We start from the raw sequence: 115343 nt of genomic DNA, 5'->3' as shown, positions 1-115343 counted from the left end.
CTTTCTCTCCCCGGGCTTCGGCAGTGTACTCGGCTGGCGAGAACAAGCAGCACAACTTCCGTGTCTCGTACGGCCGTGCCTTCCGCTCACCCACGCAACTCGACCAGTACATCCGTCTGGACGTGCGCCAGGTGCTGCTGCTCGGCAACGTAGACAACGGCTTCCAAGGCTACAGCACCGGCGTTGCCACACGGGCAAACATCACCGCAGCGCAAAGCAACCCCGCCGTGCTGACGCCCTTCGAATACAATGCTGCTCCACTGAAGCTGGAGCGCCTGAGCACCTACGAAGCGGGCTACAAAGGCACGCTGGGCGAAAAGCTGGCCGTGGATGTGAACTACTACCAGAGCTACTACAACGACTTTATCGGGGCGCAGCGCTTCATCGGCAACCGCGACGGCAGCCGCCCAACGCTGGCCCAGCTGACCACGGAATCCGGCAAGGCCCAGCCTTTTCAGGATGCCACCTCTCCTACCCGCATTCTGCAGGTCTGGACCAACGCCCGCCAGGAAGTCCGCACCTATGGCGCAGCCGTAGGCTTGAGCTACAGCGTGGCTCGCCCACTCACGTTCACGGCCAACTATTCGCTGAACGTACTGGACAAGAGCAACCTGCCCGAAGGCTTCCAGACGTTCTTCAACACCCCGAAGCACAAATACAACGTGGGTGCCAATGGTGTGGCATTCAACCACCTCAGCTACTCCGTAAACTACCGCTGGGCCCAGGGCCACCTCTACGAGCTGCCCTTCGCAGTGGGCGAGCTGAACGACTACAGTTCGGTGGATGCCTACGTAGGATATGCCATTCCGAAGCTGTACACCACGGTGCAGGCCGGTGGCTCCAACATGCTCGATGCCACCAACACGCAGGTGTACGGCGGCCCGAACATCGGCCGTTTGGTATTCGTGGGGTTGCTGTTCGATATCAAATAAGCAGCCCTGCGTGCCCGGAGGCACCAGAAACATTCTCTGCAAACGGCCGGTTTCCTCGCGGAAGCCGGCCGTTTGTACGTTCCGGCTAACCCGTAATTTGCGCCGCCACAACCGGCGGCCAGCCTATGCTTTCTGAACCTACTTATCTGGCGGCCCGCATGGTGGCGCCGGTCATCGAAACGCATTTCGCGCAGCACCGGGCGCTGGCCAGCCAGCATGATATTCCGCACCTGGCGCCGCCGCCCGAAGTGCCGTTGGTAGAAGCTATTATTGATGTGGCTTTCTGGGCGAGCCTGCGCCGGGAAGAAGGCCGGCCTCCCAAAATTTCGCTGGCGCTGCTGCAGCCCGATCAAACCGCACAGCCCCTGATATTCGGGCACCGGCGGCGCCTTACACCATCAAACCTGATTAAGCTGGCCCCGGCTGTAGAGCAGCCCGGCACCCACTTAGGCGTGTGGCACGATGAAGATGGCCTATACGTATGGGGAACGGCAACCAGTGTACCGCCTCTGTGCTTTGTGCTGGAAGTAATAGAACCGGGCCTGCTGGTAGCCAAGCACCGCCGGGCCGATGGCTTCGGCAAGTTTATCAACGTTGCCATTCTGCGCGGCGACCAGATTCAGGTGGTGGATGAAGACAACGCAGGCGTAGCCGACTGCCCGGCGCTGCGCAAGTCGCTGCAGAGTTTTACGCTGGCTTCTACTGGCCAGTCTGATAATGTATTGGTAGAGCTGGCGGCTGCCATGCGCACCCACGGCCGGGGCGGGTTGGTACTGATAGTACCGCCCGATTCTGAGCGGTGGCGGACATCTATCGTGCAGCCTATGAGCTACCCGGTGGTGCCGGCCTACACGACCATTACAGAAGTCCTGAGCCAGAAGCTGACAAACAAGGACAGCCTGGAATGGCAGGAAACCCTGCTGCGCGCCATTGATATTGTAGGTGGCTTCACGGCGGTGGATGGTGCTACTGTCATTACCCGGCAGTATCATCTGCTGGCTTTCGGGGCGAAAGTAACCCGAGCGGCTTCCAGCGTACCCGTAGAAAAAATGGTGATGACGGCCCCCGTGGTGGGTGGTGAGGCTCAGGAAATGCACCCGGCCCAGAACGGTGGCACCCGGCACTTAGCCGCCGCCCAGTTCGTGCACGACCAACACGATGCACTGGCACTAGTAGCTTCTCAGGATGGCTATTTCACGGTATTTGCCTGGTCGGAGCCGCTGCAGATGGTGCACGCGCACCGCATAGATGTACTGCTGCTGTAATAGCAGCGGCTTCAGGAAGAAGGCGTAACGGCCCGAAAGGTCAGGTTGAGGCGTGGGCCGGTAGGCCGGGCCGTTTTGGGCACGGCATGCAGCCAATAGCGCTGCGTGTAGCCACGCATGACGAGCAGGCTTCCTGCCGATAATTCTAATGAAACCGGTGCGTGCTGCGTACGTTGCGGGTCGCGGGGCTTCAAGCGGAACCGGCGGGTATCACCGAGGCTTACAGAAGCAATAATGGGAGTCGGCCCCAACTCTGGCTCATTATCAACGTGCCAGCCCATACTATCCTGCCCGGAGCGGTACAGATTAAGCAGTACACTGTTGAAGCGGGTGCCCGTGGCAGCTTCCACTTGTGCCCGGAGCCGCTGCAGAGCCGGAGTCCAGGGGTACGGCTCCAGGGCCAGGCCAGAATACTGATACCGTGCGGCCGGGTTGCCATACCAAGCAGTAAGGCGCGGCTGCATGACCTCCTTACCAAATAGCTTGATGGGTTCCTGTCGCCACGCAATGGTAGTGGTCAGTTCTGATAGCAGGGCAGCGGCAGCATCCAGGCTCAGAAACTGCGCATCGAGCAGCACATCAGCATCGGGCAGGGCAAGTGACTGGAGTGGCACAGGACTTTACAGGCGGCTTATTGCTTCATCATTTGCTCCACCTGCATCTGCACCTCCTTCGGCTGCTGCTTAATGATATAGGGCATAGCTTTCTGCAGGCCCCAGACTACCAAAAAACAAATGACGATGGGCGGTATCAGGCTGCGGCTGCGGTAAGTGGCTGTGCGCACATAGCGCGGCCAGAACCAGAGCAGATAGGCCAGCACGGCGGGCACATTGAAGAGCACGATAGCCAGATACGGGTTCAGGCCCTGCATCATGGCCCAAGCTAGCACATTAGAAGCCACCAGCAGATAGACCACAATAAACAGCACCAGGCCGAGTAAAGCACGCTTGCGTCCCAGCCGGAACAGGTTCATACCCAGCAACACGCCCCCACCTATCATCATCGACATAGGCAGCATCGAAAACAGCACGATAGTACCCGGCGAATACAGCGCAGGACCATCGACAGCGGCAGGCTCAGGTTCCCCCGGAGCGGCTACAGGCGTGCGCGCCAGCTCCCGCTCACGAAGCTGCTGCTGTTGCCGCTGCTGCTCTACTACGGGTAGAAATTCGGTGCGGATGGCCGCCGCTTCGGGCTGGGGCTGTCCACGCAGCTCCAGCTCTTCGAGGGCAGCCAGAACAGCCTCTTCCTGATATTCCGTGCGGTTGCGCACGTACAGGAGCAGTTCGGGCAGTTTTTTGCGGCTCATTTTTTCCGCGTACTCTTCAGACATGGCACTGGGGGGTGAAAGGGAAACCACCGAAGTTCGGTAGTAAAACGTAAAACAGCGCACCGAAGGAAATGATGCCCGAAATGTTACACGGGCTGCATTTTCATCGGAACACTACAAGTCCGGCCGCTAGCGGGTCAGCCAGTCGGCTAGTGCTGCGCCTACGCGCTGCACATCCTGAAATGAGTTGTAAAGCGGCACTGGTGCCAGCCGGATAACGTTGGGCTCACGCCAATCAGCAATGATGCCTTTCGCGGCCAGGAAATCAAACAGTTCCCGGCCCTGCTGATGCACAAGCAAGGACAGTTGGCAGCCGCGCGCCTCCGGGCGTTGCGGCGTAATAATTTCCAAGCGGCTAGCGGGCAGGTTCAGCCCCCGAATTAGAAATTCCAGATACGCCGTGAGCTGCTCACTCTTGCGGCGAAGCACCGCCATTCCCCCGGCCTCCCCCACCAGCGCCAACGCAGCTCGGTGAATGGCCATCGGGAAAATCTGGGCGTTGGACAGTTGCCAGCCAGCGGCACCAGCCATGGGCCGGAAGCCCTTTTTCATCTGGAAACGGTCGGACGGGTCGTGACCCCACCAGCCCGCCAGGCGCGGCAAATCGGGCCGGTTAGCGAACCGCTCGTGCACATATATGCCGCTTGTGCCACCGGGACCAGAATTAAGGTATTTATAGGTGCACCAGCAGGCGAAATCCACGTCCCAGTCGTGCAGGTGCAGCTCCAGGTTGCCGGCCGCGTGGGCCAGGTCGAAACCCACAATGGCACCCACCGCATGGCCGGCCCGCGCAATGGCCGCCATATCAAAGGCCTGGCCCGTGTAGTAGTTCACGCCGCCCATGATGATGGTGGCCAGCGAGTCGCCCAGCTCCTGAATCTTGGCCTCAATGTCTTCGGTGCGCAGCGTATGCTCACCGGAGCGCGGCACCAGCTCCACAATGGCATCATCGGGGGCGAAGCCGTGTAGCTTCACCTGGCTTTCCAGCGCGTATTGGTCCGACGGAAACGCGCCACCTTCCATCAGCACCTTGTAGCGGGTGGCTGTAGGGCGGTAGAACGAAATCAGCAGCAGGTGCAAGTTAGTGGTCAGGTTGTTCATTACCACTACTTCCACAGGCTTCGCTCCTACCAGCCGGGCGCTGGCCTCGGTGAGGGTTTCGTGGTAATGCATCCAGGGCGAGGTGCCATGAAAATGGCCTTCCACTCCCAGCCGCTCCCAGTCGGCAAACTCCTGCTCTACGGCCGCGCGGGCAGCTTTTGGCATCAGCCCCAGCGAATTACCGCACAGATACACACTTTCCTGCCCATTGGGGCCGGGCGGGATATGAAAGCGGGAACGGAAGTCGCGCAGTGTATCCTGCGCGTCAAGTTGGGCGGCAAAGTCGGGGGTGGGCTGGAAGGAAGTCATTGGGGCAAAGATAGGCGGGCGAATGGCTAGCGGCCCGCCAGAATTTGGGCCACCTTCGCATCGGGCAGCCCCAGCCAGTCCAGGGCATTCTGGCCCAGCATGCGGGCTTTCATTTCATCTGGGAAAGGCATGGAATGAATCAGCTCACCCGGCGTCAGCTCGCCTAGCGGAAACGGATAGTCGGTGCCAAGCGTGATTTTGTCGGCCCCCAGGGTTTTCACGAGGTAGTCGAGCATCAGCGGGTCGTGCACCAGCGAATCGACCCAGAACCGGCCCAGGTACTCACGCGGATTCACGTTGTTATCGACGGCGCACAAGTCGGGGCGCACCTGAAAGCCATGCTCGATGCGGCCGATGGTACTGGCGAAGGTGCCACCGCCGTGCGCCACCGCCACGCGCAGTTTCGGCAGCCGCTCCAGCACGCCTCCAAATACCAGCGAGCAAAGCGCCAGCGTACTTTCGGCGGGCATACCCACCAGCCAGGGCAGCCAGTATTTGGGCATTTTCTGCTGCGCCATCATGTCCCAAGGATGCACAAACACGCAGGCTCCCAGTTCTTCGGCCGCCGCAAATACCTCGAACAGCTCCGGCGCATCCAGGTTCCAGTCGTTGACGTGTGAGCCAATCTGGATGCCGGCCAGCCCAATCCTCATGCACCGTTCCAGCTCCCGCACGGCTAGGTCGGGGGCCTGCAGGGGCACGGTGCCGAGGCCTACGAAGCGCGTAGGGTAGCGCTGCACTACGTCGGCAATATGGTCGTTGAGCAGCTGGCTCAGGTCCAGCGCATCCAGCGGCTTGGCCCAGTAGCTGAACATGACGGGCACGGTGCTGAGCACCTGCACCTGCACCCCAAACTGGTCGTACTCGCGCATCCGCACCTGTGGGTCCCAGCAGTTATCCTGGATTTCGCGGAAGAACTTGTCGTCCTGCATCATCCGAGCGCAGCAGGGCTTGTGGTGGTCCAGCCGAATGAAGCCCCCATAGCCGTACCGTTCGCGCAGGTCGGGCCAGCGCTCCGGCAGGATGTGGGTGTGGATATCGACGGAAAGCGAGTTGGCGAGAAAGGCGGAAACGGGTGGCGAGGCGGCGTGAGGGGTGGTAGAAGGCATTGCCACAGCTGGGCTTGGGTGGGTGGCGGAAAGGGTGGTTACTCGGCAGGAGGCACTACAGGAGCGGGCGCGGGCATATAGGTGCCGCACTGCTTGCAGGTGCGCAGGTCGTCGTTTTGCCAGAAGGCATTCATGATGGGCGGCAGCTGGGTCACGATGTCCGTAATTTCCGCATACTCTTCATGGAGCTTGTTGCCGCAGTTTTCGCAATACCACTGGAAGCCGTCCAGCTCACCGGCCGTGCGGTAGCGCTCCAGCACCAGCCCCACGGTGCCCGCCGGGCGGCGTGGCGAGTGGGGTGTGCGGGGCGGCAGCAGAAACATCTCGCCCTGCTTGATTTCGATATCAACCGGCTTGCCATCCTCGATAATCTTCACCACAATGTCGCCTTCGATCTGCAGAAACAGCTCCTCGCCCTCATCAAAGTGGTAGTCTTTGCGGGCGTTGGGGCCGCCCACTACCATCACAATAAAGTCCTGATTGTCTTTGAATACCTGCTGGTTGCCGACCGGAGGCTTCAGCAGGTGGCGGTGTTCGTCAATCCATTTCTGGAAGTTGAAAGGACGGGCAACGGGCATGGCGTGGGGGTGGTTGGGTGAAGGATAGCTGCCGCGGACCGGGGCCGGACAGCGTGGCCGAACTTACGCAAAACCCTGCACCAATTCCCCATCAGCTCACACCGGCACTGGCCGGCACCAACGCCGGCTCTTCGTCAGGGCCGCCGCCGCGCAGCAGCAGCAGGATGGGCCAGGCCATGGCCACGCCTACCAGCGTCAGGTAGATGTACGGCACCTGCACGAAGGCATAAAAGGTTGCCAGATAGATTTTTAAAGCAAGAAGTCCATAGATGCGGTAATCCAGCCGGGGCTGGCGCCCGAACCAATAAGCCGCGGCCGCCACTACCACCGCCACGCAAACCCCGGCATGCACGAGCCGCACCAGCTGCACCCGCTGGGCAATGTCGCCGGGGGCCAGGCGGTGGAAAAATGCGGCCAGCCCAACGCCCCGGTACAAATGCTCCGGCCGGCCGGCGGGCGGCTGCTCCCACTCGCCAATGGCAGCCCCGGTGTACGTGTCCTGGGCCCGAGCGAAGGTGCCCCAGTCGTGGCTCAGGAAGGGTACAATATAGATGGCCAGTACCAGCGCGGCTACCAGCGCCGTCACGCGCAAAGCCACTATGCGCCCCTGCTGCTGCCAGAGTATTGCCAGCCACAGCGGCACCCAGAACACCAGCGAAAAGCGCGACAACAAACACACAGTCAGGCACAAAGCCTGCACCCACCAGGGCCCGCGCCACAAGCTGAAGGCCAGCAGCAGATAGAACCCGACTATAAGCAGCTCGACCGTGCGTGTAAGCGTATTCGGGTCGGTTTGCAGAATGGCCTGCAGCAGCAGCAGTGGCGCTGCGGCCAGGGCCAGCGTTATCGGCAGCGGCAGCCGGCGCCGCATCAGCAGCCCTACGCCTACTGCCAACGCCACCCCAAACCCGGCAAACGCCACCCAGCGGTAGTCGATATGCATCAGCTCGGCCGGTACGAAGGGCAACCAGGTCAGGGGCAGATAGGTGGGGTAGATGATGTAGCCAAAGTCCAGAATAGGAACATACACAGCCTCGTGGGCCAGCCAGCGCTGCACCATCACCTGGATGGACGGAATTACATCCGACAAAGCCGGATCGATGGGTACTTTCCCCAGCATCCGGGCCACCCGCAGGCCGAAAGCTACTAATGCGCCAAGCAATAGAGCTGCACTCATCAACTGCGCTTTTGTAGCAGGGCGTAGTACCGGCAGTGAACGGCCCCGGAACGCCCACAGTCCGCTTATCCCTACTCCCACCCCCGCCAGCCACAGCACAACCGGACTGAGGGCCGCCCCAAATATATTGCGCAGAAACGTGAACAGCAGAAACTCAACAACAAATGCGGCTATCAGCAGCCAACCGGCAAAAGACATACTACGTCAGATAAAGACAGGGCCGGGCGGGCCGCCCCACAATTGCCGGCGAACTTACGCAAAAGCCCGTTTCAGCTAGGCGCCACCGGTACCCGACAGGCATTTTGCTACTTTTAAGCTCATTTCCAATCCTGATTTTCATGCATCTTGATCTTACATCCCAACGCGCCCTGGTAGGCGGCAGCACGCAGGGCATTGGCCGGGCCATAGCCGAGGAGCTGGCGCGCCTGGGAGCCACCGTTACGCTGCTGGCCCGCGACGAAGCCCGCCTGCGCGAAACCGCGGCGGCGCTGCCTACCCCCCACGGCCAGGCGCACGACTACCTGGCAGCCGATTTTTCGCAGCCTGCTACTTTGGCCGAACGCCTGCACACGTATCTGGCGGCGCATCCAGAGGGCTTCCATATTCTCGTGAACAACACCGGCGGCCCGGCGGGCGGACCACTTCTGGACGCTCCCGTAGATGCTTTCCGGGCCGCTTTTGAGCAGCACCTCATCTGCAATCATCTACTGGCGCAGGCTGTGGTGCCGGCCATGCGCCAGCGGCAGTATGGGCGCATCATCAACATCATCAGCACTTCCGTGAAGCAGCCGCTGCCGGGCCTGGGCGTGTCGAACACCATCCGGGGGGCGGTGGCCAGCTGGGCCAAAACGCTGGCCAATGAGCTGGGGCCGCATGGCATCACCGTGAATAACGTGCTGCCGGGCGCCACCATCACACAACGCCACACCTCACTTATCGAGAAGAAAACTGCCCAGACCGGGCAGTCGGCAGAGGAGATTGAGGCCGGCATGCTGAAGCTGATTCCCGCCAACCGGTTCGGGCAGGCCGAGGAAACGGCGGCGGCAGTAGCATTTCTGGCGTCCGGCTCGGCGGGCTATATCAACGGCATCAACGTGCCCGTGGATGGCGGCCGCACCGGCAGCCTGTAAGCGCCGGAAGCAGGCCTGATTTCTTCTGCCGTCAATCATTCCGGGCTATGGGTAGCCAACACTGGTCAATCCGTCCTATTTTTGCTGACTTTCCGTCAAGCCATTTCGCGTTTTGGTACACATCGACAAGCTTTCCATCGTCATTCCCGTTTACAACGAAGGCCGCACTATCCATCAGATTCTGGATTTGCTGCGCGAACTGAAGCTGGTCAATGATATCAAGAAGGAAATTATCCTGGTCAATGACTGCTCTTCCGACAACTCGGTAGAAGCTATCCAGGCCTACATGCAGCGCTACCCCGAAATGGGCCTGCGCCTGCTCCAGCACACGGTAAACCAAGGCAAGGGTGCCGCGCTGCACACCGGCATCCGCGAGGCTACCGGCGACTATGTCATCATCCAGGATGCGGATCTGGAATATGATCCGGAGGAGTACAACGTGCTGCTCAAGCCTGTGCTGAAGGGTTTCGCTGACGTGGTATTCGGCTCGCGCTTCATGGGCGGCAACCCGCACCGCATTCTTTTCTTCTGGCACAGCATCGGCAACAAGATGCTCACGTTCCTGTCGAATATGTTCACGGACCTGAACCTGACCGACATGGAAACCTGCTACAAGATGTTCCGCCGCGACATCATCCAGGGCCTAACGCTGGAGGAGAAGCGCTTCGGCTTCGAGCCGGAAGTAACGGCTAAAGTGTCGCGGGTGAAGGATGTGCGCATCTACGAGGTGGGCATCAGCTACTACGGCCGCACTTACGCCGAGGGCAAGAAAATCGGGTGGCGCGACGGGTTCCGCGCCATCTACTGCATCATCAAATACGGCTTGTTCGGCTAGCCGCTCTTCTCCCTTCCCCGAAACCGGCAGCGCCCTTTCCCGACGGCCAAGTCGTTTGGAAAGGGCGCTGTTGGTTTCTAGTGGGTAGCACCAGCGGCTAGGCCGCCCCGGTCAGGGCGCTGCGCAAGCGCTGCCACAGGGCCGGGCCATGCTGGGCCACCAGCAGAAAAGCCGCCCAGGGCAGCAGCCAGGCCACCCGGCCCTGCAGGCGGTCCAGCACATTGGCCAGCGCCCCGGTCACCAGGGCATTGCTGAAGATACCCAGGCCGAAAACCACCACCAGCAGCACGGAAGTGGCTTCCAGATGTGCCCGCCACGCCCCAAACAGCAACCCGCCTAGTACCAGCAGCGCCAGCAGGTGCCCACCATAGGTCCGCTCGTTCAGGCTGGTGAAATCGAGCTGGCTCCGGTTCTGCAACGACGACATGTACTCTTTCAGCTCGTAGGGCGCGTACTCGTTTACTTTCCAGTACGGGTTGGTATTCTCCCGGAACGCCGTCAGCCCGTCGCCGTGCCCGATGTGCGTCAGCTGGCGCAGCGTGGCCTGGATGGTTTCCGAAATCAGCAGCGGGTAGTAGCGCGGGGAGGTGGCAATCTGCCGGATAATGGTCGTGTATTCCTCCCGGTTGGCATTCCAGCCCCCGGTTTTGTTAAGCGGGCTGTTGGCGTCCCACATAAACGTAATGGCGTCGTTGGGCAGCTGGTCGCGGAAGGCGCACAGCTGGTACTGGTTTTCGGGGCCGCAGGCCTGTTGCAGGTACTGTTCCAGCACCCCGCTTTCAGAAAGGCGGGCCATCAGGAAGGCCGATGAAGCGCGCGAAATTTCGAACTGCCCGCCCATACCAGCGTGCAGGGCCGGCAGGGCCAGCCAGCTGGCCAGCACTACTGCCAGGGCCCGCAGCCAGGCCGGGCGGTGCAGTACCTGCCGCCGAAACAGGCCCTGCAACCAGCCTACCACCCCTACTCCGGCCACAGTGAGCGTGAACGTGAGCAGATTGGAAGAGTGCATGCACCCGGCTACCAGCAGCAGCAGCAGCAGCAGCCCCTGCTCCAGACGGGCCGGACGCCCCAGCAGCACCAGCGCCAGTGCCAGCAGGCCGATGGCCGTGAAGATATCCGGCATCAGCTGGCTGCAATACCACGACACTCCGGTCAGCCAGGCCATGCCGGCTACCAGCGCAAGCCGGCTGGCCGGCTGCCGCAGCCGGGGCGCAAAAACCGCCGTGCAGCGCCACAGCAGGCCCGCCAGCAGCAGGCCCTGCGCAAACACAACCAGCCACAGCGTTTTGTGGGCCCCGGTCAGCAGCACCCACAGCCCGTACGTGATGGGCCGGTCGTCGGGGACGGTGAGGTGCGTGGCGCTGTTCAGGTACGTTCCCGAATCGGACGTAACCAGCGGGAAGCCGTTGTAGAGGGCAGCACTAATCAGCACCAGAGCGGCCAGCAGAAGCCAGAACGCAGTGGCAGCCATACGGCGTAAAGAAGGCATAGAAATCGGTGGTTGGGGCAAACGGGGCGCACGCAGGCGCTTTACCAGGGAGAAAAGGCGGGCTCAGGGCAAAGATAGAAGCTGGCAGCGTGCCAGTGGCCGGCGCGTTTCCGGCTCCTGGCACGCCCCCGAAAACGTGCCGCAAGACGAGGGGGCCGGAACACAAAGCGTGCTGATGAATAACGTCACTTACGCTATTCATCAGCACGCTGGTACGCCTGAGCGCGGGCGGCTTGCACCGCCGTTGCGGGGCGGCTATTCTACGGCCACTACCCGGATATCATCCATGTAGGCCGCATCGGAGGCGGAGGCGCGCCACAGAAATACTTTCAGCACCTGCGTGGCCGTAATGTTTTCCGGCAACACAATCTCCTTGCTGATTTTCACCCACTTCTTGTAGTCTTTTACCTGATCTGTAATGGTAATGCCGTCCCCGAATATTTCCTTTCCCGTAACCGGATCAGTAACCTGAACGCCCAGGCGGGCCTGCGACTTCGCGCTTGCGGCATACACCCAGGCTTCCACGTTCAGCTTGCGCAGCTTCGTGGGGCTTACTTTGCCCAGCAGATTGCCGTACCCAAGGCTGAACTCCGTGTTGCCATCCACGCGAATAGAATATTTGCCGGAGTGCGCCTGGTCGCGGGTCAATGACGGAACCGTGGGCATCCAGCCATCCACGCTCTCGAAATCATTCGCGGTAATGACTTTGGCGTTGTCGGATGCTTCCGGCTCCGACTTGGAGCAGGCGGACAACAAAGCGCCCAGAATTCCGAGCGAGAAGAGTGTTTTTTTCATTTGATGAATGTAGTTCTACAGGGTAAAGCTCTTGTTCGCGGCAAAGCATGGGGCTGCTACCGTTTTCCGCCGGAAGGAAGAGTAACTAAAAGGCAAAGCACAGAAAAAGCCGGAACTCTAACAATTCTTATTCCCAACTGATTGTGCCAGGCGGCCGGGCGGCTCTCCGGGCCGCTGCCGGCCGGTGGGCCCGTGCCGCCTTTTGCGCCCGGCAGGGCACAGGCAAGGCACGTTTTCTGCCGGCCGGAGCCGGCAGGATACGTGGATAATTCGCTCCGGGGCGCGTAACCTTTTCTATATCTTTGCTCTTCATGCCGGCCTCTGCCGCCGCCCTGCCGGCCTTTTGAGGCCGTAGAGCACGCCACCCACCGTCGTGTGACGTGGAGTATACTATAGTGAATCAATCCTTGGAACATCCGTCCAGCTTATCTTCTCGAGTTTTGAGCCCGGTCAGAAACTGGGTACGCGTGCCGGCCAACCAACTGCTGCTGCTGCTACTGGCGCTGGCGGCCGTTCCACTGTGCTACGAGCTGGGACGCAACCCGATTCAGCTCTGGGACGAGTCGCGGCTGGCCGTAAATGCGGCCGAAATGTCGCAGAACGGTAATCTGCTCGTCACGCACTTCGAGCAGAAGCCCGACCACTGGAATACGAAGCCACCGCTGATGATCTGGCTGCAGGCGCTGAGCTTCACGCTGTTTGGCTTCTCTGCCTGGGCACTGCGGCTGCCTACCGCGCTGGCCAGCCTGGCCACCGTGGTCCTGCTGTTTCGCTTTGCCGCCCGCGACCTGCGCCTGCCGGCAGCCGGCTTTCTCGGTGGCCTGATTCTGGCCACCAGCATCGGCTACGTGCGCCTGCACGTGGCCCGCACCGCCGACTACGATGTGCTGCTTACGCTCTGGGAAGTAGTCATCTGGACTTCTCTGTTCCGCTACCTGGAAACGGGCCGTTCCCGGGCGTTGCTCTGGCTGGCGGTGGGCCTGACAGCGGCCGTTCTGACCAAGAGCATTGCCGCCCTGCTGGGCATGCCTGGCCTGCTGCTGTATACGGTGGTGCGGGGCAAATTTCTGTGGGTGCTGCGGCAACGCCGCTTCTACCTGGCAGCCGGCGCGTTTCTGCTGGTAGTCAGCAGCTACTTCTGGGCCCGCGAGCTGGCCGACCCGGGCTACTGGAAAGCTATGTCCTACAACGACCTGGGCGGCCGCTACCTCACCGACCAGCTGGACCACGCGCACCCCTGGGACTACTACCTGACCAACATTCAGAATGGCCTGTTCCAGCCCTGGCTCTGGCTGCTGCTCCCGTCTCTGCTGCTGGCGCTGCTGCAGCCAGACCGCACGGTGCGCTGGGCGGCCGGCCTGCTGGTGTGCTTTGTCGGGAGCTGGCTGACGGTACTGAGCACCGCTACCAGTAAGCTCGAATGGTACGATGCGCCCATTTACCCGGCGCTGGCCCTGCTGGTGGGCCTGGGGCTGGCCCTGATGCTGCGCGCCATCACCACTACGTATCTGGCGCATACCAGCTGGCTGGGCAGAAGCCTGGCCGGGCTGCTGGCGCTGCTGCTGCTGTTCTACGCGCCCTACGAAACGATTGTCAACCGTATTGTGGGCGAGCGGCACAGTGACTATGGCATCGGGCCCGACGGGTATCTGGGTGGCTACCTGAAGACCGTGGTGCGCCAGCAGCCCCAGCTCGACAGCCTGGTTGTGCTGTACGGGGGCGGCTACAATGCCACCCTCACGTTCTACCAGCTGGCCCTGCGCGAACAGCAGAAGCAGATGGCCATCTACCCGCAGGGCGGAATCCGCAACCTGGTGCCGGGCATGGTGACGCTGCTCTGCAATCCGGATTACCGTGCCCGCATCGACTCCACTTTTGAGGTGGTAGAGCTACACCAGGACCAGCCGTGCCAGACGCTGCTGCTGCTGAGCCGAAAACCGCTCTAATCTGCTTTCTTTGCCACCGCCGAACCCCGTTTCTCCAGTTGGCCCTGCTGCCCTTTTCCTGGCGTAATAAGCCTTACTTTTGTGTATGAACCTGCAGTACGAAGCACTCTATCATCAGCTGGAAGAACAACACTGGTGGTTTCAGGCCCGCCGCGACATCGTCTTTGACCAGATCAAGCACCTGAACCTGCCCAAAGACGCCCGCATCCTGGAGATTGGCTGTTCGGGAGGACCGCTGCAGCAACGCCTGCGGGACACCGGCTACCACGAGGTAAGCGGCATCGATATCAGCGAAACGGCCATTGCCCTGGCCCAGCAGCGGGGCATCCCCAACGTAGCGGTCATGGACGGCATCAAGCTGGAGTTTGCCGACAGCAGCTTTGACCTGGTAGTAGCCTCCGATGTGCTGGAGCACATCCAGAACGAAGAACAGGCGCTCAACGAGTGGCAACGCGTGCTCAAGCCCAACGGGCAGCTGCTGGTGTACGTGCCGGCGCATCCCTCGCTCTGGAGCCGGCACGATGTGGCCAACCATCATTTCCGCCGCTACACGGCGGCTTCGCTGTCGCAGGCGCTGCGCAAGGCCGGCTACCAGCTGACCCGCAGTTCCTACTGGAACTTCTGGCTGTTCTTTCCTACGTGGCTGCTGAGACGCTGGCAGCGCCCGTCTGCCTCGCCGGACATGAGCGGCGACCTGATCCGGCTGCCGGCCGTTCTCAACCAGTCCTTATTCCGTTTGGTGCAGGCCGAAAACCGCTGGCTGCGCCGCTTCAATCTTCCGACCGGCGTGAGCGTCTTTGCTTTGGCCAGCAAGCCCGCCTGATTTCCCTCCTTCTCCTCCCGCCCGTGGACCTCTCCGTCATTATTCCCATCTACAACGAAGAAGCCAACATCCCGACGCTTTACGACCGGCTCCGGGGAGTGCTGGACCCTATGGGGCTGCGCTACGAGTTTATCTTCATCAATGATGGCTCGCGCGACAAGTCGCTGCAGCTGGTGCAGACCCTGGCCCTGCGCGACGACCGGGTGCGCTTCATCGACTTCAGCCGGAATTTTGGCCACCAGATTGCCGTGACGGCCGGCCTAGACCTAGCCATGGGTGAGGCCGTAGTCATTATTGATGCCGACCTGCAGGACCCGCCGGAGCTGATTGTGCCGCTCTACCAGAAATTGCAGCAGGGCTACGAAGTGGTGTATGCCAAACGCCGCTCCCGCCAGGGCGAAAGTGCCGCCAAAAAGCTTACTGCTAAGCTGTTCTACCGAATCCTGGCCAGCATCACCAACATTTCCATTCCGGTGGACACCGGCGACTTCCGCATCATTTCGCGCAAAGTGGTGGATGCACTGAAGCAAATGCCGGAGCAGAATAAGTTTATCCGAGGCCAGATTTCCTGGATTGGCTACCGCCAGACGTTCATCGAGTACGACCGGGCCGAGCGGGCGGGCGGCGAAACGGGCTACACCTACCGCAAAATGATCCGGCTGGCCCTGGATGGCATCACCGGCTTCTCCGACGCGCCCCTGAAAGCGGCTACCGTTAGTGGGTTTATCGTGTCGGCGGTGGCGTTTCTTGTGATGCTCTACACGCTGTACTCGCGCTTCGTGAGTGGCAACTACCAGCCGGGCTGGGCCTCACTTATGGTGAGCATCCTGTTTCTGGGCGGGGTGCAGCTGATTGCCGTAGGCATTATCGGCGAGTACATTGCGCGCCTCTCGGCCAACGTGCGCCAACGCCCGCTCTACATCATCTCCGACACCAACATCACGCACGCGCCGCAAACAGATAAGCAACTGCGCTAGAGCATCTTGCATTAACAAAAAGAGCCGCCCTGGGGCGGTTCTTTTTGTTAATGCAGGCAGGGGCCTATGGTTTTGCCAGCAATACGTAGCCGCCTACCAGCCGCTCCCGGTAGCCGAACGGCAGCAGCAGCTGGCGCAGGTACAGGTGCACCGGCTTATTGCGGTAGGCCGGGTCGATGACGAAGGCGGCGGGGTCGTAGGTGCGCAGGAAAGACTGCAGCTGCGCGGTAGTAGGAGGCGCCGGCTGAATGGTATCGGGCTTCATCTGCTGGTGGAGCAGCGCATGCAGTACCGGCTCCTGGTCCAGGGAGGCAAACAGCTCGGGCCGCACCCGCGAGAGATACCCAATGGGTAGCTTCTTGCGGTGCAGCGTCTGGTAGAACATCTGCTCCGACTGCATCACGCCCACCTGCCGGTAGCCATCCAGAATACCCAGCGGAATAGGCACCAGGGTAGTGCCGGGCAGCTTCGCTACTTCTTTGAACACCGCCGGAATGGCAGCCCGCGACGCCCGCTGGTACGGCTGGGGCCAGAATTCAAGCCCAATCAGAACGGCTAGGGCCAGGCTCAGCAGGATTTGGGTAGCCGGGCGCAGCCGCCCGTGCCAGGCCGCCTCTAGCGCACTGAACGAGACAAGGGGCAGCAACAGGCCCACCATCATAATCCAGCGAGTAGGACAGCGAATATTGTTGAAAAAAGGAATGAAATGTAGAATAGCTGTGGGCAGATTCAACCGCTCATGGCCATAAATGCGCAGCGCTGGCACCGTAAACAGCAGGAAGATGATGAGCACCCACAATAGCGGGCGGCCCTGTACATCCTGAAAACGCTGCGAAACCGGCCGCTTCTGGGCCAGCCGCAACACCCACAGCACTACCGCCAGCAGCGGCAGTACGTACCCGATAAACACGGTATTCTCCAGGTTGCCGGGCATGTTGAACACCTCGGCGTTGTTGTAGAGTCGTTCGGCCCAGTCCCAGTACACAAAGCGGCTCGTGGGCGGCGGCATCAGATACGATACCACGTCGCCGCCCCACCAGATACCGCCGTTTTCACTGACGTGCTTCAGGCGCAACAGCCGGATGATGAGGTGGCTACCGACCAGAATTCCGACCAGCCAGAACCAGGTGCGCCGCTCCCGCCACCGGATGCGCCCAATCCGGAACCAGAACCAGGCGGCATAAGCCAGCGAGAAATACAGCAGCCCGAAGAGCACGTAATAGTCGGAGAGCAGCGTGACGATGCCCAGCGCGAAGCAGCCTGCTACCGCGCCCCAGCTACGCACTATCGGCAGAAACCGGCCTTCCCGAAACTCAAACGCCCGCAGAAACAGCAGGATATAGAACGGCACCGTGGCCGTGAGTACCAGGTTGTAGTGCTCGGGCAGGCGCTGCAGCTTGTAGGGGGAATAGGCGAAAACAAACCCCGCCAGCAGGCTCAGAATGGGGCTTTTTATCCAGCGCCGTGCCAGCAGATAGGCTCCGGTGCCCGAAAGCGCATAGCTGAGCAGAAGCCCGGTATTGACGGCCAGCATTTCATTGCCGAGCAGTACGCTTACCAAACCCATAAGGGGCGTGTAAGCGTGCATCACCAGCCCCGAACCGTGCGGATAAAACACCCAATCCGTGACGTACGGGTTGTGGCCACTCAGCACCGCGTCGCGAAAGTGCCAGACGTTCCAGAAGAACTGATACGAGTCTCGGCCGGGTACAGCCAGAAAGGACGAGGTGAAATTGGCCGCCAGCGGCCAGGTAAATACCACGAACAACAGGGCATAAAAGGCCAGCAGAAGTGTCAGGCGCAGCCAGTTTTTCATAGAGGTGATACTGCAAACGGGTGAAAACGGCAGCGCAGCTACGCCGGCGTTCGGCAAAAGTAGCTATTCAAACCGGCTGGCTTTACCTTGCCGTCCATATCCGCCCCCTCCCACCATGCTACACCTCCAGAATTATATCAACGGCCAGCTTGTGCCGCCTTCCGCCGGCCACTACCTGCCCAATATTGAGCCCGCTACCGGCCAGGTATTTTCTCAGATTCCGGATTCGGACGCGGAAGATGTGGCCCGTGCTACGGCGGCGGCACAGGCCGCGCTGGCCGCGTGGCGCCGTCTGCCGGCCGGAGACCGGGGCAAGCTGCTGGTGCGCATCAGTGAGCTGATTGAACGGGACCTGGAGCGGCTGGCGCAGGCCGAAAGCCAGGACAACGGCAAGCCCGTCAGCTTGGCCCGCACCGTGGATATTCCCAGGGCGGCCAGCAACTTCGCCTTTTTCGGGACGGCAGCACAGCATTTTGCTTCCGAAACCCATTTTCAGGAAGGCGTGGCGCTGAACTACACGGTGCGGCACCCGCTGGGCGTGGTGGGCTGCATTTCGCCCTGGAACCTGCCGCTGTATCTGTTTACCTGGAAAATTGCGCCGGCACTAGCCGCCGGGTGCTGCGTGGTAGCCAAACCGTCGGAAATCACGCCCTACACGGCGTTTCTGCTGAGCGAGCTGTGCATGGAGGCGGGGTTGCCGGCCGGGGTGCTCAATATCGTACACGGCACGGGGCCGGGCGCGGGCCAGTCGATTATCGAGCATCCGGGCATCAAAGCCATCAGCTTTACGGGCGGTACCAAAACCGGCGAGCATATCGCCCGTACCGCCGCGCCCATGTTCAAGAAACTTTCATTGGAGCTGGGTGGCAAGAACCCCAACCTCATCTTCGCCGACTGCGACCTGGCCGAGGCCGTGCGCACCAGCCTGCGCAGCTCCTTCGCCAATCAGGGCCAGATCTGCCTGTGTGGCTCGCGCATTTTCGTGGAGCGCAGCATCTACGAGCAGTTTAGGCAGGAGTTTCTGGCGGGCGTGGCCGCTCTTACCGTCGGCGACCCGCAGGACAGCGGCAGCCGGCAGGGCGCGCTAGTGAGCGAGGCGCATCTGGAAAAGGTACTAAGCTACATTGCGCTGGCCCACGAGGAAGGCGGCACGCTGCTGGCCGGCGGCAAGCGCGTAACGCTGGAGGGTCGCTGCGCCGAAGGCTATTTCCTGCAGCCTACCGTGTTTGAGGGATTGGCGCCCGACTGCCGCGTGAACCGGGAGGAAATCTTCGGTCCCGTGGTTACGCTCACGCCGTTTGATACCGAAGAGGAAGTCCTGGCCTGGGCCAATGGCACCGAATACGGGCTGGCCGCCACCATCTGGACCCGCGACCTGAACCGCGCCCATCGTGTGGCGCACGAGTTGCACAGCGGCATCGTGTGGATCAATACGTGGCTGCACCGCGACCTGCGTACGCCTTTTGGGGGCATGAAGAACTCTGGCGTAGGGCGCGAAGGTGGTCTAGAGGCGCTACGGTTTTTCACGGAGCCTCAGAGCGTTACCGTGAAACTGTAATACCGAATCATAGCGACGCATCCGGCGCTTGCAGTCAGGTTTGACACTGACTACAACCGCTCTAGGCGGCGCTCCAACTCTTCAAGCGTTGTTTCTTGGAACTCCAGCGGGGTGGACTCTTGGCCGGTGGTGGTTTCTTGCCAGGCCAAGTAAGGCGTGCCGCCTTGGTAGCGCAACCCGATAAGAATGGCGCGGCGGCCGGCCGGCACGTTATCGAACTGATAGCCGGTTTCTGTGGGCTGCCCAACCAAAACAGAAGGCGTGGCACCGCGCATTACCAACCGTACGGACGTAGTGGCGTCGGTTTCGGAGGACAGTGCTTGGTAGCTGCTGGTAGCCCCGGAAACAGGGCGGTCGGCGTTGAACCAGCCGAGTTGGCTGCAGTGAAACACGTACCGGTCGGTGGGTTCGGGTGCAGCCGCAGCTTCTTCAGAAGCTGCGGTGGGGAGTGAGGCCGCGGCCATAACGGGAGCTTCCTGCCCCGACGCCGGCGTACTGTCGGTGGCAGTCAGCTGGCCTTCGTTGAAGGAAAACCGGATGGGCAGCATCATCTTCACCTTCACAAACTCGCCGTTCCGCTGGCCGGGTGTCCAGCGGCCGGAAGTCTGGCGTAGCACGCGCAGCACTTCCTCGTCGCAGCCGTGGCCGAGGCCATAGAGGATTTTCGGATTCAGCACTTTACCACCTTCATCCACTACAAACGACGCAAACACAACTCCCTGCGTACGGCTGGCCAGGGCTTCCTGCGGATAGCGAATCAGGCGGTTGATGTCGGCGGGGCCACTGCCGTAGGCGGGCATGGGGCGGGCGTCGGTGTAAATGGTTTCGGCCGTTTCGGAGACGGGAGCAGCCATTTCGGGCGCTTTTTCCCAGCGTACCGGGGTTGTAGTGCTCTGGCCGTAGTAGAGACGCATATCGGTGAGCGGGCGTCCATTGGGGGCGGGCAGCTCAAGACGCACCGTGCGGCCGGCCGCTACCTGCAGGGGGCGGCCAGCAGCGGTGGCCTTCATGAACACCATACCCGCCGTCTGGAGGGGCTGGCCATCAGTGGTGGTGGTGCTGAGGTTGGTAAGCACCATTTCGGCGGGCGTCAGGCACTCTTTCAGCTCTACCCAAACAGGACCAGTAGCGGCCTTCTGCTGGGCATCAACCAGCGTGCCGGCACTGATACGGACGATTGTTCCGTCGCGGCCCCGGACTTCAGCGGCCTGGGTGGGGTCAATCTGGAAATACTCGCTGGCTTTGCGGGCGAGGTCGAAGAGCGTGGCTTCGCCGGGCGGCGGCGCGGTATCCTGGAGGCCGGCCGGAGCGCGGCGCACGCTCCGGTACACGATAAGCGGGGCGTTGCGGCGCGTGGGCCGGGCCAGCCGGTGCCAGTCGCGGCGCACGGGCGTGGTATCGAGGGCGCCAACGGGGTCGGAAAGAGAATCGAGGGCTAGCGAATCGGCCAAAGCGGGCGTGCGCTGCTCGGTGCTGGCGGGCTTATCGGGCTGGCAGGCGGGCAGGGCGGCCGACAGGGCCAGGCCAATAATAAATGAAGGTAGCCGGGGTATTCGCATTGCTGGGTTTCTACGCACAAACGAACAAAAGGCTAGGCTGCGTGTGCTCTACAGATGGTTTTCAGTCAGTCGCGCAGCGCCAACAGCTCAAGTATAGGCATTTAGCCGCGAAAGAAATGTGCTGGCGTATGGCGGAAAACACCAGCGTATGCCAGAATCGGTCTGACACAATGGGCAAATAGTAGCTGTGCAGCAGCAAAAAGCCCCTAGCGTCTAAAGAAGCTAGGGGCTTTCTATTGAAGGCAGGTTACCGATTGGAAGCCTGCAACAATGCGTTGTCGGAAGAACCTGCTATAGGTTCTTGAGCACGAAATCGGTCATCTGGCGGTAGAGGTGCAAGCGGGTGTTGCCGCCGTAGATGCCGTGGTTGCGGTTAGGGTAATAGAGCGTCTGGTAGTCCTTGTTGGCCTTGATCATGGCATCGGTAAAGGCTACCGAATTCTGGAAATGCACGTTGTCGTCGCCTGTACCGTGCACGAGCAGGAGCTTGCCTTTAAGCTTGTCGGCGTGCTGCACCGGCGAGTTGTCGTCGTAGCCGGCGGGGTTTTCCTGGGGCGTTTTGAGGAACCGCTCCGTGTACACGGTGTCGTAGTAGCGCCAGTTGGTGACGGGCGCCACGGAAATGCCCATCTTGAACACGTCGGCGTTTTTGGTGAGGGCCAGGGCGGTCATGTAGCCGCCGAAGCTCCAGCCCCAGATGCCGATACGGCTCTTATCGACGTAGGGCATCTGGCCCAGGAAGCGCGCGGCGGCGGCCTGGTCCTCGGTTTCGAGCTTGCCGAGGTTGGCGTAGGTGCTTTTCTTGAAGTCGGAGCCGCGGGCGCCGGTGCCGCGGTTGTCCACGCTCACCACGATGTAGCCGTTCTGGGCCAGCAGCTGGTGCCAGAGGTAGTTGGTGAAGGCAATACCGCCGCCAGCATCATCCTTGACCGTCTGGGAGCCGGGGCCGCCATACACGTACATCAGGACGGGGTACTTCTTGCTCGGGTCGAAGTTGGCGGGTTTGAGCACCGAAGCCACCAGGCTCTGCTTGCCCTTCACTATGCTAGGCTCGCCCCCGGCTCCGTTGTCGACATCGAGGGTGGTGAATTCCAGCTTGCCCAGGTTATACTCCGTGAGCTTCTGGCGCAGCTTGGCGTTGTCTTCCAGCACTTTCACCAGCTTGCCATCCTGGCCGTTGCGCAGGCTCACCACCTGCGGGTCGCCAGCCTCCGAATGGTAGTTGAGGTAGTAGCGGCAGTCGGGGCTCATGTTTACCACGTCGGTGCCGCGCGTGGCATCGCTGAGCCGCGTTTTGTCTTTGCCCTTGAGGCTGACGCGGTACAGATGGCGCTCCAGCGGCCGGTTCTGCCCCATCCCGACATTGGCCGTGGAGTAGGTGCCGTGCGTCAGCAGGCTGTTTTCGGTGCTGGTGTAGTACACGAGGCCCTTTTTCTCGTCGAACCCGTTGATTTCGGTGATTTCCCAGTTGCCTTTGGTGAGCTGGCGTACCAGCTTGCCGTTCATGTTGTAGAGGTAGAGGTGGCGGTAGCCGTCCTTCTCGCTGGTGAACAGGAACTCCTTGCCGCCGGCCAGATAGCGCACATCGTCGGTGATGTCGACGTAGGCTTTGTCGGTATCCGTCAGCACCACTTTGCTTTGGCCGGATTTGGCGTTGGCATGCAGGATTTCGAGCTTGTTCTGCAGGCGGTTGAGGCGCTGGATGCTGAGCAGCTCGGGCGTCTGGGTCCAGAGGATACGCGGAATGTACTGGTCGGTTTCGGCGCCCACGTCCATCTTGGTGGATTTGCCGGCGGCTACGTCGTAGGCCGAGATGCTGACGATGGAGTTTTTCTCGCCAGCCTTGGGGTACTTGTAGCGGTAGTCTTTGGGGTAGAGCGGGCCCCACTCCTGCATGTTGTACTCGGGCACCTGGCTTTCATCGAACGTGTAGTAGGCCACGTAGCGCGAATCGGGCGACCATTGGAAGCCCTGGGCAAACGAGAATTCCTCCTCGTATACCCAGTCGGTGCCGCCGTTGATGATTTTGTTGAGGACGCCATCCGTCGTGATGGCCGTTTCCTGCATTGTGGCCAGTTCCGTCACGAACAGATTGCTGTCGCGCACGAAAGCTACCCGCTTGCCATCGGGCGAGAAAGTGGCGTAGAGCTGCTTGCCGGCCGTTTTGCTCAGGGGCGTCAGCTGCTTGCTCTGGCGGTTGTATATGTAGAAATTCGACTTGCTGGAGCGGCGGTAGATGGCCTCCGTGTCGGTGCTGAACAGAATCTGCTGCTCATCGGCGTTGAAGTTGTAGCCATCCACGGGCAGCGGCTTGTCCTGGCCCGCCAGCTTGAGGTCGGCGGCGGCCACGAGCGTTTGAACGGCTTGGCCGGTCGTTACGTCGTGCTGCACGAGGCTGCCCTGTTCGAGCGACGAGTAGTAGCGCCCGTCCTTCATCCAGTTGAAGCCGGGCACCGATTTGGCGGCGAAAGTGCCTTTCTGCCAGATGTCTTCGAGGGTGAGGTTTTGTTTCTGCTGAGCCGAAGCGGTGGTCAGCACGGTGGGAACCAGCGCGGGGCCGGCAGTGGCCAGCCACAGGGCCAGCCCAAAAGAGCGGAATTTCATGCAGGTCAAGGAAAATGACAAAGGCAATGGAGTCGTTAAGGTAGGCAATGCTGCCTGCATGGTTGCACGCGGGCCGGCGAAAAGCCCGCCTTCCACATCCGGCCCGAAACTCCGACCTTTACCGAACTTATGCGTCTTCGCCTGCTTCTTCTGCTTCTGTTTCCGGTGCTGCTGGCCGGCTGCAACCCCGACCCCAACCCCGGTCCACGCATCGACTTGGTGGGCAGCACGTCGCCGGCCTTTATTTCGTCGGATAGACTGAGCACTATCCCCACCGATACGTTCACGACGCGCCTGTTTGCCGAAGCCCGCGACACAGTGAATGGTCCGGCTCTTACGCGGTTGCGCATTACAGTAGACTACACCCCTACCCGCAACCCCTACACCTACCCCACTACCACGGCTTTCGATCCGGACCTTGTACCCAAAGACACGCTCCCGCTCGTGTACCTCGACTCGGTGCTGGCGCCGGGCACGCGCGCTATTGCGTTTCAATATACTGCCGTTACGCGCAGCACTTCCGGCCAGGAACGGTGGACGTTTCAGATAGAAGATGCCGAAGGCCGCTCCAACAAGCGCAGCTACCAACTCACGCTCCGCAACCCCGACTCCCTGCTGACCTATCACCGCTACTCTATGCGCCTGCAGGCCCCGCGTACCCGCAAGTCGCGGAGCTTTGCCACGCTGGCATCGGGGCTGGTGCTGCCGGCGTTTGCGCTGGGCTCCTCCCCCGACCAGATTGCCAACCGTGACTCAGTTGACTTGGTGTATCAGCCTATTACTGGTGGGCAGGCCGGGCTAGCAGCCCCCGCCGACCCCACAGTAAGACTTAGCGGCTGGCTCCGCAAGCGCACCACCCAGTTTCGGCGCACTACCCTGGACGCCAACGCGTTTGGCTCCGCCGACACAACTCCAGAACTGGTAGCGGCCTTCGACGCAGGCACTGCCTTCACGCCCGTCACCCGCACCGGTTCACTCAGCAAAGGCCAGGTAGTAGCGTTTCGGACCGCCACCGGCAAGTCCGGCCTTATTCTGATTGAGGACTTTCCGACAGCCCCTGCCGCGGCTATTCAGGCGCAGGTTCGCATCACGAAATAAACCGCCGCCATTCATCAAAAAAGGCCGCCCCCAACTGGAGGCGGCCTTTTTTGATGAATGGTGATTCTGAGTGCGGAAGCTAGAACAGGAAACCTGCTGTGACGGTAGTCGTGTACTTGTTGCCGTCTATGCTAACCACTGGTGCAGCACCGGCTTCGCTAAGGGTGTACGGGCTGTAGAACCGCTTGCTGGTGCCATACACGGCGGCAGCATCCAGAAAGAAATTCTTCTGGCGCAGGCCCACGCCACCCGTGAAATAGTTCTGGGTGCGGTCAAAATCGTTCTGCTTGTAGGCGTCGCCGTAGCGGGCATAGCCGGCCCGCACCCGGAAGATGTCGAACCGCAGCTCACCACCTACCCGCACGTTCACGGCCGACCGATAGAGGCTACGCACGGCGTCGTTGCTGGCGCTGAAGTCGTAATCGGTGCCTCCCACAAGGTCGTTGTTCGTATCGTTGCTGAGACGAGCCTGGCTGTAGTTGAGGTATTCCACGTCGCCGCTCAGGAAACCGTATTTACCAATCACTACGGCCACGCCGCCAGTTGCCTTGAAAGGCGTCGTCAACACATAGTTGAACTCGCTGGGGTCGGAGCTGGCGGTACGGCTGCTGTAGCTCTGCCCGTCGACTACCAGCGGCCGGTCGAAATTAGCACTGAGGGAGGAACTGTAGCTTTCTGACAGGCGCATCCAAGTAGGAGTCTGAATGGAAGCACCTACCCGCACAGCATCATTCACACGGTAAATAGCACCTACCCGCAGGTTGATGCCGCTACCCCGCGTTTCCAGCACGTCACGGTAGTTGAGGCTGTTGAAAGCCGTATTGGCATCGGGAGTAGCCTCTGAGGCTGTGATTACGCTGGTCGAGTTGTAGCGCGTACTCACAATACCAATGGCACCACCCAGATACAGCCGGTCGCGGTAGCTGGCGCCGTAGCCGAAGTCAAATTGCGTCTGGGAACCTGTAGTAAGTACGGTTTCGTCCTGTTGCAACGCGCCAGTAGTGGTGAACGGCGTGGAAAGCCCCAGGCTATCCTGCCCCTGCCGATTAGTAAAACGGTCCGTCAGGAACGCGCCATACGCCAAGCCGTCAAGCGAGTAGTAGCTCTGGCTATTGTCCTGCGCTACAACATCGGCGACGCTGTTAACCGGGTCGGCCAGGCGCTGCAGAATATCCTGGTTCAGGGCTGGCGTGCCACGGTAGCGGAAGCGCTGGTTGTAGTCGTTGATCCGGTTGAAGCCAATTGCAAAGGTGCCGTTGCGCCAGTCGCTGCCATCCGAATCAGGTCGGCGGTTGACGAAAGCGGCACCCAGGCTGGCAACATGCAGGCTATTGCGCGAGTCGGTGGTGGTAGTGCCAAATGCCTTGCTCTCAGTGCTGCCCAAACCCAAGCCGGGCGTAAAGCTGAACTCAGAGCGCTGATAGAGGCCCAAACCAGCCGGGTTTGTTACAAGGCTGCTCAGGTCGGCGCCCACCGCTGAGTTAGCGCCCCCGATACCCAGCGTGCGGGCTGTGCCGCTGGGCTGGTTCTGCGAAAAGCGCAGCGCATCTACTTCGTATTGGGCAAAGCCGTAGCTGGCCTGGCCTACAAAAGCCATGGCAAGCCAGTATTTCAGGTTTTTCATCTGAGGAAAGGAAGGTGGCCGCTAAGTAGCCAGTCGCAGATTCAGTTGCTGAGAAATAACACTTAATTCACGCGGCCACGGCCACCGCCACCACCCCCGCCGCTCCGGCCACCGCCATTGCCTGCGGGCGGCGAGTAGCTCCGCGAGGGCTCCGAAGCCCGGCTCGGCTGCTCGTAGGTCCGCTGTGGCGCTTCATACGTACGCTGCTGGCGGCGCACGGGCTGGTCGGCCGTCTGGCCGTTGCCATTCTGGGTAGCACCTGGGCTAAAAATGCTCCTAGTACGGCGAGGCTGCGAGTATTCGGAAGATGCAGGAGCGGCCTGGCCACTGCCCGTGCTGGCATCCTGCGCTACCCGCCAGCGGCGCCCCTCTCCGCCAACGCGGCCAGGAGCGGCAGCATCACCGGTAGTGGTAGCTTCCTGCTGTGGCTGGTAGCGGGTGTTAGGCGCTTTCTGATTTGGAGTAGCAGCATCTGCTGCCTGCTCGGCAACCTGCACCGTGCGGCCGTTACGGACTGCTGGTTTGGCTGCGGCATCAGGCATCACCTCCGCCGAGCGAATACTGCCACGCGTGGCAGGCGTAGGACTTGTGCCCACTACGCCACCTACAGGAGTAGTCCCTCCTGGTGCAACAATACCACCCTGGTTTACACGGCCCCGGCCACCGGGAGTTGTTGTGTTGGGTCGGCCACCGGCCGTTGTGGCTTCGGCACTGCGGCCACTACGGGGGCCGTAGCGCACGTTACGTACTGAGCCAGCACCTATACCGCCGCCGTAGTAGCCACCGTTGCCGTAGTAGCCGCCATAGCCACCACCATACAGGCCACTGTAGTAGCCATCATAAAAGCCGCGGCCATAGCCACCACCCCAGCGGTTCCAGCCCCAGGGGCGGCCCCAATACGGGTTGCCAAAACCAATATTGATGTTCACGAAGCTGCCACCGTAGAAGCCTGGCCCCCAGAAAGGGTCGTAGCCGCCGTAGTAGCTTGGGCCCCAGGCCGAGTAGTAGCCGGGGCCACCGTACCAGAAGGGGTCGGCGTAAATGAAGTCGTTGTAGCCGTAGCCGAAGCCACGGTAGTAAGGCTGGTGAAACCGCCGTATACGTGACGAATACGCATAGTCTTCGTCATAGTATTCCGTGCCACCCGACGATGATGAAGCCGTGCTTTCACCGGCATAGTCCGGGTTGGTTAGCTCGTCACCGGCAACAATTCCGGAAGAGGTAGTAGAGGCTACCGCTGTCCGGGTATTCTGCGTGGTGCGGTCCTGGGAAGAATAATAAACGCCGTCATTTTCCGTGGAGGAAATAGCAGCGGTGCCGGCACAGCCACCCAGCGCAAGCAGGGAGAGAGCAGGCAATAAAGTGGGCAGGAAATTTTTCATGGCGGCTAACACGGAAAGAAGGCGGGCAAAAGGAAAGAGCAGCGTACGAGTCAAAGGGTTGCCTGAACTAGCTGGCTGACTGTGGCGGGAGGCTCCGGTTTAATAACGTAATTTGGCGGCGAAACGGTGCCGGATTTCTTAATACAAATCTTGGGCCAAACCGGGAACTATTTCGACTTACCAAAGATACCTGAAACATGAGCAAAAGTTTGCCCAAGCGGAGCGAAGATTATTCCCTGTGGTACAATGAGTTGGTGAAGCGTGCCGGGCTGGCCGAGAACTCCGCTGTGCGGGGCTGTATGGTCATTAAGCCCTACGGCTATGCCATCTGGGAGAAGATGCAGCGCACCCTGGACGATATGTTCAAGCGCACGGGCCATCAGAACGCATACTTCCCCCTTTTCGTCCCCAAAAGTCTGTTTGAAGCCGAGGAAAAAAACGCGGAAGGATTTGCCAAGGAATGTGCCGTAGTCACCCACTACCGCCTGCAGACCGACCCCGACAACCCAGGCAAGCTCCGCGTAGACCCTAATGCCAAGCTGGAAGAAGAACTGATAGTGCGCCCAACCTCGGAGGCTATCATCTGGAGCACCTACAAAGGCTGGATCCAGAGCTACCGCGACCTGCCGCTACTCATCAACCAATGGGCTAACGTAGTGCGTTGGGAAATGCGTACCCGCCTGTTTCTGCGCACCGCCGAGTTTCTGTGGCAGGAAGGCCACACGGCCCACGCCACCGCCGAGGAAGCCGTGGCTGAAACCCGCCAGATGCTGGAGGTATATGCGCAGTTTGCCGAAGAATGGATGGCGCTGCCCGTTGTGAAAGGTGTAAAAACTGAAAACGAGCGGTTTGCCGGTGCCGAGGATACGTATTGCATCGAAGGTCTGATGCAGGACGGCAAGGCGCTGCAGGCCGGCACCTCGCACTTCCTGGGCCAGAACTTTGCCAAGGCGTTTGATGTGCAGTTTCAGAGCAAGGAAGGCGGCTTGGAGTATGTGTGGGGCACCAGTTGGGGCGTAAGCACGCGCCTGATGGGCGCCCTTGTCATGGCTCACTCCGATGATGAAGGCTTGGTGCTGCCGCCCAAGCTGGCACCTATCCAGGTGGTCATTGTGCCCATTTACAAAACCGGCCAGCTCGATGAGCTGCTGGAGCGCATCCGGCCGATGCAGATGGGCCTGATTGAGCGCGGCATTTCGGTGAAAGTAGACGACCGTGACACGGAGCGCCCTGGCTACAAATTTGCCGAATGGGAGCTGAAAGGCGTGCCGGTTCGGCTGGCCGTGGGCATGCGTGACCTAGACGCCGGTACCGTGGAAGTGGCCCGCCGCGACACCAAAGAGAAAATGAACCTGCCCTTGGCCGACATCGTGAACAGCGTGGCGGCGCTGCTCGACGATATTCAGGTTAACATTTACCGCAAGGCGCATCAGTTCCGCGAAACGCATACGACCCGCGTGGACACCTACGAGCAGTTCAAGCAGGCCTTGGAAGGCGAAGGCGGCTTCGTGGTGGCGCACTGGGATGGCACCTCCGAAACTGAGGAGCGCATCAAGGAAGAAACCAAAGCCACCATCCGCTGCATTGCGCTGAACGAGCCTGATGAGGATGGCACCTGCATCCTGACCGGCAAGCCCAGCAAGCGCCGCGTATACTTCGCTCGGGCTTACTAGCGCCTGAGCCAAAACACAAAAAGGCGCCCGGCTGCAGTAGCCGGGCGCCTTTTTGTGTTTTGGTTGTTACTGAGCGGCTGAAATGGCGGTAGCCAACTCGTCATCGGAAAGATTATCGAGCCAGTCCTTTTCGAGTTCCAGGCGTACGGTCTGGGCGCCGCCGCTGGGCGTGCACACTACCGGCACAGCTCCGGAATCGGTTTCGCTGCGGGCAATTGCCTCTTCGGTAGCAGAGCTTTCTACGGCGGCGTAGGCCTGCACGCAGGTCCAAGTGGTATTGTGCTGGTCGGTTACTTCTCGTTGTTTCATCATGCGCCTCTGATACGTACCTGAAGACTGCGAGTAGCTACGAAGGCCCACATTCGGCAGTGACGCAGGTTACAGGGCGGCATCCTGTGCCTGCCGAACGGCCCGTAGCGCCTGCTGGACATGGCGCTGCTCGTGCAGCACTACAAACTCCAGGGCTTCGCCGGTTCGCAGCTTCAGCAGCCGAAAAAACTCTACGGGCACGGCTTTGCGGTTTAGGTCGGCAGTGGCAGCCTGCTGCAGCAGTGCCGCCAGTTGCGTCTGGTGCTGCAGAAACTCCCGCAGAACGGCCACGGTAAGCAGGCCCCCCGCCGGATTCATATGTTTCACCGTTTTGTGCTGCTTGCGGCTACCGGGCCGCACCATGTCCAACGACTTTCGGCCCAGCCAGCTATACTGTACTTCGGCGCGGGCGGCAGCCGGGTGGCGCAGCGCCCGCACCAGGGCGGGGTTGTAGTAGCGGCAGTAGCGGTTCAGGTGCTCCACACATTCCAGCGCGCTCCACCGCTCAGGAGCTGGCTTGCCGTTGAGTAAGGCTTCGGGCAGCGGCAGCAGCTCGGTTTCTACCAGGGTCTGTATGCTGCGAACATTGGTGCACAACTGCTGAAGAAAGTTGGGGGTGTGCATAGGAAATGGCCGGATGATGCCCAAAGGTCGGGCAGCATAGTCCCCGAAACCTTGATTTCACGCAAGATTTAGCGCAGGCGGCTCAGCGTCTCGGGAGTCATGCGCAGGTAGGAGGCAATGTATTTGCGGGGCACCAGCTGAAACAGGTGCGGACTGCGGGTCCGTAGCCGGTCGAGGCGGCGCTGGGGCTCGGGCAGCAGCAAATCTATTTCCCGCTCAATGCGGCCTACCACCGCTCGTTCCATTTCGGTGCGCCAGAAACGGGCAATGTTTGGGTGGCTTTCCAGCAACGCCAGCACTGTGGCACGGCTGATACCCAGCAGCCGGCTGCGGCGCAGCACCTGAATGGCATAATCGGATGGGCGGCCTTCCACGAACGAAGGAAACGAGCAGATGAGCGTGCCCGCGTAGCCAAACCCCACGCAGATTTCCTCAGTAGCTACCGGCAGAAAGATGCGCAGCACACCTTCCGCCACAAAGTACAGGTGATGCTCTACCTGCCCCGGCCGAATCAGAAAATCGTGGCGGGCGAGCTGCACGGGCTTCTGCCAACCGGCCACGAAGGCTTCCACATCGGCGGCCGTTAAATAGGGCACCTGCTGCAGCAAATGCCGAAGTGCCTCTATACCGGTTGCCGAAGAAGACGAACGTGCAGCCATATAACCCGCGCCGGACGACTACAGATGGAGCCAGCCGTGGCAAAATAGCAAACATCCGGGTGCTGCTATACCTTTCCTGCAAGGTTTCTGCGTATCTTTTGCTAACCAAACTCCCCTCTCCTATGGACTGGCTTACTGTTGCAATGCTTCTGCTCTTTGGCCTGCTCTTTCTGGCCGCCGAAGTCGTCTTTATTCCGGGCACCACCATTGTGGGTCTGATTGGGTTCGCGCTGCTGGCCGCCGGCGTGTGGTTTGCCTACCGCGACTTTGGCTCCGCTACCGGCCATATTCTGCTACTATCGTCGCTGGCTGTCACGGGCCTGATGGTCTACATCGGACTGAAGCCCAAGAACATGGCCCGCGTAGCCCTCACCGACGTCAACAACTCGCACGTGCGGGATGCCCGCCTGCCCGATGTGCAACCCGGTACCATGGGCCGCACGCTTTCGGCGCTGCGGCCGGCCGGCACGGTGCTGTTCGAGGAAAACCGCCGGGAAGTAACCACCCGCGGCGAGTTTGTGCCGGCCGGCACCGAAGTGCGCGTGCTTCGCATCGAGCAAAACCGGATTGTGGTGGAAAGTGTGGCATAAGGCTTAGCTTGTGCCCTCAGCAGTCGGTAGAGCGGCCATGACCTGTCCGCTTTCTTTCCCAAACCAGCACAAGCCCGCGCCTGTGCTACATTACACTCTATGGACTTTCCTCTGTTTCCGCTCATTGTCGGGGCCATCGTTCTGCTGGTCTTTCTGTACTTTTTCCCCATCAGCCTCTGGATAACGGCGTTGTTCTCGGGCGTGAAGGTGAGTTTGTTCCAGCTGGCGTTTATGCGGGTGCGCAAGGTGCCGCCGTCGCTCATCGTCAACTCGATGATTACGAGCACGAAGGCTGGCCTGGAGCTGACTGCCAACGACCTGGAAACGCACTACTTGGCCGGCGGCAACATTCCCAGCGTTATCAAGGCTCTGATTTCGGCCGACAAAGCCAACATTCCCCTCACGTTCAAGCAGGCCACCGCCATCGACCTGGCCGGCCGCGACGTGTTTGAGGCCGTCACGACGAGCGTAAACCCCAAAGTAATTAATACCCCGAACGTGGCCGCCGTGGCGCAGGACGGGATTCAGTTGATTGCCAAGGCCCGCATCACGGTGCGCGCCAACATCACGCAGCTGGTGGGCGGCGCCGGCGAGGAAACCATTCTGGCCCGCGTCGGGGAAGGCATCGTAACCAGCATTGGCTCCTCGAAGTCGCACAAAGAGGTGCTCGAAAACCCCGACAAGATTTCTAAGCTCGTGCTCAGCAAAGGCCTCGACGCCGGCACGGCCTTCGAAATCCTGTCCATTGACATTGCCGACATTGATATAGGAGAAAACATCGGAGCCAAGCTGCAGATAGATCAGGCCACTGCCGACCTGAAAGTGGCCGAAGCCAAAGCCGAAGAGCGCCGGGCCATGGCCGTGGCCGTGGAGCAGGAAAACCGCGCCAAAACGCAGGAAGCCAAAGCCCGCGTGGTAGAAGCCGAAGCTGAAATACCGAAGGCCATGGCCGAGGCTTTCCGCTCCGGCAACCTCGGCATCATGGACTACTACAAAATGCGCAACATTCAGTCCGACACCGACATGCGCGACTCCATTGCCAACCCCGGCAACCAAAGCAGCAGCAGCAAGCCCGGCCGCGACGAAACCCGCCTGAGCTAAGCAACCAAGCCAGCTAAACACCACAAACGAGAAGGCCCGATTCTTAACAGAATCGGGCCTTCTCGTTTACTCGCTTCAGGAAAAGCAACTGTCAAAGCAGCCTAACAGGACATTACTTCTTCGTAATCCGGAACTCTACGCGGCGGTTTAGCTTGCGGGTTTCCTCCTGGTCGTTGCTGGCCACGGGCTTCTTGTCGCCGAAGCCTTCTGTCGTGATGCGGGTACCACTAACGCCTTTCGAGACAATATACTTCTTCACCTCGTTCACCCGGTCCAGGCTCAGCTTCAGGTTCAGGGTTGGGTCGCCTTGGTTGTCGGTGTGGCCTTCCAGCTTGATTTCTACCGTCGGATACTCTTTTAGCGTCCGGATCAGGCGCTGCAGCTCCGGGTAAGAATTCTCGCGCAGATAGTATTTGCTCTGGGCAAAGAAGATGTTGTTCAGCTTGATGGTCTGGCCCACGGCGAAGGGCACCAGAAACAAGTCCTGCGTCACTTCGGAATACTTCTGGCGGTCCGTTACATCGAGGTTGTCGGATTCGGCCAGGTAGTTAGGCGCTTCGGCGCGGTAGCCGTACTGCACGCCCGAGGGCAGCACAATGGTATAGGAACCATCCACAGGGTTGGTTTCCGCTACGCCTATTTCCTCACCCGTCAGCAGGTTTTCATACTTGATAACGGCCTGCACTGGTTTTTTGGTAGCGGCATCCAGTACCCGGCCGCGTACCAGCGTCACCACTTCGGGCTTGAACTGGGGCGTGAGCCCGATGCGGAAGATGTCCTTGGAACCGTTCATGCCGTTGCGGGCCGACACCAGATACGCATCTTCGCCAGCTGCCGACACGACATAGTAAGCGTCGAAATCAGGGGAGTTGACGTTGGGTCCCAGGTTACGGGGCTTGGTCCAGTTGGTCCAAGTATCGTCGAGACGCTTGGAGTAGAAAATGTCGCTCTTGCCGTAGCCGCCGTGGCCCTCTGAGGCGAAGTACAGGGTCTTGTTGTCGGAGGCGAGGAACGGGGCGAATTCCGGCTTCTTGGTATTCACTGTGGGGCCCAGGTTGCGGGGCTTGCTCCAGGTTTTGCCATCGGCATTGCGGAAGCTCACGAAAATATCCTGCTCACCTTGTCCGTCTTTGCGGTCCACAGCCATCAGCAGCGCCTTGCCCGACGGCCCCAGGAAGTAATCGACGTTTTCGGGGTCGTCGTTGTAGAAATTCTCGATGACTACCTTTTCGGGGCGGCTCCAGCCGGTTTTGGTACGCTTGCTGGTACTCAGGCCCTTGGGGTCGAGCGAGCCGTCTTCGTTGTAGACGTTGATCAGCACGGCCGTATTGCCATCCGATGATATCGAGGCCAGCCCGTTGGGGCCGGGCGTGTTGATGGGGCCGCCAATGTTCTTGGCGGGGTTCCAGGCTTTGTTGGCCGCATTAGCCAGCGTGCTGTACCAGACATCCTGCACGTCGCGGGCGCCGCCCGAGTTCTGGGGGCTTTCCTGGCGGGCAAAGAACAACGTACGGCCATCAGGCGAGATGACCGGGTGCGTATCAACGTACTTGGAATTGACATTCGGCCCCAGATTCACCATGGCCGAGTCGAATTTCACCCCGTCGTTTTCGCCTTTGAATTCCTTCTTCACCATCGTCTCGGCCACGTCGGCAATGCCGATGGCGTCAATCTGGTTTACGCCGTTCACGGCCTTGGTATTCATGGTCACCAGCACGCCAATGGTACGGTAGGTGGCCGGCGAAAACGTCACCTGTAGCGACCGAAACTGCTCCGGAATAGGGCCGGGGCTGGTATTCTCGTACACTTGGTGCTTCTGGCCGCGGGTGTCCACCAGCTCAATCTTCACCACCGAGCCGGGGTTGAAGTTCTCCACTACGGTCACCTGTTTCGCTACTAGCGACTTGCCAAAGCGCACTTCAATGAATTCGTCGCTTCCTTCTTTGCGCGGAATCCAGGCCTCGTTACTGACCTGGCCCAGGGGCTGGGCATTGGGTTCCCCCAATACTTTTTCGGGCGAAAAGGCCTCTTTGCCTTCCGCTTTCTGCGACGATACGGCTACCACCTTGGCAGCCCACACGGCATGCTGCGCCTGTACGCTCCCCGCAACTCCCATGACCAACCCCACCGACAGCAGTAATTTCTGAACACTCATAAGCTGACTGGCAAAACAACGGCTTGTAGCTCCCGCCCAAACCCGGAAAGATGGTCTCGAACTGACTGAGACGTGAGGGAGGGCCGCTAAGTTTCGGCGGCCCGCCACCAGAACCCCAAAGGTAGGGATACCAACCTCCTGCATGGGTTAAATTTTGATGAAAAACGGAAATAGCCGACCCGTTGCGGCCGGCGCCCCGATGAAGTACCTTGCTTTCCCAACAGATTGCCGACAATGCTAGCTGCTGCAGACGCTGGCCCTACTGCCTGTCTTTGACTGCTTTTCATGAAGCTACCCGTACCCGCCAAAAGTTCCGCTTATGCTTCTGCTTCCCTGGGTCGCACGGGCGGCGCGCGGACTGGCGGGGCGGGGCGAAAAGTGCTGGTCTGGCTAAGCCTCACCTCTCTTCTGTTACTACTGCTGCCGCGGCCAGGCCGGGGGCAGGCACTGGTAGATGCCGGCTCGCTGCCGCTGCTGGCCCGCACCGTGCTGCCCCCGCCCGACTCTTTGCTGCTGCTCACGGTGCAGGCCCGGCGGGTGGGCATCAGCACCTATGCGCAGCGCACGGCCCTGCTGGGCACCGTGCAGCTCAGCAAGCGCCAGCAGGTGCGCTACCGCCTCCTGAGCGAGTGGATTTATGACTCGCGCGGGGAGCCGCCGTTTGTGCGCGAAGACTATGCAGCCGATGCCCTGCACACTGTGGACCTGGGCGGCGGCTGGCGCACCGGGCAGTTTATCCGCTACGAGCAGAGCCGCGCCAACGCCACCCGCACCGGCCTGTGGCTGGCGCGCTTCGGCTACCAGCAGGCCCTGCCCCGGTTGCTGCCCACCCAGGCCACCGACTCGCTGTCGGTGATGCGGCTGATTGGGTTTGGGGGCGCAGTGCAGGACGCCCGCAACGGCCGCCAGGATATTGGCGTGGCGTATGGCGTGGACTTCTCGACGCTGGCGTTTCTGCGCGGAGCAGCCGCACCGCCGCTGGCGCTGCGGCTGCTCGGCACCCGGGCGCAGCTGGGCCCGCGGGTGTGGCAGCGCCTGCTTGCTGAAGGCTACTACGAGCACACCTTCGACGAATACTCCAGCGGCACACTACGCGGCACCTACCGCGCCCACCGCGCCGAAGACTATGTGCCCGGCAACGTGCAGCGCATCCAGAGTGACACACTGGCCGGGCAGCTGACGTGGGCTTACCGCCTCTCCGATAAGGTGTCGTTCCGGTCGGTGAATGCGCTGGCGCTGCCGAGCCGAGCCTTTGAGTACCGCCGCCTGGGGCCCGAGGCCGACACGCTGCAGAACCTGGGCTACCGGCAGCGGGAGCTAGACACCCGCCAGGAGCTGCGCCTGGGCAGCCAGAAGGTGCAGGCGGTGCTGGCCTTCGGCTACCGCGAGCGAAACCGCGCCTACAACCTCGAAAACAACCGCAGCCTCACCCCCACCCTCTACGAAGCCGCCCTGGCCCGGGAGCGAATCAAGGACATCAACGAGCGCACGACGCAGTGGCAAAGCGAGCTGACCTGGCTGCCCGCGTCGCGCCACGCCCTGTCGCTCATCGGGGGGGCCCAGTTGCTGCGCGTGACGGCCCCCAGCCGCGACAACCAGCAGGACCGCGACGAAGCCCAGCACCAGCTGCGCATGACCTGGACCGGGCGCTGGCGCGGCAACTTCCGCACCAGCCTGGCCCTGGCCAGCGAGTACCGGCAGTTCGTGTTTATCCGGGCGGCCCTCAGCGCCGAAAACTACACCGACCGGCTGCTGCACTGGGAGCCGGGCTTCACGTGGGCGCCGGGCAAGTTCAGCATCCGGAGCACCTACCACCTGTGGGTGAGCTACCAGGTGCGCGACCGGGCCAGCGAGCAGCTGCGCAACCGCGCCAGCCGGGTGCTGGAGCAGCAGCAGAACCTCACGTACCAACTCACACCCCGCCTGCTGGCCACCGTAGACTATGCCCGCCGCGAAAACCGGGTGGGGCTCCTGCGCTGGCCCGCCTTCAAGGAAAGTCCCCTCGATACCACCATCACCCACGACCTGCGCGGCGGCCTGCGCTACGGCTGGACCGGCCGCCGCCGGCCCGTGGCCAGCGCCAGCAGCCTGCGCCTCGGCTACCGCTTTCTGGAGCAGCGCACCCACAGCCGCGCCGCGCTGGTGCAGGATGCCGGCACCTCGCTCATCTACCTGCGCGCCCTCACCCGCCAGCAGGGCCCCGATGTGACCTACGAGCGGCGCGCCGGCTCCCTGGCTTTCTCGGCTAGTTTGTGGCTGCAGGAGCTGCGCACTCTATCGCGCTACCGCCCCGGCACCGGCTCGTTCGTGGGCACCAGCTACACCCCCGACGACCTCACCCGCACCACCCACGACCTCTATCCCTACTTCGAAGTGGCCCTAGCCTGGCGTCTGCGGCAGTGGTAGGGTTTGTACTGGGAATACGGTTGTAGCGAAATTGAATCTTGCCCGACAGCAATAGGCGGCAGCCCTTCATACAGCACAAAAAAAGCCCGCCGGCCATAAGGCCAGCGGGCTTTTTGCTTCGCAGAGACGAGGCCGCCCCTGCGTTGCCGCCGTTAGTCGAGGACTACTTTGCGGGTGATGGTATGCTCGCCGACCTGCACGCGGAGCGTGTAGAGGCCTTTGGCCAAGCCCTGTACCGGCAGCGCCTGCTGCACAGCACCGGCGCGCACGACTACGGTTTTGGTGAGTACCTGCTGGCCGAGGCTGTTGAACAGCAGGGCCTGCGCGGTTTTCACGGCACCCGCCCCACGGATAGCCAGGTTAAGCGTACCGTTGTGGCTTGGGTTCGGGAATACGCTCACCTCGCCGCCGGGCAGCTCGCCCTTGCCCGTGCTCAGCACGGGGCGCAGCTGAATCGTGAATGGACCCTGCGCATCGTTGGAGGCAAAGCCCGATACCGATACGTAGTAGGTAGTACCCACCGTCAGGCCGCTCAGGGGCAGCGCCGGAGCCTGCGTGTTGGCGCCGGGGCCAGCCTGGCAGGCCAGCTGCGTGAACGGACCGCTGCAGGTAGCGGCCGAGAACAGGCGAACCTGACCGGCCGTGTTGCCACCTACCACAATGCCGCCGGAGCTCAGGGCGCTGGTGTGCACAAACGAGAACCATACGTCGCGGGGGCTGCCGGCCGTGGTGCAGCCAGGGTTGGCGTAGCCGTTGGGCAGCGTGGTGGTAGCACCCAGCGTGGTGGCGTTGGTAGCAGTAGCATTTACCGTCAGCACGGTAGCCGTGCAGGGGTCGTCGTTGTTAGCCGGGGCAATGTCGGTGCGGAAGCACACGGGACCTACCCGCTCACTGCTGCCGTTCAGGGTACCGCAGTTCTGGCTTACATAGTAGCAGTACTGCGTGTCCGAGGTCAGGCCGGTGAGCGTAACGCTAGGCGTGGTGCTGGTAACGGTGGTACCGGCGCCCGTGCCGGGCGTGAAGCCCTGCGGGCCATACTCAATCACAAACGTGCCGCTTGGCGTAGTACCGGCCACGTTCCACGTGAGCGAAGCAGTGGTAGCCGTGGTGGCACCCGTGGTGAGGCCTACTGGCAGCGGGCAGTTGGAGTTGCCGCGTACGCAGATGGTGAAGGCGCTCTGCACTGTGGTGTTGGTGTAGCCCGCTACCGATACGTAGTACGTGGTGTTAGGCGTGAGGCCCGTTACGATGAGGCTACCGGCGGTTACGGTGCTGCCGGTGCTGCTTTTGCAGGCCACATCCGAGAACGGACCAGCGCTGCTGGCCGCCGAGAATACACGCAGCACGTTGGCGTTGTTGCCGGTCGTGGTCAGCGTTACTTCCGTAGAGCCTACGCCAGCCGCCGCCGTCGTGAACTTAAACCACACGTCGCGCGGAGCCGTGGCCGTAGATGGCGTACAGGCCGTGCCGGGGTTGGTGTAGCCGCTAGGAGTAGTGCTGGTAGCCCCTACCAGCGTGGCGCTGGTGGGCGTCAGGCAGTCGGAGCCCAGCGTGAGCTGCACGGCACCGCTGGGGTCGTCGTTGATGATGAGCGTGCTCACGGTGCCGGTGAGGGTAGCCGTAGAAGAGCCGTCGGGGCAGAGGCCTACTACCGTTACGGTGTAGGGAGTGCCGGCCGTGAGGCCGGTCAGCTGGATCGGCGAAGCCGTGCCGGTAGCCGTAACGGCCGTGCCGCCCGCCGTTGGCGTAGCCGTCACGGTGAAGGTCTGCTGGCCATTGCCGGGCACGAAGTTCACCTGCGTAGCCGTCTGGGTGGTATTCGTGAACGTGAGGGTGCGCGGGTCGCCGCAGGTAGGCGGGAACGTTACGCAAATCGTGAAAGCACCTTCGGGGTTACCGGTACCGTAGCCCGACACCCGCACATAGTACGTGGTGTTCGGCGTGAGCTGGGTCAGGTCGAGTGGCGGAGCCGCTACCGTAGCGCTGGTAGAAGAACACCCAATCTGGGTGAACGGACCAGCGGCGCTGGCGGCCGAGAAGGCGCGCAGCTGGCTGGCGGGCACACCCGTCACGAGTACGCGTACGGCCGTGGAGGCCACGCCCGTGGCAGGCGTCGTGAACGTGAACCATACGTCGCTCGGCGAAACAGCAATACCGCAGCTGTTCGGCGACGTACCGGGGTTGGCATAGCCGTTGGGAGTAGTGGTGGTGGCTTCTTCGTTGTTACCCGTAACCGGCGTGCAGGTGGCATTCACGGTCAGGGCAATGGCACCGCTCGGGTCGTCATTGACGGGCGGCGGCGTAGGCGTGGTTACGCAGATGGTGAAGGGAGCCGCCGTAGCGCTGGGCAGCGTAGCGCTGTAGGAGTACACGCGCAGGTAGTAGGTAGCACCCACCGTCAAGCCCGAGTAGATTTTCACGTTCGGGTCGGAGAAGGCTACCGTGGTCAGGGCGCCGCAGCTGCCGCTCAGCAATTCCTGCACATAGTCGCCGGAACCCGTGAGGGTTACGGTATGTGCCCGGGAAGTAGCTACGAAGCTGTACCACACGTCATCGTCGGCGGTGCCAACGGGCGTGGCCAGGCCGGCTGTAGGCGTAGCGCCCAGCAGCGTACCGCTGGTAGCACCCGGGCAGGCTGCCGATATAGCACCCGGCGTCAGGGAAACAGCGGCGGTGCAGGCGTCGTTGGCGGGCGGGTTGGCCAGCGTCGTGAAGGTAGCGGGACCGGCTACCAGGCTGTTGCCGTTGCTGCCGCCGCAGATCTGCGTCACGTAAAAGTCGTAGGGAGTGGTAGCCGTCAGGCCCGTCAGCGAAGCGCTGGTGGTGGTGCTCGTAACTACCGTACCGGCCGTTGAGCCGGGCGTGAAGCCCTGCGGGCCGTACTCAATGCGGAACGTACCGCCGCCGCCTGTTACCGTCCAAGTCAGGTTGGCCGTGGTGCTGGTGGCAGTAGCCGCGAGGTTACGCGGAGCCGGGCAGGCAGCCGGAGCTGCTGGCGTGAAGGCGTACACCTGGCCGGTAGCAGGCTTCGTGTTGATGTTGGTGTTCTCGGTGGTGGAGCTGGCCGTTGGGTTAGCCGTAGCGTCGCTCAGCGCCAGGTACGAACCCGAGCCGGTGCCGGTGCCGGCCAGACCGATGGAAGCGCCCAGCGTTGCCGTGGCATTCGTCGGGTTGGGCTCCTGCTGGTAGATGAACTCTACCCGGTTGCTGCCTTCATACAGCTTTACCTGGAAGGAAATAACGGCCAGGTTGACGCCCCAGCGCCACTCCCAGTTCTGCCACTCGAAGGTGAACACCCGGTTTGGAGCCGTGCCCGTTGTCAGGTACGAAGCCTGGGCGGTAGCCCCTACCGGCCGGCCATCCAGGTCGTCGCCGAGGGGCGCCACCAGTGGGCGATTGGCTGCTACGGCGGCTGCCAGCGTCGAGATGCTGGATGAACCCGTAGCGTTAAAGGTCAGGAACCCATTCGACGAAGCCTTCACGGCCGTAAAAGGAGCCCCATCGAACACGAACGTGAAGCCCAGCGGAATAGCCGTGGGGGTGATATAGGTGTCGGCCAGCATATCGGGCAGGGCCGTGCCGCCAACCAGCGGAGTGTATGTGCCTTGTGAGGCCGCAAACTGATAGGTGTCTACCTGCGCCTGCGCCGGGCGGGCTACGCCCAGCCAGAGGCTAAGCATCAGCGCCGCAAGCACACGCACACGGCTGAAGGCAGTCGGACTAGTTAGCCCTGCTGTCAAGCGTAAAAGGTGTTGCATGAAAAATTTGAAAAGGGTGGTGGTATACTGGGCAGGCACAACTCCTGCAGCGTGAAGCTACTGAAAACAGGCTGCATCCGACATTAAGCGCAGGTTAAAAAGCCGCCAAATTACAAGGATGCCAGAATATTGTACCCCCCTAAAGCCGCTGCCCATCTTCCGGCGGGCGGAGGATGGGCAGCGAAACAAGGAAGCAGCCGGCCGTGCTACGGCTGAATCGAGAAGTTGCGGGTAACGGAGTTGTAGGGGCCGGGAATGAGGTTGCCGCTGGCATCTACGAGCTCCAGCTTCACGGTATTCTCGCCGATGGGCAGGCCTTCCATCATGTAGGGCGCCCACTGGTCTAGCATGAACTCGGCCCCGTTGATGGTCGCGCGCACCTGCGTACCGCCGGGCTCCAGCGTGGTGTTCACGAGGTAGAAATCCAGCATGACCCGCTCGGCATCCTTGCCGGTATACACGTCTTTGGGGCGGCTATAGAACAGGTGCGGAGCCGTTACATCGAACTTTGGCGTGCCGGGCGCCACTTTGCCCACGGTCACAACGCGCAGGTCGTAGGCGCCGCGGTGCTTGAGGCTCTCGTGGTAGGAGCGCGACAGAAACGAGAGTACCACATGCTGCCCATCCACCAGGTTCTTAGTGAACTCCGTGTCGTAATGGGCCGTGTAGGGCTCGTTATCAACGATGTTGTGGATGTGCTGGCCTTTCTGCGAGTTGGCCAGATGCGCCGCGTGCATGCCGCCGGTCATCTTGGTGAGCAGGAAGTTGCTCAGGTCGTAGTCGAAAGCCACGGCCCCACTGGGCACGGTGGAGCCGGCCGGTGGCGTCTTGAGAATCAGCTGGGCTTCCGGAAACTTAGGCGAGTCGTTGAAAGGCGTGACGCGGATGCCGTTCTTGGCCTGGGTAGCCGCCGTGGTCGTCACCATTTCGGCGGTAGAGGAGTTGGACGTATCCGACTGAATCTTGGCTGCGTCGCAGGCAGCTAGTGCCAGCAGCAAGGCCACGCCAGGCAGTAAAGCAAATGGTTTCATGTAGGGAAAACAGGGATGAAAAAGACAGAAACAGGAGCCTTTCGGAAACCTGCGTTAGCGGGACAACGTTGGTTTTTTGAGTACCTTGCGCAGCACGCATTCATTGTTCAAAAGTATAGTGATTTTCCAAGATGGAAGAAAAACTGCTGGAAGAAATTCCCTCCCTCGACCTCGCAGACTTCCGCTCCGGTGACCCGGAGCGCAAAGCCCGCTTTGTTCAACAGCTCGGCGAAGCCTATCAGAACATCGGCTTCGTTGCCCTCAAGAACCACGGCCTCACCGATGAGCAGACGCAGAAGCTGTATAGTGATGTAAAAGCTTTCTTCTCGCTGCCCGACGATGTAAAGCAGCAATATGAAAAGCCGGAGCTGGCAGGCCAGCGCGGCTACGTGAGCAAAGGTAAGGAACATGCCAAGGGCCGCAACACCGGCGACCTGAAGGAGTTCTACCACGTGGGCCAGGAAGTGGACGATGCCAATGACCCTATCGGCGCCGAATACCCCGACAACATCTGGCCCAATGAGGTGGACAGCTTCGCAAATACGTCGCGGACCACTTACAAAACGCTGGAATCCGCCGGCAAAGACGTGCTGCGCGCCATTGCCCTGTATCTGGAGCTACCCGAAAACTACTTCGACGACAAGGTGCGCAATGGCAACAGCATTCTGCGCCCGATCCACTACTACCCGATTGAAAACCCCGACGCGGTACCGGCCGATGCCGTACGCGCCGCCGAGCACGGCGACATCAACCTGATTACGCTGCTGATGGGCGCTTCAGCCGATGGCCTGCAAGTAAAGCGCCGCGACGGTAAATGGATTCCGATTACGGCCCTGCCCGACCAGATTGTGGTGAACGTCGGCGACATGCTGCAGCGCCTGACCAATGGCGTTCTGAAGAGCACCATTCACCGCGTCGTGAATCCGGTCCGGGAGAAAATGAACTCCTCGCGCTACAGCATTCCGTTCTTTATGCACCCACGCTCCGAAATGAGCCTGGCCGCTCTCGAAAGTTGCGTGACGCCCGAAAACCCCAAGAAGGAAGCCGACATTACGGCGGGCGAATTTCTGAATGAGCGCCTGATTGAGTTGGGCCTCAAGAAGAAATAACCCTTTTCTTCTGCTTCGTGAAGCCTCCGCGCCGTTGGGTTGCGGAGGCTTTTTTGTGATGACGGAAAGCGCATTTTTCTGGCTCAACCAGCGTCACAACCAACCGCTTCTGCTACATTAGGCTCGTGCTTTCCACTCCGCCCGTCCTCCCGCCCGATGAGATTAAGCTGGCTCCGCCTCCGCGTGGGCGCCGTCGGCTGCCTACACGCCGGGTGCGGGGCATTATCTTCCTGAAAGATGTGGCGCTGCTGGCCGTTACATCATTTGGGGGCCCGCAGGCGCATACGGCCATGATGCTGCGCCTGCTCGTAGACAAGCGGCGCTACCTTACCTCGGCCGAGCTGCTCGAAATTATGGCACTGTGCCAGCTGCTGCCGGGCCCCGGCTCCACCCAGACCATTACGGCCATCGGCTTTCGGCTGGGCGGCCCCAATCTGGCCTACCTGACGCTGCTGGTCTGGATGCTGCCGGCCGTATGCATCATGACGGCGGCCGGGCTGGCCATGAACTACCTCGACAAAGAGCAGGTGACCGGGCTGGTCCAGTACATTCAGCCGATTGCCGTGGGCTTCGTTGCCTATTCCGCCTATAAGATTTCCGAGAAGGTCATTCATACCAAAACCTCGGTAGCGCTGATGGTGGCGGCAGCTATGCTGGCATACCGGTTCCAGCTGCCCTCGGTGCTGCCGCTGCTGCTGTTTGGTGGGGGCCTGGTTACTACGTTCCGGTACCGCAAGCACGCCGTCGTGACGCATAAGCAGCCGCTGCGCATTGAGTGGGCCAACTTTATGCTGTGGGGCGGGGTGTTTATATCGGCGGCCGTGCTGGGCCACTACACCCGTGAGCTGCCCGTGCTGCTCTTCGAGAACTTCTACCGCAACGGCAGCCTCGTGTTTGGCGGCGGGCAGGTGTTGGCGCCGCTGCTGTTTGCTGAGTTCGTGGAGTTTAAAAGCTATCTGTCGGCGCCGGAGTTTCTGTCGGGCTACGGGCTTACGCAGGCGTTACCTGGTCCCAATTTCGCCTTTGCCTCCTATATCGGGGCATTGGCCATGCGCGACTACGGTCTGGGGGGCCAGATAGCCGGCGGGCTGGTAGCGGCGGCCGGCATCTTCATGCCCGGCACGCTCCTGATTTTCTTTCTGATCCGGTTCTGGGACCAGCTTAAGCAGTATCGGGTGGTAAAGGCCTCCATGGAGGGCATCAATGCGGTGAGTGCGGGACTGGTATGCGCCGCGGTGTTCCTGCTGTATCACCCGCTACCCGATACCCCAGTCAACTTGGGGCTTATTGGCGCTACGTTTCTGGTGCTGCTCTGGGAGAAGATTCCCTCCTACCTGATTGTGCTGGCTGGCCTGCTGGCAGGTGTGATATTTTAATTAGGTACCATCCTTAAAAGCCCACAGCCCTTCTGCTTAGGGAGCAGAAGGGCTGTGGGCTTGATGAAACTTACTAGCTAGTCGCGCAACCGGTTACATGCCTTTCATAACGAGTTGCTCGGGCAGGCGCAGCAGGTAGTCGCCGTAGCCGCTTTTGCGCAGGGGCTCGGCAATTTTGCGCAGCTGGTCCGCATTAATAAAGCCCTGACGATAAGCGGCTTCCTCAATGGAACCCACCTTCAGGCCTTGGCGCTGCTCCAGCACCCGCACAAATTCGCCGGCCTGCATCAGGCTTTCGAAGGTACCCGTGTCGAGCCAAGCGGTGCCGCGGCCCAAAATGCCCACTTTCAGCTTGCCGCGGCGCAGGTACTCTTGGTTTACGTCGGTTATTTCATACTCGCCACGAGGGCTGGGTTTCAGGTCGCGAGCTATCTGCACTACGTCGTTGTCGTAGAAATAGAGGCCTGGAACGGCATAGTTGCTTTTCGGTGTAACCGGTTTCTCCTCAATGCTAAGGGCCTTTTTATCGGCATCAAACTCCACCACGCCGTAGCGTTCCGGGTCGTGCACATGGTAGGCATACACCACGCCGCCTTCCGGGTCGTTGTTTGATTTCAGCAGCTCTTCCATTCCTTCACCATGGAAAATGTTGTCGCCGAGTACCAGCGCCACCTTATCATCCCCGATGAAGTCGGCTCCCAGCACGAAGGCCTGGGCCAGACCGTTGGGCACTGCCTGTACCACGTACTGGAAGTTGCAGCCCAGGCTCTTGCCGTCGCCGAGCAATTTTTTGAACTGCTCTTGGTCGTGGGGGGTGGTGATAATCAGGATTTCCCGGATACCGGCCATCATGAGAATCGACAAGGGATAATAAATCATCGGCTTGTCGTAGACGGGCATAAGCTGTTTGCTCACAGCCAGCGTCAGCGGGTGCAACCGGGTGCCGGAGCCTCCGGCGAGAATGATGCCTTTCATAAGTAGGAACTTAGCGACTTGGGACTTGGATAAAAGACCGGCATGCTACGCTTACCGAGGCACGACCGACAGCCGGACTAATTCCGTTCGGCAATGAACGCCTGGTTGGCTTTAAACCAGTCCAGGGTTTTCTGCAGGCCTTCCCGGATGCGGATCTGGGGCTGGTAGCCGAGCAGGTTGTTCGCCTTGCTGATGTCGGCCAGAGAATCCCGGATGTCACCGGCACGGTCGGGGCCATACTCGGGCGTAATGTCGGAGCCGGCTTCTTCCTTCAGGATGTTGAACAGGTCGTTGAGGGACGTGCGGTCGGCCACGGCCACGTTGTACACCTGGTTCACGGCCTCGGGGTTCTGCGTCAGCGCCGCCTTGATGTTGGCCTGCACGCAGTTCTCGACGAACGTAAAGTCGCGCGTCTGGCCCCCATCACCGTTCATACGAGGCGGCTTGCCTTCCAGCACCGCATCAATAAAGAGCGGAATAACGGCTGCATAGGCCCCATTCGGGTCTTGGCGCGGACCGAAGATGTTGAAGTAGCGCAGCCCAATGATTTCCATGCCGTAGGTTTTGCCAAATACGTCGGCGTAAAGCTCGTTGGCATATTTGGTCACGGCGTAGGGCGAAAGGGGCTTACCAATCCGGTCTTCTACCTTCGGCAGTGCCTTATGGTCGCCGTAGGTGGAGCTGGAGGCCGCGTACACGAAGCGCTTTACGCCCGCTTCCTTCGCTCCGACCAGCATGTTCACAAAACCGCCTACGTTCACGTCGTTAGACGTAATCGGGTCGTTGATGGAGCGGGGCACGGAACCCAGCGCCGCTTGGTGCAGCACCACATCAATGCCTTGGCAGGCGTCGATGCAGGTCTGCCGGTCCCGGATGTCGCCTTCAATCACGCGCAGGGCCGGGTTGGCCGCAAACAGGGCCACGTTCTTGCGGAAACCGTTGGAAAAATTGTCCAGCACGCGCACCTCTTTGGCGCCGTATTTCAGCAGATATTCTACCAGATTTGAGCCAATAAAGCCGGCTCCGCCGGTTACGAGGAAGCTCAGATTATCGAGCGGCTGGTTGTGGAATGGAGTGTCGTACATTTCTTGGGGATAATCAGCACGTCCTGCTGAGCTTGCCGAAGCATCTCTACTGCTGACGTTTAAGTAGAGTTCAGGCGAAGCAGTAGAGATGCTTCGGCAAGCTCAGCAGGACGTTCTTTTTGACTTAGCGGTTGTACTGCTTCTGGTAGTAGTCCTGGTAGGCCCCGCTGGTGACGTGCTCCAGCCACTCCTGGTTTTCCAGGTACCAGTCTACGGTCTGGGACAGTCCTTGCTCGAACGTAACGGACGGTTTCCAGCCCAGCTCGTTCATAATTTTGCTGCTGTCGATGGCATAGCGCAGGTCGTGGCCGGCGCGGTCCGTCACGAAGGTGATGAGCTTGCGGGAAGTGCCCTTTTCCTTGCCGGTTTTCTCGTCCAGCGTGTCGCAGAGCAAATGAATCAGCTCTAGGTTGGCCCACTCGTTCACGCCACCGATATTGTAGGTTTCGCCCACTTTGCCCCGATGGAACACGGCGTCAATAGCGGTAGCATGGTCTTTCACAAACAGCCAGTCGCGCACGTTTTCGCCTTTGCCATACACCGGCACCGGCTGGCCGTGCTGAATCCGGTGGATGGCCAACGGAATCAGCTTTTCAGGGAAATGATTAGGGCCGTAGTTGTTAGAGCAGTTGCTCAGCTTCACGGGCATGTGGTACGTGTGGTGCCAGGCCCGTACAAAGTGGTCCGACGATGCCTTGCTGGCCGAGTAAGGCGAGCGGGGGTCGTAGCTGGTGTCTTCCGTGAACATCTCCGGGCCGAAGTCCAGGGAGCCGTACACCTCGTCAGTGCTCACGTGGTAGAAGGTTTTGCCTTCGTAGCCTAGCGGCTTCCACAGGTTTTTGGCGGCGTTCAGCAGATGCACGGTGCCCAGCACATTGGTTTTCACGAAAGCCAGCGGATCGGTAATGCTCCGGTCCACGTGGCTTTCGGCAGCCAGGTGAATCACGGCGTCGGGCTCCTCATTCGCGAACAGCTGATCGACGAAAGCCTGATCCGTAATGTCGCCTTTTACCAGGCGGTAGTTGGGCGCGTTTTCGATGTCACGCAGGTTTTCGAGGTTGCCGGCATACGTCAGCGCATCCAGGTTCAGAATCTGATACTCCGGATATTTGGTCACGAACAGGCGCACCACGTGCGACCCAATGAAGCCGGCCCCGCCGGTGATGATAATTTTCATTTTTCCAATGAGGTAATGAGTGAATGAAGGGATGAGTGAATGAATGGACGAGGACGGCCGCTCATGCAGAGCCACTCGCGCATCCACTCATTCACTCATTTACTCATTAAATTTTGCTGCCACTTCCAGGAGCTTTGCAGGGCTTCGGCTAGCGTAGCGGTGGTTTTGAACCCCAGCTCGGCTACCGACTTGGTAACGTCGGCGTAGATGGCAGGCACGTCGCCCGGGCGACGCGGGCCAACATGATAGGCAAGCTTTTGCCCGCTCACCTGCTCAAACGTCCGGATAACTTCCAGGACAGTGTTGCCCTGACCAGTGCCCACATTGAACGTTTCTACTGCGGCTCCCTTGCCATCGAGCAGGCGCTGCACCGCTACTACGTGGGCTTTTGCCAGATCTACTACGTGCACATAGTCGCGGACGCAGGAGCCGTCGGGGGTATCGTAATCGTCGCCATACACGGTCAGTTCCTGGCGCAGGCCAGCAGCAGTCTGAGTAATGAACGGCACCAGATTGTTCGGTACGCCTAGTGGCAGCTCCCCAATCTGAGCTGAGGCATGGGCGCCAACCGGGTTGAAGTAGCGCAGCAGAATGGTGTGTAGCTTGTTATCCGGCGCAACGGCTACATCGTTGAGAATGTCTTCGCACATCTGCTTGGTAGCACCGTAAGGCGAGGTAGCCTTTTTGGTCGGTGTCTGCTCCGTTACGGGCAGCACGTCCGGAATGCCATACACCGTGCACGACGACGAAAACACCAGGGCCTCTACCCCAAACTCGCGCATCACCTGCACCAGGGTCAGCAGCGAGCCGACGTTGTTCTGGTAGTATTCCAGCGGTTTCTGTACCGATTCGCCCACGGCTTTATAGGCCGCGAAATGGATGACTCCACGCAGACTACCTTCCTCCGCAAACACGGCCCGCATGGCTTCCACATCATTGCAGTCGATGCGGTGAAACGGCACTTTCACTCCCAGAATCGTCTCGATACCAGTGAGTGCTGATTCCTGCGAATTGCTGAAATTATCAACAATAACCGGCTGAAAACCGGCTTCATACAGCTCTACTACCGCGTGCGAGCCAATATAGCCTGCTCCACCGGTCACCAGTATTTTCGCGCGTTCCATATGCAATGAGTGAATAGGTGAATGAGTGGATGAGTGAATGGCAGCTGTATCGTTAGACGATAATCACTCATTCGCTCATTCAGTAAAACTAGAGGCTCCAGTATTGCATGTCCTGGATTTTGCCCCGGAACAGACCCTTGATGTCTACCAGTACCGCATTTTCAGCGGTAATCGACTGAAAATATGCTTCGTCATGCGACGTGTAAGGCGCATGGCTCACGGCCACAATTACGCCGTCGTAGTCGTCGCGCACTTCGCTGGCGGGCGTCAGGCGGAAGCCGTACTCGTGGTGCAGCTCATCGGAATCAGCATGTGGGTCCACAATGTCTACGTTTACGGAGAAGTTTTTCAGCTCCTGAATGACATCGGCGACCTTGGAATTGCGGATGTCTTCCACGTTTTCCTTGAACGTAGCCCCCATCACCAGCACGCGGCTGCGGGCCACGTCCTTGCCTTTCTTAATCATCATCTGCACGGTTTTGCGTGCGATGTAAGCGCCCATATTGTCGTTGGTAGTGCGCCCGCTCAGAATCACCTTGGCATCGTAGCCCAGCTCTTTGGCCTTGTACGTAAGGTAGTACGGGTCGACACCGATGCAGTGGCCGCCCACCAGACCGGGCGAAAACTTCAGGAAGTTCCACTTGGTGCCAGCCGCTTCCAGCACTTCGTACGTGTTGATGCTCATGCGGTCGAAAATCATCGACAGCTCGTTCATCAGGGCAATATTAACGTCGCGCTGCGTGTTTTCGATGATTTTGGCGGCTTCGGCTACTTTGATGCTGCTGGCGCGGTGCACCCCAGCCTTCACCACCAACTCATACGTCTTGGCAATAACATCCAGCGACTCGTCGTCGCAGCCGGCTACTACTTTGATAATGCTGGAAAGCGTATGCTCCTTGTCGCCGGGGTTGATGCGCTCCGGCGAGTAGCCAACCTTGAAGTCGTCGGGAAATTTCAGGCCCGAAAGCTTTTCCATCACGGGAATGCAGTCGTCTTCGGTGCAGCCAGGGTACACGGTGCTTTCAAACACCACGTAGTCGCCTTTTTTCAGCACTTTGCCTACGGTAGAAGAAGCCCCGAGCAGCGGCTTGAGGTCGGGCTGGGCGTGCTCATCAATAGGCGTCGGCACAGCTACAATAAAGAACCGGGCCTCGCGCAGTACTTCCAGCGAATCCGTAAACTCGATGTCGCAGCCCTCGAAGTCCTTGGTTTCCAGCTCGCCGCTGGGGTCCACGTGGTTGCGCATCATGTCTACGCGCTTCGCATTGATATCGAAACCGATAACCTTGATTTTGCGGGCAAACTCGAGGGCGATGGGCAGGCCGACGTAGCCGAGGCCAATAACGGCCAGCGTGGCCTCTTTGCGAAGTAGTTGCTCGTACACGATGAAGGGTCTTAGAATCTTGGTGACGTAAGGTCTTGAACTTGTTCTGGTTGGCACCGCAACCCATTTGTGGTTGCCGCACCGGAAATCTTGCTATGATTCGGGGCTGATACGAGAAACCCGGCCTTCGGTTAGCCGGTACTGTTCGCCGCTTTCCGGACAGGTAGCGTGGCCGGCCGCATCAAACGCCAGCCGGTGGCCGTGGGTACTCATCCAGCCGCGCTGCCGGGCCGGATTGCCATAGGCCAGCGCATAAGGTGGCAGGTCTTTGGTGACGACGGAGCCAGCGCCGACAAACGCGTATTCGCCCAGCCGCACACCACATACCACCGTGGCGTTGGCCCCTATGCTCACGCCCCGCTCCACTATTGTCTTCCGGTACTCGTGGCGGCGCACAACAGCCGCCCGAGGGTTCAGCACGTTGGTAAACACGGCCGATGGCCCGATGAACACATCATCGTGGCATTCCACGCCGGTATACAGGCTCACGTTGTTCTGCACCTTCACGTTGCGGCCCAGGCGTACGCCATCGGCCACAAACACGTTCTGGCCCAGACTGCAGCCCTCTCCCAACTCTGAACCGGGGCTAAGGTGACTGAAGTGCCAGATACGGCAGCCGGCACCTACACGGCACCCATCGTCGAGGACGGCAGTGGGGTGCGCGAAGTAGGCAGGAGCAATAGTCATAGGGGCACGGCAGTTCAGCCGACAAAGGTAGGGCTTTGAATTTTGTTGTGTACAGCTGAGTGCTGCATCCGGCTGATTGGTGCGTAGAAGCCCTTTTTTCAGCGTTGGCCCTGAGCAGCAGATCAGTGCCGGACCCGTTACACGCCCGGCAAACTGGCGCGCACAATACGGGCTTTATCGAACATATCGGGGCAGGCAGCAGCACTTGTATAGCCCAGCCCCACCAGCAGTGCCACAGTTTCGGTAGCGTATTGCTCGTTGATTTCGAAATAGAGCGCGCCGCCTGGTCGTAGCAGCTTGGTTCCCAACTCGGCTATGCAGCGGTAGAAAAGCAGCGGGTCGTGGTTGGGCACGAACAGTGCGCTGGCCGGCTCGTAGTTCAGCACATTGGCCCGCATGAGAGGCCGCTCACTTTCCAGTACGTAGGGCGGGTTGCTGACCAGCACATCCAACGTAGCCGGCGCAATACCTTGGGGCTCTTGCGTCAGTATATCTACCTGCTGGAAGTCGATTTCGCAACCGTAGCGGGCAGCGTTGCGGCTCGCTACGGCCAGTGCCTCTCCCGAAACATCGACGGCTACTGTGCGAGCCGGCTCCAGCTCCCGGCATAGTGCCAGCGCAATACAGCCGCTGCCAGTACCTACGTCCAGCACCGAAAGCGTAGTGCTCTGGCCGCGCTGCTCGGTTACGATTAGTTGCACCAGTTCCTCCGTTTCGGGGCGCGGAATGAGTGTGGCAGGCGTTACGGCCAGTTCCATACCAGCAAAATGCGCTACTCCCAGCACGTACTGTACTGGCTCGTGGCGCATTAGGCGTGCTTGCAGTGCCGGAAGTTGTGCTAGCACTTCTGCGGGTACCAGCGTATCGGCCTGCATGCGGCGCTGCAGCGGCGTAAGCTCCAGTAGATGCTCCAGCACCAGCCCGGCAATGCTGGCTGCTTCCGGCACAGGATAGTGTGCCTGCAGATCGGTAGAGAGGTCAGCGGTGAGTTGGCGGAGCGTGGGCATGCGGCAAAGGTACACGGCTGGCTGCCGATGGGTAGCGCAAGCTAAAAGTTCGGGTTACATTTCGCTTATCATTCCGCTCAGCCTTCCCGCCTATGCCTACTCCTGATTTCGACCTGCTCATGATGCGCCGTGCCCTGGACCTGGCCCGGCTTGGCACCGGCGCCGCCCGCCCCAACCCGCTGGTGGGCTGCGTTATCACGCATGAGGGCCGCATTATTGGGGAAGGCTGGCACCGGCAGTATGGCGGGCCACATGCCGAAGTGAATGCCGTAGCAGCCGTAGCCGACCCTACTCTGCTCCCGCATAGCCGCGCTTACGTAACGCTGGAACCCTGCTCCCACCACGGCAAAACCCCTCCCTGCGCCGACCTGCTTATTGAAAAAGGAATTCCAGAAGTGGTAGTCTGCAACCTCGACCCGAACCCGCTGGTAGCAGGCCGTGGCCTCGCCCGGTTGCGTGAAGCAGGCATAACGGTAGAAACGGGTGTGCTAGAGCACGAAGGCCGCTGGCTGAACCGCCGGTTTTTCACGTTTCAGGAGAAAAAGCGGCCATATGTTGTGCTAAAGTGGGCCGAAACGGCTGATGGCTACCTAGCAGGGCCCTATTATCAATCGGTGCCTATTAGTGGCGACCTGGCGCGGGTGGCCGTGCACCAGTGGCGGGCCGAAGAGCAGGCTATTCTGGTGGGTACCCGCACGGCCCTGCACGACAACCCGCACCTGACCGTGCGCGACTGGCCAGGCCCCAACCCAACGCGTATCGTTATCGACAAAAACCTAAGTCTGCCGCCTACGCATCACCTCTTCAATGGGCAGCAACCTACCGTAGTTTATACCTACCGGGAGCGGGCTACCAAAAACAACCTCGGGTTTGTAATGCTTTCCGAAGCCGAAGACCTGTTTCCTCAGATCTTCAACAACTTACACCAGCGCAATGTGCAGTCGGTGCTGGTAGAAGGTGGCCCAACCGTGCTCAACTCGCTGCTGAAGGATGGGCTCTGGGACGAAATTCGGGTGTTGCGCAGTCCCAAGCGGCTGGGCGGCGGCGTATCGGCCCCCAAGCCGGGCCTGAGCGGGTTGCGGGAGCATTGCCAGCTTGGCGAAGATGAGCTGTTTGTGTACGTGAACGGAGCCAACAAGTAAAGCAGACACAGCCAGCCAGAGCCAACCGGCCGCTACCTTTGTTGATACGGCAGCGCACCATAGCGTATAGTACGCTTACTTGTCGTTTCACTTCCGTATCCAATCCAACCCATGGCCGAAGAACTGCACCTCGATACCACCCTCACCAAAGCCGAACAATACCGCCAGCTCCTACCCCAGATTGAAGCCCTGACTACCGGCGAACCGGATCTGGTGGCCAACCTGGCTAATACCGTAGCCGCGCTCCGGCAGGCTTTCGGGTTTTTCTGGGTGGGCTTCTACCTTGTGAAAGACGAGGAATTGGTGCTGGGGCCTTTCCAGGGCCCTATCGCCTGTACCCGCATTCGGCGCGGCAAGGGTGTATGTGGCAGCAGCTGGGCCCAGGCCACTACCCTGCTGGTGCCCGATGTAGAGCAGTTTCCCGGCCATATTGCCTGCAGCTCCGAGTCCAAATCTGAAATAGTGGTGCCCGTGCTGAAAGCCGGCCAGGTAGTGGCTGTGCTCGATGTGGACAGCGACCAGCTCAACGATTTCGACCACGACGATCAGCAGGCCCTGGAGCAGCTGATGCAACTGGCAGCTCGTTGGTTTTAAACGACTATCCTGTCATTGCTTAACGCCAGAACAACCAACAACTACACAACAAGGCCCGGCGCTTTAGCGTCGGGCCTTGTTGTGTAGTTATGCATATAGCTGTGCCGAGTTGGCAGGCTCTAAAACAGGCTTGGCGCTTCGGTTTTCAATTGGGCAATAACCGTCTGGCCGCCTTTTACCTTCTCGCCGATCTGCACTTTCACGTCCGTATCAATCGGCACGAAAATATCGACGCGGGAGCCGAACTTGATGAAGCCGAACTCTTCGCCCTGGCTTACCTCGTCCCCTTCATTTACATACCACACGATGCGGCGGGCCATGGCGCCGGCAATCTGGCGGAACAGCACAAACGGACCAGCCTCCGACTCTACCACCACTGTAGTACGCTCGTTTTTGGTGCTGCTTTTGGGGTGCCACGCCACCAGATAGTTGCCGGGATGGTACTTGAAGTAGCGCACAATACCCGAAATTGGGTTGCGGGTGATGTGCACATTAATCGGCGACATGAAAATGCTGATCTGCTTGCGCATATCATCAAAGTACTCCGGCTCATGTACGTCCTCAATCACCACCACCTTGCCGTCGGCTGGGGCCACGAGCAGGTCCTCGTGCGTGAACAGGCGCCGCGCCGGACTCCGGAAAAACTGCAGCAACAGCAGAAACGCAATGGCTGAGGCGCCCGCGAAAATCTGGTTGAAGAGCAGGTTTTCCGCATTCACCCGGAACAGCAGCAGGTTAACGGCCAGCAGGGCCAGCAGGGTAAAGAACAGTATTCGTCGTCCTTCTTTGTGGATCTTCATGAAGCGCAGATGTGGCAGATTACACGGTTTTCGCGGGTAGTGGCGGCCGGTTAATCAATCGGAATACAAAGCAGACAGGCCTGCTTGCGTGACAAAATAGGGTACTCTTTTTACAAAGATAGCCCGAACCGTATGGTCCGGGCCAATCAATGGTACGAATTAGCTGCTAAAAAAGTCGAGCTACTGGCCGGAAAATCCGGAGCAGGCAGCCGGGCTGCCTTAGAAGCCGCCGCGGAAGCGGTAGGTCTGGGCTACTTTATCGATGGCTACTACGTAGGCCGCAATGCGCATCGGAATGTTGTATTTCTGGCTGGTAGCGTACACCTTCTCGAAGGCATCGGACATAATCCGGTCGGCACGCTCGGTTACCATTTCCTCAGTCCATTTGAAGCCTTGGCGGTTCTGCACCCACTCGAAGTAGCTCACGGTTACGCCGCCCGAATTGGCCAGAATGTCCGGCACCACCATGATGCCTTTCTCGTTGATAATAGGGTCAGCGGAAGCCGAAGTCGGGCCGTTGGCCCCCTCCACAATCAGCTTGGCTTTGATCTTGTGGGCGTTGTGCTCGGTAATAACGTCTTCCACGGCAGCCGGTACCAGCACGTCCACGTCGGAGGTCAGCAGGTCGTCGGCGTTGTCCATGAGGGTAGCACCCTGGAAACCGTCGAGGCGGCCTTTGTGGGCGTTTTTATAGGCTACTGCCTCATCGATGTTGATGCCGGCCTCATTCCAGTAAGCGCCGCTTACATCTGAAATGCACTTGATTTTCACGCCCTGCTCGCTTAGCAGCTTCGCGGCCCATGAGCCCACGTTGCCGAAGCCCTGCACCGCCGCCGATACGGTAGCAGGGTCCAGATCCAGCTTCTTGAGCGCCGCCAGCGCCGATACCATCACGCCCCGGCCCGTAGCCTCGGTGCGGCCCAACGAGCCACCCATCACCAAGGGCTTGCCCGTCACGACAGCCGGCGACGTTGCGCCTACCGTTTTGGAGAATTCGTCCATCAGCCACGCCATTTCGCGTGGGCCGGTGCCCATATCGGGAGCCGGAATGTCCTTATCAGGCCCGAACACGTCCTTCAGGGCCATAGTATAGCCGCGGGTCAGACGCTCGATTTCGCCGGCGCTCATGGTCGTCGGGTCGCAGATGATACCCCCTTTGGCACCGCCATAAGGCAGGTCAACTACGGCGCACTTCCACGTCATCCAGGCGGCCAGGGCCTTTACCTCGTCGAGGTGCACGTTTTTGTCGTAGCGGATACCGCCTTTCGAAGGGCCCAGAATGGTGTTGTGCACCACCCGGTAGCCTTCAAACACGCGCACTTTGCCGTTATCCATCGTGACGGGAATGTGCACGATAACCTGCTTGTCGGGCGCTTTGAGTACGTCGTAAGTTTCTTCGTCAAGACCCAGGATTTCCGTGGCCACGTTGAAACGCGACATCATGGATTCGAGGGGATTTTCGGCATCGACGCGGGGAGCCGGCTCTTTGTACACCGTGGTGGCAGCCATACGGGGTTAGGTTTGGTGGGTGGGGAATTTGAATAAACGGCACTCCGCCGGGGGCGGCAAAGAGTGCACGCAGGTCAGTTTGGGGGCCAAAGGTAGTGGGTTTACCACATACTCGGCCAGACTTGGAAAGTGAAAGAAAAGCCCCTTTGCTCGGCGTAGCGCGCTACACGAGTCCGAAGAATAGCGCGCGACCAGGCAGAGCCGGATAGTTTCGGCAATTAGCCTAGCAGCAACTGTAGCAGCGCCAGCACAGGCAGAATAAATAGGAAAGCATCAAACCGGTCGAGCAGGCCACCGTGGCCAGGCATGATGCGGCCGGAGTCCTTCACGCCCACGCTACGCTTGAGCATGGACTCCGCCAAGTCGCCGAGCGGGCCGAATACAGCCACTACCCCAGCTACCACGAGGCGGTAGGTGAGCGAGAGTTCGGGCAGCAGATAGCCCAGCGCCCAGCCCATAGCCAGCGTCAGCAGAAAGCCTCCAATGGCGCCTTCCCAGGTTTTGCCGGGCGAAATTTTGGGGGCGAGTTTGTGCTTGCCAAACGACTTGCCTGCTGCATACGCCCCAATATCCGAGGACCAGACCAATAGCAGCAGCGCCAGAATGCGCCGGTAATCGTAGCCTTGTTCGTTGAACGCCACTACATTGAGCAAGCTCATCGGCAGGCTCACGTAAAGAAGGCCCAGCAGGGCCACGCCTACGTTGGAAAAAGGCGAGAAATCCTGCTTTTCGCGTGGCCAAGCATACATCTCACGTAAAATCAGCACCGTTGGCAATAATAAAATAATGCCTACTAGTGCAGGTCCTGCAAAGCGTACACCATTGCCTACTATTACATGAAAGTCTGGGTCATTTGAGTTAGTGACATTGTTTACGATTACTACCGCAAACACACCAACAAAAATTAACCCACTGATACCACTGCCCAACAACGCAGCGGGTTTGTAGCCGGCTTCGCGCATCATGCGGTAAAACTCCCATAGCATGCGCACTTGCATCACGGCAAAGAATGCCGCAAACGTCCAGGCGCTATACCAGATGCTGACCAGCAGCATGGCAGCCCCAATCAGACCAAAAAGAATCCGCTGGCCTAAGTTGGACATCGGCTTTTTGCCCGGCGTGGCAGGATCAGTAGAGACAGAAGGAGCGGTTTCGGACAAAAGGGGAAGTACTAAGGGCACGGGCCCAGGTCAGGGAACAAAGAGAAGGAGCAGGAGCAGGCAGTGGCGGCCGAAGCCACGCACACCGGGCACGCGGCTAGTCGCGGCTGATGTCAACGCCGTCGTGGCTGAGGGTACGGCCAGCGGGAGGCGGGGTTGTGGGATGCGCAATGGCCGCGCCGCCACGGCCCAGCGTGTGCATTTCGGTGGGCAGCTGCGCGGTGGTGGGCTGTAGCGTGCGTTGGTAGAGTAACCAAAGCGCCGCGCCAGTCAGAACCAGCGAAATCAGCTGCTGCCACCACGGTAGCGCCTCCGTCGAATCGGGGTCGAAGGTGGAGAAAGCGCCGCGTTGCTGGGCATAAAGCAGCACAATCTGGAAGGCATTCTGCGTGAAGTGGGCCGCCATTGGCACCAGAATGTTGCCACTCCACTCATACAGGTAGCCCAGCAGCAGCCCCAGAATGAAGCGCGGGATGAAGCCAAAAAACTGAAAGTGAATAGCACTGAAAATGGCCGCCGCCAGCCACACGCCTACGTGCCTGGAGCCAAACCACTGCACCAGATTCCGCTGCACCACGCCCCGGAACACCAGTTCTTCGGCAATAGCCGGCACCACGGCAATAACCAGCAACCCCACCAGAAACCGAGTGGGCGAACTGAACTGCGTGAGGTAGCGCGTTAGCTCCTGGGCGCGTTCTTCCAGCTCGCGGGCCTCGGTTTCCAGACCTTTCAGGAAGCCGGGGAAGTGCGCGTTGGCGTTCCATTCTACCAGCCCCGACATAAACGGCACGCTCAGAATTACGGCGCCGGCTGCGCCCAGTAACCACACGGCCGGCACGGGCCGGCGCGGCGTGAAATAGTCTTGCAACGAGTAGCCGGTAATTAGGGGCAATGCCAGCGCAGCCCCGCCAAAGCCCAAAAACAGCAGCACGCCCTGGCTCAGCATCGAGACGCCCCAGCCCTGCGGGTTTGCCGACGGGTCTTTCGTGACGTTGCCGATTTCAAGCAAACCGACGCCAAAAAACAGGTTGCTGAGCACCGCCATCAGGAAACCGGCCAGGCACAGGGCCAGCAGCATCAGCCCCACCAGCAATAGCAGGTTGACAAATGGGTGTAGACGGCTGGACACGAAACCTTTCATGGGAAATTGGTGCTTAGAGCTTTGTGCCTAGTGCTCGGGGCTTGGAAAGTAGGGTGGCTCAGAGGCCAGTAGAACGCCCTAAGCACCAAGCCCCGAGCACTAGGCACCAGATTGTCGTAAATTTGCGTAAAATCCGCTAACTCCCCTACCCGTGGTCTACATCCGCGACATTGCTTTGCCCGATTTCCCGTTGCTGCTCGCGCCCATGGAGGACGTGTCGGACCCGCCTTTCCGGGCGGTCTGCAAGGCCAACGGAGCCGATTTGATGTACACCGAGTTCATCTCCTCGGAAGGCCTCATCCGCGACGCCGCCAAAAGCCGCAAGAAGCTCGATGTGTTCGACTACGAGCGACCCATCGGCATTCAGCTCTTCGGCTCCGACGTGGAGACGATGGGCGAGTGCGCCCGCATCAGCACGCTGGCCGGCCCCGACCTCATCGACATCAACTACGGCTGCCCCGTGAAGCAGGTGGCCTGCCGCGGTGCCGGCGCCGCCCTGCTCCGCGACGTGCCGAAGATGGTGGAAATGACCAGCGCCGTGGTGCGCAACACCCACCTACCCGTGACCGTGAAAACCCGCCTCGGCTGGGACGACGACACCAAGAACGTAGAAGACGTGGCTGAACGCCTGCAGGACATTGGCATCGAGGCGCTTACCGTACACGGCCGCACCCGTGTGCAGATGTACAAAGGCGACGCCGACTGGCGCCTGATTGCCAAAATCAAGAACAACCCGCGCATCAAAATTCCCATCTTCGGCAACGGCGACATCGACTCGCCGCAGAAAGCCGTGGAGTACAAAAACCGCTACGGCGTGGATGGTGTGATGATAGGCCGCGCCAGCATCGGCTACCCCTGGATTTTCAGGGAAGTGAAGCACTATGTTGCTACCGGCGAGCTACTGGCTCCGCCTACCGTGGAGGAACGCGTGAACATGTGCCGCATGCACTTTGAGAAGAGCATTGAGTGGAAAGGTGGGCGCGTGGGCATCTTTGAGATGCGCCGTCACTACGCCCAGTATTTCCGGGGCCTCGAAGGCGCCAAGCAGTGGCGTATGCGCCTCGTCGAAACCGATTCGGTAGATGAAGTGCACGCCATCCTGAACGAAATTATTGCTACCGAGCCAGTTTTGGTAGGGTAGCATACGTTCTATAGCTCGTTGACCTGCTACGACTTGGCTACATGCGCGTCTGGCTTTTCATGTTCCTGCTGCTGACAGCTGCCGGAGTGCGGAGCTACGCGCAGTTGCCCGATTTTCAGGACTCGGCTGCCGTACGCAAGGCCCACCTGCAGACGATACATGTACGCTCCTACTATCCAGATGAAGAGGACGGGCACTGGGTCCGGGAGCAGCGCACCTACCGGTTTGCGCGCTCGGGTGCCCTAGTGTATTCCATCACTCCGCAGACGCCCGAAGAGACAAGCCAGTCCTCCACGTCGGCCGGATGGCATGACGCAGTCAAGGATGACATGGGCCACGTGCTGGCGACGCGGTTTTATCAGGATGGCAAGTGGTACCACACGCACCACGCCGTATTCACGGACTGCGGCCAGCGGATACAGGAGTATGATGAGTACCCGGCCGACTCCACCAGCCCAGCTTCTTTCCACGCCACCAACTTCTACAGCTACGATGACTGGGGCAACTTTACGGAACAAGTAACCCCCGGCGGTAGTGGCTCCGACCATTTTAGCTTAGGCACCCGCTACCTCTATTTCTACAATGCCAACCGCCGCCTGATTGCCAAACTGCGACTGGACGACTTGATAGTACCCGTAGAACTGGACTCGATGTACTACGATGCCGCCGGCAACATGACGCGCCGCGTGAGCTACAACCTGCGCCGCGGCATGACCCAACTCCGCGACCTGCGCCTATTAACTTTTAACAGCCAGCACCAGCTACTCACCGAAAATTCCTTGTGGATGAGCGAGGTACGCGAATATTCCCGCTACGACGGCGATAACCGATATACGCCCCGTACCGGCCCCGAGCAGCCCAACCTCTACGGGCACCACATCAGTTACTGGCGCTACCGCCCCGATGGCCAACTGCTCGACGCAACAGAGTACACCGCTCACAACAGGCCCTACCTGGCCGCCGAAGCACTCCGCGCCGTCACGCATCCGGTCGACAGCCTGTTCCGCGTCACTCGCTACGATAATGCACCTGAGCTTTGGTACCGGGCGCAGGAAATTGACAAGCAGCGCACTACCAACCGCTACAACCAGCGCGGCCATTTGGCAGAGAGCATTGAGGCCAAAAACTCACGACCTGACACTGTATTTCTTCCCGCTGACGCGCAGAGCCGCACGCGTTGGCAGTACACCTACTACCAATAGGTTTTCCCAACTAGCACCTACAGGCAGGTTATCTTTGTAAGCTTTTGCTCCCTCGCTCCCATGCCCACCCCTCCCGCCCCGGCCATCACCTCTGCTCCTACCCTGCCACCCGTGGCGCCGCCCCCGCCGCAGCGCATTTCGGCGTCGGCGTGGGTGCTCCTGGTGGTGCTGGCTAGCATCTGGGGCACCTCGTTCATTCTGATGAAAAAGGGGCTGGTCGTGTTTTCGGCCATGGAGCTGGGCGCAACGCGAGTGAGCATTGCGGCGCTGCTGTTGCTGCCGTTTGCGCTCCGCAACGTGCGCCGCGTCGACTCCGGCCGCTACAAATGGCTGCTGCTGAGCGGGGTAGTGGGCACGTTTTTTCCGGCTTTCCTTTTCGCCTACGCCGAAACTAAGCTGGCCTCAGGCCTAGCCGGGGTGCTCAATGGCTTGACGGCCGTATTTACGCTGGTGGTAGGTGCGGTGCTGTTCGGACAGAAGCTCACCAGCCTGCGGGTACTGGGTATTGCGCTGGGCCTAGTGGGCACGGTGGTCCTGATGCTGCTGGGCGGCAGTGGCGGCGCGGCCACGCCCTCCGGCGAATCCAATGCTTGGTACGGGCTCTACATTGTGGCCGCCACCATCGGCTACGGCATCAGCGTGAACGTAATAAAGCAACATTTGCACGGTCCTTCGCCGGTGGCTGTCACCAGTCTCACGTTGCTCAGCATCGGGCCGCTGGGGCTACTCTATCTGTTCGGCTTCTCCGATTTCACGCACAAGCTGGCCACGGTGCCGGGTGCCTGGACGGCCCTCGGCTACATTGCCCTGCTAGCCACCATGAGCACCGCTGTGGCCATGGTACTCTTCAACAAGCTTATTCAGCAGAGTACCACGCTTTTCGCAGCCTCCAACACCTACCTCATTCCCATCGTGGCCCTCACCTGGGGCGTGCTCGATGGCGAGGCCTTCAACCTCTGGCATCTACTGGGCATGGTCATCATTTTGGCCGGCGTGTTCATCATCCACCGGGCAAAGTGATGAGGTGGTGAGGGGATGAAGAACGTCATTGCTCGCAGGCTCGGAATGACGTTCTATCCTGCTATCCTCATCTTTCCACTCAAAACCCCACTCGTACGCCGAACTGCACCCATTTGTGTGAGCGTGCGCCATCGAACTCAGGTGAAATCTGTACGGCAGACGCTTCTAGCCGCACGCCCGCGTAGCCGAGCCCGAGGGTAGCCGTGCTGCGCGCCACCGTACGGCTGATAGCATTAGCTGGCAGTGTGTAAGGGTTGTCGGAGCGAAACAGGCCGCCCTGTAGAGTGGCATCGTAGCCGACGAGGCGGCCTTCCAGCTGGCCTTCGGCGTAGAGCTGCACGCGGCGCTGGCCGGCGCGAGAGGCCGGGCCACTCACGCCCAGGTTGTCGAAATACGGATTGAGCAGCCCGACCCGCAGGCGTGCGCCGGCGCCGGCATAGGTATAAAGCGTGCCCAGCGAAGCATCAGCCGAGCCAATCAACTCGGCCCCACGGCCGACGGCCAACAGCTGCTTTTCCGCGTGGGCCTCGTAGCCCAGCACTAGGTCGTTGCGGATTTGATAATCCCAGCCGCGGGGCGTGGGCGCATCCAGCCATTGGTGCAGTTTGGTCTGGAAGCTCTTGGCACCGGCCGCCGGCCCCATAAAGCCCAAATTCAGTGCCGTCGTCAGACGAAATTTGCGCGTCGGCTGGTTGGCCACCCGAAAAAAGTCGGCGTACCAATACGAAGCGTACGGCCGGTCACCGACCCGAATGAACGGGTCTTGGATGCGCAGTGGCGTGAACCCGTCGTAGCGCAACCGGATGCCGTGGTAGCGTGTGCTGCCCGTCGGTATCAGGCCCAGCAAGCGGTTTACGGGCGAGCGGCCAAGCCCCGGCAGCACCAGCATCAGGGTCTGGCCCTGCGTGAAATAGTAGTCGGAGCGGAAAAAGGCGTCGTTGGCGAAGGTGTAGTACACCAGCCGGTCGGGGCTGATCTGGGCGCTGTCCGGGCGCTGGGCGCTGGCGAGACTGGTGGTAAGCAGGAAAATCAGCAACAGAAAGGCTTGCATCGGCAGATATACTTTCCGCTACCTACGCACCAAGCCCAGGCGCGGCTTTCCGGGCGAGTGCAGAGACGCGTATTCGCGTCTTTGTAGCGGAACGAGCGGCACCGCACCTGTTGAACAACGTCAGCAACGACGAGACGCGAATACGCGTCTCTACACCTGTTTCAGCCCTTGTCGGGCAGATAGGGCCAGCTGTGGAACCGTTCGGGCAGGCTCAGGCGTTGCGGGTGAGCCTGCAGATACGTTTGCACCCGGCGTAGCTCCAGCTCATCCACTATCGGCAACTCGTGGAAGCCGGTTTGCCAGAAGTCGGCTTCGGGTGGGAGCTGCCCGCGCAGCAGGCGGCGGGCCTGGGCGGCGGTGCGCTGGTGCAGCAACTCCACAGCTTTGTACAGCGAGAGGCCCGCGTTGGCCGGCAGGTGCAGCAAGGCATGCAGGTGGTTGGGCAGCAGCACGAAGCCCGGCACTTGCAGCCCCTGCTCTTCCAGCATCAGCAGTTCCCCAGCAATTATTTCGGCCAGTTTTTCCCGCTCCAGATACGCCGGGCCCACGGTCCGGGCATCCAGCAGCGCATCAAAATCCAAGAAAAACTGCTTCTCGGCGCGGCGGTGCGCCCCCGGGGAGTTGGCGGCTTGCTGAGCGGCTACGCGCTGGGCGTGCAGCTCCCGGCCGGCTCGTGCCGGAATGGAGCCGGCCAAGCGCAGGGTGAGCAGGATGGTTGCGCCTTCAGATGGAAGCATACGGTGGTTCTTTCGAATGTTTTTAGCCCGCAGAGGGCGCCGCAGAACTCCTGTGTATAAGGAGGCGGCGCGGTCAGCTCAACTATCGAAAAGAGACAGAAAATTCAGGGGTATGTGTTTCGTCGTCATGCCAATGTCCGTTTCCGGCGAGACAGCAGCAGACTGGCCCTGCGGAAACGCTACGTAGCAGCGGCCGGCCGTGTGCCGGCTGGGCGGCGCGGCTGCCGCTGACGGACCGATGCCAAGCTCGGTCAGGTGCCGCAGCAAATCATGCTCGGTTTCGGAGCGCCAGCGCACCCAGGCGGAGGCAAAGCAGCGCCAGAAGCGCCAGCCGGCCCGCTCCAGCACCCGCTGCCGCCGCAGGTCGTCGTGCCACCGGTCGGGGCCGTGGTACTTGTCGCCATCGCACTCCACGGCGAGGCGATGGTCGTTGTCGCCTTCCACCACCAAGTCGATGCGGTACTGCCCGGCTTTCACTTGAGGCTGCACCCGGTAGCCGCGCTCCGTGAGGAAATCGTACATCTCCCGCTCAAAGGCGGATTCGCAAAGGGCCCGCAGATTGCTGACGCGGGCTTCGTCCTGGCCGTACGGGCTCACGAAATGCGCCAGCAGGTTGCGGCGCAGGTGGTCGGCCGGGCTCAGTTCATCGGCCTGTATGCTGCGCACCAGGTACATCCGGTCGCGGGCCCGCGAGGCCGCCACGTTGAAGCGCCGCTCGTCGTCCTTGTGGCCCAAGGCTTTGGGTTTGCCCGAAACGACCATTGAGAGGAACATAATGTCGCGTTCCTTGCCCTGAAACGTGTGTGCGTCGCCGCAGGCCATCTGGTGGCGCAGCATGGTTTCCAGCCCGATTTCCCGCTCCAGCTCCATCCAGATCAGCTGAGCCTGTTTGTCGGCCAGCAGCGAAATCACGCCGATAGAGCGTCCGGCAAATGCGGGGTCAGCCACCAAGGCTTTGATTTCCTCCACGATGAAGCGTGCCTCAGCGGGATTGGTGTCGCCCAGCCGCACGCCGTCTTCCACCAACACGTCGATTAGCGGCGGGTCCAGCCGCTCTGAGGCTTTGGGCAGGCGCAAGGGGTTCAGGCCGTGGCCGTAAAACTCGCGCTTGGAATACTCGATGATGGGCCCTACGCATCGAAAATGTTCCCGCAACGGCAGCTGCGAATCGGAGAAAACCACCTGAAACAGTTGGTAGATGGAGTGGCTGGGCGAAAGCTGCGGCCGGTAAAGCGTCGGCTGCGTGCTCAGAAACCGATTCATGAGTTCCGCTTCCTTTTCCTGCGTGAGCCCGCTGAAGCCCGGCCCCACCTGCTTGTCGTCGCCCACGATGAGCACCTTGCGGGCCCGCAGCAGGGCTGGCAGCGCCAATAGGTTCGACTGCGACGCCTCGTCGATGATGACCAGATCAAACGCGCCCAGCTCAGCCGGCAACGACTCCGACACGCGGTAGTGCGGCATGATCCAGCAGGGAATGGCGGCGTTGGCTACCGCGGCCGCTGCCTGCGCGTCGCGGCGGTAGCGGCCGGCGCCTTTGCCTGTTCCCTTACCTATCTTCACAACGGCGTTGCGGTAGGCCTGCAAAGCGCTGCGCACCTGTGGAGTAGCGTTATGGGCCAACTGCAGCCAGGTTTTCTGCTCGATGATTTCCTGGTACGCACGCGCCAACGTGGTTTCAGCCTGCTGGCGGTCGGCGGCCAGTTGCCGGAGCTCGGCGCGGCCGTCCAGGGCCTGCAGATGGGTGCTGAGCCGGCGCAACCGCCAGCGCCTGCGCCAGTCGGCGGGCAGCAGCTCATCGGTGGCCCCGGCGGCGTGCTGCTCGCGCAGCTGAGCGGCCCAGCGCGGCGCTCCGGAACGAGCAATGCGCCCGGTGAGGTCGGTAACGGTATCCAGTTGTGGCCGTAGGCCATGCACGCGCCGCAGCTCCTGCATCAGCGCCGCCCACTGCTCACGCAACTCAGCGTCGGTCAGGGCAGCTTGGCCCAGACTATCCGCAAAAAATCCTCTCAAGGTATCACTGATGGGGCCGGTGGTGCCGTGCAGAGCATTTTCGTACTGCTCGCGCACGGCCCAGGCAGCTTCCGATTGCAGGCGCACTTGGTGCTGTCGCAGCAGCTCGGCGGCCTGTGCCAGCGCAGCAGGCTGCTGGGCCGCGTTTCGGGCCGGCGCCCAGGTGGGCAGCAGGCGTTGCAGGGCAGCGTTGAGCTGGTCTTCGGCCGCGCGGGCGTCGCGCAGCTGCTCGTGGCTTTCGTATAGCCGAAAGGCTTCCTGCGTGGCGGGTATCGGCTCGGCGGCGGTCAGCAGCGGCAGCGCCAGTTCGGGAGCCAGCGCATTCCAACGGAATGCCAGCTCATGCAAGTGCCGCAACAGTAGCAGGTACTGCTCGGCGTGCGCCCAGTCGGCTGCCGTACCGGGTGCCGATGTGAGCACCCTGATTTCGGCTAGCCGCTGCTTCTGTGCGTTTTTGCCAAACCAGCCCGCCGCCCCGAACGGGCTGCGTCCCTGGGCCTGGTTGGTTACGGCGTTGAGCAGCTCATCGTCAAGCTCCGCCCCCGCCGGCACGCGCACCGGGCGCACCAGGAAAGCCCGGTGCGCGGCCTTGGCGGCGCGTAGCTCATTGCCCAGCGCCTCCAGCAGCTCATAAAGCCCGTCATTCCGAGCGTCGGCGGGGTGAGCCGGTTGTGCGGCGGCCCAGGGCAGCACCGCTACGGTTTGCTGCTGCTGCACTTCGGCTATCTGAGTCAGGGTTTCGGCCAGCTCGTGCAGCGGGTCGCCCCCGGCCGACAACGGCGGCAGCTCGCCGCTGACTACCGCCGCCTGCAGAGCAAGGGAGCTGCGTAGCTGTTGATGGGTGAGCAGCAGCTCGCGGGCTTCGGGCAGCTCCGCCAGCGCTGGCAGTTGGGCCATACGGTACTGCAGGTCGGCCCCTAACTCAGCCCGAACGGTTCGCAGAGCGGCGATGTCCGAATCGTCAAACTGCGGGCGGCAGGCAGGCGTGGCGTTCAGGGTGTCGGGCAGCCACTCGGCCAGGTCCAGCCCGGCCACTACTTCGTGGGCGGCCTCCGGAGCCGCCACCCGTTCGCCGTCAAGCTCCAGCGGCTGCAGGTTTTGCTCGCCCCAGTACCCAATGCGCCGGTCGATGTGGGCCAGCTGGCTGTGGCAGGCATCCAGCTGCGCCGCCAGGTGCCCGATTCGTTGGCTGGTGGTAGCGGGGTCGAGGCGCTGCACTTCTTCGGCAATGCGCTGCACGGCATGCTCAAACTGCTTCATGCCTTCCCGCTCACTGGTGAGCAGGCTGATGGCCAGCGGCTGCACGGCTGGTGGCAGCTTGTCGCGCAGCACGGCCAGGGCCGGGTCTTTCATCGACGTGACGAGCACGCGCCGGCCCAGGGCCAGGTAGTGGCAGATAACGTTGGCGATGGTGTGCGTCTTGCCCGTGCCGGGCGGGCCCTGCACTACCACGCCCGGCGCGTGTTCCAGCAGCTGCACGATGCGCACCTGCTCGTCGTTGAACGGCAACGGAAAGTACAGCTCCTGCATAGCCGCACCCTGCTGCGGCTCGCCGACCAACGACAGTCCCCGAAATGCGGGCAATACCCGGTCGGTGTGGTAAGTAGCCGGGTCACGCACCAGCGCGGCCACGGCGGCGGACAGTTGCAGAGCGGGCTGCTCCACCTGGGTCCGCAGGGCATCCAGGTCCTGCAGCAGGGTGTTGTTGGTGCGGGGGCGGGCGTACAGCACCCACGTGTCCGTGACCTGTAGTTGGGGTGTGGCCCCGGGCAGCAGGCGGGCCAGAGCAGGCGCGTCGTCGGGCAGGTAGCGGCCCTGGGCATCGAGGACTGCGGCAGCCAGGCGCAGAACTGGCTCATACGTGGCCGGCTCGGCGGGCGACAGGAATGGCTCGGCGGCCTGCAGCGGGCGGCTGCCTTGCTCCAGCTGTGCCAGCCCGGCCACTTCGTGTGCTGCATACGCATCGACTTCCAGCCGGCCCGGCAGTTGTCGGGGCCGCACTTCCAGGGCCATGTCGTCGGGGTTCAGGGCCAGCTCGACCAGACGCGTCAGCAGCGGGTAGCGCACGGTACCGCCGGGCAGTTGCCACACGGCCATGCCCATGCCCCACACCAGCTCCAGAGCGGTATCGGTCAGGCCGCCTTCCAGCTGCTGCTTCAGGGCATAGATGCGCGAATACCAGCCGATGGTCCGTCGGCGCCGCGTTTCGCTCAGGGACCAGTCCTGCCAGTGCTGCTTGACATACTGCTCCAGGGCGGCGGCCAGCCGGGGCGCTTCAGCCAGCTCCGGCAGCCGCATTGGCGCCACGGGGTCGTATTCGGGCGCGGCGGCCAAGCCAGCGGGCAGCAAACCCAGGCGCACCAGCGTTTGGGCCGGCACCTGCGGGCGGAGCACCGGTGGGCGGGCCGGGTCATTGACAAGTTCGGTGAGCGTGGCCAGTTTCACATCGGCAATGGGAGGCGGAGCCTGCTCCTTGAGGCGTTCCACGCGCAGCCACAAGTCGGTGTCGGGCCCCGTTGCGGGGGCTGTGGCAGGTGTTTGGCCGGGCAGCCACACGCCCGGCAGGCCAGCCAGCTGCGCCTCCAGGGCGTGGAAATTGTGGCTGGCCACATCGGTAACCGGTGCCGCGCGCAGCCGCACGCTTTCTTTGGTATAAGCCAGCAGGGCCAGTAGCCGCTCCTGTTCAATAGATAACACAAACGATTCAGAGGAAGACATAAGCAAAGCCGGCAGGACCTTGCCACGTGCAAAGCCCTGCCGGATTCAAGTTAGAACGCAAGGAAAGAGAATACAAACGCTCAGCTCTACCGCGCAGCCGCTTTTTTCAACCCCAGCTTCGAGTTTTTGAAGCCGTAATTGAAGTACAGCGCCAGCCCGATGATCAGCCAGCCGAAGAACAGCAGCCAGTTGTTGATGCCGAGCTGCGTCATCAGGTAGAGGTTGGTGAGCAGGCCCAGCGTGGGCAGCAGCGAAAGGTGCTTGCGGAACGAATACCACGCCAGCAGCAAGCTGGCCACAAAAAACACCAGCATCGGGATGTAGTGGCGGCCTTCTTCGTAGCCGCTGCTCAGGGCCTTGCGAAACTCCTCGATTCCGGCCGCATTGTACACGAACAGCAGCACGGCGCCTACCAGCAGCACCAACGGCACCAGATACTGCCCGTCGATGTACGGCACCTTGAAGCGGGCATCGGATTTGCCGTGCGGATCAATCACCAGAATGCCGCCGCACACCAACGCAAAGGCAAACAGCGTCCCGATAGAGGTCAGATCAATCACCAGATCCATGTTCAGCAACATGGCCGGTACGCCCACAAAAAAGCCCGTGACAATGGTGCTGAACGAAGGCGTATGGAACCGTGGGTGCACTTTGGCAAACACCGGGGGCAGCAGTCCGTCGCGGCTCATGGTCATCCAAATGCGAGGCTGGCCGATCTGGAATACCAGCAACACCGAGGCCATAGCGAAGATGGCTGACACCGCCACCACGCCCGCCAGCCAGTTGAGGCCCACTTTCTGGAACACAAACGCCAGCGGGTCGCCGACGCCCAGCTCCGTGTAGCTCACCATACCCGTGAGTACCAGCGTGATAATAACGTAGAGAACCGTGCAAATAATGAGGGCATAAATCATGGCGCGGGGCAGGTCGCGTTGCGGATTTTTGCATTCCTCGGCCGTGGTGCTAATAGCGTCGAAGCCGATGTAGGCGAAGAACACTGCCGACACGCCTTTGAGCACGCCACCCACGCCATTAGGAGCAAACGGGCTCCAGTTGTCGGGGTTGATGTAGAACACGCCCACCCCGATAACCGTGGCCACCACCAGCAACTTCAGCAATACCAATATATTCGAAGCATTCTTGGACTCCTTGATGCCGATGTACACCACGGCCGTGATAAGCAGCGTGATGAGGCCGGCCGGCAGATCGATGACCAGACGCAGGCCACCGAACAGCTCAGGGGCGGTATTCCAGGCTTTGTAGCCTTCGAGCTGCGCCGCCGAGGCGTCGGCCAGGGGCTTGCCGGCCTGCATCAGCGCCAGCACTTCGTTGTAGTATTTGTGCGCGCTCTGCATGCCCATCGTGAGCCAGACCGGCACCGTAACGCCCATGCCGCTCAGCAGCCCGGTGAAGTAATCGGACCAGGAAATAGCCACCACGATGTTGCCAACGGCATATTCCATAATCAGCGCCCAGCCAATAATCCAGGCGGCCAGCTCCCCGAACGAGGCGTAGGCGTAGGTGTAGGCCGAGCCGCTGACCGGAATAGTGGCCGCGAACTGCGCGTAGCACAGCGCCGAAAACGCGCAGGCAATGGCCGTAAACACAAACAGCAGCGACACGGCCGGTCCACCGTCGTGGGAGGCATTGCCGATGGTGCTGAAAATACCGGCCCCAATAACGGCCGCAATGCCCAGCGCCGTCAGGTCACGAACGGTGAGGTGGCGCTCCAGACCGCCGTGGCTGTGGCCTTCGGCGTCGGCGGGCGGGTTGTGCAGGATGTCGGTGAGGCTTTTGCGGCGAAACAGGCCGCTCAGGCGTGAGGGGGGAAGCGGAGTAGACAAAATCAGCTGGCGAGAGAGGTTAAGGGGCAAAAGATACAGAATAATGCGGCTAGGCTGCTTTCTGGCTTCGCAATGATGCCTTCTGGTATCATGGCCCGGTTTTCGGTAGCTTTCCTTCTCTGACTGCGTAAGTAGCTGTAGCCGCTTCACTTTTTCTCTCATTTTTCCAATTTCCCATGGCCTTCTCCGTCCCGAATCCCTGCCCCAAATCCTGGGCCGCCATGACGCCCACCGCCGACGGCCGCCACTGCGGCAGCTGCCAGCACGAAGTCGTGGATTTCTCGCGCATGACTGAGGCCGAAGTCACGGCCTGGCTGGCACGGCCGGCGGCGGGCAGCGTCTGCGGCTTTTTCCGGGCCGGGCAGTTTGCGCCGGTAGCCGCGCCGGCACCAGCCGCGCAGCCGCGCTGGCGGCAGTGGGTGCTGGCCGCCGTGGCGCTGCTGGGCCTCAAGCCGCTGCTGGCCATGGAAGAAGCGGCGGCGTTGTCGCCGCGGCGTGACGTACCGCGCGCCACCGAGCAGGCCGATAGCCACGCCGAAGCCCCGAAAGGCCAGGTTACGGTGCGGGGCCGCGTCCTCGACGATTCTACCGGGCTGGGCGTGCAAGGGGCCGAAATCTTCATCGGCGACACACCCTATGGCGCCGTAACCGACGAGCAGGGCAACTTCAGCTTCACCATGAAGCAGCTTTGGGCGCCGGTGCAGAACAACCTCGTGAGCCTGCGGGTGCAGGCCAGCCCTTTCGTATTCGTCACGCAGCAAGTAGCCGTGAAGGTCTCGCCGGCCCCGGCGCCGCTCGTCGTGCGCCTGAAGTCCATTCCCGGCCGGGGGCAGATCATGGGTCGTATTGCGCAGCACGAGCCGCCTCAGAAACCACCACTACAGTAGCAAAGTGAAATTCTGGCTGAAAGAAAGGCCCCGGCAAATTGCCGGGGCCTTTTTGTTGAAAATTATTCCGGGCCATTGTGGAATGCAGCGGAAGCTGGCATCAGACAGGCAGACCTTACAACTCGCTGCTATGCCTCGTCCTGTTTCGCTCACCGTTCCACGGCCCTGCCACGAGAGCTGGCAGTCTATGACGCCTACCGCTCAGGGCCGCCACTGCGCCACCTGCAATAAAGTAGTGTTGGACTTCACCCAAAAAACTGATGCCGAAATTCTGGCGCTGCTCCGGCGGGCGGCGGCACCCTGCGGCCGGTTCCGCCCCGACCAGCTGGGCCGGCCTCTGCTCCCGCTACCAGCTCCGGCACCGCGCTGGCGCACCTGGTTGGCCGCAGCAGCAGTGCTGGGGTTGCGGGAGGTAGCCGCCGAGGACAGTTGGGGCCAGCCGTCAGCAGCGGTGTACTCTCCCAGGCTGATAAGCCGCGATGAGCAAAAAGCTGCACTCCTCCCGCAACGGCAAGCAGCGGCTGCACCAGCAGATACAACAGTGGTACGCGGCCGGGTCACGGACAAGGCAACCGGCCAAGGACTCCCGGGCGTGACGGTGATGGTGCCGGGCACGACTATAGGCGTTGCTACCAGCGTTGATGGCACGTTTGAGTTGAACATCCCCGGAAGAACTGCAGCACAGGTCAGCTACTCCTTCGTCGGATATGTCACTCAGGTGATGTCACTGGAACAAGCCGCCACTCATCCCACAGTTCAATTAGAGGCAGATGTGAAAGGTTTGATGGGAGAGTTAGTAGTAGTAGTAGCTGGCGGTGTTAGATCATGACGCTGGTACGCTCCACGCAGCCTGTGGTACCGGATTTCACGTCCTTTCCGCACTTTTTAGCCTAAGCCGCACCAAACCTTTCTGCCTCCGAAATCCTTATTCCGGGGTATGAAGAATCTGCTGTTTGCTACCCTCGTTCTGCTATGTATCACCTCGGGCTGCGCCCTGAAGCCCACCAACAAGCACGATGTTTTCACGGAGCGGGCCCAGATGCCGCAGGAGGAAGCCGTGCATGCCCGCAACTCCTTGGAATGGTGGTATTTCACGGGGCACCTGAAAGACAGGAAAACCGGTGAAATCTTCGGGGTGGAATACGTTTTCTTCCATTTCAACCTGAACGGGAAGAAGGACTGGCAGATGGTGAACTTTGCCCTTACCGACCCCAAGACCCAGCAGTTCCGCTACGACTATAAGGTGGAGCAAAGTGCTGGCCTGCTCCCTGTCACGCTGCCGCTGCAGCTGGCCCTGCAGAAAAAAGACCAGCGCTGGACGCTCAGCGGGCAGGAAGGCCGCTACCAGCTGCAGGCCCGCATGACCAACAACCCCGGCCACGCCATCAGCCTCAGCACCACGCCCGCCAAACCCATTCTGCTGCACGGCGGCACCGGCTACGAAAACTACGGCGACGTAGCCAAAGCCGGCTACTACAGCTATCCGCGCCTGGCTACCACCGGCACGCTGGAAGTAGACGGCAAAACCCACGAAGTGGAAGGCGAGCTGTGGTACGACCGGCAATGGAACTGCAACTCCGTCACGAACAAGGGCATCGGCTGGGACTGGTTCAGTATTCAGCTTGATGAGCCACGGGAAGAAATCATGGCCTATCATCTCTACGACAAGTCCAGCGGGCGGGCTATTGATGGGGGCTCGCACTTTGGGCCCGAGGGACAGAACACGCACCTCGCCGCCGATGATTTTGAGCTGGAAACCACCGCTTGGTGGACCAGCCCTGCCACCGGCCGCAAGTATCCGGCCAAGTGGCACCTGACCGTTCCCGGCCAGGGCTATGACCTCACGATTGAGCCGCTCGTGCCCGACCAGGAGTTGGTGCTGCGGTTGTTTGCCGGTATCAAGCTGCCGTATTGGGAAGGCATGTGCCGCGTCACCGGCACCCACCACGGGCGGCCCGTCACGGGCACCAGCTACGTCGAAATCACCAACCGCAAGGAGATGAAAGTGAAGCTGCCCCCCGCGCCATCCGCCGCCACCGGGGCCGCCGGGGCGTCGCGGTAGCGGCCCGGCGTTACCCTTTTAGCACCACTCGAAACGTGGTGCCCCGCCCAACCTCGCTCCACTTCACGAAGAGTTTGCCTTCGTGGTAGTTCTCGATAATGCGCTTGGCCAGGGCCAGCCCCAGGCCCCAGCCGCGCTTTTTGGTAGTGTAGCCCGGCAGAAACACGTTGTCGATTTTGCTTTTCGGGATGCCTTTACCGGTGTCCGTAATGTCGATGGCAATGCTGGACTTGTCGCGCAGGGGCCGGCGCAGGTGCAGCGTGATGCTGCCGCGGCCGTCCATGGCATCCACGGCATTTTTGCAGATGTTCTCAATCACCCAGTCGAAGAGCGGCACGTTTACCAGCGCGGGCGTATCGGTGGGCAGGTCAGTTTTGATTTCGAACGTCACCTTTTTCGAGACGCGGCTTTGCAGGTAGGCAATGGCGTTCTGGGTGGTGCGCAGGATGTTTTCGGGTTTAAGTACCGGCACCGACCCGATGTTGGAAAACCGCTCCGTAATAATCTGCAGCCGCCGGATGTCCTTGCTCAACTCCTCCACAATCGGCTCGTCGCGGAACCGCTCACTCTCGCTCAGGTAGCTCTGCCAGGCCATCAGGCTGCTCAGCGGCGTGCCCAGTTGGTGCGCCGTTTCCTTGGCCAGCCCTACCCACACACGGTTCTGCTCGGCGCGGCGCGAGTAGCTGAACGCGAAGTAGGCCATCACGCCTAGGCAGCCGATAACCGCCAGCTGCACCAGCGGATACGTCCGCAGCTGCGTCAGCAGCACCGAATCCTTGTAGTATATATAGTTGCGTGTGCCCGTCAGTTCCACCACGATGGGCGCATGCTGCTGCTTCATCACCTTAATTTCGCGGTGCAGATACGCAATGGCCGCCTTCTCTGGTAGCCCTTTGGGTACCAGCACGTTCTTGGCGTCCACGATGTTGCCCGCATCATCGGTAAGAATGATGGGAATCGTGGTGTTGGCATTGATGATTTCTTCGAACACGAAATTGGTGTTCGAGTCTACTTCGGAATTGATGATGAACCGCTGAGCCTTGGCATACAGGTCAATCTGCTGCTGCTCGCGCTCCGACACGCGCTGCACCAGAATATTGGTATAAATGACGGTAGCAGCCGCAATCAGCAGGGCTACTGCCACAATTAGCAGCTTGATGCGGGATTTTTGGTCGTAGATGGCTATCAAAGGACGAGAGAAACGCGGGTGGAATGCAGGAAAGCGCCAAGGCAACCTTTCGGCCTGAGGGCACGAGTAGCACCCTGGCGGGCCGGGGCAGCGAAGGTACAACGCGCGGCGGAGCACGGCCGTTGCCTGCCCGGCAACCGCCAGCCACTGGCGCTCAAATGATTTTTGTCAGTTTATCCGCGCAGGAAAGGCCTCCAGAGCCCATAAACAGGGTTTTGCCGGCTCCCGAACCAGGATGACTACTTGACTGTTTTTACGCTACCGATTTGTGCCGTAATTTTGCCCTCTACAATTGCAGTAGCCACCCGCTATGCCTCACCCCTTTAAGGCCGTCAGTCTCTCGTTCAAGAAAGCGCCCCTGGAAATCCGGGAGCTGATTGCACTGGACGAAGCCGCCTGCCGCCGCTTCCTGCACACCCTGCACCACGACCTAGGCCTCACGGACCTGCTGGTGCTGAGTACCTGCAACCGTACGGAGGTCTATTACTCCGCCGATTTCGACCACAGCTCCGTCATCATCGACGCGCTGGGGCAGCTCAAAAATCTGCCGGAAGCCCGCAGCTACACGCCCTATTTCGATACCCTCACGGATGCCAACGAGGCGGTACACCACCTCTTCGAAGTAGCTATGGGCCTTGATGCGCAGGTAGTTGGCGACCTGCAAATCAGCAACCAGGTAAAGCAGGCCTATCAGTGGTCGGCGGATGAAGACGCGGCTGGTCCGTTTCTGCACCGGCTGTTACACACCGTATTCTTCACCAATAAGCGTGTACAGCAGGAAACTTCTTTCCGCGACGGCGCTGCCTCCACGTCGTATGCCGCCCTGGAGCTGGTAGAAGAGCTAACTGCCGATGTAGCCAATCCGCGCGTGCTGGTGGTAGGGCTGGGCGAAATTGGAGCCGATGTGTGCCGCCACTTCGGCGACAGTAAGCTGTTTCAGGACGTTACTATCTGCAACCGAACCCGATCCAAAGCCGTGGACCTGGCCGCCGAGTGTGGCCTGAAAGTGCTGGATTTTGAGAATCTGGTGCAGGGGCTGAAGGAAGCCGATGTGGTGGTATCATCCATTGCGGCGGCCACGCCTTTCTTCACCCGCGAAATGGTACAGCACCTGGATGTGCTGAGCTACAAATTCTTCATCGACCTGTCGGTACCGCGCAGCATTGAGGCCGAAGTAGAAACTGTGCCGGGCGTCCTCGTCTACAACATCGACGCCATTCAGAGCAAGGCCTCGGCTGCGCTGGAACGCCGCCTGGCTGCCGTGCCGCACGTGCGCGCTATCATTGCCGAAAGTATTGCCGGCCTCAACGACTGGGCTAAGGAAATGCTGGTTTCGCCGACGATTCAGAAACTCAAAAATGCGCTGGAGCTTATCCGGCAGGAGGAAATGGACCGTTTCCAGAAGAAGATGAGCCCGGAGGAAGCCCGCCGTATGGACGAGGTGACCAAATCCCTGATGCAAAAGATTCTGAAGCAGCCTGTACTGCAGCTCAAAGCGGCCTGCAAGCGTGGCGAAGCCGACCAGCTAATCGATGTGCTAACGGACCTGTTTGACTTGGAAAACCAAGCCGCTACAGCCTGACTACCAGACGCACATACCCCCATAACATAGAACAAGCGCCCTGATGTAGCTACATCAGGGCGCTTGTTGCATTTTAGGGCAGCGTCTTGGCAGCCCCCAACGAAAAAAGACCGTCAACTGGCGGTCTTTTTCGGTTACTCGCAGGCGGAATGCCTGTACTACATCGTGTCGCAGCATTCCTCCAGCGAGTCGATAACATCGAGCAGCTTCGGGATGGACAGGGAGTAATAGATTTTGGTACCTACTTTGAACGACGACAGGATGCCGCGGTCTTTGAGGGTGATAAGGTGCTGAGAGGCAATGGCCTGTGGCAAATCGAGGGAGCGGTAAATTTCAGTTACCGTCATTTTATCCTCTTTACCGAGCAGGTCTACAATGGCCAGGCGCTTGGGGTGAGCCAAGACCTTGAGCATTGCAGCGGCCTTATCTACTTTTTTCGATTCTACGCGTGAAAGCAAAGGTTTCATACTGTGTACAACGGTGGCTAGGTGGAAAAGCGGGCGTTTCAGTCAGGAATATGCCTACTACGATATTTCCGACTTAAAGAGTTCCTATCTGCTGGAGTTAGGGGTAAAAAATTGTGGCTTTCTACTTAACGAACAAGGCCTTCAATTGGTACTGTTCGGGGCAAAAGACCCACATTCTTACCCAGGGCTGCGTACCTTTGGCTGATAAAACTTCCCCCTACCCTCTCCACCCCTTCCCGATTTTTCCCCATGAAAGACCTACTGGCCAAGTTCGAGAATAAGCGTCCTGAAATCGTGTTTGAGTGGAAAGATGCCGAAACCGAAGCCGAGGGCTGGGTGGTTATCAACTCGTTGCGGGGCGGCGCAGCCGGTGGGGGCACCCGTATGCGCAAAGGCCTCGACAAGCGCGAAGTAGAGAGCCTGGCCAAAACCATGGAAGTGAAGTTTACCGTGTCGGGCCCGGCCATCGGCGGTGCTAAGTCAGGCATCAACTTCGACCCGCAGGACCCGCGCAAGCGTGGTGTGCTGGAGCGCTGGTACCGCGCTGTCATTCCGCTGCTCAAGAACTATTACGGCACTGGCGGCGACCTAAACGTGGACGAAATTCACGACGTCATCCCGATTACGGAAGATTACGGCCTCTGGCACCCGCAGGAAGGCATCGTGAACGGACACTACCGAGCCACTGAGCCGCAGAAGATCCAGAAGCTGGGCCAACTGCGCCAGGGCGTAGTGAAGGTGCTGGAAGACGTTACGTTTACGCCGGACCTAAGCCGCAAGTACACTGTTGCAGACCTGATTACAGGGTACGGGGTAGCAGAAGCCGTTCGGCATTACTATGAGCTATGGGGCAGCCGCAACGTAGCAGGCAAGCGCGCCATTATTCAGGGCTGGGGCAACGTGGGTGCCGCCGCCGCTTACTACCTGGCCAGCCAGGGTGCGCGCATCACCGGCATCATCGACCGGGCCGGTGGCCTCATCAAGGAAGATGGTTTCTCGCTGGAAGAAATACGGACCCTCTTTCTGCAGCGCGAAGGAAACGCCCTGACGGCTGACAATCTGTTGTCGTTTGAAGACGTGAACCAGCGTATCTGGAGCAGCGGCGCGGAAATCTTTATTCCGGCAGCGGCCTCGCGGCTCGTTACCCGCGGGCAGGTAGAACAGCTGATTGCGGGCGGCTTGGAAGTTATTTCGTGCGGCGCCAACGTGCCGTTCCAGGACCCCGAAATCTTCTTCGGGCCTACCGGCGAATTTGCCGACCAGCATACTTCGGTCATTCCCGATTTTATTGCCAACTGCGGCATGGCGCGGGTGTTTGCCTACCTGATGGAAACCAATGCGGAAATCACCGACCAGGCCATCTTCGGCGACACGTCGCGCATCATCCGCCGGGCCCTGGAGCGCACGCGCAAGCAAGGCGACTCGCGTATCGGTGTAGCGCAGAAGTCGTTTGAAATGGCACTCCGCCAGTTGGTATAACTTGGCAAGCAGGCGCTTGCAGACCTGGGATTTTGGCTGGCTGAACTACCGCCCGGACTCTAAGTGCCACAGATTTCAAGCTACCTATTCATGACGCTACAGGAAATCCTGCATTTTCGCTTTCTCGGCAACAACGTGGCCGCGTACCTGACGTGCGCGGGCATTCTGGTGTTCGGATACCTTTTCAAGAGTCTGCTTTCCAAACTCTTATCACGGCTGGTATTCCGCTTTATCCGCAAGCGGACGGAGGGAGTCAGTGAAGCGCAATTTCAGGCCCTGCTGATTGACCCGATGTCTATCGTCGTGTTTTTCATCACGATATACCTCGCATTTCAGGTGCTCGATTATCCGGTGAGCAGCTCTGAGATTACGCGGCACGAGCCCTGGCCCAAGGTGGCGCTGTTTCGGCTATATCAGGTGGGCCTCATTGCTGGCATTACCTGGATTGCGCTCCGCCTGGTGGACTTTCTGGTGCTGGTGTTCCGCCGCCGGGCCGAATCCAACGCCTCCCGTATCAATAACCAGCTTATCCCATTTGCCAAAGACCTGCTGAAGGTGATGGTGCTTACAATGGCCTTTCTGGCGCTGCTGGGCCGGGTATTTGGGGTCAACGTTACGGCTCTTATCGGGGGCCTGGGCATCGGGGGGCTGGCTGTAGCTTTCGCCGCCAAGGAAAGCCTCGAAAACCTGATTGCCTCTTTCACCATCTTTCTGGACCGGCCTTTTGCCGTAGGCGACTTAGTGGAAGTAGGCGCCGTAACGGGCACCGTAGAAAAAGTAGGTTTCCGGAGCACGCGCCTGCGCACCGCTGAAAAAAGCTACGTGACGGTGCCCAACAAAGCCATGATTGATAAGCCGTTGGACAATCTTTCGTTGCGGACGGCGCGGCGCGTTACGTTTACGCTGGCCCTCAGCCATGCTACTACCAGCCAGCAGCTGCACCAAATTGTTCAGGAAGGCAAACGCCTTATCGGCGAAAATCCGTTGGTGACTCAGGATGTGCAAATGCAGTTTTCAGCCCTCACGCCAGCCGCCAAGGAAGTAACGGTGCAGTATTTTGTAGAAACAACAAACTACGACGAGTATCTGGCAGTGAAAGAGGAGTTGAACTACCACTTGGTAGAGGCTGTGGAGCGAGCAGGCGGCTCGTTCGCCAGTTCTGGCACTACAGTCGTGCAGCTAAACACCGGTGGCCGGCTAGATGGCCTTAACGCGTTAGACACTTCGGTCTTGTAAAGCGTCTCTTCTTCCTGACCACCACACAACAAGGCCCGGCTGCTTCCAGAAGCAACCGGGCCTTGTTGTGTGGTGGTTCAGTTATTTATCGACGGCCGCCTAGCAAACCGCCCAGCAAGCTGCCCATACCGCCGCCCATCAGGCTGCCGAGGCCACCGCCACCGGCGCTCCGAGGCTGTGAGTTAGGCTGTCCGCCCAGCCCGCCCAGAATAGACATCAGTGAACCAAGGCCACCGCTACCGACATGAGAACCCTGCTGTGGCACATTGCCATACTGGTCCGTAGCGCCGGAAGAGCCGCCGCCCATCATGCCGCTCAGCAAACCTCCGCCGAGCAAGCCACCGAGCAGGCCACCCATCGAGCTGCCGCCCATAGCGCCGCTCATCAGACCACCCATAGTGCCGCCGCCAGTCATGCCGCCTAGGAGGCCACCGCCACTGCTCTGGCTGCGGCCACCCATCACTTTCGACAGAACCATTGGTGCTACTACGCCCAGCAGGCCGGCCATTAGCGCGCCTTTCGGGATGCCAGCATTATCGAGCTTATCAGTGATACCGCTAAAGAAGCCTTGTTTGGCCGGGTCGCTGGCATCATGAGGAACATGGGCAGCCTGATCTACAACCTGGTTCAGCGCCTGCGTCTGCTGGGGTGTAATGTCAAGATAGGACGCAATTTTGTTCACCATATCTTCCTCATCGTTGGCATAGGCACCATCGGCGCGGGCAAAACTGATGAGGTCCGTAACGAGCGAGAAGCGCAGGTCGCTGCCACGCAGCACATCCAAATTGGTCTTGATGCTTTCGTTGGTTGAGTCGCGGGCGGCAGATAGCACTTGTTGCGTGGCACCACCAGAAAGGCCAGCCTGGTGCGAAAGCTGCTGCAGAAACTCGATTTCGGTAGCGGAGGCTTCACGGTCGGCGGAGGCCAAGCTGGCAATTACGCTCAGGTAGGCTGCTTTTTCTTGGTCAGAGTAGTTCTGAAGGAGTTGGGAATCGTTCATCGTAGGTGCGATTGGAGGGTGGGCAAATAATTCGCTGCTGCTCTTAACGCACGTCAGCTGTTTAGGTTAAACCTCCTGATTCAGATTCCAACTATTCCTCCTTTTAGAAGTCAAAATACTCGTCTGGCTGCGGCTGAGCTGGCTTCTTCTCGGGCTTCTTGAGTTCGAACGCCTTGCGAGGCTCCGAAGGAACTGTCGTGTTTGCCGACGGTGCTGGCTTCACTATTTCTCCCAGTCCGGGTTTGCGGCCGGTGGCTGGCGCAGCGGCAGGTGCCGGCCGTGCTGCCTGCGTGCGGCTCCGGTCGTAGGTCACCCGGAAATTGTCCTCATCACCCTGAATAGCCAGCAGCAAACTAGGCCCGGTTCCCATGCTGGCTGTGCGCTGAAGTAGGCCCGGCAGAATCGGGATGCTGACGTGGTAATCCATCTGCTGGTCGAAGGTATGAGTGCCGGTGACGCGGATGAGCGAGGCGGCGCGCACATTGGAGCGGATTTCCATCTCCGGCAGATACACCGTCCGGCTCTGGATGTAGACCGGCGTGGTGAGCTGGGCAAAGCGCAGGTGCCGCAGCCGCTCCCGGCCCGCAATCATGGAGAGCTTCTGCAGCGGCTGAAAATTATTCAGCTCCCCGTTGCGAACCGTCAGATTTACCTCCGCTTCCATTCGGTCGGTGAGCGGGTTCAAAGCGCCATCGAAGTATAGGTCTGATTCGGCTGTAGCGGTGAGGGCACCACGCAGGTGATGGGCCGTAATGAAACGCTGTCCGAAATCCTCGAAAGCATAGAACAGGCTATCAAGCGGCAGCTGCTGACAGCTGACTGTGGAACTGAGGCGTAGCAACTGCGGCTGGCGAGCATCGAGAGAGCCCCGGAAGCTGACCCGCCCACCCGCCGCCGCCACCGATAGCACCGGAGCACTAAGCACTTGGTTTTGCAGCCGGATGGTACCCGTCAGGTGTTGCCCACGAAACCGCCGAAACCGTACCCGTTGCGCTGTAGTCTGCACTTGCAATGCCAGCTGGGGCGGCAACCGAAACCCGTAGTCGCCGGCTGGGGAAGCTGCAGCCGCTGTCTTGGTGCCGGCCACAGGTGTGGGCTGGCGCAGGCGCAGCAACTGGTCGAAATCGAGCAAACGGGAATCCAGTTTAGCGTCTACTGCCAGTTGTTGGCCGGGGAGTAGCAGCCAGGGCAAGGCATTGCGGAGCATCCCACTCAGCCGGAAGTCAGAAGCACCCAAACGGCCAGCAAAGCCACTTACGGCCACATCGTTGCGGCGCAGCACAAAGCTCCCGTTCAGGCCCGTGAAGGGCTGGCTGAAGTCGCGTAGATGCAACTGTAGATTTCGCACTACCAACTCGCCGCTGGAGCGCACAGCGGCCGTAGTAGGCCGGGCCCGAAACTGGCGCAAATTGCCAGCAAACTGCAGAGTGAGCTGTGCCGTGCCGCTCCCGCTTCGTACCGCAGCCAGCGGGTAAAACTGTAGGGCACGCGCCACATCGAAATCAGTGCGCAGGTTGAGGGCGAGGCTGGGGTCCGAGAAATTTTCGTAGCGCAGGTCGCCGCTGAAAGGCCGCCTCTGTAGTGTGCCTCGTACTTCGCGCAGGCGCAGCACCGAAGTACGCGCAGCCTGCGCCTGGCCGTTGCTGAAACTCCCTTTGAGAAATATGTGCTCCACAGCCTGTTTCAGCGCCGGATGATACAGGGAGGCATTTCGGCAGCCAAACTGCACGTCTATGCGCGGATTGGCTTTGGCGGACATTTCCCCGCGCACTGTCCCGCCAAAATAGACGTCGCCACGGCTGCGGTAGGCACTCAGCCGACTCACTAACCGCGCGGGCAGTAGCGCCAGCACCGACTGTACATCGGTATTGCGCCCTTCGGCCCGCAGGTCCAGGGTAGTAGCGTAGCGGTAGTTGACGCGCCCGGCCACGCTGTAGGCGGCAGCCCCCACCCTCAGTTCGGAGGGCTCGATGGTGACGAGGCGGGCAGCACGGTCTACCCGCAGACGGGTATTCAGGGTCAGCTCTTTCCGGCGAAAATATGCATCGGAGCCCAGCTGCAACGCCCCAGTCAGCATCGTTCCCTGCGCCTTCACTCCCACCAGCATATCCTCCACATCAAGCTGGGCTTTCACGTCATGCACCTGCACGGCGTAGCGCTGCTGCCGTTGCTGGTCGTCGTACACCGCTCCCACCCGCTCCAGCCGGATATTTTCGAGCGCAAAAGCAAACGGCTGGTCGGTGACGGTGGCCGTGGTATCGTAGCGGATGACATCGTAGTTGGCGCGGCCCTGCGGGTCGTGGCTCACGCGCACCTGGCCGTCGGCGAGCGTTACGGCCCGGATGCGGTAGTGGCCGCGGGCCATGTCCCAGGCATCAAAGGCGAAGTAGAGGCGGCGGGCCCGCGCCAGCGGCACGGTATCCTGCGGCAGCGAGCCACTCACCCGCAGATCGTGCAGCGTGATGGAAACCTGCGGAAACTGGTCGAGCAAGGACACTTCCATGCGGCCCACTTTCACTGGCGTGGCCAAGTAGCGGTTGGCTTCCTGCACAAACAGCGCAATGATGCGCTCCTGCCCCAGCCACACGCCGCCGACTGCTGCCACGAAGAGCAAAAGCACCCCACCCAAAGAAAAAAATAGTAGTCGCCGCAGCTTTTTCAATACCCGAAAATTTCTGACCCTAAAAGAGTTGTCTTCTCATCCACCCCCATGTCGGGTAAATTCACGGCTTAAAGTTCGCACAAAGAGTTGCGTAATCGAAAATGACCTGCCATATTTGCCATCCCAAACGGGACACGCCCATGGGAGATTAGCTCAGCTGGTTCAGAGCATCTGCCTTACAAGCAGAGGGTCACTGGTTCGAACCCAGTATCTCCCACTATTATTGCCTTACCCCTCGGGAGATTAGCTCAGCTGGTTCAGAGCATCTGCCTTACAAGCAGAGGGTCACTGGTTCGAACCCAGTATCTCCCACCACTAGAAGGACAGCCCTGCCGGCTGTCCTTTTTTGTTTTCCGGCCGGCGTCAGGGCCAGTAAAGACCACTTTGTTTGGGGCTATGCGAGTAAATAATACGTGGCAACTCTGGCTGGTACGCGCCTTTTTCGGGCTTTTGCTGCTAACGGGCCTGCTACTGTTCCGCGACTACGGCGTATCCGTCGATGAGCCCGTAAGTCACGAAGACGGGGCGGTCAGCGGCAAGTACGTTGCGGAGAAGCTAGTTGCAGGCTTCGGCCAGGATGATCCGACGGTATCCGTCATAACGCCTCTGTTTCGCCACCGGGACTACGACAAGGGCGTGGTATTTGAGCTGCCGGTGGCCGGGCTGGGCCGGCTCCTGACCCACGGCAATTCCACGCATTACTTTCTGATGCGTCATCTGCTGATATTCTTAGTGTTTGTGGGGGGAGTGTGGGCGTTGTACCGATTGACCTGGCTAAGATTCGAGCACCGGATGGTTGGGCTGCTGGCGGCTGCTTTGCTTGTGCTGTCGCCGCGCATGTTTGCCGAAGCCTTTTTCAACGGTAAGGACATCGTATTTATGGCGTTGTTCACTCTCGCCATGTATACACTGGCGCGCCTGTTCGAGCGGCCCACGCTGGGCAGGGCCTGTCTGCACGGCATTGCGACAGCCGCGGCCATTGGGGTAAGGATGCCCGGTGTCATCCTGGTGGCTTTCACGATAAGTAGCCTTTGCCTGCTGGCCTGCTTCCCCGGCCCTTCTGATTCAGTACCCAGACGACGCCTATGGAAAAGTGCGGCAGTGTACCTGGCCGTCACGGCGTTGGCAGTAATAGTGTTTTGGCCTTATCTATGGGAGGATCCACTGGTGCGTTTCGCTCAGGTATACAGCCGCGTGAGCCACTACAACTGGGGCTACACCAACCTGTACTTCGGGCAGTTTGTGGCCGCCGACCAACTGCCGTGGCATTATATCCCGGTCTGGCTGTTCATCACTACGCCGCTACCTTACTCGCTGGCGGCCTTGCTGGGGCTCGGATACAGTCTGGGCCGGCTGCTCCGGCATCCGCTCGCTGGCCTTCGCACGCTGGCGGGCCGCCTGGATCTGCTATTTGCCGGCTGGTTGGGTGGCCCGGTTCTAATGGTGATAGTCCTGCGCTCAACCTTGTATGACGGATGGCGGCATCTGTATTTCGTGTATCCGGCGCTGCTGCTGCTGGCGGTGCAGGGGCTGCTGGTGCTATTTCGGGCCGTAGCGGAACGCGGCCGGGCTTATTGGCTGGCCGGGAGCGTATTGGTAGTCGCAGGCCTCGAAACAGCCCGAACCGCTGTTCGCATGGCGCAGCTTCACCCGTACGAGCACCTGTATTTCAGCTTCTTGCCGGCCCGGGTGGTAGAGCAGCAGTTTGAGCGTGACTATTGGGGCCTGGCGTTCCGGCAAGGCCTGGAGTGGGTTATGGCTCACGACTCGGCCCCGCAGGTAACTGTCGCCAGCGACGTGCCGGATATAGTATACGCCAACGCCTTTCTGCTGCCCGCGCCCGAGCAGACCCGCCTACGCCGGGTGCCGGCCCGTAGCGCCGCTACTTCCCGCTACTTCATAGCCAACTACCGCTGGCATCCGCAGCCCTACCCCGACAGTCTGGGGCCGGAAGTGTATACCGTCCGGGCCGGGGGCGTTAAGATTCTTTCTGTCTTTCGGCGGCCCTGATACGGGGCTTCGCATCTTCGTGGCTGACTTGCTGACCACTTATCCGCTTTTAATGCACAGTCCATTTCTATGCTTCTTGCCAGTAGCGCCCGCCGGCTGAGCACGGGCATTTTTTTCGGGGTTCTGCTGCTGCTGGGTGCCTGGCTGCACCGTGACTACGGCGTATCGTGGGACGAGACGAACAACCACCTCAATGGGCTGGTCAACCTCAAGTTCATTGCGTCCAGACTGCTGCCTGCCACGCACCCAATTCAGAGTCACCCTACGTTTGCCACCACGCCTGATATCCTGGATTTCCCGGATGCCCATCACGGGCCGCTGTTCGAAATGAGCGCCGTGGTGTTGAGCTACCTGCTCACCGACCACGATTCCCGCTCCTATTTCCTGCTGCGCCACTTTCTGATATTCAGCATCTTCACTACAGGAGCCTGGGCGCTGTACCGGCTGGGGAGCCACTGGCTGCGCGACTGGCGCTGGGGGCTGCTTGGGGCCGGGCTGCTGGTGCTTTCGCCCAGGTTTTTTGCCGAGGGCTTCTACAATGGAAAGGACATTGTGTACATGGCCTTTTTCACGCTGGCCATGCTCACGTTGCTGCGCCTGTGCCAGCGGCCTACTGTAGCCCGGGCGCTGGTGCACGGCTTGGCTACAGCGCTGGCCATGGACATCCGGGTGCAGGGGCTGCAGTTGGCGCTGTTTACGGTGGTGGGGCTGTGGCTGGAAAAGCGGTGGGGCACGGAGCCACTTCCGGCTCGGCAGCTGCTGCAGGTGGCGCTGGCCTACGCTGGGGCTACCGTGGTGGGCGTGCTGGCCGGCTGGCCCTACCTGTGGGCCCATTCGCTGCCGGAGCTGCTGGAGGTTAGTTCGCACGCCGTGCGCTACCCGTGGGGCTTCACCAACTTCTACATGGGCCGGTTTCTGTTGGTGGGCGAGCTGCCGTGGCACTACATTCCGGTCTGGATGGGCATCACGATTCCGCTGCCGTTCTCGCTGGCAGCAGTGGCCGGCATAGGCGCCGCGCTACGGTACGGCTGGTTGCGCGGGCGGGCGGCCCTGCGCACTCCCGCGGGCCGTACGGGTGTGCTGCTGCTGCTTTGGCTGCTGGGTCCGATGCTGGTAGTGATGCTGACGCATACGGTGGTGTATGAAGGCTGGCGGCACCTGTACTTTATCTATCCGGCGCTGTTGCTCTGGGCAGTGCAGGGCATCCGGCAGCTGGCGCAGCTAAGCAGGCAAACCGGCTGGCGCCGCACCACCGCCCGGCTGGCCATCGGGCTGGGCGCGCTCGAAACGGGCCACACTGCCATCCGTATCGTGCAGATGCACCCGCATCAGAATGTGTATTTCAGCTTTCTGCCGGGCGAAGTGGCCGAGCAGCTTTTCGAGCGTGACTACTGGGGCCTGGGCTACCGCCAGGGGCTGGAGTGGATCCTGGCTCACGATTCGTCGCCGACCCTGACGGTCAACGTGTTCTGGCACTATCCACTCTACAACAACTCCCTGATTCTACCGCCGCAGGACCGGGCCCGCATCCGGTATACGCCCGGCGGCACGGCCCGCTACTACCTGGCCGGCTACCGCTGGCACCCGCAGTCCTACCTCGATTCGCTGGGAACGGAAGTGCATGCCATCCAGGCCGGAGGTGTCAAGGTGCTGTCCGTTTTCCGTCGTCCGTAAGTCTGTTCTTACCTTCGGGCCCGTGTCCGCCAGTCTCTGCTTATCGGCGGGCAGTTCCTTAGCCTCTACCCAACAGCACCTGCTATGCCTCTGCTCGAAGTCACCGACTCTACCCGTGCCCGTCAGTTCCGCGACCTGGCGGAGCGAATCTACCGGGAGCATCCCAACTGGATTCCACCGCTCGACCACGAGCTGGAAGCCGTTTTCGACCCTGAGAAAAACGTCAATTTCAAGCACGGCGAAGCTATCCGCTGGATTCTAACCGATGATGCCGGCGAAGTAATTGGCCGGGTAGCCGCCTTCGTAAATCAGCAGACCGCTCACGCTGATGCCACGCTGCCCACCGGCGGCATGGGCTTTTTCGAGTGTATTGATGACCAGACGGCGGCCAACACACTGTTTGAAGCCAGCCAGACCTGGCTGGCGGCGCGCGGCATGGCGGCCATGGATGGCCCCATCAACTTTGGGGAGCGGGACCGATACTGGGGGCTGCTGGTTGCGGGCTTCACGGAGCCCAACTATGGCATGTTCTACCACCCGCCCTACTATCAGCAGCTGTTTGAAGGCTACGGGTTTCAGGTGTATTTCAAGCAGTATACCTGCTACCGCGAAGTAGCCATGCCGCTGCATCAGGCGTTCAGCGCCGCCGCCGTGCGCTATGCCGAGCAATACCCGACCTTCCAGTTCCGGCACGCCAGCAAGCGCGACCCTGACAAGCTGGCCCGCGACTTTCACCACGTGTACAACCTAGCATGGGCCAACCACAGCGGCATTGCGGCCATGCCGCTGGAAAAAGCCCACGAACTGGTGCGCCAGATGAAGCCCGTGCTAGATGAGCGGCTACTCTGGTTTGCCTATCACAACGAAGAGCCGGTGGCTTTCTTCGTGAGTCTGCCCGAGCTGAACCAGATTTTTAAGCAGGTGGGCCGCAATTTCAACCTCTGGAACAAGCTCCGCTTTCTGTGGCAGAAGCGCCGCTACGAGCAGCGAACCGATAAAAAACTGTTCGGAGTTATTTTTGGCGTGGTGCCGGAGTGGCAGGGCAAAGGCGTGGAAAGTGCCATGATGGTACACGCCCGTGCCGAGTTTATGCGTGCTGGCTACACCGAAATCGAAATGAACTGGATAGGCGACTTCAACCCCCGGATGCTCGCCCTGACCCGTTCCATTGGCGCCCGCATCTACAAAACGCACGTCACGTACCGCTACCTTTTCGACCGGCAGCGGCCCTTCGAGCGCAGCCCTATTATCCGGTAAGCTTCAGATAACGAATAGCCAAGGCTGTCATCCTGAGCAACGCGAAGGACCCTCCCACGCCAGAACAAGTTGTTGCAGCGTGAGAAGGTCCTTCGCGTTGCTCAGGATGACAGTTTTATTTTGCCCCTTCACTACTTACCGACCAAACTGCTCGTGCAGCCGTAGCACCTGCGGAATCAGCAGGTGCTGGTCGTCGTTGCGGATGAGGTGGTCGGCGCGCTGCATCTTCTCCTCCTCACTCATCTGCTTGCCGATAATAGCCAGCACATCGTCGGCGGTGCGGTGCGGGTCGCGGTGCAGCACGCGCGCCTGCCGGACTTCCAGCGGCGCAAACACCGTGATAATCTGGTCCAGCTGACGGTAAGCCCCCGATTCGTAGAGCAAGGCCGCTTCTTTCAGAATGTAGGCGTGGCCCTGCGCCGCACAGTCTGCCGACCACAGCGCAAAATCACGGCCGACGGCGGGGTGCACCAACGCATTGAGGCGGGCCAGCTGCGCCGGATCGGAGAAGGCGAGGCGGCTGATGTGGGCGCGGTTGAGCTGGCCGGTGTCGTCAAACGTTTCCGGGCCGAAAGCAGCCAACAGTTCATCACGGAGCTGCGCATCGTTCACCATCACCCACTTGGCCCGGAAATCGGAATCGTAGACGGGCACGCCCAGCACCTGGAACAGCCGGCAGACCACGCTTTTTCCCGAGCCGATACCGCCCGTAATTCCGATCCGCCGCATACGCTACTGTGAGAACTGAGTAAGTGGATAGAAGCAGGCGAAGGCCAAGCGGGGTGCCGCTAGTCTGCGGGAACCGTGGCAATGCGCACCAGCTTTGTGATAACGCGGCGGCCGCGCACCACCTCAGGCACCTGCGCCAGCACCGGCTGCAGGCTGGAGTCAGGCCCGAAAAACTGACCGTAATGCAGCTGCACGCGCACCTGGCTACGGTCGAGGCGGGCACTATCTTCGGGAAAACATTGCAGCCGCACGCGTACCGTAGCCGGGGTCAGTCGGTATTCGCGGCCGGGCGGAAAGCCCGCCAGCTCCGGCAGCACATCCAGTGCAATGCTCACCAGCGGACGAGGCTGCAGGCGCACCCGCACTTCCTGCACATTGGTTTGCACCAGCTCCGGCCCCCCAATCGGGACGCTCAGGTCGCCGTTGCTGCTGCCGGCGGGTGCCTGCGGCAGATGCACCGGATACGGGTTGGCCAGCGCCTCTACCTGCCTGGCCGGCCCCTGAAACAGCACCTGCGCCGGCATAAAGCGCGCCGCAAAGGGCAGCGCCGAGCCATCGGCAGCCGGGCTGAGGGCCAGCGTAAGGCGGCGGCTCACCAGCCGGTCAAACTCCACCCAGAGCGTGTCCGAAATCAGGTAATTGAACTGTAGTCCCTCCATAGCTGCCTGCAGAGCCGGCCGCACAGCCATGCCTGTCACGTAGCGCGTGTTGGGCAACGCGTACAGGGTTATTTCAGCCGGCTTCACGTCCAGCATCAGCTGCTTGCGCAGCAGCTTCCAGCCACGGCTGGTTACGTTCACGGCTACTTCCGTCGGCAGGGGCTTCACGGGCACGTAGCGCGATACATCGTAGCGCCAAGCCAGCGGATATGTGATGCGGGTGGTATACGTCTTGTTCAGGGCGTTCAGCAGCCAGAAGGTGCTGGCCGCCAGAAAGCATGCCGTTACGGCCCGCCAATAGCTACGCTCCTGCCCGTAGAACGGGCTGAAGAACCAGCGCAGCATACGGGCAGAACGAGCGAGGGGCATACAAACAGGGCTGGATTAGGCCACTGGCGGCGTTTCGACAGCTTTGGCGGGTTTCACTTCGCGGGAAATAGCCGAGCGGTCAAACTTGAGCTTGGTTCCCCGGTCTACCTCAATAATAACCGTTTCGTCGGTGAGGTCAAGCACTTTGCCGTGCAGGCCCCCAATCGTAACCACGGTAGCGCCTTTCACAATGGATTCGCGAAACTTCTTGGCCTCGGCTACTTTGCGCTGCTGGGGCCGGATCATGAAGAAGTAAAGCACTACGGCAATGGCTACCGGAAACAGGTAGGACATGAAGCTGTTGGCGGAAGAAGGCGCAGCTGCCTGCAGGAGAAGAGTAGCAAACATGAGAAGGGTCAATTAGGCAATACGATAGCCGGAAAACAGAAAACGGCAATGAGGTGAAACAGGGCTCCTTGATAACCAGAACCTTGCTTCACCTCATGCTGAGTTGCCTGCTATGTTCTACTGACGAACGGGGCCCTGCTCGCCATCGGGCAGGATGTTGGTCTTGATGGAAATCTGGTTGATGCTAGGCGTGGTGTTGGCACGCACGGCCACCTGCTTGTTCTGGATACCCGATTTACCGTGGCTGTCGAACTGCACTTCAATCGTGCCTTTGCCACCCGGCTGCACGGGCTCCTTGGTCCAGGAAGGCGTGGTGCAACCACACGAAGCCTGCGCATTCTCGATGAGCAGCGGCGTTTTGCCGGTGTTCGTAAACTCAAACGTGTGCTTTACCACAGCGCCGGGCTTGATGTCGCCGAAGTCGTGCTCGGTTTTGGCGAAGGTCATTACCGGCGCGTTGGGGTTGGCTACTTCCGTTTCGGCCGTCACGTTGGGGTTGTCAACGGTCGGGTTGGCAGCGGCTTCCGTAGCGGCGGCGTTCATGCCCTCCGTACCGACTTCGGCCGTCTTATCGTTGGAACAGGCGCCTGCCAGCAAAGCACCGGCAAGCAGGAAAGAAGGAAAAAGAATACGTTTCATGCGAAGAAAAATGTGGGCATAGGCAGCTGCCTATGCATTCTGCAAATTAGCAATAATTGCTTGGGCAAACTCAGTAGTAGTGGCTTTGCCGCCCAGGTCGCCGGTGCACTTGTCTTTGTCTTTGAGCGTCTTTTCCAGCGCCTTCTCAATCTGGTCGGCATAAGTGTGCTCACCGAGGTGATGGAGCATCATCAGACCCGAACGGAGCAGCGCCGTAGGGTTTGCTTTGCCTTGGCCGGCAATGTCCGGGGCCGAGCCGTGTACGGCCTCAAAAATGGCCATATCGTCGCCGATGTTGGCGCCAGCTACTACACCCAGACCGCCCACGAGGCCCGCGCACAGGTCCGACAGGATGTCGCCGAACAGATTGGTGGTTACGACCACATCAAACTGCTCGGGCTTGTTCACGAGCTGCATGCACATGTTGTCGATGATTTTGTCCTCGAACACGATGTGCGGAAACTCGTTGCTGGCTTCCTTGCAGGCGTTCAGCATCAGGGTGCCGGCCATTTTCAGGATGTTGGCTTTGTGAGCCAGCGTTACCTTCTTGCGGCCGTGCTTATCGGCGTAGGCAAAGGCGGCGCGGCAGATTTTGCGCGAGCCTTCTTTGGTAATACGGTTGAACGAGTCGGCAATGCCCAGCCGCTCATCGTACACTTCCAGACCCGAGTACAGGCCTTCGGTATTCTCGCGGAACAGGACCAAGTCAATGCCTTCGTAGCGCGTCTTGATACCGTCGGTGGTTTTGGAAGGGCGCACGTTCTGGTACAGGTCGTACTTCTGGCGCAGCGTCACGTTGATGCTGCGGAAGCCTTTGCCTACCGGCGTCGTGATGGGGCCTTTCAGGGCCACGCGGTTTTTCTCCAGCGACGTCAGCAAGGCCTGCGGAATCAACTCGCCCGATTGGTCGAAGGTCGTCTGGCCGGCGTTCTGCTCTTCCCATTGCACAGGCACCTTGGCGGCAGCGAAAATGTCGGTTACAGCTTTCGTGATTTCCGGCCCAATGCCGTCGCCGGGGATGAGAGTGATGAGATGCATCAAGTAATGAATGAGGGATGGGGAGATGGGGAAGCCGACCCAACCGGCCGGCTATGTTGCCGCAAAGGTACCACGCCAGAATGTGCCGCACATGAAAAATGTGCCGATGTGCCGTTTGCAGAGTGGGAGTAAGCCTCCTGCAAATCAGCGCATCAGCACATTTCGGTCACTGGCGTCATTCTCAACTGCCTTTGCGGGAGTTGATCTGGTTGATGAGCTGATCAACGTCGCCGAGCAGCTGCTCGGCCTTGCTTTTGGCATCCTGAATCACGCGCTGGCCTTCGCTCTTGGCAGAGCTGGGGCTTTGGTCGGCGCGGCTCGTAACAAGGTTCTCAGTGAGGTCGGCCAGCGTCTCGCGGTATTTTTCCAGCTGATAGCTCAGCCAGCTGCGGGTTTCGCGGCCTTTCTCAGGTGCGTACAGAAGTCCGATGACGGCCCCGGTGAGGGCACCGCCCGCGAAGCACAGAATACCGGTAGTGGTTTTGCTACCCATAAAATTGGAAACGTGGCGTGGTGGGAAGAGAGAAAACAACACCTTAATAGACGAAGCAGCCCCCTACGAGGTTGCCCGGCCCAGGGGCTATTGGTTGTCCAAGAGGCCGCGGCCCGATTTGCGAATGGCGCCGCTGGCCGTCAGATCCTGGGCCAATTTATCCAGAATCCCGTTCACAAACTGCTTGCTCTTGGGAGTGCTGTAGATTTTGCTGATTTCGATATACTCGTTGATGGTCACTTTCACCGGAATGCCCCGGAACAGGTGCATCTCGCAGAGGGCCATCTTCAGCAGAATCTTGTCGGTGAGGGCAACACGCTCCACGTCCCAGTTCTGCACCGACTCGGCAATCAGCTTCTCGTATTTCTCGTCGTCGGCCAGGGTTTGCTTGTACAGGCTTTCCGCAAACTCCTTGTCCTCCGTCCAGTTCGCCGACAGCGACATTAGCTCCAGCTCCTCTGTTGCGGCTTCATCGAGCATCTTCACCGTCTTCAGCACCAGGTTCTTGACAATGGACCGGTTTTCTTCCCAGTTCAGGTCGTCTTCCTCGATGTAACGCGGCAGGCTTTCGCCCTTGAACACGTAGGACTTGAAGAGGTGCTTCAGCATTTCCTGGTCCTCGGCGTAGTTGCCGGCCGGAGCCGCCAGATAGCTGATTATTTCCGGGTCCTGCCGCATTTCGTTGCGCCAGGCGCCACGCACCGCCTCCATCTCCTCCTCGCCATGCCATTGCTGGGAGCGACGAATGGTGAGGGCCTGCAGCTGCGTGTTGCTGATGAGCTTCTGAATTGCTTGGTTTTCTTCCAGACGAGTGGTATCCAGCTGCGGCTCAGCCGACGCAATGTGCTTGCGGGCCGCGCGGGCCTTGTCTTCCTCAATTACCTGCAGCAGCGCTTCCGGGATATTGAGCAGGTGCAGGTATTGGTCGTGGATGCTCTCGGCAGCATGAATCATCTGGCCGCCGTAGAAGTTGGCGTCCTTGGCAACCGCCTTCTGGTAGTATTTGATGGCATCCTGCACGGCACCGTACACGTCGGCATCGTCGCCTTTTTCAGGCTCTTCGCCGCTCTTGTACCACTCCTTCAGCACTACTTCGGCCAGCTTGCGCTGCCCTTGCAGTTTGCGGCGGTCCTGCGGCTCCGGTGAGGTAAGATCGGGCGCAAAAGCATCCGCAATCTGGTCATTAGCCAGCGAAAAATCAGACGCAACTGCCTGATGGTAGGCGTAGAGGGCCTGCATGACCTTGATGCGGAGCGTGCGACGGTTGAGCATGAGTTGTCGGGTTGATTGTTGATTGCGGATAGTTGATTGATTCTGGTTGCCGGAAGCCGGGAGCCTACCAACAATCAACTATCCGCAATCAACAATCAGGAATTAATAAGTGGATTTGACTTTGCCCAGCGAGGCAATGCGCTCCTCAGCCTGCCGGATGGCGGCGGCTTGCGGATGGCTCTGCTCCTGCTCGGCTTTGTTGAGCACCTGCGTGGTGTAGTCGTAAATCTTTTCGGTCTGGGTGAGGGCCGTTTGGCGGCTGCCGCCCACTACTTCCGAGTACACGTTGATGAGGCCACCAGCATTGATGAGGAAGTCGGGGGCGTACACGATGCCGCGCTCCACCAGAGCCGGTCCGTGCACGTTTTCGCTCTTGAGCTGGTTGTTGGCACAGCCGGCAATAACGCGGCACTTCAGCCGGTCAATCGTGTTATCGTTGATGGTCGCACCAAGCGCGCAGGGCGAATAGATGTCCACCTCTTGGTCGTAGATTTCGTCGAGACCCACAGCGCGGGCACCGAAGCGGGCAGCGGCTTCCAGCGCACGGTCTTCGTAGTAGTCGGTCACTACCAACTGAGCGCCTTCTTTCTGCAGATACTCCAGCAGGTAGGTACCCACGTGGCCCACGCCCTGCACCGCAATGCGCTTGCCAGCCAGCGAATCAGAACCGAAGGCCTTTTTGGCGGCGGCTTTCATCCCCATATAAGTACCGAAAGCCGTTACGGGCGACGGGTCGCCGGAGCCACCCATGCTTTCGGGCAGACCCGCAACGTGCTTGGTTTCCATCCGGATGTACTCCATGTCCTTGGTGGTCATGTTTACATCTTCGGCCGTGATGTACTTGCCGTTGAGGTTTTTCACGAAGCGGCCAAACTTGCGCAGCAGCGCCTCGGTCTTCATAGTCTGGTCGCCGATGATGACGGCTTTGCCACCACCCAGGTTGAGGCCCGAAATGGCGGCTTTGTAAGTCATGCCGCGCGAGAGGCGCAGCACGTCGTTCAGAGCTTCCATGTCGGAGGCGTAGTGCCACATGCGCGTGCCACCCAGAGCCGGGCCCAGCACCGTGTTGTGGATGCCGATGATGGCGCGCAGACCAGTTTCGTGGTCGTGGCAGAATACTACCTGCTCGTGCTGGTGCTCAGCAATCTGACCGAAAACCGACGTGTCGGTCATTTCTTGGATTTCAACCATGGCGATGGAGAAAATGAGGGTGGGGGAATTTTGGGGGAAGGAACAGAGCGGTACTTGCGTGTTGTATCTTTGAGGAGTGCGCGGCGGCGCGGCACAGCGTTTACGTTGAATGGCTCAAAACCGGCTATTGCTAGTCCGGCACAAAGCCCCGCTCCGTGACACACACCTCAATTCGGGTGCAAAAGTAACCCAATTTCCGGTTACGGCCATTGGCGGCGCTATCTTCGCGACGGACAGGCCGTATGACTTCCGGCTTCTATTCCCTTCTGCCGTGCGCGCACTTTCCGCTACCAATAAATACCTGTTTCGCTATAAATGGCACTTCCTCGGTGGCGTGCTGTTCGTGGCTTTGAGCACGCTGCTGGCCATTTTCCCGGCCCAGATAGTGCGCTACGCCTTCGATTTGGTGAGTGAGGGCATCGGCCTGTACCATCTGTTTGCGGGCACCGCGGCCCAGAGTGAGGTGTATTCGCTGTTCGGGCGCAACGTGTTGCTGTATGGCACCCTCATTATTGTGCTGGCGCTGCTGCGGGGCGTATTTCTGTTCTTCATGCGCCAGACGCTTATCGTGATGAGCCGACACGTGGAAAACGACCAGAAAAACGAAATCTACCAGCACTACCAGAGCCTGCCGCTGGCCTTCTACCGCCGCCACAGCACCGGCGACCTGATGTCGCGCATTTCGGAGGACGTGGGGCGGGTGCGCATGTACATCGGGCCCGCGCTGATGTATTTTATGCAGCTCGTGATTCTGTTCGTGCTCATCGTGCCGCTGATGCTGATGGTGAACGTGAAGCTGACGCTCTACACGCTGCTGCCGCTGCCGGTGCTGAGCGTGAGCATCTTCTACGTCAACACGCTGATTGAGCGTAAATCCGACGAAATCCAACGCTCTTTGGCTTCCATGACCACCTTCGTGCAGGAGGCGTTTTCGGGCATCCGGGTACTGAAGTCGTTTGTGCGCGAAGAAGACTCGCACCGGCAGTTTGCCATTGCCTCGGAGCACTACAAGGACAAGTCACTGAGCCTGAACTTCGTGAACTCGTTGTTTTTCCCGCTGATTCTGTTTCTGGTAGGCTTGAGCACCATCGTCACAGTGTGGCTGGGCGGGCAGGAGGTTATCCGGGGCACCATCACTACGGGCAGCATTGCCGAGTTCCTGATTTACGTGAACCTGCTCACCTGGCCCGTGACGGCGCTGGGCTGGACCAGCAGCCTCGTGCAGCGCGCCGAAGCCTCGCAGGCCCGCATCAACGAGTTCCTGGACCAGAAAACCGACATCGTGTCGCGCGAGAACGTGCAGCAGGAAATTCAGGGCGACATCGTCTTCGACAACGTCAGCTTCACTTACCCCGACACCGGCATTCAGGCGCTGCGCAACGTGAGCTTCCGCATTCGGCCGGGCCAGACGCTGGCTGTCATCGGAAATACGGGCTCCGGCAAAAGCACGGTGGCCGTGCTGCTCTGCCGCCTGTTCGATGTGAGCGAAGGCGCCATCAAAATCGACGGGGTAGACGTGCGCGACTACGCACTAACGAGTTTGCGCGAGCAAATCGGCTACGTGCCCCAGGACGTGTTTCTGTTCTCGGACAGCATCCGCAACAACATCAATTTCGGCCTCGATACTGCCGACGAGGCCCGTATGCTGCAGGCTGCCAAAGATGCCAACGTCTACGACAACATCATGCGCTTCCCAGAAGGCTTCGACACCAAAGTAGGCGAACGGGGCATTACGCTGTCGGGCGGGCAGAAGCAGCGCGTGAGCATTGCGCGGGCCCTGGTGAAGGAGCCCAAAATCCTGATCCTCGACGATTCGCTGTCGGCCGTGGATACCAACACCGAAAACGCCATTCTGGGCGCATTGCAGCGTATCATGCACAATCGGACCAGCCTCATCATTTCGCACCGCGTGAGTTCCGTGAAGCTGGCCGACGAAATTCTGGTGCTCGACGATGGCCGGATTGTGCAGCACGGCACCCACGAAGCACTGATGCAGGAAGAAGCAGGGCTTTATCGGGCGCTCTACGAACGGCAGCTGCAGAGCGAGGACGTAGCGTAGGCTTGCGCGTCAGCACCACTTTTTATTAACGAATTACGCGCAGCGTAGCGCACGAGTCCTGCTGCCACAATACCTCTACTGCGTGCTGCTGCACAAGCTGCTGGCGCTGCTTGTTGCCACAGACTACCACCGTTTCATTAGCAGCAATCTGGTCTATTGCGTTGGCAGGCCGGTAAGTAAGCTGGTGCTGGCGGGTTCGCTCAGCAATGAACCCGTACCATTCCATACTGCCATTGTAGCTCGGAGGCATCAGTAGGGTGTAGGCTGTCAGGACGGGCAGGTTTGCGTGTTGCCGTTGCAGGTGCCGGCCAAACTGCAGCTCAGCCTCTACAAACCGATGGCGGTGCTGAGTCGTCAGGTCGCTCATGAGGTTGGCGTACGGCCCCCAAAGCAGCAGCAACGCCCCCAACACCCACAGCACGGGCGGAAGCACAGGAAGCTGAAAGTGGGTGTGTACCGCCTGTGCCAAGGCTCCGATGCCCAGTGCCGCCAACAGCGCCAGTGCCGGATAGATGGGAGCGTCGTACCAGGTGAGCTTGGTTTGCATGCTACTGAGCAGCAACAGATACCAGCCTACCCAGACGCCGCACAGTACAGCCAACTGGTATTCGGATGTGGTGCGGGCATGGCGAATGCCTAAGCCGAAGCCAACTACAGCAAAAGCCAGCCAGAACGAAAACTTGAACTCTGCCAGTAGGCTCGTATACCAGCCTACAGACTCCTGGTGGCCCTCCAACGATCCGCCGGCGCGGCCGCCTAGCTCATTAGCCCAGACAGCAGCTAAATACCCCGGTCCGGCGGCTTCCCGAATGGCATAGTAGCTGCCCACAATACCTATCACTATCAGTCCGCACAGGTATACGTCACGCCGCCGCCACAACGTAGGCAGGTGGTCAGTGAAGGCCGCGGCCAATACCAGGGCCGGCAAGCCCAGTACTCCCGCCACCCCTTTTGTGAATACCGCCAGCGTGAAGGCGGCTGCGGCCAGCCACAAGGCGCACCGCGACTCGGTGGCTAAGTATCGTCCGAAAGCCAGTACTCCCGCAGTTGTCCAGAGCACCAGCAAGGCATCATAGTCGCCGGTGCGCGCTACGTGCCAGCCCACATAGCCGGGTGCCGAAACCAACACGACAGCGGCCAGCCACCCCAGTAGCGGCCCGCGCAAATAGCGCTGGCCATACCAGAACAACAGCAACGTAGTAGCCAGCGCCGCCAGCGCCGCTGGCAGTCGTACCGCCAATTCCGTGTAGCCCAGCGCCTGAATGCTCAGCGCCTGCAGCCAGATCATCAGCGGAGGTTTGGTGTTCCACAGGTCCGGCTGGTCCTGGTACATCGTGATAAGCCACTGCTGGTGCTTCAGCATCTGGGCCGCGTTCAGGGCCAGCCGCGACTCGTCCCAGAGCTGCATGGGCGCGCTACCCAACCGGAAAAAGAACGAGAAGAATGCCAGAGCCAGTAAAAGAAACAAGGCCAGGCAGACTGCAAGTCTGGAAGAAGAGAACGTAGACAAACGGGAGAGATGCTATAATTATGTGATGCAGACGTAACGCGTATTCTCGGCACAATATTCGGCATTTTCCTTAGCCTCCTGAACGTGAAGAGTTGTGTGTCTTTGCTGTATGATCCTGCTGGCTGAAGCACCTGCTTACCGACACAGCATCTCTGCCGCCCGCCGGCCTACGCCTGCCCCCAGCGCCACGCCCATGCCGTTGCAGCGCAAGGCCCCGAACACGCCCGGCGCCAATGGCCGCACAATTGGCTCAAGTTCCTTCCCGAAGGCCATAACGCCACTCCAGCGGTAGTCGATGCGTACGGCGCGGCCGGGCAGAATTACCTCGCGCAGCAACTGCTCCAGGTAGTGCTGCACCTGCGGTGTCAGGCCGGGCTCGGTGGTAGCTTCGGCTTCAAAGTTAAGGTTGCGGCCACCGCCGAGCAGAATACGGCCGTCAATCTGCCGGAAGTAGGTGTAGCCCTTGTCGTAGTGGAAGGTGCCGGGCAGGTGCAGGCCGGCTATAGGCTCCGTAACCAGTACCTGCCCACGGCCGGGCTGCGCATCCAGCTCCGGGAAAAACTGGCGGCTGAAGGCATTGGTAGCCAGCAGAACCTGGGGCGCAGCCAGTGGCCCCAGCGAAGTTTGGATATTGACCAGGTTGGAACCTGATTCAAGGGCCTGCGCGGCACAACCGTGCAGCACCACAATGCCTGCCGCCCAGGCACGCCGCAGCAAGGCTTCCATCATGCGGCCGGTATGTAGTGCTCCTTCGGCGGTGTTTTCAAGCATCACCTCGACTCCTGAAAAGCCGGTAGCAGGCAGGTGGGCCGTGGCGTCGCGGAATACTGCCGGTGTCCCGATGACGGATGCCAGTAGCTCGTTGTAGTACGGTACGGCCGTGCGGCAACGTTTCGCCAGCTCTGCCTCGGCAGGCCGAAACAGTTCAAACCCGCCGACCGGCTCGTAGCGCAAGGCCTCGTCGCCGAGCAGGCCCCGCAGCTCACTCAAGCCTTCCCAGCGGGCCTGTACTACTTGCAACAGCGCAGCCGTGCCCCCACGTGCTTCCTGCTCCAGCAACTCCGATATGCTCCCGAAGCAGGCAAATCCGGCGTTTTTCGTGCTGGCTCCATTGGGCAGCGTGTCCCGCTCCAGTACCAGCAAGCGCGCACCAGGGCGCAGCTGCCGCAGGTGCAGCGCCGCTGTCAGCCCAACTAGTCCTGCTCCTATAACAACGACATCGAAGCCGTGCAGAAACGTCTGATGCTCCCAATAGGAAAGCGTTGGAATACTCATCCGGCGAAAGTAAGTAGTCCCGGGTTCTTGCCTGATTCCGCCAGCCCGGGCAGTAAGCGGCTACGGGGTATTTGTGCATAAAAAAAGCCCGCCCGGCAACTGCTAAGCGGGCTTTCTACTAGTAAGCTCAAGCCTATTGTCCTACCATCACGCGCTTCATGCCGTGCCGCTCACCCGAGGTGCATTGCACGATGTAGGCGCCAGCCGGCAACCCGCTCACATCGAGCGTGGCTACATCGTTGCTGCTCAGCAGGTCACGGGTGATGACCGGGCGGCCATCCGGACCGTTGATTTCCACGCGGGTTGGGCCCGAAGCATTCGTCCGGACCGTGAGGCGCTTGGTCACCGGATTGGTTTCGGCCCGCACTTTCAGCGCGCCGGTGTTGGTGGCTGGCTGCTCCATCTTATCAGTTACCAGTGCCGGAGGTGTAGCCGCTGCTTCAGCAGGCTTAGTGGCAGCAGTTGCTGGCTTGGCAACCGGCTTAGCTGTAGCGGCTACCGGCGGTTTGGCCGCAGGCTTAGCCGTGGCCGGCGCTTTAGCCGCGGGGCTCTTAACGGCCGGCTTAGCGGCGGTTTTGGTCTGGGCCTGAACGGGTGCCGACAGCGAGAAAGTGGCTATCAGACAAACGAGTGTAAAGAGTGTTTTCATACGCACGCCTAACGCAAAAGTGAGCAATACAGTATTTTGACAAAGATAGCCAAAATCCATATTCCACCACGGGAAATATACATAATCCCCTCATAATCAAAGCACATATTCAACACCCCAACTTCAATAGTTTAAAAATAATATTTCTCCCCTGCTATCATTGTCCATGCTGCCGGTTAGCAGGCACTGACGGTGCGCTCGGCAGCAAACCTCCTACTTATCGAAACGCTTATCGAAACATATTGGCACTTTATAAACCAGTCCGAACCGAAGGCATTTAAACGACAGAAAACCTTTGTCTTTCAAATAATTATACCACTATCCACTCTCTAAACCAGCCGCCTCGTCCGGTCTGCCACGGTGTTTTGGTGAGGTGTGCTAAGCAGAAAGTGAGTAAGTTCGAAGGCTCACAACTCAATTTTTATCCTTTCCGCAATGGCTGCACCAACCCTTACCGGACTACGTGCCGGTGTCCTGCACGGCGACGAAGTTCAATCCCTTTTCCAGTATGCCAAGGCGCATTCCTTCGCGCTGCCAGCCGTAAACGTCACCGGCACCAACACGGTGAATGCCGTGCTCGAAACCGCCCACGAGGTGAATTCGCCGGTTATCATTCAGTTCTCTAACGGTGGGGCTCAGTTCTTTGCGGGCAAGTACCCCTCGAACGAGAACCAGCGGGCCAGCATCGCCGGCGCCATTTCCGGAGCGCAGCACGTGCACGCCATGGCCGAGCTCTACGATGTGCCGGTGATTCTGCACACCGACCACGCCGCCAAGAAGCTGCTGCCCTGGATTGATGGCCTCCTCACGGCCGGCGAAAAGCATTTCGCGCAGTACGGGCAGCCCCTCTACAGCTCCCACATGCTCGACCTGTCGGAAGAACCGATTGAGGAGAATATTGAAGTCTGCAAGCGCTACCTGGAGCGGATGGCCAAAATCGGCATGACGCTGGAAATCGAGTTGGGTGTAACCGGCGGCGAGGAAGATGGCGTCGACAACTCCGACGTGGATAGCTCTAAGCTCTACACGCAGCCTTCAGAAGTGGCCTATGCCTACAAGGAGCTCAGCGAAGTAAGTCCCCGTTTCACGGTGGCTGCAGCCTTCGGCAACGTGCACGGCGTATACAAGCCCGGCAACGTGAAGCTGCAGCCTAAAATCCTGCACAACTCGCAGCTCTATGTGCAGGAGCGTTTCAACACCGGCCCGCAGCCCGTTGATTTTGTATTTCATGGCGGCTCCGGCTCCAGCCAGGAAGAAATCCGCGAGGCTATCAGCTACGGAGCTATCAAGATGAACATTGATACCGACCTGCAGTGGGCGTTCTGGGAAGGCATCAAAAACAACTACGTCAAGAACGAAGGCTTCCTGCAGGGCCAGATCGGCAACCCTAACGGCCCCGATTCGCCGAACAAGAAGTACTACGATCCGCGCGTGTGGCTGCGCGAAGGCGAAAAGACCTTCGTAGCTCGTCTCAAGCAGGCTTTCGAAGACCTGAACGCCGTGAACCGTCGCCCCTAGCAGCAGCGGTAAGCGGTACAGCTTATCAGCAAAAAGCCGCCCCTCCTGCCTAGCAGGAGGGGCGGCTTTTTGCTGAGCCGTCAGCTGCCGTAAAATATTTTTCAGGGCTTGCCGAAAAGCGAGCCAGCGGCGCAAGCTGCAGAATATGAGGCGCCTTTCTGGTCTTTGGCGGGTTAGCAACCCGCTAAAAACCGGCTATATGCGCTGCAGGCCCAATTTTCTTCGGCAGCTATTGCGAAACTCTCACTTCTTCGCTTACCTTTGTGTCTCAATTCTCTCGGGGTGTAGCGTAGCCTGGTATCGCGCCAGCATGGGGTGCTGGAGGTCGTAGGTTCGAATCCTGCCACTCCGACTGAAGAGTTTCTTGCTCGAAAAGCCTCTGGGAACCCCACCCGGAGGTTTTTTTCGGCCAAAAGCCTGGATTTATGGGTGCAGTATACTGCATCAACAGGAAAATTCGGGGTGTAGCGTAGCCCGGTATCGCGCCTGCTTTGGGAGCAGGAGGCCGCAGGTTCGAATCCTGCCACCCCGACTTTATATGTTAGGTTACCAAAAGCCCGCTGAACTTACGTTCAGTGGGCTTTTTTATTTGTAGCCGGCCATAATTGCCCGCAGGATTCCCCGTTACTTTGCCATTCCTATTTCCTCTTCTCTTATCCTTTTTCACATGAAAATCCTTATTAGCAGCCTGGCACTCAGCCTTGCTGCAGCCTCGGGGGCGCAGGCCCAGATTGCCAAAGGCACTACCCTTCTGACTGGCAACATTGGCTACACCAGCGTCACCAACAAGTCGGGCAACTACGACAGCAAAATCAGCCGCTTCGAAGGCAACCTGGGGGCAGGGCACTTTCTGGCCGACAACCTGATGTTGGGACTGAATGTGGGCTATGTCAATGGCAACGAAGACTATCCTATCTACAATGCCATTGATCCATTTGACCCGTATGTTGCCTATGGCGAATACAACACCAAGGAATTCAGCCTCGGGCCGGTACTGCGCTACTACAAGTTTGTTGGCGGCGACCAGGCAGCTTTTTTCGGGCAGGTCGGCGGCGGCTATCGGAGTGCCCGCCAGCTCACGGAGCCGGGCCTCGGCCGTCCCTCCTTCCAGCACGACCGAAAAGGGTTTTACGGGCAGTTGGCCCCCGGCTTCGTGTTTTTCCCTACTCCCAAATTCGGGCTGGAGCTTTCCTTGCGCGGCCTGAGCTACGAGCAGATGAAAGAGGAAGCCCACGATTTTGCCCCCGAGATGAAAACCAGTGCGCTCGACTTCGGCTTTGGCCTCAATGATCTGCGCTTCGGGGCTTCCTTCTATCTGGGCCGTAACTAGCGCACTGCACCATGAGATACTACTTACTTGGCGTGCTGGCAGCGGCAACGACCAGCGCCGCGCAGGCGCAGATTTCAGCGGGCACAGTGCTGCTGGGCGGCAGCCTTGGCTACCGGCAGCAGCTGACGAAAGTGGCTGCTACCGGTTTCCTGCCGGCGTACGAGGACCGGCTGCGCCAGATTACGGTCAGCCCGACAGCTGGCTATTTTGTGGCCAACAACTTGGTGGTGGGCGTGCAAATGAACTGGCAGCAGGAGACGCGCAACTACCCGGCTATTATTCCGGTGGTTATCAACCCGGGCCCCGGGCAGCCCACTGCCACCGTGCTGTATGGCGAAAACACCACCCGCTGGATGCAACTGGGGCCATTTGTTCGCTACTACCAATTTATTGGCGATAAAGCAGCTTTCTACGGCCACGCGGGCGCCGGGTACTCAGCAGCCACCTACAAGGATAAGCCGCCCGTTTATTTTGGAAATTCCGACGCCAAAAACTCCGGCTTCTATGGCCAGTTGAGTCCGGGCTTCGTGTATTTTCCCACACACTTTTTTGCGCTGGAAGTAGGCCTGCGGGGACTTTCCTATCAGCGCCTCAGCTATAGTGGCGATGACTATACTGGCGAAAAGCCAACTTCATCGGCCTTCGATATGGGCTTCCGGCTGCGCGACCTGCGCCTGGGGGCTTCGTTCTACCTGGGCCGCGGCTACTCGCTGTAAATACCGACCTGTTTTTCAGAAAAGAGCCCGACTGGAAGGAGTTTCCAGTCGGGCTCTTTTCTGAAAAACAGGTCGGTATGGATTATTTCACTGCGGCCCACACTTCTACCGGGCCGGTAGCAGGAAACTTCTCCAGGTATACGTTCTGCAACGTCAGCCCCTGCTCCTTGGCCGCTGCCTTAACGCCGGTGTAGAGCTTGTCTGGCGCTACAAGGTAGCTGGCAATGATACGGGCATGCAGCACGCGCTGGCCGGCGCCAAAGGCCCGGTAACGGTAGCCTTTCGGCAACTGCTGCGACACAGTATCCTCCACTACCAGGCCCACGAACACCTTGGCTGTTTCGCTGGCCTTGGCGGGGTCGTTGTAGAAGATGTTGCCGAAGGTGCCGCGCAGCTTGCCGGAAGTCCGGATTTCGTAGGCCTCACGGGTCAGGTCGCCGAACTGCTCGCTATTGGCCGGGCCTTCGAAGTAGCGGCCGGCCAGAAAGATAGGCTGAGCCGTAGTTTCCAGCGTAACGTCAGCCTTTTTGAAGCCGCCCAGGAAATAGTAGGCCACGCCGGCGGCCACAATCAGCAGCAGGGAAAGCAGCAGGAAAATTCGGTTCATAAATCAGCACGAAGGAAGAGAGAGAGATGTAAGCGCCGCAACGCCGCGCAAAAATACCGGTCGGCGGCGGTATCGGGCACAAACTAGGTGGCAGACTTTGGCCTGTGTCAGCCGGCCAGCACGTCTTTGTACTGCATCTGGTAGAGCTGGCGATAATAGCCATCCTGGCGGAGCAGCTCCTCGTGGCGGCCCGATTCCTTGATTTCGCCCCGGTCGAGCACGATGATGCGGTCGGCTTTTTGGATGGTGCTCAGGCGGTGGGCAATGACGAGGGCGGTGCGGCCCTGCATCAGCTTCTCGATGGCCTCCTGAATCAGCTCCTCTGTTTCGGAGTCGACGGACGAGGTAGCTTCATCTAGGATGATGATGGCCGGCTGATACACCATGGCCCGCACGAAGCTGATGAGCTGGCGCTGGCCTACGGAAAGCGTAGCGCCACGCTCCATCACGGGGTAGCTCAGGGCGCCGGGCAGCCGCTCGATGAAGCGGCGGGCACCCACCAGGTCGGCGGCTTCCCAGATCTGGGCGTCAGTGATGTCCTCGTGGCCCAGCGTGATGTTGTCGCGGATAGTGCCCGCGAACAGGAACACATCCTGCAAAACCACGCCGATATGGCGGCGCAGCACGCTCAGGTCGTAGAGGGGCAGGTCGTGGCCGTCGATGCGGATATGACCCTTGTTGATGTCGTAGAAGCGGCTGAGCAGGTTGATGATGCTGGTTTTGCCGGCGCCGGTAGCGCCCACGAAGGCCACGGTCTGGCCGGGCTCTACCCGGAAGCTGATGTCGCGCAGCACCCACTCCTCGTCATTGTAAGCAAACCAGACGTTCTCGAACTCCACTTCGCCGCGTAGCGTGGCCGGGGCCAGCGTGCCGTTGTTGGGCACAAACTCTTGGCTGTCGAGGAGCTTGAGCAGGCGCTCGGTGCTCACCAAGCCCAGCTGCAGCGTATTGAACCGGTCAGCAATCTGACGAATAGGCCTGAAGAACAGGGCGTTGTACATGATGAAGGCGATGAGCGCGCCCTTGGAAATAGTGCCTTCGATCTGGCCCTGCGCGGCGTACCACACCAGCAGCCCCACTCCTACTGCCGCCAGCACCTCGGCCACCGGAAAGTAGATGCTGTAGTACAATACCGAGCGGATATTGGCGCGGGTATGCTCCTGGTTAAGGGCTTGAAACTTGCGGTATTCGCGCTGCTCGTTGTTGAAGATCTGCACCACGTTCATGCCCGTCAGGTGCTCCTGCACGAAGGCGTTGAGGCTGGCTACAGCCGTGCGCACCTCCTGAAACGAGCGTTTCACCTTCTCCTTGAACACGTAAGTGCTGAACAGCAGCGGCGGAATCACGGAGAGGCTCACCAGGGTCAGGCGCCAGTCGATGTAGAACATGAAGGCCATGATGAACACGATCTGCAGAATGTCGCCTATCATGGCCGCCAGCCCCTCGCTGAACACGTCAGACAGCGTCTCAACGTCGGAGATGTTGCGCGTGACGAGCACGCCAATGGGCGTGCGGTCGAAGAACTTGAGGCGCAGGTTGAGGATGTGCTTGTACAGGTCCACCCGAATGTCGCGCACGATGTATTGGCCCAGCCAGCCGCCAAAGTAAGTTTGGAGGTAGCTCACGAAGGCATGCGCCACCAGCAGCACCAACAGAATGCCGAAGCCCCGGTTAAGGCCCACCCAGTCGTTCTGCTCAATGGTCACATCAACCATTTGCTGAATGAGAAAGGGCCGCAGCGTGCCCAATACGGCCGTGGCCACAGTCAGGAACACCAGCAAGTAGAAGATGCGCCGATAGGGCCGCACATACACCATCAGCCGGCGCAGCACCTGCCAGTCGAAGATGTTGCCAGATTTGGCGGGGGTAGCGGTAGTTGGATCCAAAATAGCGGGTGGAATGAAACGTAGTAACCGGGGCCGGCGGCGGGAAGTTGCAGGGCCGCCTGTCATCCTGAGTGCAGCGAAGGACCTTGCCACACTAGAATGAATCCGTGTGGTAGTAACTCCAACGTGGCAAGGTCCTTCGCTGCACTCAGGATGACAGAGGGGCCGTGGTCTTTATCGGCCCACAAAGTACGGCAAACCGGGCGGCACCAGTTCGGCGGGCACCACGTCGGGCATGTATTCTACGCGGCTGAGGTAGAGGCCCTGGGCCGGAGCGGCGCCGCTGGCATCTACGCGGCTCTGGGCCCACAGAATCTGCTGAAACTGCGCAGGCGTGATTTTGCCCCTGCCCACGCTCAATAGCGTGCCCACCACCAACCGCACCATACCCCGCACAAAGCGGTTGGCCCGGATGCGGAACACCAGCCCGCCGGGCATCTGGTGCCAGCCGGCCTCATACACCACGCACACATAGTGGTTCTCGCCGCCCTTCACTTTGGAAAACGCCGTGAAGTCGCGCGAGCCGAGCAGATGGGCGGCGGCTTCGTTCATGGCGGCTACATCAGGAGCCAAGTCCAAGTAGAGGGCCCGCCCCACGCTGAAAGGGTCAGGCACCTGGCGCACATAGTATTCGTAGGTGCGGGCATCGGCCGAGAAGCGGGCGTGGGCCTGCGGCAGCACGGGGTGCAGCGCGTAGGCGGCAATGTCGGGCGGCAGGGCGCGGTTGAGGCGGTAGAGCAGCGTTTTGATATCCAGCGTTTCCGGCAGCTCGGCCTCGAAGTGCGCTACTTGGTGGCTGGCGTGCACGCCGGTATCGGTGCGGCCGCTGCCCAGGCAGAACACCGGCTGCCGCAGCACCTGCGACAAGCAGCGGTCCAGCTCCTGCTGCACCGTGAGCGTGTTGGGCTGCACCTGCCAGCCGTGGTAGCGGGTGCCGTCGTAGGCCAGATGAAGGAAGTAGCGCACTGTTTTGGGTGATGAAGGGATGAGGTGATGAAGGGATGACGGGGGCCTCCCCCACTAGCATCCTCTCCCAAAGAGAGGGGAAACCGGAAATGGATGTTAGCTCTGTCTTTTGTTTTTTAGAGCCAGAGCCCCTCTCTTTTGGTGAGGGGTTGGGGCGAGGTCCACGGCACAGGCTAATGCCAATGCTACAGTTTACACCACCAGCGCGTAGAGGCGGGAGTCTAGCATCTGGCCGTCTTTCACCACGCTTTTGCGCATTGTGGCTTCCAGCACGAAACCGGCCTTTTCCAGCACCCGCGCCGAGGCGGAGTTGGGCTCAAATACCACAGCATACAGCCGGCAGACGTCGAAGTTCGCCAGCACGTAGGCCGCCACGGCCTGCACGGCGGCCGTAGCCAGCCCCCGCCCCCAATATGGCCGCGCCAGCCAATAGCCGATTTCAGCCGAACGGCGGCGCACGTCGCTCTTGAAGTGCACGCCAATGCTGCCCACGGCCACGCCATCAACGGCAAACGCCAGGTGCAGGTCGCGCTGGTTGTCGGCCACGGCGGCCAGGAAGTACTCGGCGTCGTGGGTGGTATAGGGATGCGGAAACGTATCGCGCAGGTTCTGCCAGATGCTCCGGTCGTTGGCGTAGCTGGCCAGGGCCGGGGCATCGGCCGGCTGCCAGGGCCGCAGGCAAGCGCCCGGCTGAGGCAGAGGAAGCATAGGCTTGAGGCGGGGGGCGGCCATTGGGTTAATAGTTGATTGGTAATTGATAATTACTGGTTGCAAAGTATTCACCAAAAGCCAAAACCAGGTCCTAGCGATTGACAACCAGCAATCAACAACTACCAATCAGCCAACCAATCTACATCCGCTCGTAAATCACGGAAGCGCCCTGCCCTACTCCTACGCACATGGTCACGAGGCCATAACGCACGTTTTCGCGGCGCTGCATTTCGTGCAGCAGCGTGGCCGTGATGCGCGAGCCGGCCGCGCCCAGCGGGTGCCCGATGGCAATGGAGCCGCCGTTCACGTTCACAATGTCCATGTTCAGGTCCAGGTCACGGACGCAGGCAATGCTTTGCGCGGCAAACGCCTCGTTCAGCTCAATCAGCCCAATATCCTGCAAGGTCAGGCCGGCGCGCTGCAGCGCTTTTTGAGTAGCCGGCACCGGCCCCAGGCCCATGTAGGCCGGATCGACACCCGCCACCGCCGACGCCACCACGCGGGCCATAGGCTTGAGGTTGAAGCGCTTGAGGGCCACCTCGCTCACCACCAGCACGCCCGCAGCCCCATCGTTGATGCCGGCCGAGTTGCCGGCTGTGACGGTGCCATCAACGGGCTGGAAGGCTGGTCGGATAGAAGCCAGCTTTTCCATAGTGCTCAGGCGCGGCGGCTCGTCGGTATCAAACAGCGCGGCAGCTCCCTTGGGGTTGGCCACGAATACCGGCGCAATTTCCTTGCGGAAGCGCCCTTTCTCGGCGGCCCGGTGGTATTTGCGCTGCGAGTTGAAGGCAAACTCGTCCTGCTCGGTGCGCGTGATGCCGTACTTGCGCGCCACGTTCTCCGCCGTTTCGCCCATGGCAAACGGGTGGTGCATCTTGCTGAGCTTGGGGTTGGTGAAGCGCCAGCCTAGGGTGGTGTCGTGGGCCGTCAGCTCGCGCCCGAAGGCGGTTTCCGACTTGGCCATCACAAACGGGGCGCGGGTCATGCTTTCGGCCCCGCCAGCCAGGTATACGTCGCCCTCGCCAGCCATGATGGCGCGCGAGGCATCGGTGATGCTCTGCAGGCCGGACGCGCACAGGCGGTTCACGGTGCAGCCCGGCACCGTGATGGGCAGGCCGGCCAGTAGCGCCGCCATGCGGGCCACATTGCGGTTGTCTTCGCCGGCCTGGTTGGCGGCGCCAATAATTACGTCTTCTACCGCGGCTTTATCGAGGGAAGGGTTGCGACGCAGCAGCTCGCGCAGAATGTGGGCGGCCAGGTCGTCGGGACGGACGCTGCTCAGGGCTCCTGCGAAACGGGCAATTGGAGTCCGGACGGCGTCAACTATGTAAGCGGTAGGCATTGGTAAGTTCGGATGCAGTTATTCCAGTCGTTGTTGGCTACTTTTGCCGGCCCGGCGGCAATACCGACGGCCTAAACTGACAAAACACAAAGATGATACAAAGAATCCAAAGCGTGTTCCTGCTACTGTTGGCCTTGTGCATGCTGGCCGTGCTGTTTCTGCCCCTCTGGCAAAAAGCCGACCCTACTACCGGCCAGGAACTGACCATGACGGCCTTGGGCTTTAGCTATAATAAGCCTGGGGTGGGCCTCACGCCTCCCGGCAATGTATGGTTGATTGCTCTTTTCGCCGGTGCTTCAGCTGCAGTGGCACTGTTTGAGATTTTCCAGTTCCGCAACCGGTTTCTGCAGCTTAAACTGGGCATGCTCAACCTGCTGCTGATTTTGTGCACCATCGGGGCCGGGTTCTACTTCTCCACCCTGGGCGAGCAGGCGCTTAACGTGAAGATGCTGGGTTCCTACCAGGCCGGCTTCTACCTGCCCACGCTGGCGCTGATGCTAAATCTGCTGGCGAACCGCTTTATCCGCCGCGACGAGCAGTTGGTGCGTAGCATGGACCGCCTACGCTAGTCTAGTATCGTCTTCCACATGAAAAAGGCGGCCCCACCTGTGTGGGGCCGCCTTTTTTGTGTGCATGTATCTAGTTCTTTACCGTTGCTGCTGAGCCAGATATTCCTGGAATTCGCGGGCAGTAGCCGAAAACGTAAAGCCTTCATTCAAACGGTACAAATTCTGGCGGTCAGCCACACGCCCGGCTCCAAACTTGGCCAACTCCATTTTCGACGACTCAAAACTCAACTCTTTCATCAGCAGAGCCAAGTCATCCGCCTGGATGGTGGTTTCGTTCAAGGCCTGCTGCAGCAGAGGCAATTTGTCCTTATCGAACGATTGGCGTTGCACGGCCGCACGGAGTGCATCGACATCCTGAGGAGCCATCAGGCGGTTATAGCTCACGCCACCGCCAGGGTAATAGCCTTCGTTATCTTGGTTGCCAGTAGTATATCCCCCGTTGCCATAACCACCCGGCTGATTGATAGGAGGCTGGCTACCATAGCCGCCATTTCCATAAACCGGGCCGCCGTTTGGGTAGCCGCCAGGCCCATTACCATAGTAGCCCCCACGCAAAGGAACAGCTGCTACTTTGCGCAACTCCGGTGCGCGACCAGGGCGGGTCAGAAGCACAAAGCTAGTTTCCAAGCCAGGGTCGAGAAATACTCGGGTGCGGTAGCTGATAGCCCGGCCATTAGCCGTCGGAATCAGAAACTCGGCCATGTGGGTGCCGGCCGCAATCCGGTCGATGTGTACTTGGCGGGCACCACCACGCGTGAGTGGGCGACCATCAAAACGCAGGTCGAACGGCACCCCACGCTCAGAAGCGAAATTGACATTAGCTGGAGCAGCTTGCAGGCGAGCTGCCGCAACCAAAACCATAGTCAGACAGAAGAGTAGCGCCTTTTTCATCGTAGTAGCAAGTCTAGTCGGAAGCAGTTCGGTTGCGTCCGTATTCCTGCTAAGCCAAGGATTGTGCCAGTTCATGAAGTCAATACTTGGCGGCCTTTCCGCACCCCAAAAATTACTACTTACAACCTGTCTGACGAGGTTATTTGCGTTGGTTTCGAGCACAAAAAAGCCCCTGCGTTTCAGAAACGCAGGGGCTTTTTTGTGCTCAGCTTTTCAGCAATGCTTACTCAGCAATCTTGGTCACCTTGAATTCCGTGCGACGGTTGCGCTGATACTGCTCTTCCGTTTTGGCATTCTTGATTTCCGGACGGGTCTCGCCATAGCCTTTGGCCGTGATGCGCGACTTGTCAATGCCTTTCGAAATGATGTAGTCTACAGCCGACTGTGCACGTTTCTGCGACAGAGTCTGGTTGTAGGCATCCTTACCACGAGAGTCAGTATGCGAGCTAAGCTCGATAGTGATTTTCGGGTTGTCGTTCAGCGTTTCTACCAGCTTGTCCAGCTCGGCAGCAGCATCCGGGCGGATATCAGCCTTGTCGTAATCGTAGAAGATGTTCTCGACGCGAATAGCCTTGTTTTTCACGATTTCGGTCAGGGTCAGAGCTACCGGCAGACGAACGTCGTTCATTTCGTTGGGCAGTTGGTCCTGCGAAGGTTTGCGGCCTACCGTGCTCAATGGCGCACGGGCCGTGAAGAAACCGGGGCGGTCAGCTACCAGCGAGTAGTTGGCGGCCGCCGAGTCCAGCTTGATGCTGAATTTGCCTTCTGCATCAGTTGTTACGGTCTGCAGCTTCTGGCCGTCGCGGCCGAACAGGGCCACTTCTTCGTTGCTAGCCGGAGCCGTTACGCCGGTTTTGTCGTTGCGCGTTACTACTGTACCATCAGCGTAGAACGTAACCAGCTTGAGCGCCTTCTTGCGGAACATGTAGAGGTCGTCCGAGCCTTTGCCGCCTGCGCGGTTGGAGGAGAAGACACCAACATCCTTCGTCGTGAAATAGGGGGCGAAGTCGTCGCCGGAGCTATTGATAGGGGCTCCAAGGTTGGTCACCTTGCCCTTATCTACCATGAAGATGTCGAGCTTGCCCAGACCAGGCTGCCCATCCGACGAGAAATACATCGTGCCGTCGGGAGACACCGCCGGGAAATTTTCGTTGCCGGGGGTGTTTATCTGGTCACCCAGGTTTTCGGCGGGCGAGAAGCGGCCGTTCGGGCCTAGGGTAGCTTTGTAGATGTCGTTGCCGCCCAGCCCGCCTTTGCGGCTGGAAGCGAAATACAGCGTCTGGCCATCGGGAGCGAAAGCCGGAGCGAAGTCATCAGCAGTACGGTCGTTGATGTTGGCCAGTACCGGCTCACTCCAGGCGCCATTCTTGAAGTACGAAATCCACAGGTCAACGCTCAGCAGGCCTTTCTTCGAGCCATCGTTGGAGCGTGCGAATACCATCGTTTTGCCATCCGGGGTATAGGTGGCGCTGGCTTCGTGCTTGTCTTCCGTGTTGAAAATGGGCTCCAGCTTACGCACGGTGCCGCCGGTCATCTTATCGGCATCGTCAAACTTAACGGCGTACAGATCATTGAAATTTTCGCCGTTGCCCAGAAACTTCTTGCCTTCGCGGCCGGAAGCAAATACGAGCTCCTTGGTGTCCGGAATTAAGGAAGAGCCAAATTCAGCGGATGGGGTGTTCACCTGATCAAGAGGCATCACCTCGTTGTTGGTGCGCATTGCCACGATGGTGTTAGCCATCTTGGCGTTTTTCGATTCCATTTCGGCGCGGGGAGCGAGGGCGCGGCCAGCATTTGCCTGGGTGTAGGCATCAAACTGTTGCGCAGCTTCGTCATACTTCCCGTTAGCCTTCAGTGCCTGGCCGTAGTAGAACTGGGCATCGGGGGCTTTTACACCGCCGTCGATAGCAGCTTTGTAATAGCTTTCTGATTGCTCAAGGCGGTTGGAAAGGCGGTAGGCCTCTGCCAAACGGTAGTTTGCCGTGGCTACATCCTTGCCTTTTGCGACATCGGCTTTGTACAGCTCAATGGCGGTTTCGTACTCGCCACGAGCAAAGCGTTTGTCTGCTTTACTCATGCCGCCGGAGGTTGCGCAGCCGCTCAGCAGGGCGGTGGAACCGGCTGCGGCGCAAACCAGTAGTAGTTTCTTCATAGGTGGTGAAGGGTGGAGTTGAAGACGAGCCGGCCTTCAATTGGGCCAACCTGGGCCTAATAATACTAAGTTTGAGCAGGATTATAGCCGTAAAGCGAAATTTTTCCCATTTCTAGCCGAAGTACCGAGAGAGCCAAGTTGTGCCCGCAGGGGCTGGAAATGCGCTTTTCAGGGTATCTTTTCGAGAAACAGTAGCATCAAAATAAGGTGTGGTTGAGGTTAGCTGGCCAGCTTCCACCGCCTCTTTCAACTGGCGCCGGTCCAGTAAGCGCACCTGTTCATCTACTAGAAAGGCCAACTGGGATTTCTCCAACAACGATATGTCCAGCAGTTGCTCTAACTCCCGCACAAACCGTACGGAAGCATCAATGGAGCAGCCGCTTGCGTCAGCTACCGCTTCATCGAGCCCGACCACCAGAAACTGATGGTGCAACACTTCTGCTGAAGCCTGCAGGGTGCGGCCATGGCTGGTCCACTCCTCCGCAAAACGACTTAACAGGGGCTGGATACGGGCTTCTTCTGCCTCTGTGAGCGGGCGGCTGGCCTGATAAATCCAGACGCGGGCAGAGGCAGGTAATTGGTCGAAAGGAACGTACATCGTGAGCAGGTTAGAGCGTGCCACCCCGGTGGCGCAAGCCTTTGGGGCGCTAATTATTTACAAAAGAAACAGCCCTGCCGGAAGTTCCGGCAGGGCTGTTTGGTATTTCACGTTTCCAGCAGGGTTAAACGGATTCTAAGCGTTCAGGCCTTCTGCCGAGGCAATGAGTTCGGCTAGGTCAAATACCTGCACGTCCGATTCACGCTCCTTGTTTTTCACGCCGTCGGCCATCATGGTCATGCAGAACGGACAGGCCACAGCAATAACGCTACCGCCCCGGTTGGAGCCGGCTGGCAGAACTGGCGCGGTGCTTTCTACGCCCTGCAGATTTAGCAGCACGTCGGCGTCGCCGTCGAGGGTGGCCAGGGCTTCCTCGGCGCGCTCCACGTTGATGTCTTTCTTGCCGGGCTCGGGCTCTTTCCACATCTGGGCACCACCAGCGCCGCAGCAGAGGCCGTTTGTTTTGCAGCGCTTCATCTCCAGCAAGTCGGCGTCCAGCACCTCCAGCACGGCGCGGGGCGCTTCGTAGATGTTGTTGGCACGGCCCAGGTAGCAAGAATCGTGGAAGGTGATGCGGCGTCCTTTGAACGACTCGCCGCCTTCCGCCTTCACCTTGCCTTCGTTGATGAGTTGCTGCAGGAAAGTGCTGTGGTGAATCACCTCGTACTCGCCACCCAGCGCCGGATATTCGTTCTTGATGGTGTTGAAACAGTGCGGACATGCCGTTACCACCTTCTTGATGCCGTAGCCATTGAGCGTGGTAATGTTCTGCATGGCCTGCATCTGAAACAGGAACTCGTTGCCAGCACGCTTAGCCGGGTCGCCGGTGCAGCTTTCTTCCATGCCCAACACGGCGTAGTTCACACCTACGTGCTCCAGAATGCGCACAAAAGCACGGGTTACGCGCTTGTACCGGTCATCAAAGGCGCCGGCACAGCCCACCCAGAACAGAATTTCCGGCGTTTCGCCCCGAGCGGCTAGGTCGGCCATCATCGGAACAGATACTTGACGTTTGGCAGTTTGCTCAGCCATTATAAGGTCGTTTTTTATGTCATCAGGCAGAGCGAAAACGCAGAGCCTGTTTGATTATCTGATGTATTGGCAGCGCAGTGATGCACTGCCTATTTTGTGCTGCCTGATGTGCTTCTTAAGCAGTTGCTCCGGCCTTATCGGTCACGTACAGCTCATCGGCCCAGTTGAAGCGGTCCGACGGCGAGAAAGCCCACGGCGCACCATTATTTTCGATATTCGAGAACATCACGTTCAGCGAGTTTGGCGCAGCCGACTCTTCCAGCACCAAGAAACGGCGCATCTCAATGATGCTTTCCAGCGGGTTGATATTCACGGGGCAGGCTTCCACACAAGCATTGCAAGTGGTGCAAGCCCACAGTTCCTCGGGGGTCACGTAGCCGCGCAGCAGCGTGTGGTTCTCCTTGTCGAGCTGTTCCTGCGGGTCGTGCTTGGCTTCCTTGCCGTAGAGGTTGGGGTTGAAAATCAGCGGCGAGTTGTACTTCTCCTCCATCCGGTCGCGCGTATCCATGATGATTTTGCGCGGCGAGAGCAGCTTGCCGGTCAGGTTAGCGGGGCACACCGAGGTGCAACGGCCACACTCGGTGCAGGAGTACGCATTCAGCAGATTGGTCCAGGCCAAGTCGTTCACGTCTTTGGCTCCGAAGGACGTGGGCGCCGCCTCCGCTCCTTCCGAAACTGGCGGCGTAGGGACTTGGTACGTGGGGTCCATCATGGCTTTCACCTCGTGCGTGATGCTGTCCACGTTCGAGAACTTCCCCTGCGGCATCAGCCGCGAGAAGTACACGTTCGGGAAGGCCATGATGATGTGGAAGTGCTTGGAGCTGGGCAGGTAGTTCAGGAACAGCAGAATACCTACAATGTGCGCCCACCAGCCCACACGCTCTAGCACATGCAGCGCAGTAACACTATCCGGAAACAGGCCTGTGAGCAGGCTGCTGATTGGGAATGCTCCGGGAAGGGCCTTGCCTTCCAGCTGGTGCAGCTTCAGATCGGCGGCGTTCATCGTGAACAGCGCCACCATCAGAATTACTTCGATGTAGAGGATTACGTTGGCATCCATCCGAGGCCAAGCGCGCATCTCGGGGCCCGTAAACCGGCGTACGACACTGCCGTTGCGACGCCACCAGAAGGCCGCCACTGCCAATACCACCAGCGCGCCCAGCACCTCATTGGTGCCCGTTAGCGCCGAGTACAGCGGCCCCATGAACCCGAGCACCCGGTGTGTCCCAAAGATGCCGTCAATCAGGATTTCAATGACTTCAATGTTGATGACAATGAAGCCGACATAGACAATCAGGTGCAGGAAGGCCGGCGTAAGGCGCTTGAACATCTTCTGCTGCCCGAAAGCCACCAGCAGTGTCTTCCAGAGTCGTTCGTTCACGTTGCCGCTCATGTCCCGGTCGCGCCCGACGAGGATATTGGCCCGGATCTTCTGCGCTTGCCAGGCAAACAGGCCGAAGCCCGCCACCGCCACCAGCAGGAAGATGATGTTTTGAAAGGAGAAATGCACGGGAAAGGGTAGGTTTGAGGTTGGAGCCGAAATATAGTCGTTA

At 60.0% G+C, this 115343-nt stretch carries 93 protein-coding genes and 4 tRNA genes (1 of these 97 only partly in view); 38 read left to right on the top strand and 59 right to left on the bottom strand.

Annotated elements, in window-relative coordinates:
* Positions 1 to 932, top strand: partial view of a TonB-dependent receptor gene (locus IC231_RS01210; protein WP_190782802.1) — the end only. The gene continues 1792 nt to the left of window position 1, outside the view; 932 of the gene's 2724 nt are visible here — the last part of the coding sequence; the start codon falls outside the window, past its left edge; its stop codon occupies positions 930 to 932.
* A 125-nt stretch (positions 933 to 1057) separates the two neighbouring features.
* Positions 1058 to 2197, top strand: coding sequence for a putative sensor domain DACNV-containing protein (locus IC231_RS01205; RefSeq protein WP_190782801.1), 1140 nt, complete (start codon positions 1058 to 1060; stop codon positions 2195 to 2197).
* Positions 2198 to 2208: 11 nt separating this feature from the next.
* Here the strand turns inward: IC231_RS01205 and IC231_RS01200 are convergent, their stop codons facing one another.
* The 6 genes from IC231_RS01200 to IC231_RS01175 all read right to left on the bottom strand — a co-directional run bounded on the left by IC231_RS01200 (position 2209) and on the right by IC231_RS01175 (position 7999).
* Positions 2209 to 2811: an alpha-ketoglutarate-dependent dioxygenase AlkB family protein gene (locus IC231_RS01200; protein WP_190782800.1), complete on the bottom strand. Its 603-nt coding sequence runs from the start codon at positions 2809 to 2811 to the stop codon at positions 2209 to 2211.
* A gap of 17 nt (positions 2812 to 2828) precedes the next feature.
* The gene (locus IC231_RS01195; protein ID WP_190782799.1) at positions 2829 to 3530 is read right to left on the bottom strand and encodes a hypothetical protein; all 702 of its coding nucleotides are present in this window, start codon (positions 3528 to 3530) and stop codon (positions 2829 to 2831) included.
* Between the two features lie 126 nt (positions 3531 to 3656).
* Complete coding sequence (gene kynU / locus IC231_RS01190) at positions 3657 to 4937, bottom strand: kynureninase (RefSeq protein ID WP_190782798.1); 1281 nt, start codon at positions 4935 to 4937, stop codon at positions 3657 to 3659.
* A 26-nt stretch (positions 4938 to 4963) separates the two neighbouring features.
* Positions 4964 to 6046, bottom strand: a complete 1083-nt coding sequence (locus tag IC231_RS01185; RefSeq protein ID WP_190782797.1) for an amidohydrolase family protein — start codon at positions 6044 to 6046, stop codon at positions 4964 to 4966.
* A gap of 38 nt (positions 6047 to 6084) precedes the next feature.
* Positions 6085 to 6624 carry a 3-hydroxyanthranilate 3,4-dioxygenase gene (locus tag IC231_RS01180; protein WP_190782796.1) on the bottom strand — a complete coding sequence of 180 codons (540 nt, stop codon included), beginning with the start codon at positions 6622 to 6624 and terminating at the stop codon, positions 6085 to 6087.
* Between the two features lie 91 nt (positions 6625 to 6715).
* On the bottom strand, positions 6716 to 7999 hold the full coding sequence (locus IC231_RS01175) for a hypothetical protein (RefSeq protein WP_190782795.1): 1284 nt from the start codon (positions 7997 to 7999) through the stop codon (positions 6716 to 6718).
* A gap of 140 nt (positions 8000 to 8139) precedes the next feature.
* On the opposite strand from IC231_RS01175, the gene IC231_RS01170 reads away from it, so the two are divergent.
* Together IC231_RS01170 and IC231_RS01165 are read left to right on the top strand one after the other, a co-directional pair.
* Positions 8140 to 8931, top strand: coding sequence for an SDR family oxidoreductase (locus tag IC231_RS01170; RefSeq protein WP_190782794.1), 792 nt, complete (start codon positions 8140 to 8142; stop codon positions 8929 to 8931).
* 112 nt (positions 8932 to 9043) lie between these two features.
* Positions 9044 to 9766 (top strand): glycosyltransferase family 2 protein, encoded by a 723-nt coding sequence (locus tag IC231_RS01165; protein ID WP_190782793.1) that lies wholly within the window; start codon positions 9044 to 9046, stop codon positions 9764 to 9766.
* A 97-nt stretch (positions 9767 to 9863) separates the two neighbouring features.
* Here IC231_RS01165 and IC231_RS01160 read toward each other — a convergent pair whose 3' ends face one another.
* Together IC231_RS01160 and IC231_RS01155 are read right to left on the bottom strand one after the other, a co-directional pair.
* Positions 9864 to 11237, bottom strand: coding sequence for a hypothetical protein (locus tag IC231_RS01160; protein ID WP_190782792.1), 1374 nt, complete (start codon positions 11235 to 11237; stop codon positions 9864 to 9866).
* A 273-nt stretch (positions 11238 to 11510) separates the two neighbouring features.
* Complete coding sequence (locus IC231_RS01155) at positions 11511 to 12050, bottom strand: carbohydrate binding domain-containing protein (RefSeq protein WP_190782791.1); 540 nt, start codon at positions 12048 to 12050, stop codon at positions 11511 to 11513.
* 440 nt (positions 12051 to 12490) lie between these two features.
* Between IC231_RS01155 and IC231_RS01150 the strand changes: the two genes are divergently transcribed.
* The 3 genes from IC231_RS01150 (at position 12491) to IC231_RS01140 (ending at position 15796) form a co-directional block, all read left to right on the top strand.
* Positions 12491 to 13996, top strand: coding sequence for an ArnT family glycosyltransferase (locus tag IC231_RS01150; RefSeq protein WP_190782790.1), 1506 nt, complete (start codon positions 12491 to 12493; stop codon positions 13994 to 13996).
* An 85-nt stretch (positions 13997 to 14081) separates the two neighbouring features.
* Positions 14082 to 14819 (top strand): class I SAM-dependent methyltransferase, encoded by a 738-nt coding sequence (locus IC231_RS01145; RefSeq protein ID WP_190782789.1) that lies wholly within the window; start codon positions 14082 to 14084, stop codon positions 14817 to 14819.
* A gap of 23 nt (positions 14820 to 14842) precedes the next feature.
* Positions 14843 to 15796: a glycosyltransferase family 2 protein gene (locus IC231_RS01140; RefSeq protein ID WP_190782788.1), complete on the top strand. Its 954-nt coding sequence runs from the start codon at positions 14843 to 14845 to the stop codon at positions 15794 to 15796.
* Between the two features lie 64 nt (positions 15797 to 15860).
* Here IC231_RS01140 and IC231_RS01135 read toward each other — a convergent pair whose 3' ends face one another.
* Positions 15861 to 17612: a hypothetical protein gene (locus IC231_RS01135; protein WP_190782787.1), complete on the bottom strand. Its 1752-nt coding sequence runs from the start codon at positions 17610 to 17612 to the stop codon at positions 15861 to 15863.
* A gap of 115 nt (positions 17613 to 17727) precedes the next feature.
* On the opposite strand from IC231_RS01135, the gene IC231_RS01130 reads away from it, so the two are divergent.
* Complete coding sequence (locus tag IC231_RS01130) at positions 17728 to 19170, top strand: aldehyde dehydrogenase (RefSeq protein ID WP_190782786.1); 1443 nt, start codon at positions 17728 to 17730, stop codon at positions 19168 to 19170.
* A gap of 50 nt (positions 19171 to 19220) precedes the next feature.
* Here the strand turns inward: IC231_RS01130 and IC231_RS01125 are convergent, their stop codons facing one another.
* Positions 19221 to 20729 carry an energy transducer TonB gene (locus IC231_RS01125; protein ID WP_190782785.1) on the bottom strand — a complete coding sequence of 503 codons (1509 nt, stop codon included), beginning with the start codon at positions 20727 to 20729 and terminating at the stop codon, positions 19221 to 19223.
* Positions 20730 to 21020: 291 nt separating this feature from the next.
* A complete protein-coding gene (locus tag IC231_RS01120) occupies positions 21021 to 23333 on the bottom strand; it encodes a S9 family peptidase (protein WP_190782784.1) in 2313 nt (770 codons plus the stop codon).
* Positions 23334 to 23462: 129 nt separating this feature from the next.
* Here IC231_RS01120 and IC231_RS01115 point away from each other — a divergent pair, with 129 nt between their 5' ends.
* Positions 23463 to 24431 (top strand): hypothetical protein, encoded by a 969-nt coding sequence (locus tag IC231_RS01115; protein WP_190782783.1) that lies wholly within the window; start codon positions 23463 to 23465, stop codon positions 24429 to 24431.
* Between the two features lie 79 nt (positions 24432 to 24510).
* On the opposite strand, the gene IC231_RS01110 is transcribed toward IC231_RS01115, so the two are convergent.
* Together IC231_RS01110 and IC231_RS01105 are read right to left on the bottom strand one after the other, a co-directional pair.
* A complete protein-coding gene (locus tag IC231_RS01110; protein WP_190782782.1) occupies positions 24511 to 26055 on the bottom strand; it encodes an OmpP1/FadL family transporter in 1545 nt (514 codons plus the stop codon).
* A gap of 62 nt (positions 26056 to 26117) precedes the next feature.
* Positions 26118 to 27437: a hypothetical protein gene (locus IC231_RS01105; RefSeq protein ID WP_190782781.1), complete on the bottom strand. Its 1320-nt coding sequence runs from the start codon at positions 27435 to 27437 to the stop codon at positions 26118 to 26120.
* Between the two features lie 197 nt (positions 27438 to 27634).
* On the opposite strand from IC231_RS01105, the gene proS reads away from it, so the two are divergent.
* The gene (gene proS, locus IC231_RS01100) at positions 27635 to 29110 is read left to right on the top strand and encodes a proline--tRNA ligase (RefSeq protein WP_190782780.1); all 1476 of its coding nucleotides are present in this window, start codon (positions 27635 to 27637) and stop codon (positions 29108 to 29110) included.
* Between the two features lie 66 nt (positions 29111 to 29176).
* On the opposite strand, the gene IC231_RS01095 is transcribed toward proS, so the two are convergent.
* The 3 genes from IC231_RS01095 to IC231_RS01085 all read right to left on the bottom strand — a co-directional run bounded on the left by IC231_RS01095 (position 29177) and on the right by IC231_RS01085 (position 30639).
* A complete protein-coding gene (locus tag IC231_RS01095) occupies positions 29177 to 29422 on the bottom strand; it encodes a hypothetical protein (protein ID WP_211538804.1) in 246 nt (81 codons plus the stop codon).
* 66 nt (positions 29423 to 29488) lie between these two features.
* Positions 29489 to 30043, bottom strand: coding sequence for a DinB family protein (locus tag IC231_RS01090; RefSeq protein ID WP_190782779.1), 555 nt, complete (start codon positions 30041 to 30043; stop codon positions 29489 to 29491).
* 68 nt (positions 30044 to 30111) lie between these two features.
* Entirely contained in the window at positions 30112 to 30639 is a 528-nt protein-coding gene (locus tag IC231_RS01085; protein WP_190782778.1) for a Crp/Fnr family transcriptional regulator, read from the bottom strand.
* A gap of 185 nt (positions 30640 to 30824) precedes the next feature.
* Between IC231_RS01085 and IC231_RS01080 the strand changes: the two genes are divergently transcribed.
* Positions 30825 to 31292, top strand: a complete 468-nt coding sequence (locus tag IC231_RS01080; RefSeq protein ID WP_449549785.1) for an NfeD family protein — start codon at positions 30825 to 30827, stop codon at positions 31290 to 31292.
* Between the two features lie 99 nt (positions 31293 to 31391).
* On the top strand, positions 31392 to 32393 hold the full coding sequence (gene floA / locus IC231_RS01075; RefSeq protein ID WP_190782776.1) for a flotillin-like protein FloA: 1002 nt from the start codon (positions 31392 to 31394) through the stop codon (positions 32391 to 32393).
* Between the two features lie 112 nt (positions 32394 to 32505).
* On the opposite strand, the gene IC231_RS01070 is transcribed toward floA, so the two are convergent.
* Positions 32506 to 34548: an OmpA family protein gene (locus IC231_RS01070; RefSeq protein ID WP_190782775.1), complete on the bottom strand. Its 2043-nt coding sequence runs from the start codon at positions 34546 to 34548 to the stop codon at positions 32506 to 32508.
* Between the two features lie 285 nt (positions 34549 to 34833).
* On the opposite strand from IC231_RS01070, the gene IC231_RS01065 reads away from it, so the two are divergent.
* A complete protein-coding gene (locus IC231_RS01065; protein ID WP_190782774.1) occupies positions 34834 to 36954 on the top strand; it encodes a hypothetical protein in 2121 nt (706 codons plus the stop codon).
* A gap of 152 nt (positions 36955 to 37106) precedes the next feature.
* Here the strand turns inward: IC231_RS01065 and IC231_RS01060 are convergent, their stop codons facing one another.
* Together IC231_RS01060 and IC231_RS01055 are read right to left on the bottom strand one after the other, a co-directional pair.
* Positions 37107 to 40712, bottom strand: coding sequence for a fibronectin type III domain-containing protein (locus IC231_RS01060; protein WP_190782773.1), 3606 nt, complete (start codon positions 40710 to 40712; stop codon positions 37107 to 37109).
* A 206-nt stretch (positions 40713 to 40918) separates the two neighbouring features.
* Positions 40919 to 41743, bottom strand: a complete 825-nt coding sequence (locus IC231_RS01055; RefSeq protein WP_190782772.1) for a hypothetical protein — start codon at positions 41741 to 41743, stop codon at positions 40919 to 40921.
* 131 nt (positions 41744 to 41874) lie between these two features.
* Here IC231_RS01055 and IC231_RS01050 point away from each other — a divergent pair, with 131 nt between their 5' ends.
* Complete coding sequence (locus tag IC231_RS01050) at positions 41875 to 42852, top strand: isopenicillin N synthase family dioxygenase (RefSeq protein WP_190782771.1); 978 nt, start codon at positions 41875 to 41877, stop codon at positions 42850 to 42852.
* 197 nt (positions 42853 to 43049) lie between these two features.
* Positions 43050 to 44228, top strand: coding sequence for a chromate efflux transporter (gene chrA / locus IC231_RS01045; protein WP_190783950.1), 1179 nt, complete (start codon positions 43050 to 43052; stop codon positions 44226 to 44228).
* A 93-nt stretch (positions 44229 to 44321) separates the two neighbouring features.
* Here chrA and rfbA read toward each other — a convergent pair whose 3' ends face one another.
* The 7 genes from rfbA to prmC all read right to left on the bottom strand — a co-directional run bounded on the left by rfbA (position 44322) and on the right by prmC (position 51667).
* Positions 44322 to 45203: a glucose-1-phosphate thymidylyltransferase RfbA gene (rfbA, locus tag IC231_RS01040; RefSeq protein WP_190782770.1), complete on the bottom strand. Its 882-nt coding sequence runs from the start codon at positions 45201 to 45203 to the stop codon at positions 44322 to 44324.
* 77 nt (positions 45204 to 45280) lie between these two features.
* Positions 45281 to 46288 (bottom strand): SDR family oxidoreductase, encoded by a 1008-nt coding sequence (locus tag IC231_RS01035; protein ID WP_190782769.1) that lies wholly within the window; start codon positions 46286 to 46288, stop codon positions 45281 to 45283.
* A gap of 124 nt (positions 46289 to 46412) precedes the next feature.
* Positions 46413 to 47465, bottom strand: coding sequence for a dTDP-glucose 4,6-dehydratase (rfbB, locus tag IC231_RS01030; protein WP_190782768.1), 1053 nt, complete (start codon positions 47463 to 47465; stop codon positions 46413 to 46415).
* 95 nt (positions 47466 to 47560) lie between these two features.
* Positions 47561 to 48589: a UDP-glucose 4-epimerase GalE gene (galE, locus tag IC231_RS01025; RefSeq protein ID WP_190782767.1), complete on the bottom strand. Its 1029-nt coding sequence runs from the start codon at positions 48587 to 48589 to the stop codon at positions 47561 to 47563.
* A gap of 88 nt (positions 48590 to 48677) precedes the next feature.
* On the bottom strand, positions 48678 to 49973 hold the full coding sequence (locus IC231_RS01020; protein WP_190782766.1) for a nucleotide sugar dehydrogenase: 1296 nt from the start codon (positions 49971 to 49973) through the stop codon (positions 48678 to 48680).
* Positions 49974 to 50066: 93 nt separating this feature from the next.
* Positions 50067 to 50660: an acyltransferase gene (locus tag IC231_RS01015; protein ID WP_190782765.1), complete on the bottom strand. Its 594-nt coding sequence runs from the start codon at positions 50658 to 50660 to the stop codon at positions 50067 to 50069.
* Between the two features lie 137 nt (positions 50661 to 50797).
* Positions 50798 to 51667: a peptide chain release factor N(5)-glutamine methyltransferase gene (gene prmC / locus IC231_RS01010; protein WP_190782764.1), complete on the bottom strand. Its 870-nt coding sequence runs from the start codon at positions 51665 to 51667 to the stop codon at positions 50798 to 50800.
* Between the two features lie 92 nt (positions 51668 to 51759).
* Here prmC and ribD point away from each other — a divergent pair, with 92 nt between their 5' ends.
* Together ribD and IC231_RS01000 are read left to right on the top strand one after the other, a co-directional pair.
* Positions 51760 to 52809, top strand: a complete 1050-nt coding sequence (gene ribD / locus IC231_RS01005; protein ID WP_190782763.1) for a bifunctional diaminohydroxyphosphoribosylaminopyrimidine deaminase/5-amino-6-(5-phosphoribosylamino)uracil reductase RibD — start codon at positions 51760 to 51762, stop codon at positions 52807 to 52809.
* 111 nt (positions 52810 to 52920) lie between these two features.
* Positions 52921 to 53403, top strand: coding sequence for a GAF domain-containing protein (locus IC231_RS01000; RefSeq protein ID WP_190782762.1), 483 nt, complete (start codon positions 52921 to 52923; stop codon positions 53401 to 53403).
* A 119-nt stretch (positions 53404 to 53522) separates the two neighbouring features.
* Here the strand turns inward: IC231_RS01000 and IC231_RS00995 are convergent, their stop codons facing one another.
* The 4 genes from IC231_RS00995 to IC231_RS00980 all read right to left on the bottom strand — a co-directional run bounded on the left by IC231_RS00995 (position 53523) and on the right by IC231_RS00980 (position 58001).
* The gene (locus IC231_RS00995; protein ID WP_190782761.1) at positions 53523 to 54203 is read right to left on the bottom strand and encodes a phosphatidylserine decarboxylase family protein; all 681 of its coding nucleotides are present in this window, start codon (positions 54201 to 54203) and stop codon (positions 53523 to 53525) included.
* 219 nt (positions 54204 to 54422) lie between these two features.
* Entirely contained in the window at positions 54423 to 55712 is a 1290-nt protein-coding gene (locus tag IC231_RS00990; RefSeq protein WP_190782760.1) for a Glu/Leu/Phe/Val family dehydrogenase, read from the bottom strand.
* A 218-nt stretch (positions 55713 to 55930) separates the two neighbouring features.
* The gene (locus IC231_RS00985; RefSeq protein ID WP_190782759.1) at positions 55931 to 56872 is read right to left on the bottom strand and encodes a phosphatidate cytidylyltransferase; all 942 of its coding nucleotides are present in this window, start codon (positions 56870 to 56872) and stop codon (positions 55931 to 55933) included.
* 97 nt (positions 56873 to 56969) lie between these two features.
* Positions 56970 to 58001: a CPBP family intramembrane glutamic endopeptidase gene (locus IC231_RS00980; RefSeq protein ID WP_190782758.1), complete on the bottom strand. Its 1032-nt coding sequence runs from the start codon at positions 57999 to 58001 to the stop codon at positions 56970 to 56972.
* A gap of 163 nt (positions 58002 to 58164) precedes the next feature.
* On the opposite strand from IC231_RS00980, the gene dusB reads away from it, so the two are divergent.
* Genes dusB through IC231_RS00965 form a run of 3 tightly spaced genes read left to right on the top strand, consistent with a single transcriptional unit; the run spans position 58165 to position 61376 of the window.
* On the top strand, positions 58165 to 59154 hold the full coding sequence (dusB, locus tag IC231_RS00975) for a tRNA dihydrouridine synthase DusB (protein ID WP_190782757.1): 990 nt from the start codon (positions 58165 to 58167) through the stop codon (positions 59152 to 59154).
* A gap of 41 nt (positions 59155 to 59195) precedes the next feature.
* Positions 59196 to 60356, top strand: a complete 1161-nt coding sequence (locus IC231_RS00970; protein WP_190782756.1) for a hypothetical protein — start codon at positions 59196 to 59198, stop codon at positions 60354 to 60356.
* 60 nt (positions 60357 to 60416) lie between these two features.
* Positions 60417 to 61376: a DMT family transporter gene (locus tag IC231_RS00965; protein WP_190782755.1), complete on the top strand. Its 960-nt coding sequence runs from the start codon at positions 60417 to 60419 to the stop codon at positions 61374 to 61376.
* 79 nt (positions 61377 to 61455) lie between these two features.
* Here the strand turns inward: IC231_RS00965 and IC231_RS00960 are convergent, their stop codons facing one another.
* The 4 genes from IC231_RS00960 to IC231_RS00945 form a co-directional block, all read right to left on the bottom strand.
* Complete coding sequence (locus IC231_RS00960; RefSeq protein WP_190782754.1) at positions 61456 to 62427, bottom strand: lipid A deacylase LpxR family protein; 972 nt, start codon at positions 62425 to 62427, stop codon at positions 61456 to 61458.
* Between the two features lie 161 nt (positions 62428 to 62588).
* Positions 62589 to 63164, bottom strand: coding sequence for a transposase (locus IC231_RS00955; protein WP_190782753.1), 576 nt, complete (start codon positions 63162 to 63164; stop codon positions 62589 to 62591).
* A gap of 78 nt (positions 63165 to 63242) precedes the next feature.
* A complete protein-coding gene (locus IC231_RS00950; RefSeq protein ID WP_190782752.1) occupies positions 63243 to 67892 on the bottom strand; it encodes an AAA domain-containing protein in 4650 nt (1549 codons plus the stop codon).
* An 86-nt stretch (positions 67893 to 67978) separates the two neighbouring features.
* On the bottom strand, positions 67979 to 69736 hold the full coding sequence (locus IC231_RS00945) for an amino acid permease (RefSeq protein WP_211538802.1): 1758 nt from the start codon (positions 69734 to 69736) through the stop codon (positions 67979 to 67981).
* A 176-nt stretch (positions 69737 to 69912) separates the two neighbouring features.
* Here IC231_RS00945 and IC231_RS00940 point away from each other — a divergent pair, with 176 nt between their 5' ends.
* The 3 genes from IC231_RS00940 to IC231_RS00930 all read left to right on the top strand — a co-directional run bounded on the left by IC231_RS00940 (position 69913) and on the right by IC231_RS00930 (position 72685).
* Positions 69913 to 70623, top strand: coding sequence for a peptidase associated/transthyretin-like domain-containing protein (locus IC231_RS00940; RefSeq protein WP_190782751.1), 711 nt, complete (start codon positions 69913 to 69915; stop codon positions 70621 to 70623).
* A 130-nt stretch (positions 70624 to 70753) separates the two neighbouring features.
* Positions 70754 to 71452, top strand: coding sequence for a carboxypeptidase-like regulatory domain-containing protein (locus IC231_RS00935; protein WP_190782750.1), 699 nt, complete (start codon positions 70754 to 70756; stop codon positions 71450 to 71452).
* 108 nt (positions 71453 to 71560) lie between these two features.
* Complete coding sequence (locus tag IC231_RS00930) at positions 71561 to 72685, top strand: lipocalin family protein (protein WP_190782749.1); 1125 nt, start codon at positions 71561 to 71563, stop codon at positions 72683 to 72685.
* Between the two features lie 10 nt (positions 72686 to 72695).
* Here IC231_RS00930 and IC231_RS00925 read toward each other — a convergent pair whose 3' ends face one another.
* On the bottom strand, positions 72696 to 73874 hold the full coding sequence (locus IC231_RS00925) for an ATP-binding protein (protein ID WP_190782748.1): 1179 nt from the start codon (positions 73872 to 73874) through the stop codon (positions 72696 to 72698).
* A gap of 310 nt (positions 73875 to 74184) precedes the next feature.
* Between IC231_RS00925 and hemA the strand changes: the two genes are divergently transcribed.
* Entirely contained in the window at positions 74185 to 75456 is a 1272-nt protein-coding gene (hemA, locus tag IC231_RS00920) for a glutamyl-tRNA reductase (protein ID WP_190782747.1), read from the top strand.
* A gap of 158 nt (positions 75457 to 75614) precedes the next feature.
* Here the strand turns inward: hemA and IC231_RS00915 are convergent, their stop codons facing one another.
* Positions 75615 to 75923 (bottom strand): ArsR/SmtB family transcription factor, encoded by a 309-nt coding sequence (locus tag IC231_RS00915; RefSeq protein ID WP_044014970.1) that lies wholly within the window; start codon positions 75921 to 75923, stop codon positions 75615 to 75617.
* 249 nt (positions 75924 to 76172) lie between these two features.
* Here IC231_RS00915 and IC231_RS00910 point away from each other — a divergent pair, with 249 nt between their 5' ends.
* Both IC231_RS00910 and IC231_RS00905 read left to right on the top strand, forming a co-directional pair.
* The gene (locus IC231_RS00910; protein ID WP_190782746.1) at positions 76173 to 77402 is read left to right on the top strand and encodes a Glu/Leu/Phe/Val dehydrogenase dimerization domain-containing protein; all 1230 of its coding nucleotides are present in this window, start codon (positions 76173 to 76175) and stop codon (positions 77400 to 77402) included.
* A gap of 90 nt (positions 77403 to 77492) precedes the next feature.
* Positions 77493 to 78638, top strand: a complete 1146-nt coding sequence (locus IC231_RS00905) for a mechanosensitive ion channel family protein (RefSeq protein WP_190782745.1) — start codon at positions 77493 to 77495, stop codon at positions 78636 to 78638.
* Between the two features lie 85 nt (positions 78639 to 78723).
* Here IC231_RS00905 and IC231_RS00900 read toward each other — a convergent pair whose 3' ends face one another.
* Positions 78724 to 79638, bottom strand: a complete 915-nt coding sequence (locus IC231_RS00900; protein ID WP_190782744.1) for a TerB family tellurite resistance protein — start codon at positions 79636 to 79638, stop codon at positions 78724 to 78726.
* Positions 79639 to 79741: 103 nt separating this feature from the next.
* Positions 79742 to 82258 (bottom strand): AsmA-like C-terminal region-containing protein, encoded by a 2517-nt coding sequence (locus tag IC231_RS00895; RefSeq protein WP_190782743.1) that lies wholly within the window; start codon positions 82256 to 82258, stop codon positions 79742 to 79744.
* A gap of 184 nt (positions 82259 to 82442) precedes the next feature.
* Between IC231_RS00895 and IC231_RS00890 the strand changes: the two genes are divergently transcribed.
* The 5 genes from IC231_RS00890 (at position 82443) to IC231_RS00870 (ending at position 87241) form a co-directional block, all read left to right on the top strand.
* Positions 82443 to 82517 (top strand) — tRNA-Val (locus tag IC231_RS00890).
* A gap of 20 nt (positions 82518 to 82537) precedes the next feature.
* Positions 82538 to 82615: transfer RNA gene (locus IC231_RS00885), tRNA-Val, on the top strand.
* Positions 82616 to 82696: 81 nt separating this feature from the next.
* Complete coding sequence (locus tag IC231_RS00880; RefSeq protein ID WP_190782742.1) at positions 82697 to 84310, top strand: ArnT family glycosyltransferase; 1614 nt, start codon at positions 82697 to 82699, stop codon at positions 84308 to 84310.
* A gap of 69 nt (positions 84311 to 84379) precedes the next feature.
* Positions 84380 to 85984, top strand: coding sequence for a hypothetical protein (locus IC231_RS00875; protein WP_190782741.1), 1605 nt, complete (start codon positions 84380 to 84382; stop codon positions 85982 to 85984).
* 84 nt (positions 85985 to 86068) lie between these two features.
* Positions 86069 to 87241 (top strand): GNAT family N-acetyltransferase, encoded by a 1173-nt coding sequence (locus IC231_RS00870; protein WP_190782740.1) that lies wholly within the window; start codon positions 86069 to 86071, stop codon positions 87239 to 87241.
* Between the two features lie 135 nt (positions 87242 to 87376).
* Here IC231_RS00870 and coaE read toward each other — a convergent pair whose 3' ends face one another.
* The 8 genes from coaE to IC231_RS00830 all read right to left on the bottom strand — a co-directional run bounded on the left by coaE (position 87377) and on the right by IC231_RS00830 (position 93979).
* Complete coding sequence (gene coaE, locus IC231_RS00865) at positions 87377 to 87970, bottom strand: dephospho-CoA kinase (protein WP_190782739.1); 594 nt, start codon at positions 87968 to 87970, stop codon at positions 87377 to 87379.
* A 59-nt stretch (positions 87971 to 88029) separates the two neighbouring features.
* Positions 88030 to 88998, bottom strand: a complete 969-nt coding sequence (locus IC231_RS00860; protein WP_190782738.1) for a hypothetical protein — start codon at positions 88996 to 88998, stop codon at positions 88030 to 88032.
* Positions 88999 to 89013: 15 nt separating this feature from the next.
* Positions 89014 to 89346, bottom strand: coding sequence for a preprotein translocase subunit YajC (gene yajC / locus IC231_RS00855; RefSeq protein WP_190782737.1), 333 nt, complete (start codon positions 89344 to 89346; stop codon positions 89014 to 89016).
* A 117-nt stretch (positions 89347 to 89463) separates the two neighbouring features.
* A complete protein-coding gene (locus IC231_RS00850; protein WP_190782736.1) occupies positions 89464 to 89985 on the bottom strand; it encodes a DUF1573 domain-containing protein in 522 nt (173 codons plus the stop codon).
* Between the two features lie 30 nt (positions 89986 to 90015).
* A complete protein-coding gene (locus IC231_RS00845; protein ID WP_190782735.1) occupies positions 90016 to 91023 on the bottom strand; it encodes an isocitrate/isopropylmalate dehydrogenase family protein in 1008 nt (335 codons plus the stop codon).
* 181 nt (positions 91024 to 91204) lie between these two features.
* Positions 91205 to 91516, bottom strand: coding sequence for a YtxH domain-containing protein (locus IC231_RS00840; protein ID WP_073281000.1), 312 nt, complete (start codon positions 91514 to 91516; stop codon positions 91205 to 91207).
* A gap of 87 nt (positions 91517 to 91603) precedes the next feature.
* Complete coding sequence (gene nusB / locus IC231_RS00835) at positions 91604 to 92788, bottom strand: transcription antitermination factor NusB (protein ID WP_190782734.1); 1185 nt, start codon at positions 92786 to 92788, stop codon at positions 91604 to 91606.
* Between the two features lie 102 nt (positions 92789 to 92890).
* Positions 92891 to 93979 carry a Glu/Leu/Phe/Val dehydrogenase dimerization domain-containing protein gene (locus IC231_RS00830; RefSeq protein ID WP_317173242.1) on the bottom strand — a complete coding sequence of 363 codons (1089 nt, stop codon included), beginning with the start codon at positions 93977 to 93979 and terminating at the stop codon, positions 92891 to 92893.
* Positions 93980 to 94250: 271 nt separating this feature from the next.
* Here IC231_RS00830 and IC231_RS00825 point away from each other — a divergent pair, with 271 nt between their 5' ends.
* Positions 94251 to 96038, top strand: coding sequence for an ABC transporter ATP-binding protein (locus IC231_RS00825; protein ID WP_190782733.1), 1788 nt, complete (start codon positions 94251 to 94253; stop codon positions 96036 to 96038).
* Between the two features lie 25 nt (positions 96039 to 96063).
* Here the strand turns inward: IC231_RS00825 and IC231_RS00820 are convergent, their stop codons facing one another.
* The 3 genes from IC231_RS00820 to IC231_RS00810 all read right to left on the bottom strand — a co-directional run bounded on the left by IC231_RS00820 (position 96064) and on the right by IC231_RS00810 (position 99472).
* Positions 96064 to 97506 (bottom strand): ArnT family glycosyltransferase, encoded by a 1443-nt coding sequence (locus IC231_RS00820; RefSeq protein ID WP_190782732.1) that lies wholly within the window; start codon positions 97504 to 97506, stop codon positions 96064 to 96066.
* 177 nt (positions 97507 to 97683) lie between these two features.
* Positions 97684 to 98823, bottom strand: a complete 1140-nt coding sequence (locus tag IC231_RS00815) for an NAD(P)/FAD-dependent oxidoreductase (RefSeq protein ID WP_190782731.1) — start codon at positions 98821 to 98823, stop codon at positions 97684 to 97686.
* 133 nt (positions 98824 to 98956) lie between these two features.
* A complete protein-coding gene (locus IC231_RS00810; RefSeq protein ID WP_190782730.1) occupies positions 98957 to 99472 on the bottom strand; it encodes a T9SS type A sorting domain-containing protein in 516 nt (171 codons plus the stop codon).
* A 435-nt stretch (positions 99473 to 99907) separates the two neighbouring features.
* Between IC231_RS00810 and fbaA the strand changes: the two genes are divergently transcribed.
* From fbaA to IC231_RS00785, 5 genes are all read left to right on the top strand, one after another.
* The gene (gene fbaA / locus IC231_RS00805) at positions 99908 to 100990 is read left to right on the top strand and encodes a class II fructose-bisphosphate aldolase (protein ID WP_190782729.1); all 1083 of its coding nucleotides are present in this window, start codon (positions 99908 to 99910) and stop codon (positions 100988 to 100990) included.
* A gap of 278 nt (positions 100991 to 101268) precedes the next feature.
* Positions 101269 to 101342 (top strand) — tRNA-Pro (locus IC231_RS00800).
* Positions 101343 to 101448: 106 nt separating this feature from the next.
* Positions 101449 to 101522, top strand: a tRNA-Pro gene (locus IC231_RS00795).
* Between the two features lie 135 nt (positions 101523 to 101657).
* Positions 101658 to 102320, top strand: coding sequence for an outer membrane beta-barrel protein (locus IC231_RS00790; RefSeq protein WP_190782728.1), 663 nt, complete (start codon positions 101658 to 101660; stop codon positions 102318 to 102320).
* An 11-nt stretch (positions 102321 to 102331) separates the two neighbouring features.
* Entirely contained in the window at positions 102332 to 103036 is a 705-nt protein-coding gene (locus IC231_RS00785) for a hypothetical protein (RefSeq protein ID WP_190782727.1), read from the top strand.
* A gap of 82 nt (positions 103037 to 103118) precedes the next feature.
* On the opposite strand, the gene IC231_RS00780 is transcribed toward IC231_RS00785, so the two are convergent.
* The 5 genes from IC231_RS00780 to IC231_RS00760 all read right to left on the bottom strand — a co-directional run bounded on the left by IC231_RS00780 (position 103119) and on the right by IC231_RS00760 (position 108548).
* Positions 103119 to 103643: a hypothetical protein gene (locus IC231_RS00780; protein WP_190782726.1), complete on the bottom strand. Its 525-nt coding sequence runs from the start codon at positions 103641 to 103643 to the stop codon at positions 103119 to 103121.
* Between the two features lie 107 nt (positions 103644 to 103750).
* The gene (locus IC231_RS00775; protein ID WP_223831336.1) at positions 103751 to 105460 is read right to left on the bottom strand and encodes an ABC transporter ATP-binding protein; all 1710 of its coding nucleotides are present in this window, start codon (positions 105458 to 105460) and stop codon (positions 103751 to 103753) included.
* Between the two features lie 243 nt (positions 105461 to 105703).
* On the bottom strand, positions 105704 to 106495 hold the full coding sequence (gene truA / locus IC231_RS00770; RefSeq protein ID WP_190782724.1) for a tRNA pseudouridine(38-40) synthase TruA: 792 nt from the start codon (positions 106493 to 106495) through the stop codon (positions 105704 to 105706).
* A gap of 192 nt (positions 106496 to 106687) precedes the next feature.
* Positions 106688 to 107203 (bottom strand): GNAT family N-acetyltransferase, encoded by a 516-nt coding sequence (locus IC231_RS00765; protein WP_190782723.1) that lies wholly within the window; start codon positions 107201 to 107203, stop codon positions 106688 to 106690.
* Positions 107204 to 107345: 142 nt separating this feature from the next.
* Positions 107346 to 108548 carry a thiolase family protein gene (locus IC231_RS00760; RefSeq protein WP_190782722.1) on the bottom strand — a complete coding sequence of 401 codons (1203 nt, stop codon included), beginning with the start codon at positions 108546 to 108548 and terminating at the stop codon, positions 107346 to 107348.
* Positions 108549 to 108640: 92 nt separating this feature from the next.
* Here IC231_RS00760 and IC231_RS00755 point away from each other — a divergent pair, with 92 nt between their 5' ends.
* Complete coding sequence (locus tag IC231_RS00755) at positions 108641 to 109117, top strand: DUF4293 domain-containing protein (RefSeq protein ID WP_190782721.1); 477 nt, start codon at positions 108641 to 108643, stop codon at positions 109115 to 109117.
* A gap of 78 nt (positions 109118 to 109195) precedes the next feature.
* Here IC231_RS00755 and IC231_RS00750 read toward each other — a convergent pair whose 3' ends face one another.
* The 5 genes from IC231_RS00750 to IC231_RS00730 form a co-directional block, all read right to left on the bottom strand.
* Complete coding sequence (locus IC231_RS00750; RefSeq protein WP_190782720.1) at positions 109196 to 109978, bottom strand: DUF4476 domain-containing protein; 783 nt, start codon at positions 109976 to 109978, stop codon at positions 109196 to 109198.
* A 253-nt stretch (positions 109979 to 110231) separates the two neighbouring features.
* Positions 110232 to 112085 carry an OmpA family protein gene (locus IC231_RS00745; RefSeq protein WP_211538800.1) on the bottom strand — a complete coding sequence of 618 codons (1854 nt, stop codon included), beginning with the start codon at positions 112083 to 112085 and terminating at the stop codon, positions 110232 to 110234.
* 187 nt (positions 112086 to 112272) lie between these two features.
* Positions 112273 to 112758 (bottom strand): hypothetical protein, encoded by a 486-nt coding sequence (locus tag IC231_RS00740; protein WP_190782718.1) that lies wholly within the window; start codon positions 112756 to 112758, stop codon positions 112273 to 112275.
* Positions 112759 to 112893: 135 nt separating this feature from the next.
* Positions 112894 to 113748: a (Fe-S)-binding protein gene (locus IC231_RS00735; protein WP_185890103.1), complete on the bottom strand. Its 855-nt coding sequence runs from the start codon at positions 113746 to 113748 to the stop codon at positions 112894 to 112896.
* 157 nt (positions 113749 to 113905) lie between these two features.
* Positions 113906 to 115300 carry a 4Fe-4S dicluster domain-containing protein gene (locus tag IC231_RS00730; protein ID WP_211538798.1) on the bottom strand — a complete coding sequence of 465 codons (1395 nt, stop codon included), beginning with the start codon at positions 115298 to 115300 and terminating at the stop codon, positions 113906 to 113908.
* Positions 115301 to 115343 lie beyond the last annotated feature (43 nt).

Source organism: Hymenobacter duratus (assembly GCF_014698995.1).
Lineage (GTDB): Bacteria > Bacteroidota > Bacteroidia > Cytophagales > Hymenobacteraceae > Hymenobacter > Hymenobacter duratus.
The sequence above is the reverse complement of the archived record's forward strand: the minus strand, read 5'-3'. Positions and strand labels throughout refer to the sequence as shown.

What these genes read in the sequence shown, in the direction of transcription:
- IC231_RS01000 (WP_190782762.1), top strand. Translation starts at nt 52,921, where the DNA reads ATGGCCGAAGAACTGCACCTCGATACCACCCTCACCAAAGCCGAACAA.
- IC231_RS01185 (WP_190782797.1), bottom strand. Translation starts at nt 6,046, where the DNA reads ATGCCTTCTACCACCCCTCACGCCGCCTCGCCACCCGTTTCCGCCTTT.
- IC231_RS00905 (WP_190782745.1), top strand. Translation starts at nt 77,493, where the DNA reads ATGACGCTACAGGAAATCCTGCATTTTCGCTTTCTCGGCAACAACGTG.
- IC231_RS01175 (WP_190782795.1), bottom strand. Translation starts at nt 7,999, where the DNA reads ATGTCTTTTGCCGGTTGGCTGCTGATAGCCGCATTTGTTGTTGAGTTT.
- proS (WP_190782780.1), top strand. Translation starts at nt 27,635, where the DNA reads ATGAGCAAAAGTTTGCCCAAGCGGAGCGAAGATTATTCCCTGTGGTAC.
- ribD (WP_190782763.1), top strand. Translation starts at nt 51,760, where the DNA reads ATGCCTACTCCTGATTTCGACCTGCTCATGATGCGCCGTGCCCTGGAC.
- IC231_RS01070 (WP_190782775.1), bottom strand. Translation starts at nt 34,548, where the DNA reads ATGAGTGTTCAGAAATTACTGCTGTCGGTGGGGTTGGTCATGGGAGTT.
- IC231_RS01050 (WP_190782771.1), top strand. Translation starts at nt 41,875, where the DNA reads ATGGAAGAAAAACTGCTGGAAGAAATTCCCTCCCTCGACCTCGCAGAC.
- IC231_RS00950 (WP_190782752.1), bottom strand. Translation starts at nt 67,892, where the DNA reads ATGTCTTCCTCTGAATCGTTTGTGTTATCTATTGAACAGGAGCGGCTA.
- IC231_RS01120 (WP_190782784.1), bottom strand. Translation starts at nt 23,333, where the DNA reads ATGAAATTCCGCTCTTTTGGGCTGGCCCTGTGGCTGGCCACTGCCGGC.
- galE (WP_190782767.1), bottom strand. Translation starts at nt 48,589, where the DNA reads ATGGAACGCGCGAAAATACTGGTGACCGGTGGAGCAGGCTATATTGGC.
- IC231_RS00760 (WP_190782722.1), bottom strand. Translation starts at nt 108,548, where the DNA reads ATGCCTACCGCTTACATAGTTGACGCCGTCCGGACTCCAATTGCCCGT.
- IC231_RS00900 (WP_190782744.1), bottom strand. Translation starts at nt 79,638, where the DNA reads ATGAACGATTCCCAACTCCTTCAGAACTACTCTGACCAAGAAAAAGCA.
- IC231_RS00790 (WP_190782728.1), top strand. Translation starts at nt 101,658, where the DNA reads ATGAAAATCCTTATTAGCAGCCTGGCACTCAGCCTTGCTGCAGCCTCG.
- IC231_RS01155 (WP_190782791.1), bottom strand. Translation starts at nt 12,050, where the DNA reads ATGAAAAAAACACTCTTCTCGCTCGGAATTCTGGGCGCTTTGTTGTCC.
- IC231_RS00875 (WP_190782741.1), top strand. Translation starts at nt 84,380, where the DNA reads ATGCTTCTTGCCAGTAGCGCCCGCCGGCTGAGCACGGGCATTTTTTTC.
- IC231_RS01180 (WP_190782796.1), bottom strand. Translation starts at nt 6,624, where the DNA reads ATGCCCGTTGCCCGTCCTTTCAACTTCCAGAAATGGATTGACGAACAC.
- IC231_RS00745 (WP_211538800.1), bottom strand. Translation starts at nt 112,085, where the DNA reads ATGAGTAAAGCAGACAAACGCTTTGCTCGTGGCGAGTACGAAACCGCC.
- IC231_RS01080 (WP_449549785.1), top strand. Translation starts at nt 30,825, where the DNA reads ATGGACTGGCTTACTGTTGCAATGCTTCTGCTCTTTGGCCTGCTCTTT.
- IC231_RS00845 (WP_190782735.1), bottom strand. Translation starts at nt 91,023, where the DNA reads ATGCATCTCATCACTCTCATCCCCGGCGACGGCATTGGGCCGGAAATC.
- IC231_RS00870 (WP_190782740.1), top strand. Translation starts at nt 86,069, where the DNA reads ATGCCTCTGCTCGAAGTCACCGACTCTACCCGTGCCCGTCAGTTCCGC.
- IC231_RS00840 (WP_073281000.1), bottom strand. Translation starts at nt 91,516, where the DNA reads ATGGGTAGCAAAACCACTACCGGTATTCTGTGCTTCGCGGGCGGTGCC.
- IC231_RS01205 (WP_190782801.1), top strand. Translation starts at nt 1,058, where the DNA reads ATGCTTTCTGAACCTACTTATCTGGCGGCCCGCATGGTGGCGCCGGTC.
- IC231_RS00815 (WP_190782731.1), bottom strand. Translation starts at nt 98,823, where the DNA reads ATGAGTATTCCAACGCTTTCCTATTGGGAGCATCAGACGTTTCTGCAC.
- IC231_RS01065 (WP_190782774.1), top strand. Translation starts at nt 34,834, where the DNA reads ATGAAGCTACCCGTACCCGCCAAAAGTTCCGCTTATGCTTCTGCTTCC.
- hemA (WP_190782747.1), top strand. Translation starts at nt 74,185, where the DNA reads ATGCCTCACCCCTTTAAGGCCGTCAGTCTCTCGTTCAAGAAAGCGCCC.
- nusB (WP_190782734.1), bottom strand. Translation starts at nt 92,788, where the DNA reads ATGCTCAACCGTCGCACGCTCCGCATCAAGGTCATGCAGGCCCTCTAC.
- IC231_RS01195 (WP_190782799.1), bottom strand. Translation starts at nt 3,530, where the DNA reads ATGTCTGAAGAGTACGCGGAAAAAATGAGCCGCAAAAAACTGCCCGAA.
- IC231_RS01145 (WP_190782789.1), top strand. Translation starts at nt 14,082, where the DNA reads ATGAACCTGCAGTACGAAGCACTCTATCATCAGCTGGAAGAACAACAC.
- coaE (WP_190782739.1), bottom strand. Translation starts at nt 87,970, where the DNA reads ATGCGGCGGATCGGAATTACGGGCGGTATCGGCTCGGGAAAAAGCGTG.
- fbaA (WP_190782729.1), top strand. Translation starts at nt 99,908, where the DNA reads ATGGCTGCACCAACCCTTACCGGACTACGTGCCGGTGTCCTGCACGGC.
- IC231_RS00810 (WP_190782730.1), bottom strand. Translation starts at nt 99,472, where the DNA reads ATGAAAACACTCTTTACACTCGTTTGTCTGATAGCCACTTTCTCGCTG.
- IC231_RS01160 (WP_190782792.1), bottom strand. Translation starts at nt 11,237, where the DNA reads ATGGCTGCCACTGCGTTCTGGCTTCTGCTGGCCGCTCTGGTGCTGATT.
- IC231_RS01170 (WP_190782794.1), top strand. Translation starts at nt 8,140, where the DNA reads ATGCATCTTGATCTTACATCCCAACGCGCCCTGGTAGGCGGCAGCACG.
- rfbA (WP_190782770.1), bottom strand. Translation starts at nt 45,203, where the DNA reads ATGAAAGGCATCATTCTCGCCGGAGGCTCCGGCACCCGGTTGCACCCG.
- floA (WP_190782776.1), top strand. Translation starts at nt 31,392, where the DNA reads ATGGACTTTCCTCTGTTTCCGCTCATTGTCGGGGCCATCGTTCTGCTG.
- IC231_RS01105 (WP_190782781.1), bottom strand. Translation starts at nt 27,437, where the DNA reads ATGAAAAATTTCCTGCCCACTTTATTGCCTGCTCTCTCCCTGCTTGCG.
- IC231_RS01055 (WP_190782772.1), bottom strand. Translation starts at nt 41,743, where the DNA reads ATGAAACCATTTGCTTTACTGCCTGGCGTGGCCTTGCTGCTGGCACTA.
- IC231_RS00860 (WP_190782738.1), bottom strand. Translation starts at nt 88,998, where the DNA reads ATGCCCCTCGCTCGTTCTGCCCGTATGCTGCGCTGGTTCTTCAGCCCG.
- IC231_RS00965 (WP_190782755.1), top strand. Translation starts at nt 60,417, where the DNA reads ATGCCCACCCCTCCCGCCCCGGCCATCACCTCTGCTCCTACCCTGCCA.
- IC231_RS00850 (WP_190782736.1), bottom strand. Translation starts at nt 89,985, where the DNA reads ATGAAACGTATTCTTTTTCCTTCTTTCCTGCTTGCCGGTGCTTTGCTG.
- IC231_RS00830 (WP_317173242.1), bottom strand. Translation starts at nt 93,979, where the DNA reads ATGGTTGAAATCCAAGAAATGACCGACACGTCGGTTTTCGGTCAGATT.
- IC231_RS01015 (WP_190782765.1), bottom strand. Translation starts at nt 50,660, where the DNA reads ATGACTATTGCTCCTGCCTACTTCGCGCACCCCACTGCCGTCCTCGAC.
- IC231_RS00910 (WP_190782746.1), top strand. Translation starts at nt 76,173, where the DNA reads ATGAAAGACCTACTGGCCAAGTTCGAGAATAAGCGTCCTGAAATCGTG.
- IC231_RS00765 (WP_190782723.1), bottom strand. Translation starts at nt 107,203, where the DNA reads ATGCTTCCTCTGCCTCAGCCGGGCGCTTGCCTGCGGCCCTGGCAGCCG.
- IC231_RS01060 (WP_190782773.1), bottom strand. Translation starts at nt 40,712, where the DNA reads ATGCAACACCTTTTACGCTTGACAGCAGGGCTAACTAGTCCGACTGCC.
- IC231_RS00940 (WP_190782751.1), top strand. Translation starts at nt 69,913, where the DNA reads ATGGCCTTCTCCGTCCCGAATCCCTGCCCCAAATCCTGGGCCGCCATG.
- IC231_RS01135 (WP_190782787.1), bottom strand. Translation starts at nt 17,612, where the DNA reads ATGAAAAACTGGCTGCGCCTGACACTTCTGCTGGCCTTTTATGCCCTG.
- IC231_RS00960 (WP_190782754.1), bottom strand. Translation starts at nt 62,427, where the DNA reads ATGCAAGCCTTTCTGTTGCTGATTTTCCTGCTTACCACCAGTCTCGCC.
- rfbB (WP_190782768.1), bottom strand. Translation starts at nt 47,465, where the DNA reads ATGAAAATTATCATCACCGGCGGGGCCGGCTTCATTGGGTCGCACGTG.
- IC231_RS01090 (WP_190782779.1), bottom strand. Translation starts at nt 30,043, where the DNA reads ATGCACACCCCCAACTTTCTTCAGCAGTTGTGCACCAATGTTCGCAGC.
- prmC (WP_190782764.1), bottom strand. Translation starts at nt 51,667, where the DNA reads ATGCCCACGCTCCGCCAACTCACCGCTGACCTCTCTACCGATCTGCAG.
- IC231_RS00775 (WP_223831336.1), bottom strand. Translation starts at nt 105,460, where the DNA reads ATGGTGTATGTGCGGCCCTATCGGCGCATCTTCTACTTGCTGGTGTTC.
- IC231_RS00780 (WP_190782726.1), bottom strand. Translation starts at nt 103,643, where the DNA reads ATGAACCGAATTTTCCTGCTGCTTTCCCTGCTGCTGATTGTGGCCGCC.
- IC231_RS00740 (WP_190782718.1), bottom strand. Translation starts at nt 112,758, where the DNA reads ATGTACGTTCCTTTCGACCAATTACCTGCCTCTGCCCGCGTCTGGATT.
- IC231_RS00955 (WP_190782753.1), bottom strand. Translation starts at nt 63,164, where the DNA reads ATGCTTCCATCTGAAGGCGCAACCATCCTGCTCACCCTGCGCTTGGCC.
- IC231_RS00785 (WP_190782727.1), top strand. Translation starts at nt 102,332, where the DNA reads ATGAGATACTACTTACTTGGCGTGCTGGCAGCGGCAACGACCAGCGCC.
- IC231_RS00755 (WP_190782721.1), top strand. Translation starts at nt 108,641, where the DNA reads ATGATACAAAGAATCCAAAGCGTGTTCCTGCTACTGTTGGCCTTGTGC.
- IC231_RS01110 (WP_190782782.1), bottom strand. Translation starts at nt 26,055, where the DNA reads ATGAAAAACCTGAAATACTGGCTTGCCATGGCTTTTGTAGGCCAGGCC.
- IC231_RS01095 (WP_211538804.1), bottom strand. Translation starts at nt 29,422, where the DNA reads ATGATGAAACAACGAGAAGTAACCGACCAGCACAATACCACTTGGACC.
- IC231_RS01130 (WP_190782786.1), top strand. Translation starts at nt 17,728, where the DNA reads ATGCTACACCTCCAGAATTATATCAACGGCCAGCTTGTGCCGCCTTCC.
- kynU (WP_190782798.1), bottom strand. Translation starts at nt 4,937, where the DNA reads ATGACTTCCTTCCAGCCCACCCCCGACTTTGCCGCCCAACTTGACGCG.
- IC231_RS00995 (WP_190782761.1), bottom strand. Translation starts at nt 54,203, where the DNA reads ATGAAGATCCACAAAGAAGGACGACGAATACTGTTCTTTACCCTGCTG.
- IC231_RS00990 (WP_190782760.1), bottom strand. Translation starts at nt 55,712, where the DNA reads ATGGCTGCCACCACGGTGTACAAAGAGCCGGCTCCCCGCGTCGATGCC.
- IC231_RS00735 (WP_185890103.1), bottom strand. Translation starts at nt 113,748, where the DNA reads ATGGCCGACCTAGCCGCTCGGGGCGAAACGCCGGAAATTCTGTTCTGG.
- IC231_RS00970 (WP_190782756.1), top strand. Translation starts at nt 59,196, where the DNA reads ATGCGCGTCTGGCTTTTCATGTTCCTGCTGCTGACAGCTGCCGGAGTG.
- IC231_RS01115 (WP_190782783.1), top strand. Translation starts at nt 23,463, where the DNA reads ATGCGTCTTCGCCTGCTTCTTCTGCTTCTGTTTCCGGTGCTGCTGGCC.
- IC231_RS01125 (WP_190782785.1), bottom strand. Translation starts at nt 20,729, where the DNA reads ATGCGAATACCCCGGCTACCTTCATTTATTATTGGCCTGGCCCTGTCG.
- yajC (WP_190782737.1), bottom strand. Translation starts at nt 89,346, where the DNA reads ATGTTTGCTACTCTTCTCCTGCAGGCAGCTGCGCCTTCTTCCGCCAAC.
- IC231_RS01035 (WP_190782769.1), bottom strand. Translation starts at nt 46,288, where the DNA reads ATGTACGACACTCCATTCCACAACCAGCCGCTCGATAATCTGAGCTTC.
- IC231_RS00880 (WP_190782742.1), top strand. Translation starts at nt 82,697, where the DNA reads ATGCGAGTAAATAATACGTGGCAACTCTGGCTGGTACGCGCCTTTTTC.
- IC231_RS00930 (WP_190782749.1), top strand. Translation starts at nt 71,561, where the DNA reads ATGAAGAATCTGCTGTTTGCTACCCTCGTTCTGCTATGTATCACCTCG.
- IC231_RS00750 (WP_190782720.1), bottom strand. Translation starts at nt 109,978, where the DNA reads ATGGTTTTGGTTGCGGCAGCTCGCCTGCAAGCTGCTCCAGCTAATGTC.
- IC231_RS00935 (WP_190782750.1), top strand. Translation starts at nt 70,754, where the DNA reads ATGCCTCGTCCTGTTTCGCTCACCGTTCCACGGCCCTGCCACGAGAGC.
- IC231_RS00915 (WP_044014970.1), bottom strand. Translation starts at nt 75,923, where the DNA reads ATGAAACCTTTGCTTTCACGCGTAGAATCGAAAAAAGTAGATAAGGCC.